The following is a 104,596-nucleotide window of genomic DNA, read 5'->3' as shown; positions in this document are numbered from 1 at the left end:
GAGGTCCCCAGGATCTCCCGGATGGCCTGCGCGTTCTCCGGCGAAAGCGCCTTGGTCCGCGTCTCTTCCGTTTCCTTGGGTAAACGGGCTTCCAGCTCGCCCAACAGCTCCAGACAGCGCTTGACGTCCTGCACCGTGGCGGCATTGATCTTTTCCGGGTCGGACAGCGCCATGCCCACCTTGTTGCGCACGGCTTCACGCAGCGCGGCCACGGCGTCCGCCTGGGTGGCGATCTGGGGCCGCACGTCGGGTTCCGTGTACGCAGGCAGCTTACCAGCCGCCGCAAGCTCCGCCTGCTTCAGCGCCAGGGATTCCAGGCTGGCCACGGCAAAGGCTACCTGCGAGGCTTCCTTGCCGTCCTCCGCTTCCAGCAGGCGTTGCAGGATGGCCTTGCGACCCATGATGGTGTTGAAGCGTATCTCGCTTTCCACCTGCGCCAGTTCTTCCCGGCGCTCCCGCCAGCGATACTTGTCCGCCCAGCGTTTCAGCGTGGACGTGGCCACGCCCGTCACTTCGGCGACACGCTCAAACGACATCCGGTCCAGGCAATACAGCTCCTGCGCCTGCCAGACGGTGCCCGGCTCATGCTCCCAGCCCATGCCACTCTCCGAATTCCCGTTCCAGTATGGCAATTTTCTTGTTCACGCCGCGCAATTCCTGCACACGTTCATTCAATTTGATGGCCAGACGCACCACATATTCGGAATCGAGGTCCGCCGCGTCCGCTGTCAGCGGCAGCACGTCCCGGATGGCGTCGCGGGTATTCGAGACCTCCGCTTCAATGCTCCGGCGTCGAATGCGCAGTTCTTCCCTCTGGCCGATCTCATCCTGTCTGCTCATGCCCTGTTCCTTGTTTCAATGATAGTGGATAGATGCTCGACCGCCCGCGTATTGTTCACCACCAGGGTTTGCAGGGTGTCGTTCATCCGCTCGTAATTTTTTACCAGCGTGACGTTCTTCCGGTAAAATTCCGCCGTTTCTTCGTGCTTGGCGCTCATCTCCCGCAGGATGGCCTCGTGCTTTTCGCTTATGGTCTGCAAGGCTTCCTGCGTATCCTGCCGGTAAGCGGCAAGCACGCGCTCGATGCGCCTGCCGTGCCGGTAATCCAAGATGAAAACCAGGGCCACGGCCAGCGCGGGGATGGAGGCCAGCAAGATCAGGATGCCGGGCACGCCCAGCGCGAACAGCGATTCTATAAGGGGCAAAGCCGCGCTCACGGCGGCGGACACATCATTCATGGTTCCCCCGTGCCTGCTCACAGCGCAGGGCCGCGTTCAGGCCGTCTATGTAGGCCCGGATCCTGTCGTCCCTGTCCAGCAGGCGGGCCAGGTTGGCCGGGCTGTCCAGCGGCTCCGTGGCGTCCAGTCCCGGCAGGACCGGTACCGATGGCGCCGGGCAGTCAGGCAAGTTGAGAATGAGCGGCGCGGCCTGTTTCTGGCCACAGCCGCAACTACAAAGGACGATTGAGACGCAGAACAGCACGACGGCGCGTTGCATCGTCCACCACCTTTTCTTCAGCGCTCCGGACGTGGGGCTTTGCCTGCCGCACGATGGCCTCACGTTCCGCCAGGTCAAGCGCGGCTTTCGCCTCCCGCGCAAGGCACAGCCGGGCGTTTTCCGCCTGGGCTTCCGCGTCCTGCCGGTACGTTTCCGCAGCCGTTTGCCAATGGTCCCGTTCGGCGGCTGTGGCCGCATGATGCAGCCGTTCCGTATCCAGCGCGCCCTTGGTAAGCAACAGCGCGTAGGAAACAGCCACCAGCGCGCACACGGTCCCTATGCCGATCAGCCGGAGCATCATAACAGCGCCTCATCTTCCACACCCGGCCCCCAGCCCGCCTTGATATAGGCGTATTGTCGTTCCTTCAGGATCAACCGGGGATAGTTGCGGTTTTCCCGGAAGGCTGCCTTGCCGCGCCCGGCGTTGACGTTTTCCACAGCGCCGAACCAGCGCCGGTCATCCACGCCCAGGGCGCGGGCTTTTTTGCGGTCGCGGTTCACCCAGCCCAGCCCGCCGTTATACGCGGAAAGCGTAAAGGCCATGCGTTCAAAGTCGGAATGCCCGGCCACACGCTCCCACAGCCACTTGTCATAGGTACACAGCGCCAGCAGGCTCCAGCCGGGATTGAACGGTTCCGGCTTTCCCGTTTCCGGGGCCACGGAAGGCAGCCAGCGGGCCGTGGTGGGCATGAATTGTGCCAGGCCCCGCGCTCCAACCTGGGAAACGGTGTCGTTGCGCCACCAGCTTTCCGTATGGATCTGTGCCGCCAAAACGGCCACCGGCGCGTCCATCCCCCAGGTGGCATGGGCCGCCCGGACAAGCGTTGCCCGGTACTGCTGCGCCGCGCGGGGGATCGTCACGTCGGCGGCGTGGGCCAGGTTGGCAACCAGCAAAAGCGCCAGCAGCAACCCCGCGCCCCAAAGAAAGGCCGTTCCCATAATCTCCAGCGCGGAGAGAGCTATTTCTGCCAGCCGCCAAGCGCATTTTTTGATCCGGCCATCCATGCTACAGCCCCAGCGCCACGGCCACGACAAAGGCCGCGATAATGACGGCGCGACGCAGCAATGCCGCGCAGAACGGACGAAAATAGCCGATGGCAATGGGAAAGTCCGGCTTGCCGTCTTCGCCCGTAGCGTCGGGCTCCTTCCGCCAGTCCTTGTCCAGATAGGAGGACGGCAGCGCATACGGAAAGGCCAGAAAGTCAAAGATCATGCCCACGATGGCCGCCACAACCACCAGCGCCAGCTTGTAGGCCACCACCGGCCCCTGGACGGGAGAAACAAGCAGAAGGCCAGCCAGCAGCACAAGGCCGCACAGCGTGAACAGAGCCAGAAGATAACGGGGATTACAGAGAAGTTTTTTCATGGAACGTGCTCCTTTCCGTGTTCGTTGCAAGGCTCCCCGCCGGAAGGGATCCGGCGGGGAAGGGAGGAAACAGACCGGACGTGAAAACGGCCCGTCATAGCAATCATGCCATGACGGGCCGTCGTATGCCTGGAAAGGAGGCGCGCTATGCGAACCTTTTTTATTCGTCAAAATTGCCGCGAAGCTCCTTCACTTCCTTGGAGCGGACACGGACAGGGCTTTCCTTGAGCCGGATCAGCTTGCCCTCGGCAATGTAGTTGTAGATGGTGCGTTCCGAGACATTCAGGCAGTACGCGGCCTGTCGGACGTTCAATATATCGTGCTTGTTGACCATTTCCTGCGGCGTCAGGGTATAGGGCTGTTCGGCGGGCACGCGGGGGTAACGGATGGGCAGCGGGAGGGGGAAGCCCGCCGGGCGTTTCAGCGTGCAGTGGTCCGCGCAGCCGATGCAGCAAAACACGTCGTCCCGCACGAACCAGAACGGTTTGCGGGCATTGCCGCGCAAGACATGCGGGCAGCCGAGCTTTTCGTACACGCTGCGGTCGGGCTCCGCGTCGTAGGGGCGCCAGCCTTCCTTGGTCAGCGTCACAATCTCCTGTATTCGTGCTTTCGACATGCTCATCCCCCTTGAAACAACCTGAAAAACAGCTCCTCGCTTTCTCGTTCCGTCTGTTCCCGGCAGGAAAGGCACTCCCTGCGGTCAAGACGGCGGCAGTGGGAACAGCGTATTTCCTGCAACGCCTTGCCCACCACATCCGGCGTCACTTTCTGCGCACGGGGGCTTTCCCCGGCCTCGGAAAGCGCCGCCTGGATCTTCGCCGCCTGCTCGTTCCATTTTCCCGGATACCGCCCGGAAAGCACCAGGTACACCGTGGCCCGCTTGATCTCAGGGTGCGCCCGGCAAAAGGCGTACACGCTCCGATACCGGGCCAGCACCGCGTCTTTCAGTTCACTGGCCGTCATGGCTCAGCCGTCTGCGCTCGAACGCCTTTTCCCGGCGCTGCAAATCGGACAGCAGCCGGCAGACCTGTTCCCCGTCCTGCATCCAGACGAACAACGGCACGTTGAACTCCCGCTTGCAGCGCGTGTCCAGGCTGCTCATGGAATAGCCCAGCTTGCGCCAGATGGACAGGATCTGCCGCTTTTCGGCGGCATAGGGCATGGAATCCGTGATCTCTATCCAGTCCGGGCGGCTGTGCGGCGTCACCCGGCTGTTGCGGCTTTTGGCGGGTGCGGTATAGGCCACGCCGTACTTTTCGGCAAAGAGCTGCGCCAGCCGGGAAAGCTGGTGGATGTTCATGTCCTTGCGGCTCTCCACCCCGAACTCACCACGCAGCAAGGCCCGGAAGGCTTCCTCATCCATCTGCGGAAGCTGCTTGCGGGCGATCTCGATCTTTCGGTATAATCCCAGGCGCATCTTTTGCTTATCCACGGCGACGCTCCTTGTGTACGATGATGTTTTCCACCGGGACGAACACGCGCTGTCCTTCCAACGAGACGCTGACCATCCAGCGGCCCGCATAGTCCAGGATCGGTTCCGTGTTCGTCCACGTCCCTTCAAAAAAGCCGTCAGCGCGCCGCACGGACACGCGGGACCCGCAGGGAATGTCGGGGGCCGGATCAGGATCGTTCAAGCTGCCCAGGGCAATATCCGCCACTATCCCGGCCAAAACGTCACGGGTCACAAAGCGCATCTCGCCGTTGTCCAGGTCCAGCCAGCGCCGGGCCACCCGCACGCGGTAAAGGCCCCCCGGACCGCCGTACTGCTCCGCCGGGGAAAGCTCCATTTTGGCCCGATGTTCCCCGTGGCGCACGCTCACGGACGCACAGAATTGCCGCTTGTCCAGTCGCATGGCCTCACCTCATCACGGCATGTTTCACGCGGTCCGCCACCTCGGCACGTTTCGCGTTGTTGAAGCGGTCCACGGTGCCCACCAGGTAGCCGGTTATCCGCCGGATGCGTTCGAATTTCACGCCTTCGCCGATGAAGATTTTTCCGTCCCGCTCCGTATGCGGAAGTTTGGGCATTACCTCTGTCATTACGCTATCTCTTGGCTGCTCATCAGGCCGGAACCGCCACGTTCCGGCGACGGCCCATGTGGGGCCGTTTCGCTTGAGGTTATTCTTCATCCGGGGCCGTATCGTTGTCGCCCCGCAGCCATGCCAAAACATCCACAATCCCCTGTTCATAGCTCATGCCGGGATAGTGGGTGCTTTCGTCAATGCCTTCCACAGCCCAATTTTCCACGCGGGCAATCTCAGTTTCAGTTCTTACAACTTGCATGGACACATCTCCTTTTGGTGTATTCAGAACAACGAAAGTTGCTCGATTTTTAACCCCTTTTTTGTGTCAGTTTTGACACACACCGCCTTGATCCTCTTCGGTTCGGGCGGCGTTTCCGGCCCGGCAAAATGGCCGCGCAGCCACGTTTCCGCCTGATCTTTGTCCCAGGGCCGAATGCTCCCGCCCCAAACCAGGCTCCGGCGCGTTTCCCAGGCGCCGCGCACTTCCAGGGCAAGGTGGTTGCCCCACAGGACCACGCCGTCCAAGTTGAAGAACATCAAATTCAAAGCCGTCATGCGCGCGCAGTTCAGGTCTATGTCCTGGCCCACGAAAACGGCCCGGCAATTCTGCTCGAACGTCTGTTCCTTGGCCGCCGCGATCAGGCAGGCCCCGGCCCCGCAGGCCGGATCCAGCACCTTGAAGCGGCCTGTTTCCGGCGGCGCGGTGTGCGTGATGCTGGCCATCAGCCGCGCCACGGCGGAGGGCGTGAAATACTGGCCCGTATAGTGGTTCGCCGCGTATTCCTCATACAGCGGCCCCAGGACTTCCTCATTGGTCGCCCGCATGTACTCCAGCAGGCAGGCCGTGGCGGTGGCAAAATGATCCGCTTCCCGCTGGCCCCTGGGAGCCGTGTTGCGGTAGCCGCCCATGATCTCCAGGTACGGCGGGTCGTCACGCTGGAAGGCGTGGAACATCAGCCCCACCCAATCCTCAAAAACGCGATGACTGCGGTATCCCATGCCGATCACGGCCTCCAATTCCTTGCGCACCGGGTTCAATCCCGGATTGCCTCGCTGATAGTGTTTCTTGCTCATGGCTGCTCGTCAGGCCCTGCGCACCACCGCCGGGCGACCGCGCCGCCCTTGGAAGTGGGCGGGCGGTTTCGCTTTTATGGCTTCATGGCCTCTTTCAAATCGTTGCAGGCGGTGAACACCAGCTTTCTCCCGGCGGGGATCTCCATGATCTCGCCGTTTCGCGGATTACGGACCTTGCGGGCCGCCACCGCCTTGCTCTTGAACTTGCCCAGCCGGGGCAGCGAAATTTCTCCGCCGCCCAAAAGCTCCGCTGCGGTCACATCGACCAGGGCGTCCAGCACGGCTTCCACCATGACGGCGGTCACGTTCCTTTGGGGATCCATCGTGCGCACGGTCTGTGTCACGGCCTTGATAAGTTCCTGCTTTGTCATACTTCCTCCTGTGGTTACGGAATGTTCCGGTACACGATCTTCCGGCTGTATCCGGCCTTGATGAGCAACACCCGCGCCATGTCCCGGATGCAGCGGCTGGTCTGCTCCCGCTGGTCCTGACGGGCCGCCGCCCATTCCTTGTTGAGCACCAGGTCCGGCATACATTCCGGCCTGTAGTACGGCTTGATCATCACCAGTCGGGCATACTTTTCCGCCAGGCGCTCCAGCTCGCTTTTCTTGAACAGGTCCCGGCCCATAACAGCCTCCTAGACGGTTTCAGGCACCTTTTCTTTGTTGATCTCGATAAAGAACGTGTCCGACTGCTGCCGTTTCAGCCCCACCAGCTCCAGCCGTTCGTCCGGCCAGCCCAGCGCGGCTTCCTTGTTGATCTCCTCCTTAAGGCGGATACCGTCCGCAAGGTGGTACTGGTGCATACGCTCCAGCGTCATTTCCGCCGTCACGCCCCGCACCTGGACGATCTTCGTGCTGGCCCGGAAGCCGATCACCCCGAAGCCCAGGTCAAGGCTCTTGCTCTTGGGGAACAACGCCTGCCGGTTGAGCTTGCCGTACACCGTCACCGCGTCCGACAGTTCCTTGCGCCGCGCCTGCAACGGCCCGGCAAGCTGGCTGGCCTTGGCCTTCGCCCCGTCCACGCTCTCCCGCATCTCGTTCTCGATGGCGGAAAGCTTCCGATCAATAGACGCCATTTCCGCCAGCGCCCCCTCGCATTGCGCCAGGTCAAGCACCATGTACGGGTCTGGCTTGATGCGCGCCATTACATCACCTCCCGGATAGCCCTCGCCGGGAACTCTCCCGATACCTTGATGCCCCGTGCAACCAGCCGCAGATTCATGGCGGGCACGGCGATTTCCGCTTCTTCCGTGGTCCAGTCCACACTCACCACATGCAGGTTGTTTTCCAGCGCCTCCGCCTGTTCAGCGGCGGCCCTCAGATTGTCGCAGCAGCCGCGCACCAGGGCGACCTGTTCCTCATCCTTTGCGTTTCCCTGTACTGTTCCAAGAACGGCCAGAATGGACAAAAGGTTTTCTTTCAGCATGGATCATTCCTCCGTTTCTTCATTCTCGTTTTTCGTGCGGTTCGTATCGAACCGTGCCAACAGTACCTTGCAGGCCTCCGTGATGCCCTGCGCCGTCCGTTTCGCGTAAGGATCCGCGCAGAGCAGGAGCCGCGCGATGGTGGCCGCCGCCGCGCGTTCCTTTTGGAAAGGGTCTGTTTCCTTGTACGGGGGATAAGGCGTCTCTGGGGTCATGTCCGCCTTGCTCGTCCCACGATAAGTGACCGCATTTTTCCCATTGCGGCCAATGCGCTGGATGTATCCCTGTTCTTCGAGCCAGGCCGCGTAACGCAGCACCCGCGTGTAATCCACCCGCACCATGAGAGCGCATTCCTTGAGGCACCAGCCCGGCTTGGCCTTGCGGACAAAGCGCCAGATAGCTGGCAGGCTGCGGTTTTCGCGGGGACGGTATCCGAAGTTGTAGGTGTAGACTCCGGGGCGGACTTTGACGACCTCGCCCATGCGGGCCATATCGTTGATGCGGTTACGGAGACGGGCCTTGTCTCCCTCTTCCGTAAGGCCGAAGGCTTCAAACAGCATGGCGTGACTGATCTCTTCCCCACCCTTTCCAAAATTCCGCAGCGCGTACCGGATGCTCTCGTTAGTCAGCTCCTTCATGGCACCTCCTACTTGCGCCGCCAGGATCGCGCGGAAATAACGGTGTCCAGCATCGGCCCGTCCACCGTGAAGTTTTCCGCCGCCTTCGCCGCCTTTTCGAGTAGAAGCATCATGTTGCGCACCAGTCTGAAGTCGCCTTCCGCCCGTTCCGCTATGCGTCCACACAGTTCCGGCGGTATGTCCAGTGCCGCCGCCTTCATGGCGTACATGGCCACTTCCGCAGCGCTGATAGGCCCGAACTCCACTTCATGGGCTACACGGCTCCATACACGGCGGCGTTCGGACAAAAGCCCGAAAATACCTTCCTCGCCTATCAGGATGATGGGCGCGCCCGTCATCTCCAGAATGTCACGCAAGTCTTCAATGCGCCCGATGGCCAGCCGGTCGGCTTCGTCCACGAAAATGGGCTTACGGTCGCGCTCCAGAAGTTCCACGATTGCCTGCTTGCAGCGGTCCGCGCTCATGCGGGGCAAATCTCCGTTCTTGCCGCGCACTTCAAAAAGCACGCGCTGGAGGAACGCCGCCTGTGTCCAGCCTTCCCAGACCCGGACGTATGCGCCCCCGCGCTGGTAATGGTACTGGTCAGCCGCCACGCTCTTGCCGCGCCCGGCTTGTCCGTGGGCAAGGATGAATCCGCTGGTTCCCCGGCCCGCGTCCACCACGGCATCCACCGCCGTGTTGAACCGCGCCGTCGCGTCTGTGGGAATGATCACGTCTCGCATATAGCCTCCCTATGCCGTTGCGATATTGCTTTGTCTGTGCAGCAGCTCCAGCTTGCCGTCATAGAGCGGCTTGAAATTGCGCTGGAATTGCGGGGTGTTCTCGAAATATTCCATGAACGCCGCGTCTTCCGGAACCAGTTCCGCGCCCCGCTCGTGAAGGGCCGTGAACAGGTAGTCGTACCTGGCCGGTTCGTCCGGGAACCGCTTGAAAATGGAAGGTTCGTAGGTAGGAGCGTCCAGTTCCGCGCGGGCCTGAGCACCGGCGGCCTTGGCGGCTTCGATGGCAGCCTTCTCCGTGGCGGAAAGCGCCGGAGACTTTCTGATGGGTTCGGTGGCGGGGATGGCCTTATGGAAGCTTGTGATCTGCCGCTGCCGGGCTTCCGGGAGAATGACCGTTTCCGTCATCTGCCGTATTCCGGCCTTGGCCGCGCATTCCTGTCGCTTCTTGAGTTCCAGGGCGTCCGAAAGGTCTTGCTGCTGTTCCGCCGTTCCCAAAGCGCGGGCGGCGGGATGGATACCGGCGGCAATCCCGTAATGGTAACGGTCGCGGGCTTCACAAAGTCTGTGGCCTTCCAGATCGTACACAAGCACCGTGTACGGCGAGAGCTGCCAGTCATAGCGAACCAGTACCGGATGACGGCGGTTGAACAGGGCTTCATGCCAGAACAGGCGGCCGTCCAGCCGTATGCCGTCCTTACTGATGGTGCGGACTTCCTTTTGCAGCATCAGCAGCGTGAGGCGCTCCATGTCCACGCCCGGCCCCCGACCTTCCTCGAACACCTCTCCGGGCGTCCTGCCGCGTAAATGGGTGGTGGCCTGCGGGCGGGAAGCGTACAGTTCAAACCAGTACGCCAGCCACTCATACGTTTCTTCCAGCGTGAGCGGGCGGCGGCCCAGCTTTTCATGCAGGCGGCGGTGCAGCTTTTCATTCCGGTGCAGCCGCGCGGGCTTGTGGGCTATGTCCCATCCCGTATAGGACGGCGTAAGCTCTTCCAGCTCGTGCATGGTTCCGAAGAACCGTTCCACGGGCTTGCTCTGGCCGTGGTAGGGCCAGGCATGGATGACTTCGCAGCCAAGGTCACGGTACAGGCCGAGGAATCCGGCCTGCTCAAAGTCCTTGCAGCCGTCGAAAAACCGCGCCCTGAACGCCTTGCCGTTGTCAAGGTAAACAACGCGGGGAAATTTCCCCAGACGGATGCAGGCCCGGCGGAACGCGCTGGAAATACAGGCCACATTTTCCGTCGCCATCACTTCCCAGCCCAGCGGGTAACGGCTTCCGCCGTCGAAAAACAGGAGCAGCGTCATGCGCTTAGGCTTGCCCGTATCCGGGTCTGTCGTCTCAAAGTTGAGTGTATGGCCGTCAGCGATCACCACGTCGCCCACGCCTACCAGCGACCAGTCTCGAAGAATGGATATGGCGCATCGATCGTTCCACGCCTTTTCCCCGTTGCGCCACAACGTCCAGTCGCTGAAACACGTCTTGGAGTAGTTGGCTATCCAGCGCCGGATGGTATCGTCCGAGGGAACGGCCAGATTTTCCGCCTTGCACCGTTCTTGTATGATGCGGGCGCAGGTGCTGATTTGACGGTCTCCGTCCAGTATTTGTCCCAGGATGATGGTCTGGTGCCGTTCCGTGAGCATACTCTTGCCCCGATGGGCAAGGCCGCGCTTGTCGGCCAGAGCCAGGACGCCGCCGGATTCTTTCTGTTCCAGCTTCCAGCGTTCCAGGCTTTTCCAGCTTACGCGCGGGCCGAGTTCCGCAAGGAGTTTGCCCCATGCACCGCCCTGATAGGCAAGAATGAAGGCTTGCTTCTGTCTGATGGTGCTGCCGTGCTTTGCCTGCCAGTCCAGATAAAGCCCCAGAAGATCGGCCTTTGCCAACGCCTTGTAACGGCGCTTGTCGTCAAAGATGGCCTGTCGGGCCGTAGGAAAAGTAAGCTGTGATGCGGTAACGGCGGGAAGGGCTGCACTGTTGGCGGCCTCTTCCTCTATCGCCCGGCGTTCCTCCGCCGTCCGAATGGCCTGCTGTGTCGCTTCCGGCATGGAGGAAACAAGCCACTCCTTCCCGCCGCCGCGTCCCTTGCGCGGGCGGAATTGCCAACCGCCAGACTTGGCCTGAGCATCTACCCCTTGTCGAGTAAGTCCCAATAAGGGGGCGAGAGCTTGAGATGTATATGCCTCCTTGAGTGCCATTGCCTTTTTCCTTCGCGTCGCCTTATGCGGCCTTGTCGCGCGTCTTGCGCGGGTCAAATAAACATTCTTCCGGCACACCTTCCCGGCGCAGGGCCTCCAATACTCGCGGACTATGCCGCTTACCCAACACTGTGGCGGAGACTGCTTCTGCGGTGACGCCGATACGCCTTCCCAGTTCCGCCATACTTAGACCGCGTGCATCCAGAATCGCCCGGATTACATAGCGAACTTCATAGCGCTGGCGTCCGCATTCTTCGCGGGTCATAAGTCTTCCTCCAGCTTGCGCTTGCGTTGACGCGCCGCCTTCATCTCCAGAACCGCAGCTCCATAGTCTCGGAGCTTCCTGTCTTCTTCCGTCATCAAATCCAGTCCCAACGCACGCGCCGCAACGCGGAATGGTTCCACGTTGCCGGTGGCTCGACAGAAGGCCAGCAAGGCCAAGATGGATGGAGGGTGCGACGTGTCGGAGGGAGCCAGCCATTTGTCCAGTGTGGCTTTACTGATGGACAGGGTATTGCCGCCCGTCAGCTTGATTCCCGCCCGCTGTGCTATTTCATTCAGGCGATCGGCAAGCATCTTACGTCCTTCGCCTTCCGGCGCTCCGGCGGCATCACGCATGGCGGTCTTGATGGCCGCCATTACGCCGGAAAGCCGGACTACGTCGTCAAGTAAGGATAGCTGCTTCATGGCCTGCTCCTGTCCAAACGCCGCTCGTGCCTGGACGTTGATTTAATGGGACGGGCCGGATAAAGTCGGTTTGCTTACTGTTGAAACTTCAACCGTCCGCAAGTTCTTTTTAGTACGCAAAAGAGGACTAGTCAACAAGGAAAACCTCATTTATTTACTTGCAGGTTCATTTCTTTTGCTATTTTTGTAACTATGCGGTATAATTAACAAATCTAGCAATGATGATTTGCAGGTTTGTTTGCAGGTTTGAGCAAATGGAACATGCAAGTACGCAAGCCGCATTAGACTATATGAAAAAGCTAGCAGGGGTATCCTACGACTTTGAACTTGCTGAAAAGTTGGGCTACTCCAAGCAGGCTCTATCGTCTGTAAAAAAAAGACAAAGAATTCCAGTGAAATGGTTTGCAAAAGCTTCCATTTTATTCCGTGTGCCAATAGAAGAGCTTCAAGCTGCAGGACAATTAGCTAAAACCTCAAATGCGTACCAAGAAAGACCGGATACGGTACTTCTTTCAGAGCAAAAAAGAGAGCAGGATCTCTTGAGCAATGAGCGGCGCTTATTCGAAGAGGAAAAACGCCGTTTTTGGGAAGAGCGCAAAGAGTTATTGGCCGAGAATCGCCAGCTTCATCGAGAAAAAGAAGAGCTTTTACGAGAAAACGGAGAACTTAAAGCAATGGTCGCTAGACTGGAGGAGCGTAAAAATCGACTCTCTGTCTCTCCAGATCAGCCTGCGCAAAATAGCAGCGTGGCATAGCCAGAAGAAACAACAAAACAGCCCTGCTTTTGTGTCAAAAACGACACATGGCAGGGCTGTTTTGTTCTCATTTGTCGTGCGAAAGCGCCTGTGAAATGGACTTCTGTTCTCAAGTCTTTTTTCGCGGCCTTTTTTTGACGCTGGACCACCATAAGCCCGCGCCTGGCCTACATATAGCCGACATATAGCCGACTGGATGACGCCATACAGTCATTCTCATTTACCCTGCCCCCCTATAGTCCATCTGCCTTGCGGATGGACTTTTTTGTTTTGCAGCGGCCCGGGTCGCTCAGGGACGATCACAAAGCACCGGGATGGGGACAGGCCAGGCAGTGACAGGCTGCAGCCGTTACGACGGGCAGCAATAAGACAACCCCTGCCCTAAACGAAAAACACCCGCCGGAGCGGGTGTTTTTTCCGTCTGCAAGTCACAGGGGCGACTGTTGGGGAAGCTGCGATAGAGATGCCGGTATGGCGGACGCCGCTCCCCTCCGGTCAGCCTGTTGAGCAGGCCGCCTCAATCGGAAGAGGGGATGCGCCGGACAAGGACCTGGATCCAGCGTTCCCGCAGCTCCGCCGCACGGTCGTCCTCCCCTGTCCGCATATCCAGGCAGGAAAGCTCCGGCAGCGCATCCAGCAGGGCCCGGACACCGGCCTCGTCCATATCCGTGAAGCAACGACCGTCCGGGCTGTGGCGCTGCCCCTGACCGTACTTGAAATTGAAGAACATCACGCCGCCGGGACGCAGGGCACGCTGCAAACGCCGCAAGGCATCGGGCAGATCCGCCGGGGCCACATGCAGCAGGCTGGCACAGGCCCAGATACCGTCGAAACGCTCCTGCCATGCCACGTCTTCGAAGCAGAGCACGGGCACCTCCTGCCCCAGCAGGAGCGCTGCCTGCCGGGCCATCTGCGGCGAAGCATCGAAGGCCTCCACCCGGAAGCCCGCCTGCCGGAAAGCCAGCGCGTCCCGCCCCGAGCCGCAACCGGCATCAAGGATGAGCCCGCCGGGGCGCACATGCGGCAGAAAACGGGCATACAGGGGCCGCAGGTCCATATCATGGGATGCCGCAGCGTAGCTGGCCGCGCGCTGGTCATAGAATGCCGTATCCGGTGCCACAGTTTTCCTCCCTTTGTCTCATCGTAGCGGGATGCACTGGTCATCGGCCGGACGGGGCCGCTCCCTCCCGGAACAGGGACGGAGCCTGTCCTTCCCGCTGTCTTGCCGCGGGAAGTCCCGGAGGCTGGTCGCTGCCCGCACGGCCATATCACAGGCCTTCTTTTCAACGCCCCTGCCCGGCCTCCGAAACAAAAAAGGGGGACCGAAGTCCCCCTTTGTGAGCGTCATGACGGACAGCGGAACTAGTCCTTCTTGTCCTTCTTCAGCCAGGTCATCATGCCGCGCAGTTCCTTGCCCACCTGCTCCAGCTGGTGGTTGGCTTCGTTGCGGCGGGTGGCCATGAACATGGGATAGTTGGCGCGGGCTTCGAGGATGAAGTCACGGGCGAACTTGCCGCTCTGGATGTCCTTCAGCACGGCCTTCATTTCCTTCTTCACGGCGTCGGTGATCAGGCGGGGGCCGGTCACATAGTCGCCGTATTCAGCCGTGTTGCTGATGGAGTAACGCATGCGGGACAGGCCGCCTTCGTACATCAGGTCAACGATCAGCTTCATTTCGTGCATGCACTCGAAGTAAGCCATTTCGGGCTGGTAACCGGCTTCCACCAGGGTTTCGAAACCGGCCTTGATGAGGGCGGAGATACCGCCGCACAGCACGGCCTGTTCGCCGAAGAGGTCGGTTTCGGTCTCTTCACGGAAGCTGGTCTCGATAACGCCGGAGCGGGTGCCGCCGATGCCCTTGGCGTAGGCCAGGGCCACCTTCAGGGCTTCACCGGTGGCGTCCTGCTGGATGCCCACCAGGCAGGGCACGCCGCCGCCTTCGGTGAAGGTACGGCGCACCAGATGGCCGGGACCCTTGGGGGCGATCAGGAACACGTCCACGTCCTTGGGAGGCACGATCTGGTTGAAGTGGATGTTGAAGCCGTGGGCGAACAGCAGAGCCTTGCCGGGAGTCAGGTTGGGCTTGATGTCCTTTTCGTACACGGCGGCCTGCACTTCGTCAGGCAGCAGGATCATGATCAGGTCGCCCTGAGCGGCAGCTTCGGCAGCGGACACGGGGGTAAAGCCGTGCTGCTTGGCCAGCTCGTAGTTGGCGCCGCCGGGGCGCTGGCCCACGACGACCTTCACGCCGGAGTCGCGCAGGTTCTGGGCATGGGCATGGCCCTGGCTGCCGTAACCGATGATGGCCACAGTCTTGTTTTTCAAGACGGAAAGATCGGCATCCTGATCATAGTAAACTTTCATGGCTCTTGTCCTTTTCAATGGAAAAATACTCGGTATTCCCGAGGGGGAAACTTCTATTTGGGATGCCGTGGCGCAAATGTCAAGCGTCACGGCATCCCTCAGGCAAATTTGCCGTCATCTTCCGGTGGGGGACCGTCCGCGATCCCGCCGCCGGGGATGCTATTCACACTTTTTGGAGCGGCGCATGGCCACGGAACCGGTGCGGGCCACTTCCTTGATGCCGAAGCGGTGCAGCAGGCTCAGGATGGCGTCCAGCTTGTCGTGGTCGCCGGTGGCCTCGATGGTCATCTCGCTGGAGCTGACGTCCACCACCTTGCAGCGGAAGATCTCCACGGTACGCAGGATCTCGCTGCGGGCGGGGCCTTCGGCCTGCACCTTGACGAACATCATCTCGCGCTCGATGGCGGGCATGTCGGCAAAATCCGTCACCTTGATGACGGTCACGATCTTGTGGAGCTGTTTCATGATCTGCTCCAGGATCTGGCTGTCACCGTAGGTGGTGATGGTCATGTGCGAAACGCCCTCTTCCAGGGTAGGCGCCACATTGAGCGAATCGATATTGAAGCCGCGGCCGCTGAACAGGCCGGCCACGCGGCTGAGCACACCGGGCTCGTTCTCCACCAGCACGGAAAGAACATGTCTTTGCATGGCGTCCCTCCTCTACACCAAGAGCATCTCATCCAGGGCGGCCCCGGCGGGCACCATGGGATAGACGTTTTCCTCGCGCTCAACCATGACGTCGATGAAGGCCGGGTTGGGCGAGGTCAGGGCCTTGCGCAGCACGTCTTCCAGCTCTTCGGGCTTGCTGATGCGGTAGCCTTCGGCGCCGTAGGCCTCAGCCAGCTTCACGAAGTCGGGCTGGGCCTCCATATTGGTATGGCTGTAGTTGCGATTGTAGAAGAGTTCCTGCCACTGGCGGACCATGCCCAGATGACCGTTGTTGAGGATGACCACCTTGACCGGGATCTTGTTCTGCACCACGGTGGCCAGTTCCTGGATGTTCATCTGGATGGAGCCGTCACCGGCCACGTTGATGACCAGCTTGTCCGGGAAGGCGAACTGCGCGCCGATGGCCGCGGGGAAGCCGTAGCCCATGGTGCCCAGACCACCGCTGGTCAGCAGGGTGCGCGGTTTGGTGAAGGTATAGAACTGCGCGGCCCACATCTGGTTCTGCCCCACCTCGGTGGCGATGATGGCATCGCCCTTGGTGATGGAGTACATGGTCTCGATGACCTGCTGCGGCTTGATGTGGCCGTTCTTGTTGTAGGCCAGCGGATGGTTGGCCTTCCATTCATGCACGGTCTGCAGCCAGTCGGCATGCATGCCCGACCAGTCGGTATCGGCCATCTTGGCGCGGCAGATCTCCAGGATGCCTTCCAGGGCCTGGCGGCAGTCGCCCACCACGGGCACGTCCACTTCCACGTTCTTGCGGATGGAGGTGGGGTCGATATCGATATGCACGATGCGCGCATGGGAGGCGAAGTCCTGCAGACGGCCGGTCACACGGTCGTCGAAGCGCGCGCCCACACAGACCAGCAGGTCCGCATGGTTGATGCTCATGTTGGCAGCGTAGGTACCATGCATGCCCACCATGCCCAGCCACAGGTCGCCGTTGGCGGGGAAGGCGCCCAGGCCCATGAGCGTGGTGGCCACGGGGATGTTCAGTTCGTGGGCCAGCTCGCAAAGGACTTCCGAAGCATTGGCCATGATGACGCCGCCGCCCGCCAGGATGATGGGCTTGCGGGCCTTGGCCAGCTCTTCGGCCGTACGGCGCAGCTGGTTCAGGTTGGGCTTGTAGGTGGGATTGTAACTGCGCATGAAGATATCTTCAGGCCAGACGAATTCCGTACGGGCCTGCATGATATCCTTGGGCAGGTCCACGAGGACAGGCCCGGGGCGACCGGAGCGCGCAAGATAGAAGGCCTGGCGGATGGTCTTGGCCAGGTTGCGCACGTCCTTCACCAGAAAATTGTGTTTGGTACAGGGACGGGTGATGCCCACGATATCGACTTCCTGGAAGGCGTCGTTACCGATGAGCTGCGTGGGGACCTGTCCCGTGAAGACGACCAGCGGAATGGAATCACAGTAGGCTGTGGCTATGCCCGTAACGGTATTGGTGGCGCCGGGTCCGGAAGTGACCAGACAGCACCCAACCTTGCCGGAGGCACGGGCATAGCCATCAGCCGCGTGCACAGCCCCTTGTTCATGCCGCACCAGAACATGCTTCAGTTCCGGATGCCGCGGCAACTCGTCATAAATATCAATCACAGCACCGCCCGGATAACCGAACAGTACATCAACACCTTCTTTTTTAAGGGATTCAAGGAGAATCTGCGCACCTGTGAGTTCCATAGGGTCAACTCCTGCGCCAGCAGTTATGCTCCGGCGCGATGGCTATCCAAGAGCTCCATGAGCTTGGTTTTGCCTTCAAGTTTTTGTTTCTTAAGCTGCTTCAGGGTCTGTTCCTCGGTGGGGGTACGGAAAGACTTGGCTTCCAGCTTTTCTACCTGCTTGCTGTAAATGACGTGGTCTTCCCATAGGGATTTCAGCTCCGGATCAGTGGGCAGTAGCTGTTCGATGAGTTCAATTTCATGCTGATCCATAAGAAATCTCCAGCGTTAGATGTTCGGCGCCCGGCATGGCGCCCGTTACGACAAACCGCTGCTACACCAGAGTAGCGGCAAACTGGGCCAGTGATGCGATGACGATGCGGTTGATGAGCTGGATGACCAGCAGCACCACCACAGGCGAGAAATCGATGCCGTTGGTATAGGTGAAGGGCAACCATTTCCGCACCCGGTAGAACACGGGTTCCGTCAGGGTGCGCAACGCGCGCACCACAGGGTTGTAGGGATCGGGACGCACCCACGAAAGCACGGCCGCCACGATGACAACCCAGAAATACAGATTGAGGACTATGGCCAGCAAATCGACCACGGCCAGGATGACATTCTGTACAAAAAACATGCCTACTCCCATTCATTTTGCAGCAGCCCGGCCAGTTCGTCATAACCGGCTGCCGCGAGCGGGCCTTGCAATTCCCCGCCGAAGGCCGCGAACACGACGCCTGCGGCGGTGGCGGCTTTCTGGTCGTTGGGACTGTCGCCCACAAAAAGCACCTGCTCAGGATCGGCCCCCCACTGTTCAAGGATCAGCCGCACACCATCGGGGGCGGGCTTGGGGGCTGCTTCCGTCGCCGTGACTACAGGATTAAAATAGGAGGGCAACGCCAAAAAGTCCAGAACCCTTTGCATCCCTTCCGCAGTTCTGTTGGTATGCACGGCCAGACGCATGCCGTGACTGTGCGCGAGCTCAAGGAATTCCCGGTAACCGGGATAGATCTGCAGCAGGGGAACGATGTCGCGCGAATAGATGACCTCCGTCCGCACCACTTCATACATGCGCTGATGCATCTCGGGAGGCACGATGTATTCCAGCGCCTGCCGAGCCGTGGCCATGAACGTATAGGCATCCTGCTCCGGGGTCAGGGGCGGCAGTCCCAGGGCCGCCAGCACCTTGTTGTAAAAGATGGCGTTGGCGGCGCGGGAATCGATCATGACCCCGTCACAGTCGAAGATGATGCCGGTAAGGCCGTGCGGGAAAAGTTTGCCCATCAGTCGTCCCCGCGCAGCACTACAGTGCGTTCTTCCTGCCAGCCGGGGCAGCAGCGGGGCGCACGCGGACGCCCGAGGATGCGCCACAGGGGGGCACGCGCCTGCAACAGGGATACGGCGTTGCCTTCCGCATCGCACAGGCGCAGGGGGCTGTCGTCGGGCAGGGGCCGGAACTCCAGCTCGCCCTGACCGTCCAGCAGGTCGCGACGCATGCGGCCCTCGGCCAGCAGCAGGCAGTCCGCCGGGGCAAAGCGCACCACGGCGTCCAGCAGACGGGGCCAGGCGGGCAGCAGGGAATCGTCCACATGCACGGGGCTGTTGAGGGTGGCCAGCGTGGCCAGGGCGGCCTCCGTGTCGCGGGCATCGCCCGCCAGCAGGGCCGTCTCGTCAAGATCGGCGGGATCCATGTCCAGTGCGGCCTGCAGACGGGCATTGCTGCTGCTCAGGCTGGAGCTCAGGGCCTGGAGTTCGGCCAGGCGCTCTTCCTGCAGCCAGCTCCAGAGCAGCATGCGCTGGGCCGCACAGGCCTTTTCCCGCTCTTCGCGGGCGGCTTCCAGGGCCTGGGCCGTCTCCAGGGTGCCGTCGGCCATCAGGCCGGCACGCAGGGCGCTTTCCGCGCTGTTGCGGCGGGCACGGCCCACGTCGGCGCCCAAAGTCCCCACCGGCTGGCCGGAAAGGGCGGCATCCCCCATGCGCTGGAGGTCGTCCAGACAGGCCGCGGCTTCACGCGGCGAAAAAGGCAGATCCTCCGGCATATGCCACGGCCCCTCGGGAGCCGGGGCCGCGACGGTCACGGCACGACGGCCGGACGCCGTCAGCCCTCCGGCGGCAGGACGGGAAAATTCTTCCGGCAGACCGGGCCACAGACGCAAGACAGGACAGGACCCTTCCGCGGGCAAAAGCAGTGCTTCTCCGGGCAGGGGACCACGCAGGGCGGGGACACGGATACAGAGTGCAGACATGTATCATCCTTGGTTAAGCTGGAGTTTTTAGCATACGCCACAGGGGGACACGATTGCAAGGCCAAAGCCGTCATACCCTGACATCTCCGGCGCTCCCCTGCCCCGCCATGATTTATGGAAAAGCTTTTCCTCAGGGAGGCCCCGATCTTTTCCGGTGCCTGCCGTTACCCCGACCTGCCGCAACGGCGATGCAGACCGCAGACTGTGCGTGCGGACATGGAAAACCGCCGTCCATCCTGTCAGAACAGGCTCCGGGCCTTCCCCCGGACGGGCACGGCCTGTCTGCCGTAAGGCGCAGGACGGGCCCGGATTATTGTCACTGACGACGATATGGCATATAACGCGCTTCTGGCCGTTAAACGGCCCCACGCAACTTAGCGCACCGCACGGCGGTGCCGAAGGAGTAGAAGATATGGAACAGGGCACCATTCGCCTGAAGACCGGTCTTGCAGAAATGCTCAAGGGTGGCGTCATCATGGACGTGACCACCCCCGAACAGGCGAAGATCGCCGAAGAAGCCGGCGCCTGCGCCGTCATGGCTCTTGAACGCGTCCCGGCCGACATCCGCGCCGCCGGCGGCATCGCCCGCATGGCTGATCCCACCATCGTCAAGCGCATCATGGAAGTGGTGAGCATCCCCGTCATGGCCAAGGCCCGCATCGGCCATTTCGTGGAAGCCCGCATCCTTGAGGCCCTGGGCGTGGACTACATCGACGAGAGCGAAGTGCTGACCCCCGCCGATGACCGTTATCATATCGACAAGCGCGACTTCACCGTGCCCTTCGTCTGCGGCTGCCGCAACCTGGGCGAAGCCCTGCGCCGCATCGCCGAAGGCGCGGCCATGATCCGCACCAAGGGCGAACCCGGCACCGGCAACGTGGTGGAAGCCGTGCGCCATTGCCGCCAGGTCATGGACGAGATCCGTGTGCTCTGCTCCCTGCCCGAAGCTGAAGTGGCCAACTTTGCCAAGGAAAACGGCGCTCCCCTGGAAGTCTGCATGGCCGTGCGCAAGGAAGGCCGCCTGCCTGTGGTGAACTTTGCCGCCGGCGGCATCGCCACCCCAGCTGACGCCGCCATGATGATGCACCTGGGCTGCGACGGCGTGTTCGTGGGCTCCGGCATCTTCAAGTCCGGCGACCCGGCCAAGCGTGCCCGCGCCATCGTGCAGGCCGTGACCAACTACAAGGACTACGCCCTGCTGGCCGAGATCTCCCGCGACCTGGGCGAACCCATGGTGGGCATCGACATCTCCACCATCCCGCCGGCCGAACGCATGCAGGAGCGGGGCTGGTAGCATGGCCCGCATCGGAGTCCTGGCCCTGCAGGGGGCCTTCCGCGAACATGCCGCAGCGCTGCGCCGTCTGGGCGCCGATGTCTGCGAAGTGCGCCAGCTCAAGGACATGGAAGGCCTTGAGGGCATGGTCATCCCCGGCGGCGAAAGCACCACCATCGGCAAGCTGCTGGTGGAATGGGACATGCTGGAGCCGCTGCGCCGGCGCATCCTGGACGGCATGCCCGTCTACGGCAGCTGCGCGGGCCTGATCCTGCTCTGCAAGGAGATCGAAGGCTCTGACCAGCCGCGTCTGGGCGTGCTGGACGCCACCGTGCGCCGTAATGCCTTCGGCCGTCAGGTGGACAGCTTCGAGACCGACCTGCACATCGACGGCCTGGCCGGTGAGCCCCTGCGGGCCGTGTTCATCCGCGCGCCGCTCATCAGCCGCGTGGGCGAAGGCGTGCGGGTGCTGGCCCGTCTGGATGCCGACCGCGGCGAGCGCATCGTGGCCGTGCGTCAGGGCAATGTGCTGGCTACGTCCTTCCACCCCGAACTGACCCCGGACCTGCGCCTGCACCAGTATTTCCTGGACATGCTGGCCTGATCCGCGGCATCTGCCGAAAAACAAGGAGCCCCGCGCCGAACGTTGCGTTCGCGCGGGGCTCTGTCGTTCTCTGGCACCGGGATGCGCCCAGGAGGATCTTTGGCTTCTTCTGTCAAATGTCCGCCCCTTCCTCCGAAAATGTCTCCACTCCTGACCGGTACCTGGCGACCGGCCCGCACAAGGCCTGTCGTCCTCCCCTTCCCGGTACGGCCCGGACTGCGGACCGCATCCCCCACAAGGGAGGCTTTCCTTTTCCGCGTGAACATGAAAGATTTGTCCCATGCGCCCTTTCCCGGCAGCAGCCGTATGGTTGCACGGGCGCAGCTGCCAACCTCCGCCACAGGAGTTCCCATGAGCAATACCACCCTGACCGCCATCGACGGCCTGCTGGCAGGCCACGCCACGGACGACCGGAACCATACCGGCTGCACCGCCATCCTTTGCCCGCAGGGCTTCACGCCGGGCATCGCCGTGCCCGGATTCGCCCCGGGCTGCCGCGAGACCGAACTCATGCGGCCCGAATCACAGGTGGATACAGTGCACGGCCTGCTGCTGGCCGGAGGCAGCGCCTTCGGACTGGCCGCTGCTGACGGCGTCATGCGCTTTTTACGCGAACAGGGACACGGATTCGCCATGCCGCACGGTGTCATCCCCATCGTCCCGGGGGCCGTCATCTACGATCTGGACATGAATGCCCGGCCCGGCGTGCTGCCCGATGCGGACATGGGCTATGCCGCGGCCCGGGCGGCCTCGGCGGCACCGCTGGCCGAAGGCGCTGTGGGGGCAGCCTGCGGGGCCCGCTGCGGCCGCCTGTTCTGCCTTTGCCAGGATGCAGCGGGCAAACCGCTGGATCTTTCGGACAAGAGCGGTCTGGGCAGCCTGTGCCTGGAACGGGAGGGCATACGGGTGGCGGCCCTGGTGGTCCTCAATGCGCTGGGCAATGTCTACGATGCCCGGGGGAACTTTCTGGCCGGCGGGCGCTTCCCTGACGGCACGCCTGTGCCCCATGCGCAGGCTTTGGACGCTCTGGCCGGACAGGTCCCTGCCGGCAATACCGTGCTCACCGTAGTGGCGACCAACGTCCCCCTGGACAAGACCCAGTGCAGCCGTCTGGCCCGCATGGCCGCCACCGGTCTGGCCCGGCATATCATCCCCGCGCACATGCTCTTCGACGGGGATATCGTGTTCACGCTGGCCAGCAAGCAGCCCCTGCCCGAAGGGCACGGCCCCTGGAATGAGCTCCTGCTGGGGGCCCTGGCCGCTGACGCCGTGGCCGGGGCCGTCTGCCGTGCCGCCCGGCCGGGGATGTTCGCGTGATGCCGCATCACAGGGGGAGCCCTGCCGGACAAAGAGCCCCCCTTCCCTGCTCTCCGCTTTTTTCCGGCATGCGCCTCTGAAAAACTGCGGCGGGAGAAGCAGAGGCCCCCGCAGCGGGGCATATCGCCCTGCCGTGTCCGTGCCATCTCCAACAGCTGAGAACACTCCGGCCATCGTCTCAAAACCACCTGCCATGCGGGTGGTTTTTCATTTCACGTCGTGCCGCCCGACAAGCTAAAGCCCAAAACGCAAAAAGGCCCCCGGTTTCCCGGGGGCCTCCATTATGCAGCTATGCAGCGAGGACTACAGGGCGGCCTTGTAGATGGCGGCCACAGCGGCGTCGCTCATCATGCGCGGGTTGGTCAGACCGCAGGCGTCCTTCTGGGCGTTGGCGGTCATGGTGGGGATGTCCTCTTCCTTCACTTCCTTGCCGTACTTCTTGCCCAGGGCGATCAGGCCTTCCGGGATACCCACGTCCTTGGACAGGATGCGGATGGCCTTGATGGCAGCCTGCGAAGCGTCGGTCGGGCTCAGGCCGTCCACGCGTTCGCCCAGCAGTTTGGCGATGCGGCCAAAGCGACGGCGGCTGGAGATCAGGTTGTACTCGCACACATGGGGCAGCAGGATGGCGTTGCATTCGCCGTGCGGCAGGTCATAGAAGCCGCCCAGCTGGTGAGCCATGGCGTGCACGTGACCCAGGCTGGCGTTGTTGAACGCCATACCGGCCAGGTACTGGGCGTAGCACATGCCTTCGCGGGCTTCCATATCCTTGCCGTTGGCAACGGCGCGGCGCAGGTAGCGGTTGATGTATTCCATGGCCTTTTCGGCACAGGCGTCGGTCATGGGAGTGGCAGCGGTGGAAACATAGGCTTCCACGGCGTGGGTCAGGGCGTCCATACCGGTAGCGGCGGTCAGGGACGGAGGCATGCCCATCATCAGGACCGGGTCGTCGATGGCGACGCTGGGGGTGCAGCGCCAGTCGACGATGGCCATCTTCACCTTGCGGGAGGTGTCGGTGATGATGCAGAAACGGGTCATTTCAGAGGCGGTACCAGCGGTGGTGTTCACGGCCACATAGGGCGGGAAGGGCTTGCTGGATTTGTCCACGCCTTCGTAGTCGTGGATCGTGCCGCCGTTGCCGACCACGAAGCCGACGCCCTTGCCGCAGTCATGCGAAGAACCGCCGCCCAGGGTGATCAGGCTGTCGCAACCGTTGCTCTTGTAAGCTTCGGTGGCTTCCGCAACGTTTTTATCCGTGGGGTTGGGCACGGTCTTGTCGTACACGGCATACTGCATGCCGGCGGCGTCAAGGATATCGGTGATCTGCTTCAGGATGCCCACGGCCACGATGCCCTGGTCGGTGACGATCAGCGGCTTCTTGCCGCCGAGGCTCTTCAGGCGATCGGGAATCTGGGTGGAGCAGTTCTGGCCGACCAGAGTCACGGTGGGGATGAAGAAGGACGTGATTTGGCCCATATGCATGCTCTTGACATCCGTGCTCATTGTGCAACTCCTTGGTTTGGGCATCTGAACGGTCTGGATCCCCGTCCGAGCCCGGTTTGGAAACGTTTATGGATGTACTGGAATCAACATACGCGACCAGCCCCGCCATGGCAATAAGATTTTATAAAATAGATTCAACTTTTTTTGTCCTCCCCGAAAAGAACCGGGCAGGCCGGGGCTTCGCGGGGTTTTGAAAGGATGCATATGCGCGCCATGAGGCGCAGGTATTCCTTGCGCCTGTCAAGGAAGAAGGCCAGGGGTTTCGAGAAGTTGCGCCCAAGCAGGCCGTCCACCAGGAACTGGCTCACCTCCCGTTCGCGCATCAGCACCAGCTGGGCGCTGAGCAGCACGGCCCTGTCGGCCTCGGCCATGGAGCGCACCTTGTGCCGGAAAGCCTCCTGGGCGCGCGGCTGATAGAACCAGAAATACATCAGGTCCAGAGCGCAGATGATGAGGATGCGCTCCAGGCGCTGGGCCTCCTCACCGCCACGTCCGCGCAGGCCACCGGGACGGGCCAGGCAGATCAGGGCGTCCTCGCGGGGGAAGAGCAGCTCCAGCTGGGTGTAGCAGTCGAAGATGCGCTTGATGGTGCTCTCGTAGTCCCAGCGACGCATGCGCAGGTTCACCTGGCTGTCGGCGTAGCCCTCGATGATGGCTGCCACGGTGTCCGAGGCCATCTTGGAGATGACGGCCGCGCTGGGCACCAGATACAGATGGGGATCGGCGATGCCCCAGAGCAGCAGCAGGTGGAAAAGGATGAAGTCATACAGGGACGAGACCGGGATGGCCAGGGCACTGCGGAACAGGTTGCCGATGGCCGCCTCGCGGGGGAAGCCCCTGTAGACGTTGTGCGCGAAGATATAGAAACCATTGACGATGTTCAGCACGGTGAAGACCACCACGGGCTGTTCCGCCACTGTCACGCCGAAGCAGTCCTCCAGGAGCCAGACGCGGATCATCACCTCCAGCAGCAGCACCGAGATGCCCGTGTACATGAGCGAATCGCAGATGCGTTTGACGCTGACGTGCTCCTTCCAGTGGGTCAGGGTGCTGCGCTTGGCACCGCGGGCCGCCATGACCATCTGGACCACGTTGCGCACACCGGTGATGCCGAACCAGATGAAGGTGCCGAACCAGGCCAGGAACCACCAGTCCTGCGTATAGATGAAGGAGACGAAGGCCGGGATGAAGCCCAGCAGCACCTTGAGCCAGTTGCTCAGGCTGCTGTTGAGGTACTGGCCGTCGGGCCGGGCCTCCTCCCCCTGCGGCGCATCGGTCAGACCGTTACCGCGGAAGGGGCTCAGGCCGCCGAGGTTGACCATGTTGCCGCGGTTGCTGACGCGGCAATCCTCACTGGCCGCCCGCCACACGCGGCGGCGTTCCATGCCCAGATGGTCGCAGCCCGGCAAAAAGCGGAAATGGGCCAGCAGACGCTGCCCGGGCGAGGGGGTCTCCGGCTCGTTGTAGCGGATCTGCTCTTCCACCGGTGAATAGATGGGGATGGCAGACTGCTGGCTGCCCGACTTTTTCATGGCCAGCAGGGCCCGGCGCGGCAGCGTCTCCCGGATGGCCAGGCCCATGCCGTACGAGCGCGAACGGCTGGCCGAATTGCTGCCCAGGCGCGACTTGAGAGGCTCGTGGCGGTATGCGGCCCAGAGCTTGGGGATGTCGCGCAGGATGGCATGGAACTTTTCCAGGCGTTCGTCGTCGCCCGTCATCTCCATCTGCCGGATCATCTGGCGCACCATCTGCTTCATGCGCGGGGCAAGGCCCTGGTTGAGCACGCGCTGCAATTCGTTGATGGCCGCGATATTGTTGAGGTGCCCTTCCACCCAGCTCTTCATGTTGAAGAGCTCCAGATGGGTGATGCGCCCCTCGCAGTCCCAGAGCAGCTCCACCACGTCCTCCACGCTCAGGCCCTCGGTGCCCAGGATCAGACGGTTGCCCGTGGCAAGCCCGTTGAGATAGGCGGAAAGCTTCTGGGCGCTCATGCACATCAGTTCCGGCAGGTTGTCGCAGGCGCCCGGCTGCTCCGTATTGGGGATGCGCGGGTTGTGGCCGGGGTTCAGCCACAGGGCCTGCACATCGTCGGGGCCCAGATTGTCCAGACGCTGCAACTCTTCCATGGCCTCGGGATCGTCATGCCGGGCGCGCAGGATCTCGGCCCGGGCCCGCAGGCTGGGCTGGATGTGCTTGTGCAGGTATTCGGCCAGACGCAGCAGGGAGGCATGGCCACGCCCCACGAAGTCGAGGAACTCCTCCAGGCCCATGGGCGCCACGGATACTCCCCAGAGCTGCTCCAGACGGGGACGCTCGTCCTCGTTCCAGACTTCCAGGGTGTGCAGGGCCACTTCGCGCCGCCAGTGCAGCACTTCGCGCCCCTTTTCCAGCATCTCCCGCATCTGCGGGCTGCGCAAAAAGTCCAGGAAGCCCTTGCCGGAGCTGAAGCCGCGCGGCATCCAGACCAGATTCACGAAACGGTCATAGAAGGGCACGCTGAACTCCAGGCCGATACGCACGGAGATGCCCACGATGCCCGAAGCGTGGATGACCTCCGTGGCGGCCTCCAGATCCACACTGTTGTCGTAGACAACCGTGATGGAACGCAGGCCTTTGATCCAAGCGTCCATGATGAGGTGGGTGGGCGTTTTGCGGCCCTTGGTGTTCACGTCATAGACATGGTCGTCGAAGGCGAGCTGGTTCCAGGCTTCGGGCATCTCGGGCAGATGGTAGCGCGCCAGCATGCGGCGCACCACGCGCGGCGTGCCCAGGGCGGTGCTGCGGAAGTCATGGGCCAGCATGAGCTGACGGGTCTCGTCGCCGTGGGCGCGTACCATGTCCTTCATGATCTGCATGAGCGCACGGGCGGTATTGCGGCGCAGGGCCGAATGGGCGCTGGTCAGCACCTCGTCATACAGGGTCTGCAGGGCCAGCAGGCGGTCACGCGAGCCGCCGACCTCCAGATTGCGCAGCAGGTTGATGACGGCATAGGCCATGCGGGAGGCCGGAGAGGTGACCAGCTCCTTGATGCCGTGGGGATGCAGCTCGGGATTGAAAAGATTGTCCCGCGAGGGCACGTTGGGCGCTTCAAGGATACGATTGACCAGGACGAGGATGTCCCTGTCCTGCTTGTCAAAAAAGATACGGTCAGTGAGTTTTGCCACGGCGTCTCCCTTTTTTTCCTGTCTGTGGCCCGGGTTGGGCAAAACAGGATAACGGACTATGCCAACAAAAATAAAAAACCGCCACCGTCTGCCTTCTGGCAGTCGGTGGCGGCGGTTTCGCTGAAGAACGGCCCTGGCCGCTGCCTGTTAGATGAATTCGTCCATGCGGCCCGACTTGACCTTCTGCAACAGGCGTTCTGCCGCGCCGCGCTCCACATCGCTCATCTGCGGGAGCTTGCGGGCGATCAGGCGTTCACCCGCTTCGCGGGTAAAGGGCGTCGCGTAGTTGAGCAGGAACTCTTCAAAAGAGGCGATGGAGTTGGGGCTGCACTGGCTGCGCATGCCGCACTCGCGCACCATGCTCATGAAGTCCGCACCGCTGCGGCCCAAACGGGGACAGGCGGTACAGAACGAGGGCAGGTGCTCGGCCTCTTCCATAAGGAAGCGCACCACTTCGTCCAGATGGGTGTCTTCGCCCAGCGGGAAGGGGATGCCGTCGGGACCGGGCTTTTCGCTCCAGGTCTCGTAAGCGCTGCCCACGCTGCCCGTGAACACCTGGGAGACACCGCTGCTACAGGCGTCACGCCACAGGCCGGAAGGCTCACGCGTGGTGACGACGACGCCCGCATGGGGCACGGCCAGACGCATGATGGCCACGCAGCGCAGGAATTCGTCATCCGAAAGCGGATGCGGGGGCACGAACAGGCTGTCCGGCGCAGGACGCAGACGGAACATGCTGATGGTGTGGCCGCCGGCACCGAACAGGCGGTTGAGATGGGCCACATGCAGCATGGTGGCCAGCACATCGAACTGCCAGGGCGCAAGGCCCAGCAGCAGGCCAAGACCCACATCGCGCACACCGGCGCCCAGGGCCACTTCAGGCGCGTTGAGGCGCTTTTCGTAATGGCTCTTGGGCCCGGCCACATGGGCGGCCTTGTAGTAATCGGGATGGTAGGTATCCTGATAGATCAGGACGTTGCCCACGTCAGCATCCAGCAGCACGCTGTACTGGTCGGCATTCAGCGGCCCCACGTTGACGTTGACGCGGCGGACTTCGCCGTGACCGTCGAACACGGTGTACATGATGCTGATGGCTTCGGCCAGGTATTCCACATCGGCATTGGGCAGCTGGCCGGAGACCAGCACGATGCGCTTGTGGCCCTGACGGATCAGCTTGCCGGCGGCCTCGCGCATCTCGGGCGAGGTCATGTACTTGCGCTGGATGAGCGTATTGCTCTTGCGATTGGCGCAATAAAGGCATTCACTGCCGCAATGGTTCGAGATGTGCAGCGGAGCGGTCAGCACGATACGGTCACCATAGACCTTCTGCTTGACCGCATCCGCCGTTTTCATCATCAGGGCAACGTCTTCGGGATCCGTCACCCGCATGAGAGCCGTCGCTTCCTGAATGGTCAGTGACTTCAGAGCCAGAGATTTGTCCAGAATATCCCGAAGCTCCGCCTTGTCCGGTGCAGCCGTACGACTGAGCGCGTTTTCGATGAACCGGGTGTCAAGCCATGCAGGCAGCTCGTATGCAGACATAACGTATCCTTCCAAGCAATGTCCCAAGGAGTTGCATCCCGCCCCTGCGCAACCCATACGCAGGGACGAAACACGAGTACACGTTTCCTGAGCAGGAGACTTAGCACAAGTTTCACAGCTTGCCTAGTGCTTTTTTTCACAGAAAAATGCCCAACGACAGGAAAAAAGCCTCAAAAATAGCAGAAAATCTTTCATATTATTATTTTTATCATTTAAAAACAGCATGTTGTAAAATACAATCTTTTTACTATGCAAATTGTTCGATTACTCAATTTTTCTCCAAGCGGCTCCCCGGGCGCTTGTGGCCTCTCCGGCCCCCTGCTAGTATGCCGCCGGGAGCCTGACATGAAAAAATGCTTTGATATCACCCGGCTGCTGTGCCTGTCCGTCCTGTTGTCCGTTTTTTGTTTCTCCTCCGTCCTGGCGGCTCCGGCCGGCGAGGCCCCGGCCCTGCGCGTAGCTCTGCTGCTGGAAGATGCGGCCCCCGACCGGGGCTGGAACGATCTGCTGCGCCAGGGGCTGGAGCAGGCCCGGAAGGAGCTGGGCGTCCGCACGGCCGTCGTGGTGGCCCCGCCCCAGGGCAGCAACGGCCTGACGCAGGAGGGCATCTTCCGGGCCGCCGCCCGGCAGGCCGACCTCGTCCTGCTCTCCGGGGCCCGCTTGCACGAGATCTTGCGCAACAATGCCGCCAACTTCCGGCAGACGAAGTTCGGCTGTATCGATACGGGCATCCGCGCCGCCAACATCATGTGCGTGACCTTTGCCGACGAGCAGGCCGCCTTCCTGGCCGGTGCCCTGCTCTCCCAGCTGCACCGGCACGGCCTGCTGCCCGCTCCCCGGACACGCGCCGCCGGCGATGAACTGACCCTGGGCTGGCTGGCCGGGGAAGACGACCCGCAGCTGAAATCCATGCTCAACGGCTTTGTGGAAGGTGTCCGGCTGGAAAGCCCGGGCGCGCGCGTCATCAACGGCGTGGCAGGCAGCTACAGCTCTCCTGAAAAAGGCCGCGCCAAGGCCGAAGAACTGCTGGGGCTGGACATCAATGCCCTGGCCGTGCTGGCCGGGCGTGCGGGACTGGGCGCCGTGGAAGCGGCCATCGCCCAGGGGCGTCCCCTGGTGGGCGTGGACAAGGACCAGCAATTCCTGGCGCCCAAGCTCATGCTGACCAGCATCGTCAAGCGGGCCGACCGCGCCGTGTTCGAGATCGTCAAAGCCACCGCCCGGGGGGCCTTTGCCGGTAACGAGATCATCACCTATGACCTGGCCAACGGCGGCGTGGACATCGTCTCGCCCCAGGTCTGGGCACGCCATGCCGGTGTGCGCCTGCCCGCCGCCATCGAACGCCGCCTTGCCGAACTGCGCCTGGAGCTGACGCGCGGCGGCATCCGCCTGCCCTCCCTGCGCGACAGGACGCTCTGCAACTGCCGCTAGCGGAAAAGATCATCCGTCAAAAAAAGGCAGCCCTCCGGTCACCGGAAAGGCTGCCTTTTTTGCGGCACGCTCATGGCCGTGCTGCCCTGTCCGCCACAACGGCGGCCCGGATCAGAAGCGCAGCGTGAAACGGGGATCGTCCCCCCGCACCTCCACCTTGATGAAATCCGCCTGCTGGCCACGCGCCGGGCGGGCATCCCCCTCCAGCTCGAAGACATCACGCACCACCCAGAAGCGGTGCTTTTCGCCCGGCAGCTCCACGGACGCACCGCCGCCTACTTCCACATGCAGGTAGAACACGGGCTTCCAGGTCTCCAGGGTCACGGTCTGCTTGCTGTGCGGACCGAAGTTCACCCAGCCTTTCGTGACCCACACGCCGTCCGTGCGCAGATAGCGCAGGGCCAGGCTCCCGCCCAGGGCCTGGCTGTTGTCGATATGGATCTCCAGAGCTGCGGCCGGGAAGACAGAGCCCAGCAGCAGGGCCAGGGCAAACAGGCAGGAAACGATCTTTTTTGTCATGACGACCTCCGTATGCCGTTCCCCATACGCAAGCCCGGCGCAGGATGCAACGTCCGCGCCGCAGGAAAGCCGGGATATGCCGGGCTCCCGCTCTGAATCCCCAGGAGAGCGGACGGCCGGATCCGAGCAGGAGCAGCAGGCATGCCCGCCGGAGCTCCCCGCAAAAAAAACACTTTTCAAGGCGAGGCAATGCGCATAGATGTTGCCTGTGCGCTCAAACAGTCCTGTTGGAGAGCGCCAGTGCTTTCATCGAGGATACGTCATGGAACTGACCATCTCCACTCCCCGCCTGGCCGCGGCCCGCATCCTGCCGCGTACGCCCCGGGCCTTCTATCGTACCGCCATCAATGCCTTTTTCTTCGTCATGGGCATGGTCTTCGCCTCCTGGGCCGTCCGCATCCCGGACATCAAGGCCGCCCTGCAGATGAGCGACGCGGCCCTGGGCAGCGTCCTGCTGGCCGCCCCTCTGGGCGAGATGCTCTCCATCGCGCCCACGGCCTGGCTCATCGGCCGCTTCCGCAGCCGCCGCGTCATCATGCTGGGGCTCATGCTCATGCCCTGCGCCCTGCTCTCCCTGGCCCTGGCCGGCAGCCCGCACTGGCTGGCCGCGGCCCTGCTGGGCTTCGGCTTTGCCAACAACATGCTCAACATCTCCCTCAATGCCCAGGCCGTGGGTGTGGAGACCCTTTACGGCCGCAGCATCATGGCCACCTTCCACGGCATGTGGAGCCTGGGCGGGGTGGCCGGCTGCATCATCGGCTCCATCGTGGCGCCGCTGGGCGTGGCTCCCCTGCCCCACTTTGCCGCCATCCTCGTCATCACGCTGGCGACGCTGTGCTGCCTGCGCACCTGGACCATGCCCCGGGAAGTGCGCATCGGCGCCGCAGCGCCCGAAAGCGGGAAGCGCTCCTTCCGCCCCGACCTCTATCTGACCCTGCTCGGTTGCATCGCCCTGGGCAGCATGGCCACGGAAGGCGCCATGTATGACTGGAGCTCCGTCTATTTCGCCCAGGTGGTCCAGCCGGGCGAGAGCCTCATCCGCGCCGGCTACCTGGCCTGCATGTGTGCCATGGTCACGGGCCGCCTGCTGGCCGACGGTCTGGTGAACCGCTTCGGGGTCACGCCCGTGCTCCAGCTGAGCGGCCTCTGCATCGCCGCCGGTCTGAGCCTGGCCCTGCTCTGGCCCGACCTGCTGCCCGCCACGGCGGGGCTGGCCCTGGTGGGCTTCGGCATGGCCTCCGTGGTGCCGCTCTGCTACAGCCTGGCGGGCAAGTCCACGCGCGTGCCGCCCAGCGTGGCCATCTCGCTGGTCTCGTCCCTCAGTTTCCTGGGCTTTTTGGGCTGCCCGCCCATGGTGGGCTTCCTTTCCCATCAGTTCGATCTGCGCTGGGCCCTGTCGCCCATCGTGGTGGTGGGTGTGGCCATCTTCTGCCTGGCGCCGCTGGTCCGGCGCATCAAGGCCTAGAAAGGGGCCTTGTCCGGCGGGAGGATCTCCGTTGTCTGGCGAAAAAGGAGCCCCTTCCTCCGCACAGCATCAGGCACAAAAAACGGCAGCCCTTCAAGGGAGATGGCGCAAACCCAATTCCGCCTTCCCTGAAAACAAAAAACACGAAAAGGCAGGCACACCATCGCGGCGTGCCTGCCTTTTGTTTTTATGGGGATGCGGCCAGTTCCCTAGCGCGGGCTGCCGTCAGCACGGCGCTCGAAGCGGGGCACGGCCAGATGGCAGCCGCCCCGGCCCGTGCGGCGGGCAAAATCCTGATGGTAGGCCTCGGCCTCGTAGAAGGCCCCGGCCTTTTCCAGACGGGTCACCACGTCATAGCCCAGACCGCGCAGCTCATCCATGAGCTTCTGGGCCGTCCGCTTCTGGGACTCGTCCAGCCAGAAGATGGCGGAGCGGTACTGGCTGCCGACGTCCGGGCCCTGCCTGTCCAGCTGGGTGGGATCGTGGACCTCGAAAAAGCGGCGTACGATGGCCTCATAGCTGATCTTTTTGGGATCGAAGCGCACCAGCACGGCTTCGGCATGGCCGGTATCGCCCCGGCAGACATCCTCATAGGAAGGCCGGTCGGTATGGCCGCCCGTGTAGCCGGAACGCACGTCCACCACACCGGGGAGCTTGCTCAGGGCATCTTCCACGCCCCAGAAGCACCCGCCCGCCAGCACGGCCACCTGGGTGTTGCGCACCTGCTCGTACAGGGCCAGGCCCAGCTTTTCCTTTTCGCTGCCCGCAGGGGCGAAGCGCATGGACAGGGAGTTGACGCAATGGCGGGTGTTCTTGGCCGTCAGGCCTTCGCCCTCAAAAACATGCCCCAAGTGGGCGCCGCAGTGCTCGCAAACGATCTCCACCCGGTGGCCGTCGGCATCGGGCTGGCGGCGCACCATGCCCGGCAGGGCATCGTCGAAGGCGGGCCAGCCGCACCCGGAATCGAACTTGTCCGAAGAACGGTACAGGGCCACGCCGCACTGGCGGCACAGGTAGGTCCCGGCGGCCGTGTTTTTTTCGTACTCACCGGACCACGGGGCTTCCGTGGCCTTGCGGAGGATGATGTCCGCTTCGCGGGGCGTCAGGGGCGGCACCGCGGCATCACCGCGGGCAATGATCCGGAATCCGTCATTATTCATGGGGGCTTTCTCCCGTAAGGGGTCAAAGGTGGGGCGGGAAAGTTCCGCAGCCGCGGCACCGGTCCCGGAAAGGACCAGGGCCAGCATCAGGATGAAAAAGGAAAAGGCGCGTCGCGCGCAGGGATAGCCGTACATGGCACCTCATATCAGTACAAGTTATCAATATTAAGATAGCGGCGCCTCAAAAGAAAAGCAAGCCCGCACAAGGCCATAAAAAAAGGGAGGCTCATGCCTCCCCGGATAAAACATTGTCTTTTCTGGCAGGCCAGCCTGCCACTACCGTCCTTTGCACGGCTCCTCCGCCACAGGAACGGCGCATGGCGGACGCCCCGCCAGGATGCCGTCTTACTGCCGTTCGCCGTAACCGTGCGGATGTTCCCGGTGCCAGCGCCAGGCCGATTCGATGATGGCCTCCACACCCAGCTGCGGCTGCCAGCCCAGCACCTGCTGCGCCTTGCGGGCGGAAGCCACCAGACGGGCCGGATCGCCCGCGCGCCGCTGCCCCATGACCACGGGGATCTCGTGACCGGTCACCTTGCGGGCGCAGTCCACGATCTCGCGCACGGAAAAGCCCTGCCCGTTGCCCAGGTTGCAGATGAGGTCATCACCGCCGCGCTGCAGATGATCCAGGGCCCTCATATGGGCGTCCACCAGGTCGGTGACGGCGATGTAGTCGCGGATGCAGGTCCCGTCGGGCGTAGCGTAATCATCACCGAAGATGGTGATATGCGGCCGCCGGCCCAGCGGCACTTGCAGGACCAGGGGGATGAGATGGCTCTCGGGGCTGTGGTCCTCGCCGATGCTGCCGTCGGCCAGGGCCCCGGCCACATTGAAATAACGCAGGGAGACATAGCGGATGCCATGGGCCACCGAGACCCAGCGCATCATGGCCTCCATCATCAGTTTGCTGTGCCCGTAAGGATTGGTGGGCCGGGTGGGGGCATCCTCGCTGATGGGCACGCTGTCGGGCTCGCCGTAGACCGCCGCCGAGGACGAGAACACGATGCGGCCCACGCCATGACGGACCATGGCTTCCAGCAGGCTCTGCATGCCGCCCACATTATTGTTGAAGTACTTGAGGGGATCGACCATGCTCTCGCCCACCTGCGAATCGGCGGCGAAGTGCATGACGCCGTCGATGCGGAAACGGCGGAAGATGCCGTCCAGACAGGCGGCATCGCGGATGTCGCCCTGCACGAAGGCAGCCTTGCCCGCCACGGCGGCGGCATGGCCCGTCTGGAGATTGTCCACCACCACGACTTCCTGCCCGGCCGCTGCCAGGGCATGGACCGCGTGGGAACCGATATAGCCCGCACCGCCGCAAACAAGAATCGCCATACAGACCTCCACAACAAAGATGATGGCGGCACGCTACGATGTTTGCCTGCGGCTGGCAAGGCCCGGGATGCCCAAGGCCTCTTGAAGGCGGGACAGGACATAAAAGAAGCGCGGAGTCCATGGCCAGACTCCGCGCAAGGCACAGGACGCGCCCCGGCGAAGGCCGGGGTCCCTTTGCGGCTACAATGCTGCCAGAACAGCAGCCGCAAATTCCTGCACGGCATCAGGGGCATCGCTGACGGTACCGTCCACTTTCAGCCCCTCAGCCACGATCTGCGCACCCAGGTCCTTGCCCTTGGCCTCGATGGCGTCCACCGCACCGCAAAAATGCGTGTAGGAACTGTCGCCGGAGGCAAACGCCGACAGTTTGACGCCCGAAAGGCCCATGGCTTCCATGTTCTCATAAAGAGGGATGAAATCGTCCTGCAGCTCCAGCTCGTCGTCACCCCAGGCGGAGCAGCCCAGCAGCACGGCATCATAGCCTTCGGCCAGACCGTCGGCATCCACGTCGGCGGCGTTTTTCAGCGTGACGTCATGGCCTGCGGCGGCGATGATCTCTTCCAGTTTCTGGGCGATGCCCTCGGTATTGCCGGTGCTGGAACCAAAAACGATCAGGACTTTGCTCATGACAACTCCCTGGCGGCATGGCCGCCGTTGGATGTTTAGAAAAAGAAATTCAATTTCAAAAAGAAGCTATAGAAGAACAGGACGTGCGTCAAGCAAAAGACCGTCTCCCGACGAAAAATATTTATCTCCGACTAAAAACATCCTTTTTCCCATCAAAAACATCCCGCCCGGGAAACAGGCTGGAATATCCGCCCGTTATCCGTACCTGCCCTGAGCCTGTCCGTTCACCCGGGATCCACGCCTCCGTCGCCTCACGGATGAGCCTCCCGTCCGCGTGCTGCACCGTCCGCCCCTGCGCCGTTCCTGACGATGCCATGCTCCGGAAGCCGTCTTGCCGTTACTCCGGGCAGCGTCCTCTCTTTTAGGCACGGGAGACGCTCGCGCTCTCCCCTTCCCCGATGACGAAACGAAATCGCTCCCCGCAAGCCGAAGACGGGGACCTGCCACCCGCACCGGAGCAAAAGTTTTACGGGGAGAGGGGGCCCGGGGGAGGGGGACGCTTTTTCAAAAGCGCCCTCCTCCCCCGGGAAACAGCAAACCTCCCTCCGCCCAAAAACTATGCTCCAGCTTCCGCGTCCGCCTCCCCGGCGGCATCTTCCGAAGCGGGCCCGGCAAGGGGCGCGTCGGCCACGGAAAGATCAGGCATCTGCCACTGCCCGGGCAGGGGGGCCGTAAGCTCGGCCTTCTCGCCCACATAGGGGTTGAAGTAGCCGAAGCGCAGCCAGGGGCAAAGTTTTTTCAGACGCTTCATGAACAGGCTGAGGCCCATGATGGGGCCGTGGTCGATGCCGCGCATGAGGCCCAGATACCATTCGGGGTCGATGTTGAGGTTACGCCACTGGATCATGCTCACGCCGTTCTCGCCCACCAGACGGGCCAGGGCTTCCAGCTCGCCTTCGCTGTCGGTGACACCGGGGAAGAAGAGCAGGTTCAGCGAGACCCAGAGACCGTTCTTCCGGGCCACGGCGATGGAGCGGCGCACGTCGTCGAAGCTGTAGCCGTGGGGGCGGTAGTAGCGCTCGTAGACTTCGGGCCGGGCGCTGTTGAGGCTGACGCGGATGCTGGAGAGGCCCGCCTGGGCCAGACGCTCCACGGCCTCGGTGCGGGAGGCGTTGGTATTGCAGTTGACCGTGCCCACGCCGCCCCGGCTGCGGAACAGGCGCACGCTTTCCACCAGCAGGTCGGGATTCATGAGGGGATCGCCCTCACAGCCCTGCCCGAAGGAATAGATGGGCGTCTTCGTCTCGCGACCGGCATGGAAGCTCATGACTTCCACCAGTTCCTCGGGGGTGGGGGTGAAGGTCAGGCGGCACTGGGGCGTCACGTTGATGGGCGAATCCTTGTCCTGCTCGGAGATACAGCCCACACAGCGGGCATTGCAGGTGCGCGAGCTGGGCAGGGGCGCCTCGAAGCGGCCCAGGGCAAAGTTGCGGGCCGCCGGGCAGTCGTACTTCATGACGCAGTCTTCGAGGATGTGGCCCACCAGACGGTTCTTGGGGAACTGGCGCAGCAGGGCCCGCACGTTCTTTTCGATGCGGGAACGCGGGATGTGGCGGAACTCCTGACGCTGGTCGGCATCCACCTTACGGGCACAGATGTAGAAGCGCCCCTTGGCGAAGCCCACGGCGCCATAGGCGAACAGGGGCAGCAGGGGGGCGTCGGCATCGCTGGTGTAGGCCGGATGGGCGGAGAGCGTATGGGCCGGTGCGGCAAAGGCGGCCACGGCCAGATCCTCGGTGCACTCTATCTCGCCGGTCTCGGGGTTCAGGCCCACGGCCCGGCGTCCGGGCAGGAGGAAGAGCTCGCTCTCCTCGGGCAGGGGCATGAGTTCGTCAGGACGGGGCGTGCCCCATTCCTCGCCGCGGCGGCAGACCATGAGCAGGTCGGGATCATCATAGATGTTGCCCTGGGCATCGGCCATGACCATATGCGGTTCGATCTTTGCTGTTGCCATTTTCCTTCCTTGCGGCATCTTGCCCTGCCGCGTCCGAATGTATATAAGCGGAGCTGCGGCCAGCCCCGGAAACATGGGCACGACGGCCGCCAGAATATCCGCGAGGCCGCCCCATGTTTTCCCTGATGCTCTTTATTTTTCTTTGTTTTCTCGGCATGCTTGCCGTACAATTCTACATGCTGCGCAGCCAGGAACGCCTGAACCGCGCCCTGCGTGACGAACACGCCCAGATGCGCGTGCTGCTGCGCGCCATGGAAGCCCGCCTGGATGCCCTGGGCTGCCCTGCCCCCAAACTGGCCGAAACAGCCGTGCAGGCCACGCCTGCCGCACAGGATCCCCTGCTGCATCTGAGCTTTGATGCGCCTGCGGCCAAGAAGGCCGCGCCCCGCACGCCGGTGGTGGACCCGGGTCTGGACCTGCACATGGACAGCAGCCGCTAGGGCTGTTCCGTTTTTTGCCCGGAAGCGGGCTTTTCCCTCCGGCGGGGCTTTTGTCGTGCCTTCCGCGCACGCCGCGACAGCGCTTCGTCAACCTAGCCTTGCCCCTTTTCATCGTCAAGCAGCCTTCCTGCCATGCCCGAACCATCCCGCCGCCTGCGTCTTTTCCTCCGCTGTCTGGCAGCCCTGCTGCTGGGCATCCTGTTGCTGGCCGGCGCGGCCATGGTCTATGTGCAGCACAATTCCGTCGCCATCACCCATGCCCTGCTGGAAGACTTTACCCAGCGTACGGGCCTCCACCTGCATGTCAGGTCCATCGGCCTTTCCTGGCTGCCTCCGGCCATCCAGGCCGATGACGTGCGCATCCGCATCAAGGAGCTGGACATCTCCGTCCGCACGGCCCGCCTGCGCCCCCGCCTGACCGCCCTGCTGCAGGGACGGCTGGAACTGGAATACGTGGCCCTGCAGAATCCCGTGCTCTCCGGCAGCCTCCCGCTGCCCACGCTGGACCTGCGCAAGCTGGGCTCCGCCGCCGGGGGCGGCAGCGGCGATACGGGAGGGCTGGCCCGGCTGGACGGCCTGCTGCCCGGTACCCTCCAGATAGAGATAGACCAGGGCAATTTCTCCTTCCAGGCCCAGGACGCTTCTTCCCTGCGCGCGGGCAACCTTTCCTGCGTGCTGCATCTGCGCGGTCTTCAGGACGTGCGCGGCAAGCTGCAGGCAGGTCTGATCCGCAACCTGGCCGCCGGGGAAGAGATCCCCGTGCTCGACCTGGAAAACCTGCTCGTGGAAGGCCGCAGCCGTCCGCTTCGTTTTTTGAGCGATACGCCCCGCCTGCGCCTGCGTACCCTGCTGCATCTGCCGCCCCACCTGCCCCGCGTACGCATGAACCTCGATTTCACGGCCACGGCCGCGGGCTGGCAGCTGGATCATGACATCCAGGGCGACCTGATGCAGGACGACGAGCCCATCCCCTTTGCCGTGGCCGGCCGCCTGCTGCAGGACAGGAACGCGCCGCAGGCCTCGGTACGGCGCATGCTGCGCGAGGTCTTCCTGCCCGATCCGCAGGAGTTGGCCGCAGCCGGAAAGGAAGGTCCCGCAACGGCTCCTGCCCCGTCCGCCCCCCGTTCACCGGCCGCTGATGCCGCCGCTGCAAAGACAGTTCCCGCACCCCAGGTGGCCCCCCAGCCCGATCTGCCCGCTGCGGGAGGGACGCGCCCGCCCGTGCGCCTGGAACGCATCCGGCTGGAACTGGGCGAAGACAGCGCCACCCTCGACGGCAACCTGATCCTCGACAAACAGCGGGGCCCCGTCCTCAACGGCAGCCTGCAGGCCCACCGCCTGAGCCTGACACGCTGGCTGGGCTTTGCCCGTGATCTGGCCCCGGGCCTTCAGATGGCCCTGGACAACATCACGGACAGTCTTCTGGAATTCGAACTGGATGCTGAAGGCCTGCGCGTGCCCTATATCGTGGCCCATGCCTCGGGCTCGCGCTTTACCGGTTCCGGCGGCGTGGCCCGCTGGGCCGAGCCGGTGGTGGCCCTTGACCTGACCGCCCCGGAAGTAACGCTGGGCCGGGCCATCCCGGAAGCCGTGGGCACCCTGCCCCTGCAGGTCTATTTCCCGCACGGGCCCCTGACCAGCCTGCGGGCCTCGCGCTCCACGCCGCTGCCGCCGCCCGATCCCGCCACGGACCTGGATATCGGTTATGACATCCGCCTCAATGCCCGCACCGTGCATTACGGCCCTGTGACCATCACCGGCGCGGCCGTGGTCATCGAACCCGGCACCCCCGACAAGGCAGGCAACGGCACGGCCGTGATCCGGGCCACGGGCGACTTTTACGAAGGCCGCCTCAAGGGCCGCTGCGCCATCGGCGGGCCTTCGGACATGCCCACCTTCGACATCGACCTGCGCCTGGACAAGGTCCACGGCAGCAAGCTGGTCAGGGATTTCGACCTCATCCCCGTACGGCGCGGCATGCTGTCCGCCCAGACGGCCATCACCAGCCGGGGCAGCGACCTGGACGTGTTCCTGAAGAGCATGCGCGGCACGGTCACGGCCGACGGCAGCAAGGGCCTGCTGCCCGCCGGAGGCAAAAAGAGCCTGCCCTTCGAAAAACTCTCGCTGCGCCTCGACCTGCAAAGCGCCCGCCGCGACCTGCGTCCCACTCCGGCCCGGGCCGGTTTCGAAGGCCGCTGGACGGCCTCGCTGGAGGGTGAGGATCTTTCCCTGACCCAGAAGCTGGACGGCCTCGTCTGGTTCGGCGGCAAGGAGTTCGTGGCCTGGCAGGATCTGCCCGGTTCCCTGCGCCTGCACCTGCCGTCCCTTGAAAAGGATCTGCTGCCCCAGGGCATGGATCTGGATGCCGACGGCGTGTTCAGCTGTGCGGGCCCTGCCGGGCTGAAGCTGAAAAAGGCCACGCTCTCGGCGCTGGGCCTGCAGCTCAAGGGCGATCTGGACGTCAGCAACGGCCGCAGCGGCCTGACCTGGGGCGGGAACGTGGACCTTGCCGCCCGCGACCTGAAGCACAGCCTCCGGCAGATCCGGGGCAGTGCGCCCGCCTCCCTGCCCGCCTCCCTCAACAGCCTGCGCCTCAAGGGCACGGCCTCCGGTACCCCGGACAGCCTGCGCCTCAAGGACCTGCGCTGCAGCCTGGGCTGGCAGCAGGTGGACGGCGAAGCTGCCGTGAACTGGAGCGGCACCCCGCAACTGGACCTGCGCCTGCATGCCGCGGACTTCGATCTGGACCGCCTGCTGGCGGAGATGTTCCCCGACCAGGCCCGCAGCAAGGGACGGAGCAAGGCCCCGGGCGCTCCCTGGGACCTGCGCTTCATGAAGGCCTTCGATGCCCAGGGGAGCCTGAGCGTGGACAGGGTGCGCTTCATGCGCCTGCGCATGCAGCAGATGGCCACCCGCTTCAGCCTCAAGGACGGCCACCTTTCCGTGCCTGCGCTGGAAGGCAACTTTTACAATTCGCGCCTGCGTGCCTCGGGCGACTTCCGCTTCGACCGGGGCCTGAGCTACACCACCAAGGTCAGGGCCCTGAACATCAACCTCGACGCCGCCAGCAACGACCGCAACGACAAGCGCGCCGTGCGGGGGCTGGCCTCGGTGGAATCGGAGATGAGCGCCCACCTGACCGGCAGCGGCCAGATGCCCGCGGCCCTTTCCGGCACCTGGGGCGTGGCCATCATCAACGGCAGCTACCAGAACCGCGACAAGGCCGGGCGGCCCGGCGGCAAGCCCACCCGCTTCCAGCGCCTCAGCGCCTCGGGCAACATGCAGGGCGGTGTGGCCCGCAGCAGCAACATCTTTTATCAGGATGCCGAGATGCGCGTGCGCGGCGGCGGCCGCATCGACTTCAACAACGAAGACCTGGACTGCAACCTTTTCGTCAAGACCGACCGCATGCAGGAATTCCCCGTGCGCGTGACCGGCAAGCTCCATGATCCCAAGACCTCGGTCAGCGCAGGGACGGCCATCCTCTACGCCGTCACCAGCCTGACCCACGGCATCTTCGAGCTGCTGGGCGGGGTCATGGAAGGCACCTGGAACCTGTTCCGCTGATCCCGCGTCCCGGCCTTTTTCGTTCCGGTCCCACCGGCCTTCCCCTGCCGGAAAAGGCCTTGCACTTTCCCCGCCCCCGTTGACAGAACCGCCTGCAAAGGGTAGACAGGCTCTATCTGTTCTTTTTTGCACAAACCCAACAACGGTCCGTCTCAATAAGGAGAAGCGCCATGAATATCCTCATCTTTGGTCCCAACGGCAGCGGCAAGGGCACCCAGGGCAACCTGGTCAAGGCTAAGTACAATCTTGCTCACATCGAATCCGGCGCCATCTTCCGTGAGCACATCGGCGGCGGCACCGAGCTGGGCAAGAAGGCCAAGGAATACATCGATCGCGGCGACCTGGTGCCCGACGACATCACCATCCCCATGGTGCTGGAGACCCTGAAGACCAAGGGCAAGGACGGCTGGCTGCTGGACGGCTTCCCCCGCAACATGGTGCAGGCCCAGAAACTGTGGGAAGCCCTGCAGGCCGAAGGTCTGAAACTGGACTACGTCATCGAGATCCTGCTGCCCCGCGAGATCGCCAAGAACCGCATCATGGGCCGTCGCCTGTGCAAGGAAAACAACAACCATCCCAACAACATCTTCATCGACGCCATCAAGCCCAACGGTGACAAGTGCCGCGTCTGTGGCGGTGAGCTCTCCACCCGTTCCGACGACCAGGACGAAGCCGCCATCAACAAGCGTCACGACATCTACTACAACACCGAGAACGGCACCCTGGCCGCGGCCTACTTCTTCAAGAACCTGGCCGCCGAAGGCAAGACCAAGTACATCGAACTGAACGGCGAAGGCACCATCGACTCCATCAAGGAGACCCTGATCTCCCAGCTGAGCTAGCCTGAGCACGCCTTTCCAGGCCGGGGCCCTGCCCCGGCCTTTTTTTTGCCCGAAAATCCCGGAGCCCGGCCGGAAGCGGCCTTGCCTTTTGCCGCCGCGACCCCATCTTTATAGCGGGGGAAAGGTCCGCCGGCCCGCAGCGAGCACGCGTTCCGAAACAGGGGCCCTACTGGACATGCCTGTCCAAGTTTGCCACTATGCCCCCAACTTCACAGCGAGGTATCAATATCATGCAAGTCTGCATCGCGATCATGCACGGCAATCCCGTCATGCTGGAACTGCGGGAAGGCGTCCCCTACATCAATGACGAACCCCAGCCCATCAAGCACCTGACCGAAGATGACCTCGTGGCCTTCCACGAAGCCGTGAGCGCCATCCCCGACGACGGCGATCCCGGCAATGTCGCCCTTGTCAACGCCAAGCGCGCCGCGTTCATCGTGGACCTGCTGGGCCATGCCGTGGGCGACGAATGCGTCTCCTACCTGACGCATGTGCTGGACCACGTGCACTACGACGTCATGGAATATCTGGGTGAAACCGACCCCCAGGACTAGAAAGCCTGCCGGGCTCCCGCAAGGGGGAGGACTTCCGGCATAATTGAGGGAAACAATGCTTGAGATCCAAGACCTGCACGTTTCCGTCCACGGCACGCCGGTGCTCAAGGGCATCGACCTGAAGGTGGAAGCGGGCGAAACCTTTATCCTGTTCGGCCCCAACGGCTCCGGCAAGACCACCCTGCTCATGACGCTGATGGGCTTTTCCGGCTACGAGGTGACCCGGGGCAAGATCATCTTCAAGGGCCACGACATCACCTACGCCCCCATGTACGAGCGTGCCCGTCTGGGCATCGGCATGTCCTTCCAGCGCCCGCCCACCATCCACGGCCTGCCCACGGGCAAGATGGTGGAACTGTGCGGCCGCGGCCGCAAGATGGACATCCCCGCCATGGCCAAGCGCGTGCATTTCGATACCTTCCTGGACCGCGACGTCAACGCCGGTTTCTCCGGCGGCGAGATCAAGCGCTCCGAGCTGCTGCAGCTCATGGCCCAGCAGCCCAACCTGCTGCTTTTCGACGAGCCGGAATCCGGCGTGGACCTGGAAAACATGGCCCTGGTGGGCAAGACCGTGCGCAAGCTGCTGGACGGCGTGCCCGACTGCTGTAGCGCCACCCTGCGCGAGCAGGGTCGCCAGCGTTCCACCAGCGGGCTCATCATCACCCACACCGGCCACATCCTTGAATACGTCAACGCCGACCGCGGACAGGTCATGTATCACGGCAAGCTCTGCTGTGAAGCGCGCCCGCGCGTCATCCTCGACCATATCGCCCAGCACGGCTACCAGGAATGCCTGCGCTGCCTGGCCGGCGACATGTTCGGCAAAATCGCGGAGGCTCCCCTGGTATGAGCAGCATCGACCTTTCCCGTTTCAACTTCAGCGGCGGTGAGAACTCCGCCCCCATCGAAGATCTGACCCGTCTGCCCCAGGAAGACCAGCAGCGCCTGGTCCTGGCCGGCATCGACGTGCACGACACCAAGGTCAGCGGTGCCTTCATGCAGCTCAACCATGCCGACGTGCACTGCACCACCCGGCAGGAAGGCCTGGACCTCATGGACATCCGCGCGGCCCTCAAAAAGTTCGACGGCCTGCCGCAGTACTACTGGAAGCTGCTCGATCCCAACAAGGACGAGATCACCCGCATGGCCTACGAGCACCTCAACGGCGGTTACTTCGTGCGTGCCCGCAAGGGCGTGAAGATCAGCCAGCCCGTGCAGTCCTGCATGTTCATCAAGGGCAATGCCGCCGGACAGGCCGTGCACAACATCGTGGTGGTGGAAGAAGGCGCCGAGCTCAACATCCTGGGCGGCTGCGCCACCTCCCAGCACAGCAATGATGCCGCGCATCTGGGCATCACCGAATACTATGTGGAAAAGGGCGGCAAGCTGACCTTCACCATGATCCACAACTGGGGCGACTCCACCACCGTGCGGCCGCGCTCGGCGGGCGTGGTGGAAGCCGGGGGCGTGTTCCAGAACAATTACATCCTGCTCAAGAGCGTGGGCAGCCTGCAATCCTATCCCCGCATCGACCTCAACGGCGAGGGCGCCGTGGCCACCTTCAACTCGGTCATCGTGACGCCCACGGGCTCCTACGTGGACAGCGGCAGCGCCATCCACCTCAACGCGCCCCACACCCGCGGCGAGATCATCTCCCGCACCCTGACCACCGGCGGCACCATCATCAACCGCGGTTTCATCGGCGCTTCGGCCACCCCGGTCAAGGGCCATCTGGAGTGCAAGGGCCTCATCGTGGGCGGCGGCCGCGTGCATGCCATCCCCGAACTGGACAGCTGCCGCGACGGCGTGGAACTCTCCCACGAAGCCGCCGTGGGCAAGATCGCCCAGGAAGAGATCGAATACCTCATGGCCCGCGGCCTGGACGAGGACGAAGCCACCTCCACCATCGTGCGCGGCTTCCTCAACGTGGACATCATGGGCCTGCCCGCGCCCCTGAAGAAGGCCATGGACGAACAGATCAGCAAGCTCAACGCCGGCGGCGCCATGTAGCGCCCCCGCTGCGATACCTGCCTGTTGCGGGGCTGTCCGTACATGCGGGCAGCCCCGTTCGTTTTTGCGGAACCGCACAGGCCCGCCCGGCTGTCCCCGCCGGAGCCCGGCCCTCAAGCCCTGCCGGAAGGGCTTGACCGCCAAGCGTCCTTCCGGCTATAGTTCGCTTCCTTCGTGGGCCTATAGCTCAGTTGGTAGAGCCTCCGGCTCATAACCGGCAGGTCCCAGGTTCGAGTCCTGGTGGGCCCACCAATATTTGAAAGGCAGGTTCCCTTCGCGGAAACCTGCCTTTTCATTTTTCATAGATATCCCGGTGTCCTGCCGGGCCTCCCCGTCTTCCCTATCCCAATGCCCGCGTCTCCGCGAACGGCAGATAGCCGGGCGGCACGTCGTCCTTGAGATCCACACCGGACAGGCGCCGGACAAGGGCATTCTCCACCAGATAGCAGAGTTTGCGCACGGCCTCCTCCACGGGCAGGCCCGCGGCGCGCACGTTGGAGATGCAGTTGCGGGCCTCGTCGGTCAGGCCGGGCGTGGGCGCGTGGGTCATGTAGACGCCCAGCGAATCGGGCGAGCTGAGGCCGGGGCGTTCGCCCACCAGCACGACCACCAGCCGCGCATTGAGCAGGGCCGCCACATCGTCGCCCACAGCCACGCGGCCGAACTTCACCAGAGCCACCGGCGCGGCACTGAGCCCGGCAGCGGCCGCTTCTTCCAGAAAACGGGACGCGAAGGGCACGGCGTTCTCGTGCACGGCCCGTGCGGACAGGCCGTCACAGATGACCACGCTCACGTCCGGCGCACTGCCGGGATGCGCGTCCATCCAAGCATCCAGCAGCTGCCGCGAAGCCACGGAAAGACGACGCCCCTTGTCCGGCCGGGTTAGATATTCGTTCCTGTCCGCCACCGCGCTGCTCAGGGAGAGGCATTCCAGACCGTGGGCGGCCAGACCGGCGCGCACCTGTTCTTCATCCAGCGGCGTCATGACGGCATCCCGGGCGCGGGCATGGGCCAGACGGAATTCCAGCCAGCGCTTCACGGGCAGGCTCACCCCGCAATGGCCCAGACCGATGCGCGCATCGGTGAAGCGGCGCAATTCTTCCCAGGGGTCCGGCGTCACGATGGCGGGCGCGGCGCCCGCGAGCTCATCCTGCCTAGTTGCCATGGCCGCCCTCCTCCAGTTCCCGGCCCAGAGCGGCCATGCCCCGGCGCTCACCGGGCGGCAGTAGCTCGCCCGCGGCGGACAGGATGCCCATGCGCTCCAGCCAGGCTTCGAATTCCGGTGCGGGCCGCTTGCCCAGCACCCGCCGCAGCCAGGCCACATCGTGGAAAGACGTGGACTGGTAGCCCAGCATGATGTCGTCGGCACCGGGGATGCCCATGACGAAATTGCAGCCCGCCACGCCCAGCAGGGTCAGGAGCATGTCCATGTCGTCCTGGTCGGCCTCGGCGTGGTTGGTGTAGCAGACGTCCTCGCCCATGGGCAGGCCCAGCAGCTTGCCGCAGCAATGGTCCTCCAGACCGGCACGGATGATCTGCTTGCCGTTGAACAGATATTCCGGCCCGATGAAGCCCACCACCGTATTGACCAGCAGGGGCCGGTAGCGCCGGGCCACGGCATAGGCACGGCATTCCAGGGTCTGCTGGTCCACGCCGAAGTGGGCCCCGGCGGAAAGCGCGCTGCCCTGCCCGGTCTCGAAATACATGACGTTGTCCCCCACCGTGCCGCGCTTCAGGGAGAGGGTGGCGTCCCAGGCCTCGTCCAGCAGGGACAGGGAGATGCCGAAACTGGCATTGGCCTTTTCCGTACCGGCGATGGACTGGAAGCAGAGGTCCACGGGCACGCCGCGCCGGATCATCTCCAGGGTGTTGGTGACGTGGGTCAGCACGCAGCTTTGGGTGGGGATGTCGTAACGGGCGATGACATCGTCCAGCAGGCGGAGCAGGCGCCCGATGGCGGGCAGGCTGTCCGAAGCCGGGTTGATGCCGATGACCGCGTCCCCGGAGCCGTATTGCAGGCCGTCGATGACGGAGGCCAGCACGCCGCGCGCGTCATCGGTGGGATGGTTGGGCTGCAGGCGCGAGGAAAAACGCCCCGGCAGGCCGATGGTATCGCGAAAGCGCGTCACCACGCTGCACTTGGAGGCCACCAGCACCAGATCCTGGATACGCATGAGCTTGCTGGCCGCGGCCACCATCTCCGGGGTCAGGCCCGGCGCCAGGGCCGTCAGGGTCGCCGTGTCCGCGGCAGGGGTCAGCAGCCAGTCGCGCAGCTGGCCCACCGTGAAGGAGCTGACCGGCGCAAAGGCCTGCGCATCGTGGCTGTCCATGATGAGCCGGGTGACCTCGTCCGTCTCGTACGGCACCACGCACTCCGACAGGAAACGCTTCAGGGGCACATCGGCCAGGGCCATCTGGGCCCGGATGCGCTCCTCCTCATTCTCGGCCGCGATGCCGGCCAGCACGTCCCCCGAACGCAAGGGAGAGGCTTTGGCCAGCAGTTCGCGCAAGGAACATTTTTCCACAGGATTTTCCAGAAGTTGAAGATTGCCCAACGTCACCGCCGCCTGCCGTGCCCGTACCGGGGCCCTGCGGCGGCACCTCAGCCTGATACCCCCTCTGTATAGCCGCAGCCGACGGTCCCGACAAGGCGGATAGGGCCGGAACGCAAAAGCGGAAGAACTGCCCGGAAAGAAGCGCGACCGGCACCGGCCCACCCAAACGCAGGCACATGGCAAGGCACGGCCCCGCTCCTTCCCGGGATGGACGCGATGCCCGTATACCGCCTTGCCTGCCGTAACTGTGTATCAAACTGTACACTCCGGGCCCGGGGCATTGCCTTGCCCGGCCAAAGGGCTATACTTCTTCCATGTTTTTATGACCGGCAGCATGCTGCCGGGTTTCCTTTCTGCCCCCGCGAGGGCGGGACTGCTCCCCCGCATCCCGTCCCATCAAGGACCGCCCTTTTCCGACGGTCCTTTTTTCATCCCTTATGGACACGAAAAGGGCGCTGCATGTGCAGCGCCCTTTTTTCCTCAAACAGCACCTCTGGGAAGGCACAGACTGTCCCGGCTACTTTTCCTGCTCGGCCTCCCCGATCCAGGTCTGCAGGGCGTCCACGATCTTGCGGGCCTGATCGGCGCTGGAAATGGTGAACTTGCTCTGCTGCCGGTATTCGCCGCCCATCTTCTTGTAGCGGCGGATCACATACTTGTCGGGGCCGTAGGACGAGGTCTGCGGCTTCCACTCCTGATAGCGGAAGAGGATAGTGGTCCAGGCGCCCTTGCTCAGGACGATCTTGTCCAGTTCCTTGAGGATGATCTGTCCGTTCTCCTCATATTCCACTGTGAGATCATCGATGGATTCGCTCAAAACTGCCTTCCTTGCGAACGCGCACCCGGGACGTGCACGGTTGAAGTAAAGAGTCTGCACGGGCCGCCAGGGCCGTGCCATCCCTCTCATGGCGCACAATCTACGCATTTCGGGGCCAAACGGCAAGCCTGCCCCCCTTGGGCGGGCATGGCTGCGGCCCGCACAGGCGCATGCGGCTTTCCCGGCTCCGCGCAGTATGGGACCCTGCCCCCTGCCGTTTCCCCCCAAACGGATGGCCGTGCCGCCCTCTCGCCGCAGAAAGTGACGAAGGGCACGACCTGCCGCAACGGGCCTGACCACATCAAGGAAATCACAGAAGAAGGACGAGCTCTCCGGCTCAGGGACGCCGCAGCAGCGACAGGGCGAAACGTTCCACCGGGGCGAAGTCGTCACGCAGGGGCTCCGTAACCGGCAGGGAAGGACGATAACGGCAGGCCAGCATGGCCGCCATCTCCGGCGAATGCCCCGGGCCGTCACGCAGGGCCGCGGCCGTGGCGGCGTCGCTGAACGCCAGCACCATCAGGTTCTGCAACTGGCCGGGATGCCCGGGGTCGGTGACGCAAAAGACCTCCACCCGGGCGAAATGCCGTTGCAGCCCGGCATGGATGGCCCGCAGCAGGCGGCCGTCCTCGCCTTCCACAGCAGCGATGACGTTCATGGCCAGCACGCCGCCGGGGCGCAGGGCACGGCGCATGGCGGCAAAGGCCTCCTGCGTGCCCAGATGGAAGGGGATGGAATAGCAGGAGTTGAACACGTCCACCAGCAGGATGTCATACTGTTCCCGCTGCCGGTTGAGGAAGGTCCGGGCATCGGCATGGATCAGGCGCAGACGCGGGTCGTCCCCGGGCAGGAAGAACCAGCGCCGGGCCACGGCGCTCATGCCGGGATCCAGCTCCACCACGGTCAGGCGCAGGTCTGCGGCGTCCAGCCCGCTCTTGCCGGACAGCAGCCACTTGGGCACGGAGCCGCCGCCCCCGCCCAGCATGAGGATGTCCCGGGCCTGCGGACGGGCCAGCACGGCCAGGGCATAAAAGCGGGTGTAGTCGAAATAGAGCTCGTCAGGATCGTCCAGATACATGCCCGACTGGCTGTAGTCGGGATCCGTGGAGAGGATGCGCACCGGCCTGCCCCTGTCGCGGCTCTCGTGGATCAGCATGCAGTTGTAGGGGCTCTCCACCATCAGGGGGCCTTCCGTCCGGCGGAACTGCCGGTCCCAGACGGCCAGCAGGAGCAGCAACAGCACAAGGCCCAGCCGCCCCCAGGAGCGGGAGGGCTCGGCCGGCAGCGAGAGCAGCAGCAGGCCCAGGGCCACGCCCCAGAGGATGGTGCCGCTGGCAAAGAAGGAGATGAGGACGAAGCCCCCCAGGAAGGTGCCCACGATGCTGCCCGCCGTGGACAGGGCGTACAGCCGCCCCACCGTGGCGCCGGACGTGGCCACGTCCCGGATGCGCAGCCGGATGATGTAGGGGCTGATCATGCCGCAGCACAGGGCGGGCAGGGCCAGGATGCCCAGGGCACAGGCCACGGCGGCCAGATGGATGTCCGTGATGGCGACGCTCAGCGCCTCCCCCACCAGACGGTGCGTCCCGGCGGCCAGGGCGCTGCCCAGGGAAGCTCCCGTCAGGATGAAGGCCAGCCCCCGCCGGGAAAGGTGCCTGTCGGCCAGGCGGCCTCCCAGCCAGGCCCCCACGGCAAGACAGGCCAGCACCACGCCGATGAGGCTGGTCCAGACCACGGCCGAGGTGCCCACATGCGGGGCCAGCACGCGCGCGCCCACCATCTCCAGCACCATGACCAGGGCGCCGCAACAAAAAGCGATGATCTCCAGCATCGTCGTCCCGTACGCGGGCGTACCCGCAAAAAAAGCGGGGTCAGTCCCGCCGTCCGGCAAAGAAGTCCTGCAACAGGTCCACGCTTTCCCGGGCCAGCACGCCGCCCATATGCCAGACCCGGTGATTGAAGAAAGGCTGGTCCAGCGTCTCGGTGCAGGAAGTCACGGCACCGGCCAGCCTGTCGGCCGCCCCGTAGACCACCCCGGCGAGCCGGGCATGGACCAGGGCCGCGGCGCACATGGCGCAGGGTTCCAGGGTCACCACCAGCACCCCGCCGCCCAGACGGTAATTGCCGCTGGCGGCCCCGGCGGCCCGCAGGGCCAGGATCTCGGCATGGGCCGTGGGATCGTGCAGGGCCACGGGCCGGTTGTGGGCGCGGGCCAGCAGACGGCCATCCGCCGCCACCAGCACCGCGCCCACAGGCACTTCGTCCTCGCGGGCGGCCTGCCGCGCCTCGTCCAGGGCCAGACGCATGAGGGACTCCCAGCTCCAGCCCGGCGGCGCGGAAGGCACGGGCCCGCCGCAGGGGCGTATCAGCGCCCCGTTGCTTACAAGATCACGATCTTGCACAGATGCTCCACCACCTGCTCGGGCGTGTCGCACACCGTGACGAGCTTGTCGATCTCTTCCCGGTTGATGAAACCGCCGTTGGCCATGCTCGTGCGCAGCCACTCCAGCAGGCCCGCCCAGTAGGAGGAATTATAAAGGATGATGGGGAAGGGCCGGATGCGTCCGGTCTGGGCCAGCACGAAGGCCTCGGACAGTTCGTCGATGGTCCCCATGCCGCCGGGCATGACCACATAGGCCATGGCGTACTTCACGAACATGAACTTGCGGGTAAAGAAGTAGCGGAAATTGCAGCGCGTCTTCACATACTGGTTGCAGCCCTGTTCGTGGGGCAGCTCGATGTGCAGGCCCACGGAAACGCCGCCCGCCTCGGCAGCGCCCTTGTTGGCCGCTTCCATGACGCCGGGGCCGCCGCCGGTGATGACGCCGAAGCCCTTTTCCACCAGCATCCGGGCCAGACGCTCGGCATCCCGGTATTCGGGCATGTCTGAGGTGGAGCGGGCCGAGCCGAAGATGGACACGCAGTTGGTGCCCAGCTTGTTCAGGGTATCCAGGGCCTGGACCATTTCGGCCATGATGCGGATGGTGCGCCAGGACTCCGTGGTCATGGCATTGAGATCGTCGATGACGTTCTGCCGGATCTCCATGAAAGCCTCCTTGTTGCGAGGATCGCAGAAATGTTTCAATCCACAGTCGCCCCATCCGCCGACTGGCTCCGCGACCGACGGATAGGGGTCGTGCGGATCAGCCCTTCCTGAAGGGGGAGGTCTCAAACCAAAAAAGAATTTTTGATGAACATCCATCTTAAACCGCCCGGAACAGCCCGTCAAAGGTTTATGGGGCCTTGCGCTTCCGGGGCAGGAAGCGCATAGTGAAGAATCCCCCGCTTGCATCCGGCAAGCAGAACATCACCCCGGAGCATCCCATGAAAGTCCAGTTTCTCGGCGCTGCCCAGACCGTTACCGGCTCCTGTTATATGATAGAGGCCTGCGGCAAGCGTTTCTGTATCGACTGCGGCATGCACCAGGGCAACAAGGCCATCGAGGAGCGCAACCGCAATCCCCGTCCCTACGCCCCTGGCAATATCGACTTCATCCTCGTGACCCACGCGCATATCGACCATTCCGGTCTGCTGCCCCTCATGGTGCGCGAAGGTTTCAGCAAGCCCATCTACTGTACCAAGGCCACCAGCGAACTGCTGGACATCATGCTGCAGGACAGCGCCCACATCCAGGAGATGGAAGCCCAGTGGGAAGCCAAAAAGTACAGCCGCCGCGGCCTCAAGAACCCGCCCGCAGCCCTGTACACCACCGAGGACGCCCTCAAGACCGCCGAGCTCCTGCACCCCGTGGCCTACCATGAGGACTTCGAGCCCGCCCCGGGCATCAAGGTCACCTACTATGATGCGGGCCACATCCTCGGCTCCGGCTCCCTGCGCCTGGAAGTGACCGAGGACGACAAGACCACCAGCATCATCTTCTCGGGCGACATCGGCCGTCCCCAGGCCCTCATCGTGCGCGACCCCGAAAGCCCGCCCAAGGCCGATTACATCTTCATGGAGTCCACCTACGGCGACCGCAACCACAAGGACGAGGACATCAGCGACCAGGAACTGGCCGACGCCATCGCCTACAGCTACAGCAAGGGCGAAAAGGTCATCATCCCCGCCTTTGCCGTGGAGCGCACGCAGGAGATCCTCTACTGTCTGCACATCCTCCAGAGCAAGGGCAAACTGCCCGCGGACATGCCCGTCTTCGTGGACAGCCCCCTGGCCATCCGCGCCACCGAGGTCTTCCGCCGCAACCGCGAGCTCTTCGACGAGGACGCCCAGAAGATGCTGCACCAGGGCGACGACCCCTTCGAGCTGCCCAACCTGCGCTACACCCTGTCTGCCGCGGAATCCCAGAGCATCAACGACTACAAGGGACCGGCCATCATCATCTCGGCCAGCGGCATGTGCAACGCGGGCCGTGTGCGCCATCACCTCAAGCACAACATCTGGAAGCCCGGGGCCAGCATCGTCTTCGTGGGCTATCAGGCCGTGGGCACCCCCGGCCGCAAGATCGTGGAAAAAGCCAGCAAGATCACCCTGTTCGGTGAAGATATGGACATCGCCGCCCGCATCTACACCATCAACGGCTTCTCCGCCCACGCCGGGCAGGACCAGCTGCTCTCCTGGCTGGAGCCCCTGGTCCACGACAAGGCCAACGTGGTCCTGGTCCACGGTGAAGAAAAGGCCCAGACCACCCTTTCCGGCCTGATCAAGGAAAAGTTCGGTGTGACCCCGCTGGTGCCCGGCTATATGGAAGAGATGATCCTCGAAGGCCATCAGGTGGCCCAGACCGTCCAGCACGAGGCCCTGGCCCATCCCCGCATCAACTGGGACTTCCTCACCGGCGAAGTGGAACGCAAGTGGGGCATGTTCAAGGGCAAGCTGGCCGACGTGGAGCAGAGCCCCTGGGTCCAGCAGACCGAACTGCAGGACGCCCTGGCCAAGATGGATTACGCCCTGACCCGTCTCCTTTCCCGCATGTGACCGTCTTACGGGGCGCGGCCTTGGGGCCGCGCCCTTCCGCGCTTTACGGGATGCCCCGGCCGCCCATTGACGGAAGGGCCGCCCCGCAGGTACAAGTCTTTTCCCTGCCCTGAGGGCACCCTTTGTACAGCCAACCGCCGTTCATCCACGGCACAGAAAATACAGGAAAAACCATGCGCATCATCTCCGGCAGACTGGGCGGCAGACGCATCAAGACCGTGGAGGGCGAAGGCTACCGCCCGGCCATGGGCAAAACGCGCGAATCCCTGTTCTCCATGCTCACCTCGCGGGGCGTGGTCTGGGAAGGGGCGCGCGTGCTCGACCTTTTCGCCGGCAGCGGCAGCCTGGCCTTCGAAGCCGTGAGCCGCGGCGCCGAGCTGGCCGTGCTGGTGGAGAATTCCGCCGTGGCCGCCCGCTGCCTGGCCGACAACATCCGCCAGCTGGGCGTGGAGGACTGCGTGCGCCTGATCCGCGACGACGTGCGCAAGACCCTGAACAATACGCCCATGGGCTGTTTCGACCTGGTCTTCCTGGACCCGCCCTACCGCAAGAACCTGCTCAACGCCACCCTGCAGGGCCTGCTCAAACGTAACTGGCTGGCGCCCGGCGCCCTCATCTGCGCCGAGATCGAAAAAGACGCCGTCGTGGCCGCTCCCGACAGTCTGGAACTGCTGGTGGAACGCCATTTTGGTCAAACCCGCATACTGATATGGACACTCGCATGAAACTGGCACTCTATCCCGGCACTTTCGACCCCCTGACCAACGGGCATCTGGCCCTCATCCGCCGCGGCCTGGCCGTCTTCGACCAGATCGTGGTGGCCGTGGCCGACAATACGCCCAAGTTCCCCCTCTTCTCCCAGGAAGAGCGCGTGGCCATGGCCCGCGAGGCCGTGGGCGACGACGACCGCATCCTGGTGGAACCCTTCACCGGCCTGACCGTGGAGTATGCGGCCAAGCGCGGGGCCTGTGCCATCCTGCGCGGTCTGCGCGCCGTCTCGGACTTCGAATACGAATTCCAGCTGGCCCTCATGAACCGCCGCCTGCAGCGCGACATCCAGACCGTGTTCCTGATGACCGACTACCAGTGGCTGTTCATCAGCTCCACCATCGTCAAGGCCGCGGCCAGCCACGGCGCCGACATCGTGGGCCTGGTGCCCGAGAACGTGCGCCTGCGCCTGATGGAAAAGTACCAGCGCGGCGAAGTGCGTCAGGCCACCCCCTGCCTCTCCGCCCCCTACGGCGGCTTCCGCGTCAACAAATAAGATGGCCGCGCCCCTGCCCGTCATCTGTCTGGCCGGCCCCACGGGCTGCGGCAAGACCGCCGCGGCCCTGGCCCTGGCCGAAGCCCTGGGCGGCGAGGTCATCAACGCAGACTCCCGCCAGGTCTACAGCGATTTTCCGCTCATCACGGCCCAGCCCTCGCCCGAGGAACAGGCCTGCTGTCCGCATCACCTGTACGGCTTTCTGCCCACGGAACAGAAGATCAGCGCCGGCCGCTGGGCCGACCAGGCCGTGGCCGAGGCAAAGGCCGTGCTGGCCCGGGGCCATGTGCCCCTGCTGGTGGGCGGTACCGGCCTGTACTTCCAGGGCCTGCTGCACGGCATCGCCGAGATACCGGCCATCGATCCGGCCATCACCGCCGCCCTCACGGCCCGGCTGGCCGAGGAGGGCCCGGCGGCCCTCCATGCCGAACTGGCCGCCAAAGATCCCGCCTACGCGGCCCGCATCCATCCCAATGACCGCCAGCGCATCGTGCGTGCCCTGGAAGTGCTGGCCGGCACCGGCCATACCTTCAGCTGGTGGCACGAGCACGGCATGCCCGAACCGCCCTGCGCCGGGCCCTTGCTGGTGCTGGACATGGAGCTGGATGCCCTGACGCCCCGCCTGGCCCGCCGCATCGACCTGATGCTGGAACAGGGGGCCCTGGACGAGGCCCGCGCCGCCCGGCGGCGCTGTGACGATGCCGCGGCCCCCGGCTGGTCCGGCATCGGCTGCGCCGAAGTGCTGGCCCATCTGCGCGGCGAGCTTTCCCTGGAGGAATGCCGCCGCCTCTGGCTGCACAACACCCGCGCCTATGCCAAGCGCCAGCGCACCTGGTTCCGGGCCCGCAGCGAGGCCCGCTTCTTCGCCCCGCAGGATCTGGACGGCCTGCTGGCGGCCGCCCGGCAGGCCTGCTGAACCGGGGCGGGCGGACGCCCGCTCTCCCCTCCCCAGCCGGCAGATAGATCACGGCACCATGCCCGGCACGGCCGCGGTATGGTGCTTTTTTCATGCCCGTACGGAGGTCCTTCCCCGCAGAGAGCAGGGCCCGGCCTCTGGAGCCCCCTTTTTGACGCGTGTCACAAGAGATTTCTCAAAATATTTCTTGACATCCCGCCCGTTCTCCCCTCCCGCCCACTCCCGCCTTCTTTGCCTGATCCGTTCCCGAAACAGGGCCAGCCGCAAGGATTTTTCCCGCCGCGGTCCCCTTTTTCTCCAGCCCGGATGCCCCAATACCAGCGTACAAGTAAGCTTTTCTGCTCGCGACCTCCCCTTGACGTGGCCTTGTGCCTGCGATAACTTGCCACACATTATTGGTGTGTTTGGCTCATGAGAGCCGGAGGACGCCCGCGGCTCCACGCTGCGGGAGAATGGGGAAAAGTCTGTTTCAAAAGGACGAGCACATGAGGAACGGTAAAGCACTGCTTTTGGCGGCGGTGATTGCCTTGGCCGGCGTGGCCTGTCTGATGCTTCCCGAAGCCAACCGCGCTGTGGCGGTGGGTCTGGAAGAATCCGACGCGGAAATGCCTAATGCCACGGTTCTCTTTCCGGTCAGCGAAAAGCCCAATCCCAAGGGCGCCAGCATGACGCCGGTGACATTCAACCATCAGGCTCACGTCGACAAGATCGACGATTGCACGGCCTGTCATCACACGGGCGACATGGTGGCCTGTAGCACCTGTCATACCGTGGAAGGCAAAGCCGAGGGCAACTTCATCAACCTTGAGCGCGCCATGCACGCCACCAAGATTGCCCCGCGCAAGGATGGCGTCACGCCCAAGAGCTGTGTGAGCTGCCACGAAGAGCAGTACAAGGAACGCCGCGAATGCGCCGGCTGCCACGAGATCGTCACTCCCAAGCGTGACGACCAGTGGTGCGGCGTCTGCCACGTGGTCACCTCCAAGATGACCCCCGAACAGTATCAGCTGGGCGTGGCCGGCAAGCTGTCCGCCGAGGACCGCGTCGCCCTGGCCGAAGCCACCATCGCTGAACGCAAGCCCGTGGACTACCTGGCCCCCGAAGCCTGCCCCTACAAGGTGGAGATCGGCAGCCTGTCCGACAAGTTCGAGCCCAACCTCTTCAACCATCGTCGTCACGTCTCTTCGCTCATGAAGCGCATTGAAGGCGACAATCTGGCCAAGGCGTTCCACAGCGAACCCGAGATCCTGTGCGCCACCTGCCACCATCGCAGCCCCCTGTCGGCCACTCCGCCCAAGTGCGGCAGCTGCCACTCCGCCAAGATCGATCCCCGCGTGCCCGAGCGTCCCACGCTGAAGGCCGCGTATCATCTGCAGTGCATGGGTTGCCATGACGGCATGGACGTTGCCCGTCCCCTCGATACGTCCTGCGCGTCCTGCCACAAGCCGCGTGCGACCGAGAACGCCAACTAGCTGGAGAGTACGATTATGGATCGTAGAAAATTTCTGACCATCCTGGGCAGCGCTGGCGTCGCTTCCGCATTGGGCACGGCACAAGTGGCCAAGGCCGGCGGCACCCATATGTTCCCTTACTATGAAGACAGCTACGGCGTCCTGCACGATACCACCCGCTGCATCGGCTGCCGCAGCTGCGAAGAGGCTTGCAACAAGGTCAACAACCTGCCCAAGCCCGAAAAGCCCTTCACCGACCTTTCCGTCTGTGACAAGCATCGTCGTACCTCCGCCGATGCCTGGACGGTGATCAACAAGTACGAAGTGGGCGGTAAGCCCGTGTTCCGCAAGCTGCAGTGCTTCCACTGCAACGACCCGGCCTGTGCCTCCGCCTGTTTCGCCAAATGCTTCCAGAAGCAGCCTGACGGCAGCGTGACCTACGACGGTTCCCAGTGCGTGGGCTGCCGTTACTGCATGATCGCCTGCCCCTTCTATGTGCCCGGCTTCGAATACGACGAGGCCTGGGACCCGTTGGTCCAGAAGTGCACCTTCTGCGAACCCCGCCTGAAGGAAGGCAAGCTGCCCGGCTGTGTGGAAGCCTGCCCCATGGACGCCCTGACCTTCGGCCGCCGTTCCGACCTCATCAAGATCGCCCGCAAGCGTATCGCCGAGAACCCCGGCAAATACGTGGACTACATCTATGGCGAATGGGACGCCGGCGGTACCGCCTGGATGGTCCTGGCTCCCAAGCCGACCCCGTCGGCCGTCAAGGCCGCCGGTACGGCCGATGCCGGCCATACCTTCAAGGAACTGGGTCTGGACACCCACCTGGGCAACCGTCCCATGGGTGAACTGACCTACGGCGCCCTGGGTGCCGTGCCCATGATCATCGCCTTCTGGCCCATCCTCTTCGGTGGCGCCTACGGCATGACCAAGCGTCGTGAGGCCATGAGCAAGGCCGCCCAGGAAAAGACCGTCCAGACCGCCAAGGAAGATGTGACGGCCGCCATGGACGCCGCTGTGCGCAGCATCGAGCAGAATCAGGGTCCCGTGGCCGCCGATGAGGCCCGCAAGGCCATGATCCAGGCCCTCAAGGCCCGTGAAGCTCAAAACGGCTGCGACGGCTGCTGCGGCTGCAAGCACGGGGAGGATAAGTAAATGTCCCAGCACCAAATCGTGATCCCCACCAAGGACAAACTGTTCAACCTTGGTGAGTTTTCCCTGCGTCGCCCCGGCAACATGATCACCGCGGTCATCCTGGTCGTGGGCTTCGTACTGACCTTCATCCGCTTCACCCAGGGTATCGGCTCCATCACCAACCTGTCCGATACCATGCCCTGGGGCATGTGGATCGGCTTCGACCTGCTCTGCGGCGTGTGTCTGGCCGCCGGTGGTTACTTCACCACCGTGGCCTGCTACGTCATGGGCATGAAGCACTTCCATTCGGCCGTGCGCCCCGCTGTGACCACCGCCTTCCTGGGCTACGCCTTCGTGGTGTTCGCCCTGCTGTATGACCTTGGTCACCCGCTGCGTCTGCCCTACATGTTCTTCTTCCCCGGCACCACCTCCGTTCTGTTCGAAGTGGGTCTGTGCGTGGCTACCTACCTGACCGTGCTGTTCATCGAATTCTCGGTGGCTCCCATGGAATGGCTGTCCTGCAAGTTCCCCTTCCTCAAGAAGTGGCGCAAGGTCGTGGTGCGCTGCACCATCATCCTGACCATCTTCGGCGTGTGCCTGTCCACCCTGCACCAGTCCTCGCTGGGCGCCCTCTACCTGATCGCCCCCGGCAAGCTGCATCCGCTGTGGTACTCCCCCTTCATGCCCATGTTCTTCTTCGTCAGCTCCATGGCTGCCGGTTGCTCCATGGTTATCTTTGAAGGCATGTGGGCCCACAAGGGCGTGCACCACTACATGGACGAGACCCACCTGCGCGAAGCTGACGAAGTGGTCTTCAGCTTCTCCAAGGCCGGTGCCTTCATCCTCTTCGGCTACTTCATGCTGAAGCTCATCGACATGCTGGTCCAGGCCAACCTGCCTTACCTCTGCACCGGTTACGGTCTGTGGTGGCTGGTGGAAATGCTGTTCTTCGTGCTGACGCCCGCTCTGCTGTATGCCAAGGGCTCTCGCGACCGCAACATCAAGCTCTGCCGCTTCGCTTCCGCCAACGCCGTGCTGGGTATCGTCCTGAACCGTTTCAACGTGTCCATGATCGCCTTCAACTATGCCCTGCCCGCTGACGAGCGCTACTTCCCCAGCATCTGGGAAGTGTGCATCTCCATCTTCGTGGTGACCCTGATCGTGACCGTGTACCGCTTCATCGTCTATCACATGCCGGTGCTGTACGAACACCCCGACTTCAAGGACGCCCACTAGGACAGGAGGAAAATCATGGAATTCCATACCTTTTACGACTACTTCCTCTACACCAAGAACTGGGCCTACGTCATGATGTTCGTGACCCTGCCCGTCTACGTCCTCTACTGGAACACCATGCTGTTCCCCAAGAAGGGCCCCTGGCTCTTTGGTGACGACGACGAGCATTAGGCCGTACGCAAACCACACAAACCGAAAGGGCGGGGGTGACCCCGCCCTTTTTCGTATCTGCGCTCCGGCGCTCGCCCGGGGAGCATTGCTCGCCCGGGAGGATGTTCCATCCGCCGGGCATCCCTCCCTTCCCCGCCATCCCCTTGCGGCTGCCCCGCCGGGCTGCTATGCTGTCGCCTGTCCGTGATCCGTCCCTGCCGGGGCATCCGCGCCTGCACGGCCGGCGCCCATGCGGCACCGGGCACGGCGGACACCACATCCCGCCCCCAGCGGGCGCAACTCCTGTACCGAGGATAGTATGGACAAAGTGCTTGTCATGGGTATCGGCAACCTGCTCCTCACCGACGACGGTGTCGGCGTCCACGCCGCCCAGACCCTGGCCGGGGAATCCTGGCCCGAAAACGTCACCATCATGGAAGCGGGTACCTTCACCCAGGATGTCTTCTATCTGTTCAAGGGCTTTGCCCATGTGCTCATCCTGGACATCGTCCATGGCCATGCCGGCCCCGGCACGGTCTATCATCTGACCGAGAACCAGCTGGTGGACAACGAGAAGCAGCGCCTCTCCATCCACGACATCGACCTGCTGGATTCCCTGCGCATGGCCGAGATGCTCCACGGCTCCCGCCCCAACCTCACCGTCATGGGCATGGAGCCCGCGGACTACACCTCCTGGAGCATGGAGCTTTCCCCCGTCGTGCAGGAACGCTTCCCCGCCTATCTGGACGAGGTCCGCAAGGAGATCCTGCGCCTGTCCCGCCAATACGCCGGGAACGATCCCGACAGTACCTGTTAACCATCGAGGAAGAGTCATGTGTCTTGCCATTCCGGCCCAGGTGGTCGAACTCCAGGAACAGGGCATGGCCCGCGTGCGTGTGGGCGAAAGCCAGACCTACCTTACCGCTTCCATGCTCCTGCTGCCCGAGCCGCCCAAGGTCGGTGATTACGTCATCGTCCACGCGGGCTTCGCCCTGCACAGCCTCACCCCTGAGCAGGCCCAGGAGAGCCTGGCGGCCCTGCGCGAGGTGGCCGAGGCCATCGAAGGGCAGAAACCCCTGTTCTGATCCGCAGCGACAGCAAAGGGCTTTCCCGTGGGAAAGCCCTTTTCATCATCCGGCAGCGGGGTCCGGCCGTTCACCAGCACGTGCCCGCCCCCCTGTCCCCTCTCTCGCCGTCCGCGGCTATTTACGCCAGCTTTCCCTGTCTCCGGCGGGGCCTTTGGCCCACCCGGAAAAGCCCGCATCCGCATGTGCCGGGCAGCGGCCGTGTCCCCGGCTGCGTTTTCCGGCGGAAAAGCGCGTCAGGGCGGCCTTTCCTGCTGCCCTTTCCTTGACTTTACAAACGTATTTGCCGAAACTTAGGCGCTTTTTACATTGCCTGAGGAGCCAGCATGAGCGACTATAAAAAAACCCTGAATTTGCCCAAGACCGCCTTCCCCATGAAGGCCAATCTTGCCCAGCGCGAGCCCCAGCAGCTCAAGCAGTGGGAAGAAACCAAAGCCTGTGAAGCCATGATCGAGAACTGCACCGACAAGGGTGCGTTCGTCCTGCATGACGGCCCGCCGTATGCCAACGGTCATATCCACATGGGCACGGCCCTGAACAAGATCCTGAAGGATATCGTGGTCAAGTCGCGCAACATGCAGGGCTATCGCGCCCACTATGTGCCCGGCTGGGACTGCCACGGCCTGCCCATCGAGCACAAGGTGGAACAGGAACTGAAGGAAAAGAAAAAGACCCTGCCCGCCCACGTGGTGCGCAAGATGTGCCGCGACTACGCCGGCAAGTGGATCGACATCCAGCGCAAGGAGTTCAAGCGCCTGGGCGTGCTGGGCAACTGGGACGATCCCTACAAAAGCATGAACCCCGCCTATGAGGCCGCCACGGCCCACGAACTGGCCAAGTTCGTGGACAAGGGCGGTGTGGTGCGCGCTAAGAAGCCCATCTACTGGTGCTGCTCCTGCCATACGGCCCTGGCCGAAGCCGAAGTGGAATACGGCGACCATACCTCGCCCTCCATCTTCGTGCGCTTCGCCCTCAACGACGCCGCCCTGGCCCAGCGCATCCCCGGCGCCGATCCGTCCCGCGCCTATGTGGTCATCTGGACCACCACGCCCTGGACCCTGCCGGACAACATGGCCGTCTGCCTGCATCCCGAGTTCACCTACGTGCTGGTGGAGACCGGCGGCTGCCAGTACCTGCTGGCCGAAGAGCTGCTGGAAGGCTGCGCCAAGTCCTTCGGCTGGGAAGACGTGACCGTGGTGGGCCGCGCCACCGGTCAGGAGCTGGAAGGCCTCATCGCCCGTCATCCCTTCTATGACCGCCAGTCCCCCCTGATCCTGGGCCGCCACGTGACCCTGGATGCCGGTACCGGCTGCGTCCACACCGCTCCCGGCCACGGCCGCGAGGACTACGAAGTGGGCCTGGCCTACAAGCTGGACGTCTACTCGCCCCTGGACGATGCGGGCCGCTTCCTGCCGTCCGTGGAATTTTTCGCCGGTCTCAACGTCTTTGAAGCCAACCCCAAGGTCATCGAAAAGCTGACCGAAGTGGGCGCCCTGCTCAAGACCGCCAAGATCAGCCACTCCTACCCGCACTGCTGGCGCTGCAAGCAGCCGGTCATCTTCCGTGCCACCACCCAGTGGTTCATCAGCATGGAAAAGAACGACCTGCGCAAGAAGGCCCTCAACGCCATCGACACCAAGGTGCAGTGGATCCCCGCCTGGGGCCGCGACCGCATCTACAACATGATCGAGTCCCGTCCCGACTGGTGCATCTCGCGCCAGCGTCAGTGGGGCGTGCCCATCATGGCCCTGCTCTGCAAGGACTGCGGCGAAGCCTGGAACGACGCCAAGTGGATGCACGAGATGGCCGACCGCTTCGCCAAGCACCCCACGGGCTGCGACTACTGGTATGAAGCGCCCCTGGAAGAGATCGTGCCCGAAGGCCTCAAGTGCCCCCACTGCGGCGGCCAGCACTGGGAAAAGGAAGACGACATCCTCGACGTGTGGTTCGACTCCGGTACCAGCTTCGCCGCCGTGCTGGAGAGCCGCCCCGAGCTCTCCGCGCCTGCCGACCTGTATCTGGAAGGCTCGGACCAGCACCGCGGCTGGTTCCACAGTTCCCTGCTGGTGGCCGAAGGCACCCGTAACGATCCGCCCTACAAGGCCGTGCTGACCCACGGCTATGTGGTGGACGGCGACGGCCGCAAGATGTCCAAGTCCATCGGCAACGTCATCGCCCCGCAGGAACTCATCGACAAGTACGGCGCCGAGATCGTGCGCCTGTGGGTCTCCTCGGTGGAATACCGCGAAGACATCCGCATCTCGGAACAGATCCTGGGCCGACTGGTGGATGCCTACCGCCGTATCCGCAACACCTGCCGCTTCATCCTGGGCACCATCAACGACCTGACCCGCGCCGACCTGCTGCCCCTGGACCAGCTGCTGCCTCTGGACCGCTACGCGCTCCATGCCGCCGCCCAGGTGCATGACCGCGTGCAGGATGCCTACATGACCTACGACTTCCACAAGGTCTACCACACCCTGCACAACTATTGCGTGACCGACCTCTCGGCCGTGTATCTGGACATCCTCAAGGACCGTCTGTATTCCTCCGCTCCCGCCAGCAAGGAACGCCGCTCGGCCCAGACCGCCCTGTACCACCTGCTCTGCATGCTGGTGCGCGACATGGCCCCGGTGCTGTCCTTCACCGCCGAAGAGATCTTCCACCACCTGCCCAACGACCTGCGCGACGACCTGCCTACCGTCTTTGCCCTGCCGCCCGTGGACAGCAAGCCCTATCTGCTGGAAGACGGCGTGCGCGACGACTGGAACGTGCTGCTGGCCGTGCGCGGCGCCGTGACCCGCGCCATCGAGCCCCTGCGTCGCGACAGCGTGGTGGGCCATTCGCTGGATACCAGCGTGACCCTTTATGTGGCCGACGAACTGCGTGAACGCCTGGAAGGCCTGCACACCGACCTGCGCGCCTTCTTCATCGTCTCGCAGCTGCATCTGGCGCCCCTGGCCGAAGCTCCGGCCGACGCCGTGCAGGACGCCGAAGTGGCCGGTCTGGCCGTGGGCGTGGCCAAGGCCGCCGGTGAAAAGTGCGAACGCTGCTGGATCTACAGCACCGAACTGGGCAGCGATCCCGCGCACCCCACCCTCTGCCCCCGCTGTGCCAGGGTCATGGCGGAACTGCCTGAGGCGTAATGCGCAAATATACGATCCTGGGCGGCTACGGCCTGCTGGCGCTGGTCCTTGACCAGCTGACCAAGTGGTGGGCCGTGGCCGCCATCGATCCCCTGCAGCCCGTGACGGTCATCCCCGGCCTGCTGGATCTGGTGCTGGTCCACAACCGGGGCGCTGCCTTCGGCTTTTTGAACCGTTCCGACATCCAGTGGCAGTTCTGGCTGTTCCTGGGCGCGACCGTGGTGGCCGCCGTGGCCATCGTGGCCCTGCTGCGCAGCTCCCGCTTCAATGCCTGGCTCAGTGCCGGGCTGGGGCTGGTGCTGGGGGGCGCACTGGGCAATCTGGTGGACCGCATCCGCTTCCGGGCGGTCATCGACTTTGTGGATGTCTATGTGGGGCAGTGGCACTGGCCCGCCTTCAACGTGGCGGACATGGCCATCTGCGTCGGCGCCTTCCTGGCCTGCATCGTCATCTGGCGCACCCCGGAAGCCCCGGAAAAGAGCAAGGAGAAAAAATCATGACCTTTGCCTGGTGGCACGTCCTGGTGGCCCTGATCCCCATCCTGCCCAACCTCTGGAGCATCTGGCATATCTGGAACCACCGCTTCTCATCCTTCCAGCAAAAGGCCATCTGGCTGGTCATCGCTGTTTTCCTGCCTGTGCTGGGGGGCCTGATCTATATTTTCGCCGGTCGCAAGCACGCCGGTGAAAAACTTTAAAACGGGAGACCAAGACTCTATGAACAGCAAACGTCTTCTTCCTCTGTGTGGCCTGATCTGCGCCACCGCCATGCTGGGCGCTTGCGTGGGTCAGGGCAGCAGCAACGCTGCCAACGAAAGCATGTATCTTGAGCAGCGCGTGCAGGAACACGATACCCTGCTGCGCCAGATGCAGCCTGCCCAGGCCGAAGTCTGGAACCAGGTGCAGGCCATGCGCCAGGAACTGAACACCCTCAAGGGCCTGGTGGACGACCTGAAGAACGTGGGCGGTGCCGCTGCCCTGGCTGAACGCGTGCGTGCCCATGATGCCGCCCTGCGCCAGGTGGAGACCAGCATGGCCCTCAACCTCAACCTGGGCGAGCCCATGGCCGCCGGTGGCGCCGCTCCGGCCCATGCCGCCGCGCCCCAGGCCAATGCGCCCCTGTTCCAGCCCCAGCAGAACCCCTATGCCGCGCCCGCCGCTGGTGCCGCTGCCGGTGCAGCAGCCGGTGCCGCCGCCGGTCTGGCTACCGGCCCTTACGGTGATGCCGCCGCTGCTCCTGCCGCCGCTCCGGCCGCTGCGGGCAGCACCTGGGGCCAGCCCACGCCCCAGCCCGAAGCCAAGCCCGCTGCGAAGAAGGACATCTCGCTGGCCCTGTATGACGCCGGCCTCAATGCCTTCCAGGCCCGCAAGTACGATGAGGCCCAGCGTTCTTTCGCCGACTTCATGAAGAACTATCCCACGCACAGCATGGCTCCCGACGCGCAGTACTATCTGGCCGAGTGCTACTTCCAGCGCAACCAGTTCCCTGACGCCGCCCTGGCCTACGACACGGTCATCACCAAGTTCTCCAAGAGCAACCGTACTCCGGGCGCTTATCTGAAGCAGGGCATCTGCTTCAGCAAGATGAACCAGAAGGCCGCCGCCAAGGCCCGCATGAACGAGCTCATCAAGAAGTACCCCAACTCGCCCGAAGCGGCCCGTGCCAAGAACTTCCTCAAGACCAACAAGTAAGGCACGCGCCTGACAGATATGAAAAAGCCGGTGGCCAAAGCCACCGGCTTTTTTATGTCCGCCGTCCGGGGAAGCTTGCGAACGGTCGACCGCTCCGCTGCGGCTCTTCCGTCCGGGCAGGGATGCGGACAGGCCATCGTGCCCCGCCGCCCCTCTCGAAGAGCCCGCGGGCAACTGCCCTGGCCGGGATGGCATGGCAGTATCCCGGGCCCCCAAAAGACGAAGGGCCCCGTTGCCGGGGCCCTGTCTGGTGCGTTTGGTGTGGAGGTTTATGGGTTTGAGGAGGGAATGAAGAAGAAAGGTTCGTTATGACGTCAAAGCTGTCTACTGGCCCAGTTCGTGGCGCAGCCAGCTCTTGATGGCGGGGGTGGGTTCGCTGATGCCGCGCCACTTGCCGTGCACGGATTCGTATTCGGACAGCAGGTGGTGGGGAAGCGGCATGGTGAACAGGTCTTCAGCGTTTTCGGAGTTGCGGCGCACCAGGCGGATGACGGGTTCCTTGCCCCAGCTGTCCACCACAAAGTAGTGGGACACATCTTCCTTGGAGCGCACGGGCGGATATTCGGAGTGCCAGTCGTTGTTGCCCCATTCGAGGTACATGGTCACGGCGTGTTCAGGGCTCAGGTTCCAGGAAATATCATAAAGAGCATAATCTTGCAGGCGGTTCATATACTCCTCCATGTGCTTTTTTAAATAGTAATTATTCTTAATTAAAAAATCAATACCTAGCGCAAAAATAAGTAATATTTTTTATTCTCAAATCATTCCAGCGTATTATAAGATGAAGATTGGCACAAAAAGCTGTTTTTCCGCGCCGTCCGCCCTTTATCCACGGGCTTGGGCCGTGTATGCTTGCTCCTGCGCCGGACCGATCCGGCACCGCAGACAAAGGAGTCAGTATGGACGTCAACAAGGTTTTGCAGGAACTCAAGGCCCGCCCCGGCTTCACCGACCAAGTGGGCATGATGCTGGTACACAATGGCGTTGTCCGCGGCTGGTCGCGCAAGGATCATGCGCCGGTCAGCTCCATCACCGTCAGCCATGACCAGGCCAAGATGGACGCCATTTGTCATGAGATGGAGCAGCGCCCCGGCATCTTCGCCATCGTGGCCCAGGCCAATGGAGGGGAATTGCAGCCCGGTGACGACCTGCTCCTGCTGGTGGTGGCCGGTGACATCCGCGAGAACGTCAAAGCCACCTTTGCCGAGCTGCTGGACCGCATCAAGTCCGAAGCCGTCATCAAACAGGAACACGGCCCGGAAGCCTAGACCGGTGCCGTTCAGGGAGGAGCCCTCTGCCCTGCTGCCGCATCCGCACGGAACCGCGGCCGCCCTTGCCCGCAAGGACGATGGTGACAGCGGCAGAAGCTTCGGATGCCCGTGGCTGCCCGTATCGCCCGCAGTTTCCTGCCTCAACAGGCAGGGCCTGCGGGCAAGCTTCTTTAAAGAAGAGGCCCCTGTTTTAACGGGGAAGCCCCTCCCTCCTGCTCTTCCCTTCCCCTTGGCCTTCCCCTTGATCTTCCCCGGCCCGGCTCTTCCCGCAGGCAGGCAAGTCCGGCCCTGCCCAATGAAGATCCCGCTCCCGCTGGGCAGCCTGCTGCAGCTTTTCCCCACAGCCCTCCCCCGCCCCAGCTGGTCGCCAGACGCGCTTTCTCCCGTCCGTGAGGGCATTTTTCCCCCTCGGTGCATTGCCAAAGCCGTGTTTTGACCTTACTTCTACGGCATGCGCGACCGTTCGTGACGCCCGGCCCCCGGTGCCGGGCCCTTTCACGCACGGCCCGTCCGTTTTTTTCAGGATGCACACGGTCGCGCGCCTGCCCCGGGGCAGGCCATCCCGCCAAACGAGGAGAACGCATGTTCGGTTTCATTTTCAAAAAGATTTTCGGCAGCAAGAACGACCGCTACCTGCGCCGCCTGCGCCCCATCGTGGCGCGCATCAACGCGCTCGAATCCCAGATGCAGGAACTGGCCGACGAGGACTTCGCCCAGCGCATGGCGGAATACCGCCAGCAGGTGCAGGCCGGTGAACGCACCCTGGACGATCTTCTGCCCGAAGTCTTCGCCCTGGTCCGCGAAGCCTCCCGCCGTGTCATGGGCATGCGCCACTATGACGTGCAGCTGGTGGGCGGCATCGTGCTGCACCGCGGCAAGATCGCCGAAATGAAGACCGGTGAAGGCAAGACCCTGGTGGCCACCCTGCCCGTGGCCCTCAATGCCCTTTCCGGCAAGGGCGTGCATGTGGTGACCGTCAACGACTACCTGGCCACCCGCGACGCCCAGTGGATGGGCAAGCTCTACAACTTCCTGGGCCTTTCCGTGGGCGTCATCGTCAACGGACTTGACGACCAGGCCCGCAAGGAAGCCTACGGCGCCGACATCACCTACGGTACCAACAACGAGTTCGGCTTCGACTACCTGCGCGACAACATGAAGTTCTACGCCACGCAGCTGGTGCAGCGCGGCCACAACTTCGCCATCGTGGACGAAGTGGACTCCATCCTCATCGACGAGGCCCGTACCCCGCTCATCATCTCCGGCGCTTCCGACGAAAGCGTGGGCATGTACCGCGCCATGGACCAGATCGTGCGCCAGCTGGGCCCCGAAGACTACACCGTGGACGAGAAGGCCCGCACCGCCATGCTCTCCGAGGAAGGCGTGGCCCACTGCGAAGCCCTGCTGCATGTGGACAACCTCTTCGACCCGGCCAACATCACCCAGCAGCACTGCATCCTGCAGGCCCTGAAGGCCCATCACGTCTTCAAGCGCGACGTGGACTACATCGTGCAGAACGACAAGGTGGTCATCGTGGACGAGTTCACGGGCCGCCTCATGGACGGCCGCCGCTATTCCGACGGTCTGCACCAGGCCCTGGAAGCCAAGGAAAACGTCACCATCGCCGCCGAGAACCAGACCCTGGCCTCCATCACCTTCCAGAACTATTTCCGCATGTATGACAAGCTGGCGGGCATGACCGGTACGGCCGATACCGAAGCCGTGGAATTCCACCAGATCTACAATCTGGAAGTGGTCTCCATCCCGCCCAACAAGCCCATGCAGCGCAAGGACTACCCCGACCTCATCTACCGTACCCGCAAGGAAAAGTACGATGCCATCATCGAGGCCATCCGCGAGCTGTACGAAAAGGGCCAGCCCGTGCTGGTGGGCACCATCTCCATCGAGACCTCGGAAATGCTCTCCCAGCGCCTGAAAAAGCTCAACATCCCGCACAGCGTGCTCAACGCCAAGCAGCACGCCCGTGAAGCCGAGATCGTGGCCCAGGCCGGCCAGAAGGGCCATGTGACCATCGCCACCAACATGGCCGGCCGCGGTACGGACATCGTGCTGGGCGAAGGCGTGCTGGAACTGGGCGGCCTGCACATCCTGGGCACCGAACGCCACGAGAGCCGCCGTATCGACAACCAGCTGCGCGGCCGTTCCGGCCGTCAGGGCGACCCCGGTTCCTCCCGCTTCTACCTCTCGCTGGAAGACGACCTCATGCGCCTGTTCGGCTCCGACCGCATCAGCGGCCTCATGGAGAAGCTGGGCCTCAAGGATGGTGAAGCCATCGAGAACACCATGGTCACCCGCGCCGTGGAAAGCGCCCAGAAGCGCGTAGAAGCCCACCACTTCGAGATCCGCAAGACCCTGCTGGATTACGACAACGTCATGAACCAGCAGCGCGAGGTCATCTACACCCTGCGCCGCGACATGATGGTGGAAGAAGATCTGGAACCCGTGCTGAGCGAGTTCCGCAACGATATCCTGGACGATGCCTACACGCCGCTGGAGCAGGCCGATACCGATACGGCCATCGAGCTGCGCAAGGCCCTGCAGGCCCGTCTGGCCGACGTCTTCAACCTGGGCCGCGTGCTGGCGGCCGATGCTCCCGTGCCCGACCGTGCCGGCTGTGAGGAATGCATCCACCAGATCTTCCAGCAGCTGCGCGAAGAAGCCGGTCCCCTGTACCAGGACATCCTGCGCTACTTCCTGCTGGAAGAACTGGACCGCACCTGGAAGGAACATCTGCGCAACATGGACGCCCTGCGTGACGGTATCGGCCTGCGCGGTTACGGCCAGAAGGACCCCAAGCTGGAATACAAGCGTGAAGGCTTCGAGATGTTCCAGTCCATGCTCTTCCAGATCCGCGAAGGCGTGTTCCGCGCCCTGACCCGCGTGCATGTGCAGCCCGCCGAACCCGCCCCTGCCGAGGACGCCGTGGAAGGGGGCAATGCCCCGGCCGAAGCTCCGCAGCAGGAAGCCCCCAAGGCCAAGCCCACCCTGAGCCTGCGCCACAAGGAGAACGACGACCTGGCCTACTCCGGCAGCCAGACCACGGATGCCGGCAACCAGCCCGCCAAGGCCAAGCCCCGCGTGGGCCGCAACGATCCCTGCCCCTGCGGCAGCGGCAAGAAGTACAAGAAGTGCTGCGGCATGGGCAAAGTCTAGCCGCTCCTGACCATCACTGACGAAAAAAGCGGGACCCTCTCAAGAGGGCCCCGCTTTTTTGCATCCGCCGACAGTGGAAGATCTGCGGCAGACAGATACGGCCAGAATAACCAGAGGCACGGGAACGGGAAGGGCACAGCATGCCCGCGCAGGACGCTCCCGCCATGAAGACGCTACCCACCGGCCCCGTTGCACATACGGGCCGCATGAGGCTCACGGAAAGAGGGGTGAGCCTCCTCAAGCCCCCCTTTTCCCCGGGCCTTTCAACGCAACTCTCCGTTGTATTCCAATGAAATAAAGGATACCAGCACACATCCCCAAAGAAGGATGCCCGCCGCATGAGCCAGCGCCCACCTGAAAAAGCGCGCTGGGGAAAGGATGGGGCTTGGGGAAAGGGAAAAAACTCGCGCGAGCAGCGACCGAAGGCGGCCGCAGGCCGTGCCCGTTAACGACGAAGGAGCGTTACGGGCATCGACAGCGGAGATGAGAGGTTTCCCTTCCCCCACAAGCAAACTGCGGACAGGTCGCCACGCCCTAGCAGGGCAGGCCGCGCCGGGCGCGCATCTCGCGCAGCTCTTCCAGCACGCTGTAGGGCACGCGCAGGGAGCCGTAGCCCTTGCCCAGACGGATACGGGGCTTGTTGGTACCGTGATAGTCCGAGCCGCCGCTGACGCCCAGGCCGTAATGGCGGGCCAGCTCCAGGCAGCGCCGGGAAGCGGCCTCGGAATGTTCGCTGTGATAGGCCTCGATGGCCGTGAGCCCGCAGGGCAGGAGGCGTTCGATGAAGGCTTCCAGCCAGCCCTCGGGCAGCTTTTGCAGCATAGGGTGGGCCAGGCAGACCGTGGCCCCCAGAGAAGAGAGGACTTCCACGGCCTCTTCGGGCTGCAGGACCTCCTTGGGCAGATAGGCGCGGCCGTAATAGCCCAGATATTCCTTGAAGGCCTCGCTGACGTCCTTCACATAGCCCTTGCGGACCAGCACGGCAGCGATGTGCGGGCGCCCCACGCTCTCACCGCGGGCCTCGTGCAGCACTTCGTCGAGCTCGATCTCCACGCCCAGGCCCTGGAGCTTTTCCACGATGCGGACGTTGCGCTCGCTGCGTTTGCGGCGCAGATACTGGAGCCTGTCCTGCAGGGGAGCCAGATCCCGGGGCAGCCACAGGCCGAGCATATGCATCTCGCCCAGCTCCGTACTGGTCGACAGTTCGCATCCACGCACGAATTCCAGCCCCAGGTCACGGGCTGCCGCCTCGGCTTCGTCCAGGCCGGAGACCGTATCGTGATCGGTCACCGCCACCGCCGCCAGCCCCTGGATCTGGGCATTACGCACGAGCTGCCCGGGGCTGTCCGTTCCGTCAGAGGCCTGTGAATGCGTATGTAAATCAATGAATTGCATGCTTTCATCCCTGACAGTTATCTTTTTCTTTTCAAGTAAACTACGACTTTATGAAAAAAAAGCAAGCTGCGCACTCCCGTGGCAAGGTCCGCAGGGCCCGTCAGGTCACGCTTTCCCGCAGGTCGTCCCGGCAGCTTTGTCTTGAAGAACGGACGGCAAAAAGCTATGCTTTTGCCCTCGCAAAACAGGGGGCCGCTGTCCCCAAAGACAAGGAAACATCATGATGAACACACAGGAACTGCTGCAGATTCTGGCCTGCCCCCGCTGCATGGGCTCTCTGGAGCCCCTGCCCTCTGCCGAGCATCCCGAAGGCCTGGCCTGCCCGGCCTGCAACGTGGTCTATCCCGTGCGTGACGATATCCCCATCATGCTGGTGGACGCCGCTGTGGAGCGCGCCCGCTGGGATGAGAAACACAAAGGCTAGGGCCGTCCATGCGTCTGCTCATCGCTTCCGACCTGCACGGCTCGCTGGACAGCCTGCGCTTCCTCTGTGATACGGCCCAACGCCTGTCGCCCGACATGCTGGTGCTGCTGGGCGACCTGGTCTACCACGGTCCGCGCAACCCCCTGCCCGGCGGCTATGACACCCGCTCCGTGCTGGAAGAACTGGACCGCCTGAACCATCTGCCCTGCCCGGTCACGGCCGTACGCGGCAACTGCGACGCCGAAGTGGACATCATGCTCACGCCCTTCGCCGTTTCGGAGAATGCCTGGATAGAGGCCGACGCCCTGCGCATCTTCGCCAGCCACGGCCACCGTCTGCCGGAGAACCCGCCTCTGCCGGGTTTTGCCCCGGGCACGGTCATCCTGCGCGGCCATACCCACATCCCGCGCGGCGAGAGCCTGGACGGCCTGCACTTCTGGAACCCCGGCTCCCTCAGCCTGCCCAAGGGCGGATTCCCCCGCAGCTACGGCCTGTATGAGGACGGCTGCTTCCACGTCTACGACATGGAAGGCAAGGAACTGCTGCGCCACTGGCCCCGCCAGAACTGGCCCCATCAGGCGGGCCGATGAACACGGCCCCGCTCCAGCCCCTTTTCCTCCTGCGGCCCGGCATCCGGCTGGTGCTGGCTTCGGCCTCGCCGCGACGCCGCCAGTTCATGGATGAATGGGGCCTGCCCTATACCATCGTCCGTCCCACCGGGGTGGAACCGCGCCCCGAACACGGGGAAACGCCCGCCGCCTACGCCCTGCGTGCCGCTACGGCCAAAGCGCGGGCCGTGGCCGCCTCGGCGGATGCCGGGGCCGACGACCTGATCCTGGCCGCCGACACCGTGGTGGCCCTGGGCCACGACATCCTGGGCAAGCCCGCTGACGATGCGGACGCCCTGGACATGCTGCGGCGCCTTTCCGGCCGCGAGCATGAGGTCATCTCCGGCGTCTGCTGCCTTTTCCCCGACGGGAGCAGCGCGGGCTTTGCCGATACCAGCGCCGTCCGCTTCCATGCCTGGCCTGAAGACGTTCTCCGCGCCTATGTGCGCAGCGGCGAACCGGCCGACAAGGCCGGGGCCTACGCCATCCAGGGCCAGGGGGCCTTTCTGGTGGAAAGCGTGCACGGTTCCTGGTCCACGGTGGTGGGCCTGCCGGTGAGCCGTCTTGCCGCCCTCCTGCTGGAGGGAGGCTGGATGCGTCCCGTGGACTGATCCTTGCGCCATCTCCATCCTGCTTTTCAGGGCGGTCTCGTCATGAGGCCGCCCTTTTCATTTTCCGGCCGTGCTGCCGGTCATTTTCTCTGCCGCCATGCATTTTTTGCACAAAAAGCAGGCTCTCGTTCCGAATATGGAAAAAATTTTAAAAAAAATTTCATAAAAAATCGTTCCAGATTGGGATTTTTTTCACTATTCAGCATTCCCATGCATACCGGTGCCTGCTGCCGTTTTGTTGCACTCTGTTTCAGCTCCTTGTCCCTTTTTTCTCCACGATGACTGGTAGCACAAACAGTTTTCCGGCCCTTAACGCCCGTAAGAAATCACTTTACGCCGGTAGCATGGATGATTTTCCACTGTTGTTTGCAGTCTTAAGCTTATGGAGTTGCCATCATGTCCCAGGAACGGATTACCACTCTCTTAACCGAGAAGCGTAGCTACCTCCCCCCCGAGCACGGCAAGTCGTCCGCGTGGATCTGCGGTCAGGACGAAGCCGACGCCATCTGCCGGCGAGCTCTGGAAGACCCCAATGACTTCTGGGGGGCACGCGCATCGCAGCTGATCCACTGGTTCAAGCGCTGGGACAAGGTACTGGAGGCCGACGAAGCGCGGCACAAGTACAGATGGTTCACCGGCGCCAAGCTCAATGCCGCCTTCAACTGCATCGACCGCACCTCATCTCCGGCCGCCGCAACAAGGCCGCCCTCATCTGGCAGGGCGAAAAGGAAATGGACGTGCGCTGCTTCACCTACCAGATGCTCTATACCGAGGTCTGCCGTGTGGCCCACGCCCTGAGCTCCCTGCACATCAACAAGGGAGACCGTGTGGCCCTGTACATGCCCATGATCCCCGAGCTGGTCATCGCCATGCTGGCCTGTGCCCGCATCGGCGCCATCCATACGGCCATCTTCTCCGGCTATGCCGAAGGCGGCGTGCGCAGCCGTATCCAGGGCTCCAAGGCCAAGGTCGTCATCACCGCCGATGCCGCCATCCGCGCCGGCAAGATCAAGCCCCTCAAGGCCAACCTGGACCCCATCCTGGAAAAGTGCCCCTCCGTGGCCCACGTGGTGGTGAACCACGCCGACCTCTACGACGTGAAAATGACCCCCAACCGCGACATCTGGTGGCATGACCTCATCGAGGACTTCACCCTGGACGTGGACTTCCCCTGCGAGCCCATGGACGCCAACGACACGCTCTTCCTGCTGCATACCAGCGGCAGCACCGGCAAGCCTACGGGCATCATGCACTCCACGCGCGGCTACCTGACCTATGCGGCGCATACCACGCAATGGGTCTTCGACATGCGCGACGACGACGTCTACTGGTGCACGGCCGACATGGGCTGGATCACCGGCCATACCTACGGCGTGTACGGGCCGCTGGCCCTGGGCGCCACCGTGGTGATGTTCGAAGGCGTGCCCACATGGCCAAAGCCGGACCGCTACTGGCGCATCGTGGAAAAATTCCGCGTCAACATCCTCTACACGGCCCCCACGGTCATCCGTTCCCTCATGCGTCTGGGCGAAGCCTGGGCCGAACGCTATGACCTGCGCACCCTGCGCATCCTGGGCTCCGTGGGCGAACCCATCAACCCCGAAGCCTGGCACTGGTACCACAAGAACATCGGCGGCAGCGAGCTGCCCATCGTGGATACCTGGTGGCAGACCGAGACCGGCGGCGCCATGATCAGCCCCCTGCCCTACGCCACCAAGCTCAAGCCCGGCTCGGCCTCGCGGCCCCTGCCCGGCATCGACGCGGCCGTCATGGGCGGCAGCGCCACCCGTGACGAGGAAGACGGCGACGGCTCCACCCGCAGCGGCCATCTGGTCATCCGCAAGCCCTGGCCCGGCATGATGCAGGGCGTGTACAACGACGAAGAAAAGTACCAGTCCTACTTCTCGCGCTTCGGCTGCTACGAGTCCGGCGACGGCGCCGAAGTGGACGAGGACGGCTACTTCTGGATCCTGGGCCGCGTGGATGATTCCATCAACGTTTCCGGCCACCGTCTCTCCACCGCCGAGATCGAGGCCGTGCTGGCCTCCTGCCCCGAAGTGGCGGAGGCCGCCGTGGTGCCCATGCCCCATGCCCTCAAGGGCGAAGGCATCTACGCCTATGTCGTCACCCGTGACGAAGTGCCCTGGAGCGACGACGTGCGCAAAAAGCTGCGCGACACCGTGCGCCGCGACATCGGCGCCCTGGCCTCCCCCGAATACATCCAGTTCGTGGAAGCCATGCCCAAGACCTGCTCCGGCAAGGTCATCCGCCGCATGCTGCGCAAGATCGCGGGCAACGTCTATGACGACCTGGGCGATACCACGGCCCTGGCCAAGCCCGAAGTGCTCGACCACATCATCGTCGGTCACCGCAACCTGCTGCAGGGCCAGCACGAGACGGCCAACCTGCCCGACGAGGACCAGCCCAAGGAATAGGCTCTCCCCCGCTCCCTGATACGAAAAAAGACCACCCGCCGACGGGTGGTCTTTTTTTGTCCGCAGCCTCCTGCGGGCTCCTTTCCCTTGCGGAGCGGCCGGCCCCCCAGGCCGCAACGGCCGCCCCCAAGGTTCAGGAATCGTTGCCGCGTCCCTCCGCGCGCGTCTCCCGCAGCATGCGCCAGAACTGGCGGCATTCCTCGGGATAGGAAGCCATCAGGAAACACAGGGCCAGGACCACCAGAGCCAGCAGACACAGGACCAGGCAGACGATCTGGGCCAGGGCCAGCAGGGCGACCAGGGCCGCCAGCAGGCCCGTTCCCCAGACCGCCAGCCGCCGGATACCCGTGGCCAGCAGGGCTTTCCACCGGGGGACGGCCGCCCCCGAAGCAGCGGGCAAAGCCGCATTCCCGTCGGAAGGACGCTCCATGTGACGATCCTTACAGGGCCTTGCGGCGCTTCCAGACGTGGTCGGCCAGCAGGGCGCTGAACACGGCGCCGGTCAGCACATGGGCCGTTTTGTTGCCGGCAAAGCCCAGCACCACCGATGCCCCCAGCGCACCGAGCATGATGCGCATGGCCAGTTTGCGCCCGCTGAGCTTTTTGGTCGCGGGCCGTGCGGGGACAGCGAGGTCCCCTGTAGCGAGACAGGCTTCTTCCATAAGAGCACTCCTGGGGTAAGAGGTTAAAATGAAAAGATAAAAAATTTTACATACAGGTCAAAAGAAAAATGAAAGTGATTTTCTTTTTTCTTGACACTCATCCTAGTTTACGCCATGCTTCTTTGCAAGCCCGGAGTAGCGGTTCGACATGCCGGATCAGCCGCCCCCCAAGCCCGGTCGGGATCGTCCCGGCCGGATCGCACTGCGCAGGTATGCCGGTCCCTGCTCCGGGCCCGTACCAGCAAAGGAGAAGATCATGAGCGACATCATCAGCCTTCGTCAGATGCAGATCGGCCAGAGCGGCAGGATCGCCACGGTGGAAGCCCTTGGAGAAATGGGCCGCCGCATCCGGGACATGGGCCTGATCCCCGGGACCACCGTTTCCGTCGTGGGCCGCGCGCCCCTCAAAGACCCCGTTGCGCTGCGCCTTTCCGGCGTGACCGTCACCCTGCGCAACAGCGAAGCCGACCACATCACCGTCGACGTCTCCAACTAGCCCCTCTCTTCTCCCAATCGTGCGTCTTTTGCTGTCCGGGCCGTGCCAGAACATGGCCCGGATGGCCCTCTGTATCCTTTTACCTGTGCAAACGGAGGCACAAGCATGAACAACGGTCTGAAATACGGTCTCTTTTTCCTGGGTGGTCTGGCGCTGGGCGTCGTGGGCACCGTTGCCGTCACCCGCGGCAAGCTCGATCTCAAACCCCTGGCCACCGACCTGGTGAGCCGCGGCATGGACATGAAAGACGCCATCATGAGCAAGGTGGAAGCCGTCAAGGAAGATATGGAAGATCTGGCCGCCGAAGCCCGTCAGGCCGCTGACAAGCGCAAGGCCGAAGCTGCCGATCCTCAGGCCTGATGAGGGCACGCGCATGCGCTTTTTTCTGGTTCATGAACTGAGCTGCTCCAACGGGGCCGGACGGCTGCGTGCGCGTGCCTGCCGCCCCATGACACAGGTGCAGACCGAGATCCTGGCCGATACTCTGGATGCCATCGACGGCGTGGAAGGCGTGCGGGTCAATCCGCGCGTGCCCAGCGTCCTCGTGCTCTACCGGCATGCGCAGGCCCGGCAGGACGTGCTCCGCTCCCTGGCTGCCCAGGACGCCGGTGCCCTCAATGACGGCAGCGTCCTGGCCACCCTGACCCAGGAGCTGGAAAGCAGCCTCGAACGGCACGCTTCCGGCAGCCGCCTGCCGGCCCATGATGAGGACGAGATGGGGGCCCACGGTTTCGGCCCCCTGATGCGCTTCCTCTTCGTCCGTCCTTTCCTGCCGTTCAAGCTGCGTGTGGCCAGCAGTGTCATGGGAGCCCTTCCCTTTTTGCGAAAGGGCCTCGCCTCGCTCCTCCAGGGCAAGCTCAATGTCGACGTACTGGATGCCGCGGCCATCGGTGTTTCCCTGCTGCGGCGCGACTTCCGTACCGTCACCGTGCTGACCCTGCTGCTGGGACTGGGCGAGGCCCTGGAATACTGGACGCGCCGCCGCTCCATGGACAGCCTGACCGAGAGCCTGGCGCTCAACGTGGATACCGTCTGGGTACTGGCCGATGGTGTGGAGACCAGCGTCCCGCTCTCCGATGTGCGTGAAGGCGATCTGGTCGTGGTCCGCGACGGCGGCTCCATCCCTGTGGACGGTATCGTCGAGGACGGCGAGGCCGTGGTCAACCAGGCCAGCATGACCGGCGAGCCCCTGGGCGTGGCCCGCAGCAAGGGCGCTGCCGTCTACTCGGGCACGGTGGTGGAGCAGGGACATCTCGTCATCCGCGCCACCCATGTGGGCGACGGCACCCGCCTCAAGCAGGTGGTGCGCTTCATCGAAGAATCCGAGGCCCTCAAGGCAGGCATCCAGGGCAAATTCGAACGCATGGCCGACATGGCCGTGCCCTTCACCTTCGCCCTGGCGGGCCTTGTGTGGCTCATCACCCGCAACCCCATGCAGGCGGCTTCCGTGCTGCTGGTGGACTACTCCTGCGCCCTGCGTCTTGCCACCCCGCTGGCCGTGCTGGCCGCCATGCGCGAAGGCGCGCGTCACGGCGTGGTCATCAAGGGCGGCCGTTTCCTGGAGGCCCTTTCCGAAGCCGATACCGTGGTCTTCGACAAAACGGGCACCCTCACCAACGCCAGCCCCCATGTGGTGGAGGTCATCCCCGCCGCCGGTCATGACCGGGACGAGGTCCTGCGCCTTGCGGCCTGCCTTGAGGAACACTTCCCCCATCCTGTGGCCCGCGCCGTTGTCCGCTGCGCGCAGGAAGAAGGCCTGCAGCATGAGGAAGAGCACGCCCAGGTGGAATATGTGGTGGCCCACGGCATCGCCTCCACCCTGTACGGCAAGGCCGTGCGTGTGGGCAGCCGCCACTACATCGAATGCGACGAAGGCATCGACCTTTCGCCCCTGGAGGCGGAGATCGACGCCCAGGCCCGGATGGGACGCTCGCTGCTCTATCTGGCCATCGACGGCAAGCTGGCCGGGTTCCTGGCCATCGAGGACCCCCTGCGCCCCGAATGCCCGCAGGTCCTCAAGCAGCTCGAAGAGCTGGGCTTCCGCCGCATCCTCATGCTCACCGGCGACGACGAGCGTACCGCCCGTGCCGTGGCCGGCAAGCTGGGGCTCAAGGAATACCGTTCGCAGGTCCTGCCCGCCGACAAGGCAGACGTCATCGCCGACCTCACCGCCCAAGGCTGCAAGGTCCTCATGGTGGGCGACGGCATCAACGACGCGCCTGCCCTGTCCGCCTCCCATGTGGGCGTGGCCATGTGCGACGGTGCCGACCTGGCCCGCGAAGTGGCCAATGTGCTGCTCACCCGGCCGGACCTCAGCGGGCTCATCACGGCCCGGCTGCTGGGCAGGGCCACCCTGCGGCGCATCCACATCAACTTTGCGGCCACCATGCTGCTCAACAGCATGTTCCTGGCCGGGGGCCTGTTCATGATCCTGACGCCCGGCGTCTCGGCTCTGTTGCATAACCTGACGACCCTGGGCGTGACCCTCAATGCCATGCGGCCGCATCTGCCCGGTCGCCACGCCCGTCAGCTGGAGGCCGCCTGATGCTCGACAGCCTGCGCTTCGTGAAATATGTCCGCAGCTTCATGGACGGACGCGTGCGCGTCCGGCACCCTGCCCTGCGTGACGCCGCCATCGCCGGCAAGGCCCGCTCCGCCCTCCTGCGTGTGGACGGTGTGCGGGACATAGAGCTCAACCCCCTGAGCGGTTCGGCCCTCATCCTGTATGACAGCGCCCGGCTGTCGCAGGACAGGCTCATCGAGACCGGCTGCCGCTGGGCCGACTGGCTGGACAAAGCCGCACGCGGCCAGGCAGGCGAGATGCCGCCCTTGTAAGAATGACAGACACTCCGGGGGAGAGACTCTTTGCAAACAAAAGCTCTCTCCCCCGGGCCCCTCTCCCCAAAAACTTTCAGGTACGGGCACAGGTCCCCGTCGCTGCCTCGTAGTTAGGGACATCCCGGCCTGACGGGGGCCCCATCCAGATCGCTTCCTCCCTTGGAGCCCCCGTAAAAAAAGGACGCCGCCATGGCGTCCTTTTTTCATAATGCGCGGTGGGGAAGCGATCCCCTTACGGTGCGGGAAAGAGACTTCCCTCCCGGAAACTCCCTCCCTGAGCTTAACCGTTTTGCTGCAGCCAGCCGTCCAGCACGGCCAGGTTCTCGGCAAAGTTGGCGCGGCCGTAGCCCATGCGCACATAGGGCGCGTCCATGTCATAGACATTGCCGGGCAGGAGCAGCACACCGGCCGACTGGGCCAGGTGTTCGCAAAAAGCCAGTGCGGAACCGAAGCGGGCCACGAAGTCCGGCCGCAGGCCATGGAAAGCGATGGGACCGGCCTGGGGCGGATTGTGGAGGAACACGTGGTCGTAACGGGCAAAGAAGTCGGCGGCGATCCGGCGATTACGGGCGATGATCTCCCGGTTGCGGGCCAGGACGGCCGGGCCGTGCTTCAGCGCGATGCGGGCCAGGGCTTCGGAAGGCGTGGGGCAGCAGATGCTGAGATAATTCTTGTAGCGGCTCAGGGCGCCGATGGCGTCCCGTTCCTGCGAGGCGATCCAGCCCACGCGCAGGCCGGGCAGGCCGTAGGCCTTGGAGAGCACGCCCACGGAAAAGGCCCGTTCGTAGATGTCGCAAAAGGCCGGGGGCACGGCATCCGGCGCTTCCAGGCCCCGGTAGACCTCATCGGCCAGGATACGCAGGCCGTGGCGGCGGGCCAGCTCGCAGATGCGCTGCCGCTCGTCGGCGGACAGGGCGTAGCCGGTGGGATTGTTGGGCGTGTTCAGCACCAGCAGGTGCGTCCTGGGCGTAATGAGCCGCTCCAGCTCGTCAAGGTCGCAATACCAGCCGTCCTCGCCCTGATGCAGGGGCCAGAGGGAGAGCTCGCAGCCCGCGGCCCGCGCCACCTCGTACAGGGACTGGTAGGTGGGGAACTGGCAGATCACATGCTCGCCCGGCTCCACCAGCACGTTGAGCGCCCCGAAGATAGCCTCCTGCGCGCCCACATGCAGCCGCACGTTTTCCGGACCGCACTGCGTGTACAGGCCGGAGACCGCCTCCCGCAGGGCCGGAGCACCGTCATTCTCGCTGTAGCCCAGCCAGGTATCCAGAAAGTCTTCCTGCGCGCCCGGCTCCAGAGCCAGCAACTCGCGGATGCTCAGGGACTCGCAGTCCGACTGCGCCAGCAGATACGGCGCGCTGAATTCATACCGTCCAAAAAAGATCTCCAGTCCGAAGTCCCTGATTTTCATGTTCCCTCCACAGGCTGTCTCTTTGGCGACACTGTCGCCGTCCCAGCATAGGAGGCCCCATGCGGGCCGTCAATCTGCGGAGTGGAAATAAAGGACTTGCGGAGGCAGAAACAGGACGCAGAAAAAGCTCCTGTCCGAATCAGGAGGACAGGAGCCGTCCGGACAGGGAATCATCAAGGGAGGTGGGGCCTTCCACAGCGCCGCCCTTTCCGTACAAAACACGCCGGCAGGAAGGCCGCAAGGATGACGGCCGCAAGGGCCATGCCCCCGGAAGGCCGCGACATGGCCCGGCCCCCCCTCCTGCTGAAAGACAGTCCCTAGCCCTGACGGCAAAGCGCCGTCAGCAGGGCCGCCTTGCGTTCGCCGTAGCGCAGCCGCCACCAGCGCCGGCGCCAGCGCAAACGGGCCCGGTCGAGGCACAGGTAGACCACGGGCGTAGTGTACAGGGTGAGCAGCTGGCTCACCAGCAGGCCGCCCACGATGGTGATGCCCAGGGGCTGGCGGATCTCGGCGCCGTCGCCCTGCCCCAGGGCCAGCGGTACGGCCCCCAGGATGGCGGCGGCCGTGGTCATCATGATGGGACGGAAGCGCAGGCGGCAGGCCTCGTGGATGGCCTCGCGCGGGGGCAGGTTGCGGGTGCGCGCGGCCTCGATGGCAAAGTCGATCATCATGATGGCGTTCTTTTTGACGATGCCGCAAAGCAGCAGTACGCCGATGAGGGCGATGACGCTGAACTCCATGCCGCAGGCCCGCAGGGCCAGCAGGGCCCCGATGCCCGCCGACGGCAGGGTGGAGAGGATGGTCAGCGGATGGATGAGGCTCTCGTAAAGCACGCCCAGCACGATATAGAGCGCGGCCAGGGCCGCCAGGATGAGCAGCACCTGCTCCCTGACCGTATCGCTGTACATCTTGGCCGTGCCCTGGAAGCTGCCCACGATGGTGGACGGCATGCCGATGCGCACGCGCGCCTCGTCGATGGCCGCCTGCGCCTGTGAAAGGGACGCGCCCTCCGCCAGGTTGAAGGACAGGGTCACGGCCGCGAACTGGCCCTGATGGGCCACGGAAAGGGGCGCGAAGGCCGGTGAGACCTCGGCCACGCCCAGCAGGGGCACGGCCCCGTCCTTGCCCGGCAGCCAGACCTTGCCCAGCGAATCCTCGCCTTCCAGCCAGGGCAGGGCATATTCCAGCACTACGCGGTACTGGTTCTTTTCCTCATAGATGGTGCTGACCTGACGCTGGCCGAAGGCATTGTTCAGAGCCGCGTCCATGTCCTTCATGGTCAGGCCCAGCCGGGCCAGAGCGTCACGGTTGATGGTCAGCAGGGTCTGCAGGCCCCGTTCCTCGATGTCGCTGTCCACGTCCTTGAGGATGCGGATGCCCGCGAACTCCTGCTGCAAACGCCGTCCCCAGCGGCGCAGACTGTCCAGATCGTCGGCCTGCAAGGTGTACTGGTACTGGGAACGGGAGCTGCGCCCGCCCATCATGATGTCCTGCGCGGCCTGCAAAAAGATCTGGAGCCCCGGTTCCGAGGACATCTTGCCGCGCAGACGGCCGATGACCTGCTGGGCGCTGATGCCGCGTTCCTCCAGCGGCTTGAGGGAGATGAACACGCCCCCGCCGCCGCGGCCGCCCGAGATGTGGGCCGAGACCTGGTCCACGGCCGGATCGGCGCTGAGGATGCGCACCAGCCGGGCCAGCTTGACTTCCATGTCCTGAAACGAGGCGCTCTGGTCAGCGCGGATGCCGCCCATGATGACGCCCGTATCCTGCTGGGGAAAGAAACCCTTGGGCACTACGACGTACATCCAGACATTGGCCGCCACCACCAGCAGGAGCACGGTCAGGGTCAGCTTCCAGTGATCCAGCACCACATAGAGGCTGCGGGAATAGCCCTCCTGCATGGCGGACAGGAAGCGGCCCCACAACCGCCCCACATGGGTGAATATCCCCTGCTGTCCGCCCTCTTCCGCCCGCAGGCGGGCACTGCGGCGGGCGAGCTCTTCATCGAAAGGCCGCAGCAACGTGGCGCACATCATGGGCGTGGTGGTCAGGGAGACCACCATGGAGACCAGCACGGCCGTGGCCAGCACCACGGAGAACTCGCGGAACAGGCGTCCCACCACGCCGCCCATGAACAGGATGGGGATGAAGACCGCCACCAGCGACAGGGAAATGGAGATGACCGTAAAGCCCACCTCGCGCGCACCGCGCAGGGCGGCCCGCAGGGGCTTTTCGCCCATCTCCAGACGGCGCACGATGTTCTCCAGCACCACGATGGCGTCGTCCACCACAAAGCCCGTGGCCACGGTCAGGGCCATGAGCGAAAGGTTGTCCAGGGTGTAGCCGCACAGATACATGACCCCGAAGGTGCCGATGAGCGATACCGGCGCGGCCACGGTAGGGATGCTGGTGGCGCGGCCGTTGCGCAAAAAGAGGAAGACCACCAGCACCACCAGGGCCATGGACAGTAACAGGCTCTTCTCCACCTCGTGCAGCGAGGCCCGGATGGTCTGGGAGCGGTCCATGCGCACGGAAAGATCCGCGCTTTCGGGCAGCCAGGAGCGCAGTTGCGGGATCATGGCCTTCACCCTGTCCACGGTCTCGATGATGTTGGCCCCGGGCGAACGGAATACGATGAGCAGGATGGAGGGCTTGCCGTTGGAAAGGGCCATCTGGCGGATGTCCTGGCTGGAATCCGTCACCGTGGCCACGTCGCCCAGACGGATGACGACACCGCCGCGCTCGGCCACGATGACCTTGCGGTACTGGGCTGCGGTGCGCAGCTGGTCGCTGGCCACCACGGTCCAGGAGGTGCTTTCGTTCTCCAGATGCCCCTTGGGCAAAAAGGCATTGGCCCCGGCCAGGGCCGCACGCACGTCTTCCATGCTCAGGCCCGTGCGGTGCAGGGCATCGGGCGAGATGTCCACGCGCACGGCAGGCAGGGCGCCGCCGCCCACGGTCACTTCGCCCACCCCGGCGATCTGGCTGATCTTCTGGGCCAGCACCGTGGACGCGGCATCGTAGAGCTGGGTGCGGCTCAGGACGTCCGAGGTGACGGACAGGATGAGGATGGGCGCGCCCGACGGGTTCACCTTGCGGTAGGTGGGGTTGGACGGCATGGTGGGCAGGGTGGAACGGGCGGCGTTGATGGCCGCCTGCACGTCACGGGCCGCGCCGTTGATGTCCCTGTCCAGGTCGAACTGGAGGATGACGCGCGTGGAGCCCAGGCTGCTGCTGGAGGTCATCTCGGTCACCCCGGCGATGCGGCCCAGGGCCCGTTCCAGCGGCGTGGCCACAGTGGAGGCCATGGTCTCGGGGCTGGCCCCGGGCATATTGGCCTGCACCCTGACCACGGGGAAGTCCACTTCGGGCAGGGGCGCCACGGGCAGCAGAAAAAAAGCCACCATGCCCGCCAGGGTCACGGCGATGGTCAGCAGCGTGGTGGCCACGGGCCGACGGATGAAGGGCGCGGAAAGGTTCAGGGGGATGAATTCCGGCCCGAAGCGCTTGCGCCGTTCCCCGGCCAGAGCCAGATCCTGCCCTTCATGGGCGTGGCCGCTCTCCCGGCCGGATGCGGCGGCCCGGGGCGTCTCCTCAGGCCTGCTCATGACCGGCCTCCCCGCCACGGCGGCCCAGCTTCTCGGCCAGACGCGCGAACCAGATATAGATGACAGGCGTGGTGAACAGGGTCAGCACCTGGCTGACGATGAGGCCGCCCACCATGGTCACGCCCAGCGGACGGCGCAGTTCCGCGCCCATGCCCCAGCCGATCATCAGCGGCAGGGCCCCCAGCAGGGCCGCCATGGTGGTCATGAGGATGGGCCGCAGACGCAGCAGACAGGCTTGCCGGATGGCGGCCTGCGGATCCTTGCCTTCCTGCCGCTCGGCCTCCAGGGCAAAGTCGATCATCATGATGGCGTTCTTTTTGACGATGCCGATGAGCAGGATGATGCCGATGATGCCCACCACGCCCAGTTCCATGCCGCAGAGCATGAGGGCCAGCGTGGCACCGATGCCCGCCGACGGCAGGGTGGACAGGATGCTCACGGGATGGATGTAGCTTTCGTAGAGCACGCCCAGCACGATGTACATGGTGACCACGGCGGCCAGCAGCAGCCAGACCTGATTGTCCGTGGACGAGGCAAAGGCATGGGCCGCGCCCTGGAACTGGCAGCGCAGGGACGAAGGCAGCTCCAGGGAAGCAAGGGTCTCCTCCACCGCACTCACGGCCGCCCCCAGGGAGGAGCCTTCGGCCACGTTGAAGGAGATGGTGGCCACCGGGAACTGGCCCTGCCGCATGGTGGCAGGGCGCGCGGAGCGTTCTTCCATGCGCACCAGGGCCGAGAGCGGGATGGGCTTGCCCTCGCTGCCCTTGACGTAGATCTTTTCGATGTCGTCCGGGCCGCGCCGGAATTGCGGGGCGCTTTCCAGCACCACCTTGTATTGGTTGGTCTGGGTGAAGATGGTGGAGATCAGGCGCTGCCCCAGCGCGTCATAAAGGGCATTGTCGATGACGTCCATGCTCACGCCCAGACGGCTGGCCGCATCGCGGTCGATGTCCAGCCAGAGCATGCGGCCCCGGCCCAGCAGGTCGCTGGTCACATGGCTCAGCTCCGGCCGCGCCCGCAAGGCCGCCAGGATGTCCGGGATGCGCCCTTCCAGCTGGGCGTCGCTGAGGGCCTCCACCGAAAGCTGGTACTGGGTGCGCGAGACGCGGTCCTCCACGGTCAGGTCCTGCACGGGCTGCAGGAACAGATCCATGCCCGGCAGGCTGTCCGCCCGCTCCATGAGACGCCGGGCGATGACCGGGGCGCGGTGGTCGCGCTCTTCCAGCGGCTTGAGGTCGATGGTCAGGCGCGAGGTGGCCAGGCTGGGGTTGATGCCGTCCACGCCCACGAAGAACGCCACCCGGGCCACGGCCGGATCAGCCAGCAGCACGTCGGAAAGTTCTTTCTGGCGCCGGGCCATGGCCGCAAACGAGGTATCCTGCGGGAATTCCGCGATGCCCTGGATGACGCCCGTGTCCTGCGTGGGGAAAAAGCCCTTGGGCACCAGCGCGTACATGGCCACGCTCAGCAGCAGGGTACCCACGGCCACGGCCAGGGTCAGGCGCTGGTGGGCCAGCACCCAGTCCAGCTTGCCTTCATACCAGCGCAGCAGGGCCGGGAAGAAATTGCCCTCCCCTTCCTTGTGCCGCTCCGGCCGCAGCATGACCGCGCAGAGCATGGGCGTCAGGGACAGGGAGATGACGGCCGAGATGAGGATGGTCACGGCCAGCGTGACCGCGAACTCGCGGAACAGGCGCCCGGCCACGTCGCCCATGAACAGCAGGGGGATGAGCACGGCCACCAGCGACAGGGTCAGGGAGATGATGGTGAAACCGATCTGCCCGGCCCCCACGAGGGCGGCCTGGAGGGGCTTGTAGCCGTTCTCCAGATAGCGGCTGATGTTCTCGATGACCACGATGGCGTCGTCCACCACGAAACCGGAGGCGATGACCAGGGCCATGAGGGTCAGGTTGTTGAGCGAGAAACCCGCCAGGTACATGACGCCCAGCGAGCCCACCAGCGACAGGGGCACGGCCAGGGCCGGGATGATGGTGGCCTGCACGTTGCGCAGGAAGATCCAGATGACGGCGATGACCAGGACCACGGCCAGCACCAGTTCCAGCTGCACGTCGTGCACCGTGGCCCGGATGGTGGTGGTGCGGTCCGTCACCACCTGCACCCGCACATGCCCGGGCAGGGCCTGCTGCAGCTGCGGCAGCAAACGGGTGATGCTGTCGGCCACGGTGATGACGTTGGCGCCGGGCTGGCGCTGGATGGAGAGGACGATGGCCGGGCGGAAGCCCTGCTCCCCGTCGGCCACATAGGCGGCCAGACGGGCGTTCTCCGCGCCCTCCTCCACGGTGGCCACATCTTCCAGACGCAGGGGCGCGCCGTTGCTGTAGCCGATGATGGTCCGCGCGTATTCCTCGGCCGAGGCCAGCTGGTCGTTGGCGTCGATGGTGCTGGTGCGCTGGGGCCCGTCAAAGCTGCCCTTGGCGTCGTTGACGTTGGCCGAAGCGATGGCCGAGCGCACGTCGGCCATGGTCAGCCCGGCCGAGGCCAGGGCCGAGGGATTGACCTGCACCCGCACCGCGGGCCGCTGCCCGCCCGACAGGGTCACCAGGCCCACGCCGGTGATCTGCGAAATCTTCTGCGCCAGCCGGGTGTCCACCAGGTCTTCCAGCCGGGTCAGAGGCATGGCGTCACTGTAGACCGCCAGCGTCATGATGGCCGGGTCCGCCGGGTTGACCTTGTTGTAGACCGGCGGGTTGGGCAGGTCGGATGGCAACAGGTTGTCCGCCGCGTTGATGGCGGCCTGCACCTCCTGCTCGGCTACGTCCAGCGGCACGGAAAGGTCGAACTGCAAGGTGATGACCGAAGCCCCGGCCGAAGACAGGGAGGTCATCTGCACAAGGCCCGACATGGTGCCCAGTTGCCGTTCCAGCGGCGAGGTGACCACCGCGGCCATGACCTCGGAGGACGCGCCGGGGTACAGGGTCTGCACCTGGATGGTGGGGTAGTCGATCTGCGGCAGGGCCGCCATGGGCAGATAATGATAGGCCAGCAGCCCGGAAAGGAGCAGGGCCACCATCAGCAGCGAGGTGGCGATGGGCCGGAGGATATAGATGCGGGAAATGTTCATGGAGCTGCTCGTCTGTCTTCTGGAAACGGCGACGGGACCGCCAGCGGGAAACGGCGGTCCCCTGCCCTGCGAAAGGACGGGAGGCCGGGAAAGGAAGGGGGAAAGGGCCTGCCGCTGCCCCAGAGGGCAGGAGCACGGCGGCGCCAACACCGCCCCCCGGCAGGAGCGCTGCAAGGGAAGGGATGCCCGGCGGCCCCTGCACCGCGCTTTCACCACATGACCTTTTTGCCAAGGGGCGGGCGGCCGGAAAAGGGATCGAACCGGAGGGAAGGAACCATGCCGCACGCCCGCATCACCGGATGACGGCTGCAAGGCGCAGCGTCACGGCATCGGCAGCCGTGTCGGGATCCCTCTTCCCTCCCTGAAGCTACTCCCCGCTCCCGGTGGCAGGCACGGTCACGCGCGGGGTCTCCATGCTGGCCGTCACGCGCACGCGCAGGCCGTCACGCAGGCGGTCCACACCGTCCACCACCACGACCTCGCCCGCGGCAAGGCCCTTGTCGATGACGGTCAGGCTGTCGGTACGCACGCCGGGCGTCACTTCGCGCAGGCGGACGGTATCCTTGTCCACCACATAGACGTAGGAGCCGCGGCTGCCCAGCTGCACGGCGGCGGTGGGCACCGTGACGGCCCGGGGCAGGACCGTGACCAGCAAACGGGCATTGACGAACTGGTTGGGGAAAAGGGTGTGGTCCTCGTTGGCGAATTTCGCCTTGAGCTTCACCGTACCCGTGGCGGTATCGATCTGGTTGTCCATGCTCAGCAGAAAGCCCTGGGCCAGCAGGGCCTGCTGCTCGCGGTCCCAGGCCTGGACCAGCAGACGACCACCGCTCTTGCGGGCCTCGCGCCAGTGCTGCGCCACCAGGGGCACCCGGCTTTCCGGCAGGGTGAAGAGCACATAGGAAGGCGTCAGCAGGGTGATGCGCACCAGACCTTCGGTATCGGAGGCATGCACCATGTTGCCCTCGTCCACTTTTCGCAGGCCCAGCACGCCGTCGGCCGGAGCGGTGATGCGGCTGTACTGCAGTTGCAGGGCCGCCGAATCCACGGCAGCCTTGTCGGACTGTACCGTGCCTTCATACTGGCGCACCAGGGCGCGCTGGTTGTCGTACTGTTGCCGGGCGATATGGCCGCCGCTCACCAGCTTTTCATACCGGCTCAGGTCGCGGCGGGCGTTCTCCAGCTGGGCCGTATCGCGGGCCAGGGCGCCGCGGGCCTCGCCCAAAGCGGCCTCGAACGGCCGGGGGTCGATCTCGGCCAGCAGGTCGCCCTTATGGACGAACTGACCTTCCGTAAAATGCAGGCGCTGCAGATGCCCGTCCACCCGGCTGGTCACCAGCACGTCACTGGACGGCTCCACCGTGCCCAGACCGTTGAGGAAATGGGGCATATCCTGCGCCAGGGCCGTGGCCACACGCACCGGCGGCGTATCCTGCGGCATGCCGCGCTGCCTGTCGGGCTCGAAAAAGCCCCGCCAGAGCAGCGCACAGCCCAGCAGCAGGGCCAGTACGGCCAGCAGGCGGCCCTTGCTCATGCTGATCTTCACACACGTTCTCCATCACTGTCCGGAGCAAAGCACACTTCGAACAGTGTCTCATTTTCTCCGCTGTGCCGGTAACTCACCGACCAGCCCAGCTGCTCGCAGGCGCGGCGCACCAGCGAGAGCCCCAGACCGCTGCCGCCCGGCGTGGCATCGCCCCGGGCACGGGCACGCACCCCGCGGGCAAAGATGTCCAGATCCTCAGGGATGCGTCCCGCGTTGCGCACCTGGAGCACATGCTCGTCCAGGCGCACGGCAACACGGCCATTTTCCGAGTAAAGCCGGGCATTGTCCAGCAGATTCTTGACGACGATCCCCGCCAGGGCAGGCTGCGCCTGCACTTCCCGGCTCGCGGGGAGCTCCAGCGAAAAGCAGTCCTGCCCCTGGGCCGTGTCCCGCACCAGCAGGGCCAGATCCACGGGTTCGAGTTCGATATTTTCGGGACGGCGGGCCAGCAGCAAAAGGATGCCCACCGTGGCGGACATGTCGCGCACCGTGCGCTGCAGGCGCTCCACCGTGGGCGCACAGCGCTCGGAACCGGGCAGGCGCTCCAGCTGCAGCTCCAGCACTTCCAGCCCGCCCTGCATGACGGTCAGGGGCGTGCGCAGCTCGTGGCTCACATCGCCGGTGAAGAAGCTCTCGCGCTGCACGAAACGGCGCAGGGCCTCCTCGCGGCTGGCGATGGCCCGGGCCAGCACGCCCACCTCGTCATCAAGGGCCACCTGCGGCAAGGGCGGCAGGCCGGGATAATCCCCTCCGGCACGGGGCACGGGGCAGCGGGACACGGTACGGGTCAGATCGGTCAGTTGGCCCGTGAGCCGCCGGCTGAGCAGCACGGCCAGCAGGGCCGCCACGCCCAGGCCCAGGCCCGCGCACAGGCCCAGGACCCGGGTCAGCTGGGCCTTGATGGTCACCAGCAGGCCCGTGTGCCCGCTCAGGGCGTAACGCACGCCCTTGTGCTCCTCGAGGAAGACGAAATTCTCCATGCGGTCGAAAAAGTGCAGGCCGGGCTCCAGGGAATGCCATTCGCGGGGGATCTGTTTGCCCACCCGGAATTGCAGATCCATAAGGTTCGCCAGGTCGGCCCCATAGACCAGGTTGTTGTGCCGTCCCCGGTCCTCGGCACGGCGCGAGCGTTCCTCGGCCTCGATGAGGGCATTCATGACCGGACGTGCGTACCAGTCCACCAGATGGGCGCCCAGCCTGTCATAGGAGAGCAGGCCCACCATGCCCATGGTCAGGCCGAGACCGGCGGCCAGCAGCATGAACGAGACCAGCAGACGCCGCCGGATGGGGGAACCGCCGCTCACGCCCCGGGCTCCTCTTCACGGCCGAGACGGTAGCCCACATGGGAGATGGTGTGCAGCACGGGGCTGCCGAAAGGCTTGTCCAGATGCTGGCGCAGTTCGTGGATATGCGTCCGCAGGGCGCTGCCGCCGGGCAGATCGTCGCCCCAGAGGCGGCGCTCCAGTTCCTCGCGGCGGACCAGGGCGGGGGCCCGGCGCGCCAGCTCGCACAGGATGCGGAAGCCCGTGGGGCTCACCTTGACCTCGCGGCCCTGCCGCGTGACCCGGTGCCCGGCCACGTCGATACAGACATCGTCCACACGCAGCTCGCCGCCCTGGGCGCTCTCCTGCGTCCGGCCCCGACGCAGCAGGGCCCGGATGCGGGCCTCCAGCTCGCGCAGGGCAAAGGGTTTGACCAGGTAGTCGTCGGCCCCGGCGTCCAGGCCCAGCACACGGTCGGCCACGGTATCACGGGCCGTCAGCATGATGACCGGCACCTGCACGCCGTGTTCCTCGCGCAGGGCACGGCACAGGCTGATGCCGTCCAGCCCGGGGAGCATGATGTCCAGCACCACCAGATCGAACTGGCCGGACGCGGCCATCTCGAGGCCCGTACGGCCGTTGCGGGCGCAATCCAGTTCATAGCCCAAAGGCTCGAGATAGGCGTACAGGTTGGCGAGGATGTCCTCGTTATCTTCCACCAGCAGGACAGAGACAGGCACCATGCGCACCTCCGCAAAAAAGGACGGGGCGCCGTGCGCCCCCTGAAGAATGGAAAACCCGGCGGATGCCCCGCCGTCCGAAAGGCCCCGCAGGGCCCGAACATCACTGGATGATGGCCAGAGCGTCCACCTCCACCTCATTGGGGTGCTTGGAGCTCCAGTCCACATGCCCCACCAGGCGCACTTTGTCCTGCGGAGTGACCGTCAGGTGCCCGAAGGTCTCGTGCTCTATCTCCACCACCACGCGGCCGCTCTCGTCCTCAAAAAGGTAACGGTCCTTGCGGGGGATCTTTTCCAGGATATGGCCTTCCAGAACACAGGGGGCATCATCCCAGGCATTGAGCACGTCGGCCGCACGGGTCAGCGTCGGCGAGACACCGGGGCCCACGAAACCCGCCGCACCGGTACCCGGCGGGAGCAGAAACAGGCCGGCGGCCAGCAGAAGCAGCACAGAAAAAATTCGCATCACGACTCCGCTGGCGGGCCGCCTGCCGGTAGCGCACGGCCCGCCTGTCAGACTACTTGAGGATTTCCAGGATCTTCACGTCGACCTTGGTGGGATCCATCATCTCCTTGTCCAGCTTGCCGGAAAGGCGCACCCGGTCGGCGGGCGTCACCGTACGGCCGGCGAACACTTCATGGTCGATCTCTACCACGATGGTGCCCGTGGCGTCACGGAAATTGTACTTGTCATCGCTGCCGGCCACACGCTCCACGATATGGCCCGTCAGCATCACCGGCGCGTCGTCCCAGGCTTTGAGGGCCTTGGCCACGGTATCGGCCTGGACGCCGGACGTGGGCCCCTGGAAACCGCCGGGAGCCTGTCCCGGGCCCTGAAAGCCGCCCTGGGCAGCCATGGCGGGGAAAGCAAGAGCCAGAACCATCACACAAGAAAGCAGCAGACGCATGGGATATCTCCTTCTGGCGGCATGACCGCCATCCGTAACAGTTGCGGGTGGGGGCACGGCTACGTCCCGGCCCCTGCGGACTGGGCCCTGTCCGCATCTCCACACTGCGCCTGCGGCTGTCAGCAAAGTGTCAGCGCAGGCCAAGAAAACGCCTGCGCCATGCATATTTTTTGTTATTATATTGATTTTAAAGGATAATAAAATAAATTCTTTTACTATGTTTAACAAATCGAACAAGGTACGCGGGACGTGCCGTCAATCAAGCTCACGCCCCACCCAGACCGCCCGCCCCACGATGCGCACCAAGTCGGCCAGCTGGTCGGTGGTGCAGGCCTCGATGGGCGGATAGGCAGGATTGTAGCTGCTGAGGATCAGGCGCCCCGGCATGGCGTTGACCACCTTGAGGTAGACCAGATCCTCCACGCTCACGGCATAGATGCGGCCGGGCACCGGGTCTTTCTGGCTCTGGTCCACAAGGACCACGTCATTGTGGCAGATGCGGGGCTCCATGCTGTCGCCGGAGACCCGCAGCAAAGCCATGTGCGACGGGCTGCCCTTGCGCCGCAAAAAATTCTCGCGGAAGGCATAGTGCCGCACCACATCGCCGCTGGTCTCGAAGCTCCCCGTACCGGCGGAAAGACGCGCCTCCACCATGGGCACCATGACCAGCCCGGCCCACTGGTCCTGCAGGGCCCCTTCCACATTCCCCTGCCCGGCCAGCAGCCAGTCCAGCGAACAGCGCAGGGCCGCCCCCAGCCGGACGGCAAACTCCCCCTTGGGCAACTGGCCGTTCTCGTACTGTTGGATAGTGGTCAGGCTGACCCCCACCTGTGCGGCAAGATCCTGCTTGCGCAGGCCAAGGCCAAGGCGACGGCGGCGCAGGCGCTCGGCAAAGCCCTGTGTAGAGATAAAGGAAAACCTATTTTTATCTTCCATGCGCGCTCCAAATTTTTTTATTCATTAAAAACAGGCTATTAAATCTTTTTAAAAGAAAAGTTAAAAATTTTTCCTTTGATTGAAAAAAGAAAACATGTAAAAAGTACGGCTATGACTGCTGTCAAACATAGAACAACCTGTAGCTAATGGCAATGGATACAGCAGCCCGGGCCCGCTTTTGCGGGCAAAAGAAAACTTTTTCCGCAACATAACTTTTCCGCAGAGATCCGCTGCGGGACACCGTGCCATTATCAGAAAGGGAGTAGCCGACATGAACACACGATCCCTGGAACAGTTCCAGCGTCTCCTGACGCAGTCCGCCGACAGTGAAGAGGAACCCGCCGAGGGTTCCCTGCTCTGGGCGGCAGCGCAATTGCGCCGCATCGCCCGCATGCTGGAAGACATGCAGGCCGCTCCCCGCCAGTCCGGCGATGCCATGCCGCCTGCCCCGGAAGCCATCCCTGCTGCCGGGACCTTCATGGCCGGGCAAGGGGCGGACGACACGGAACAACCGTTGGAGGCACATCTCCAGCGCCCTCGCAGTCCCCTGGCCCCGGAGGCCCGCCATGTGGTCCAGTAGCGGAAGTCCTGCCACGCTTCCCCGGCACACGGCCGGATCCGCCGACCCCGTGGACTGGGACAGCCTGCTGCCCCTTTTGCCCGAAAGCGTACGCCTGCTGCGCCAGGTTCTGGAAGATGATGCCGCCCTGCACAGGCTTCTGGAACACTGCGGCGGCCTGACCCTGCGCATCCCCCGCCGCTTCCCGGCGGAAGGGCATCTGCTGCGCGCCCTGCTGCCCGAGCCCGTCTTGCGCCGCCTGCTGGGGGCTTACGGCGGCACCTGTCTGTATATCCCCCGCTGCGCCCGTCTCGCCCGTCAGGTGCGCCAGCGGGAGCTGCTCGGCGCCTTCAGCCGCCATACCGCCGCCGGTACCTCCAGCAATGCCGAGGTGCGCTTTCTGGCCCGCCGGTACGGCATCACGGACCGGCGCGTCTGGCAGCTGCTCAAGCAGGAGGCCGAACTGCCGGACAAGGCCCTTCAGGCCCCCGGCGACGCCCTTCAGGGCTGATCCCCGCACCTCCCTTTCCCGTTTTTTTTGTCCGCAGGCTGCTCCTTGCCGGGGCATGTCCGGCAGGGACGGATGAGCCCGCAGGCCTGTACACGGGCTCTCCTCTCCGGGGTGCCTGTCTGGCTTCTTCCCTCTCCGGCCCCGCACCATCTCCTTCCCCCCTGTCCCTCCACGACGCTTCCCCTACTGAAATCCTTCAAACTTACGCCAGCGCCCTTTTCCGGCATGGTGGCCTCACGGGTGCGACACCGCCCCGCCATCATTCCACCGCCATGCAGGAGGGCATATGCGCGACAATTTCACTCTGGCCCATACGTTCACGGCCCGCTGGGAAGGCGGCCTTTCCGACCACGAAGCCGATCCCGGCGGCATCACCAATCACGGCATCTCCCTGCGCTGGGTCACGGATCTGGCACGGCAGGCCAAAGAACGCTGTCTGCGCGATGCCCGGCAGTGCGATACCTGCCCCCGGCGTACGGGCCCGGACTGCGACTACTTCAGCCTTGATCTGGACAATGACGGCGACATCGACGCCGACGACATCCGCGCCTGTACCAAAGAACAGGCGGCCCGTCTGTTCCGCAGGCATTTCTGGGAGGCACTGGGCTGCGACCGCCTGCCCCTGCCGCTGGCCGTCACGCTCTATGACGGCGCGATCAACATGGGCGCCAGCCGGGCCGTGAAGCAGTTGCAGGAAGCCATGAACGCCACGGGCGAGACCCAGCTCGACCACTACTCCCCCATCGCCGAGGACGGCATCATGGGCCCGGACACCCGCGAGCTGGCCAACGCGCTGGCCGACGTGCATCTGGACTGGTACGCGGCCCGGAGCAGCCTGCGCCTGCGGGACGCCTTCTATCGCCGTCTGGCCGCGTCCCGCCCGTCCATGAAGGTCTTCCTGACGGGCTGGCGCAACAGGGTGAAGGCCCTGCACCAGCATCTGGCCGATCTGGAACGGGAGGCGCAGTGATGTGGAACCTGCTGCGCGATCTGGGCACCCGGCTGTTGCGCGACCTGACGGGCAGCAGCCGGGAACGGCAGGAACTGCTGGCCGCCCAGATCCGCCTTAACGAACGGGAAACGGAAAATGCCCCTTCCAGTGTGCTGCGTCTGTGGCGTTCCTTCCTGGGCTGGGTGCTGGCCCTGCTCTTTTGCTGGGAAGTGCCCGTGCGCCTGCTGCTCCTGCCCCTGCTGGCGCCCGACCTGCTGGACGACCTGCCGCCCCCGGCCCTGGACCAGATCCTGGGCCTGCTGGCCGGCATGCTGGGCCTGCCCTTCTGAACCACGGAGATGCCCATGACCACCCATCTGCCTGCCGCGCTCCTGCCCCTGCTGCTGGCCCTGGTACAGGGGCTGCTGCTCTGGGCCCTGTGGAGCCTGCGCCGCAGCTTCGTCCCGCAGGCCGAACATCTGCGCTGCCGCCGGGACGAACAGCGACGGGAAGCCCTGTGGCTGCGCCGCCTCGATCTGCTGGAACAGGCTCTGGCGCAGGAACGGGAACTCCTGACGCCGCTGGCGGACGAGGTACGCTCCCTGCGGGAGGACGCAGGCCGCCTGCGCAGCCAGTTGCAGGCCCAGGAAGCGCGCTTCTACGGCCTGGAACGCCTGCTGCAACGTCTGGAACGGCATCTTGAGCGGCAGGAGGACCGCTGGCAGCAGCTCCCCGGCGCCGCCTTGCCCGCCCTGCTGCACTGCCGCCCTCCCCGGGAGGTGCAGTGATGCCGGTACGCCGCCGGAAAAAAGCCCTGGAAAAAGCCCTGCACGAGCGCCTGCAACGCCTGACCGAACATCTCGACACTGCCGAGGTCTCGGAAAAAAGCATCGACATCGTCAAAGAGATCAAGGAACGGCACGCCCTTGCCCGCACGCTGGAGCAGGAGGGCACGTCACAGGACGGCGACCGGAAGCCCCCCGCCCCCCTGCGCGTCATCTGGGCCGGACAGGAGCCGGAAGATGGCCCTCCGTAACCTTTAAACCCCGTCGAGACCGACATGGAAACGCCCTGCATCATCCCCTATGCGCCGCGCCCGCTGCAATGGCGCTTCCATCAGCAGCGCACCCGATTTTGCGTGCTGCTCTGCCACCGCCGTTTCGGCAAGACCGTGGCCGCCGTCAACGACCTGCTGCGGGCGGCCCTGCGTACTTCCCGCACGGACTGGCGCGCCGCCTACGCCGCCCCCTATCTGGGGCAGGCCAAGGCCGTGGCCTGGGATTATCTGCGGCATTTCGCGGGCGTGATCCCCGGTACCCGTTTCCATGAAGGCGAACTGCGCTGTGACCTGCCCAACGGCGCGCGCATCCGCCTGTACGGCACGGACAACGCCCAGGCCCTGCGCGGCCTGTATCTGGACGATCTGGTGCTGGACGAGCCCGCCGACATCCCCCGCGAGGTCTGGAGCCAGATCCTGCTCCCCGCTCTGGCCGACCGGCAGGGACGGGTCCTGTTCTGCGGCACGCCCAAGGGCTGTGACAATTTGCTGCACGATGTCTGGCAGCTGGCGGGCAGTCTGGGGGCGGCGGAGGGCTGGTCACGCTTTCGCTTCCCGGCCTCGCAGACAGGCTACCTGCCGCAGACCGAGCTGGACGCCGCCCGCCGCGGCATGAGCGAGGCCGAGTTCCAGCAGGAATTCGAGTGTTCCTTCGCCGCCGCCGTGCGCGGGGCCTACTATGCCGCCCAGCTGGATGCCGCCGATCTGGCGGGACGTATCTGCCCCCCTGCCGGTAAGCCCCGACCTGCCCGTGCATACGGCCTGGGACCTGGGCATGGATGATGCCACGGCCATCTGGTTCTTCCAGGTGGAGCCTTCCGGCAACTGGCGCATGCTGGACTATTACGAAGTCAGCGGCGAGGGGCTGGCCCATTACGCGGCCGTGCTGGCGGCCAAGGCCCGGCCGGAAGGAACGGCCACCGCCGACGGCATTGCGGGACGCGGATTCTGCTACGGTCGCCACCTGGCCCCGCATGACATCCGGGTGCGGGAACTGGGCACGGGCCAGAGCCGTCTGGAAAGCGCCGCCCGTCTGGGCATCCGCTTCGACATCGCACCGTCCCTGCCGCTGGCCGACGGTATCGATGCCGTGCGTCGCGCCCTGCCCCGCCTCTGGTTCGACAGCCGTCACTGCGCCGCCGGACTGGCGGCCCTGCGCTCCTACCGGCGGCAATGGCGGCCCCGGCAGGAACAGTTCTCCTCCGGCCCGCTGCATGACGGCTCCAGCCACGCCGCCGATGCCCTGCGCTACGCGGTCACGGGCTTTCGCCCGCCGGAGCGCCCCCTGCCTCCGGCCCGGGCCCGCATCAGCTATGACGTGCTGGGACTGGGGCGATGAAAGGAAGGCTTCCACGTCCCCGTGCCATCGACAGGCCCGAAAAGATCCATCGCCGGGATCGCCCGTGACAGGGCCGTGCCGGGAGACCTGCCAAGCAGGGGAAAGCCGGTCGAGATTGGCTTTCCTCCCCCGTCCCGGGCAGCGTCATGACTGCGACGACATCCCGCACGCCCCTATCCCGCAAATCCCCCAACAACAGGAGCCCGCATGGAAAACACACGACCGCAGCCCTGCGGCCAGGCCGACGTGCAGGACGCATTCCATCTGGAAGCCGTCCGGGACGACGCGGGCCGCAAAGCCCTCTTCGCCCGCATGTGCCGGGAAGGGCTCACAGGCTGCGCCATGTACGCCTGGCCCCATCCCCGGGAAGACGACTGGCTGCATCTGGTCAGCGCCCCCGGCCGCCTGCTCCTGCAGGCCACGGCCCCTGACGGCACGGCGCTGGCCTGCGGATTGTTCAGCCCCTGGCGCGGGCGGATCCGGGAATTCGATTTCACGGTCTTCCGCCCGGCATTCCCGCTGGCCGTGCCGCTGGCCCGTGCCGCTTTCCGCTGGGTCTTCCGCCATACGGAGACCAGCGCGCTTTGGGGCCTGTGCCCGGTCAGCAACCGCCATGCCTGGCGTCTGGCCACGGCCTGCGGTTTCGTCATCACGGGCGCCTGCCCGCCGCCTGCTGGCTGGCCCGGCGCGGCGTCCACATGGACGGCATCCAGCTGCTCTGCACGCCGGAGACGCTGGCGCGCGCCATAAAGATGTCTCCATCCGGCCACAGGGCCCATCCGTAAACAACCTTCATCCCCAAGGAGGACATATGGGATTCGGAGGCTCCTCCAGCCCCAGCGTACCGGAAGTCCAGCCCGCCCCCAAGGCGGCCACTCCCAAACCCGTCACCGAAGCGGCCACGGCCGCCCGCCAGAACCAGAAGGACAAGGCCAGCAAGGCCGCGGGCATCCGGGCATCCATCCACACCACGCCGCTGGCCTCGCAGGAGAACCGCGGCAAGACCCTGCTGGGGCAATAGGATGCGCCCCGCTTTGCGCGCCCTGCTCGGGACAGCGCATCAGGGGTCCCCGCTGCCTGCAGGAGACCGGCCGGAAGCCGAAGAGCGTCTTGCCCTGCGCGTCCCGGCCCTGGCCCGGCGTTACCGGGCCCTGCTGGAACGGCGCTCGCCCTGGGACACGGCCTGGGAGAGCCTGGCCGAGCACTTTCTGCCCACCCGTTTCCGCACCGACGACAGTCCGGACGACCGCCCCCTGCTCAACCGCTCCTTGGTGGACGCCACGGGCATCCTGGCCATGCGGACCCTGGCCGCCGGCCTGCAGGGCGGCATGACCAGCCCCGCCCGGCCCTGGTTCCGGCTGGCCCTGGACGATCCCGAACTGTCGCGCAGCCACGCGGGCCAGCGTTATCTGGATGAAGTGGAGGCCCGCATGCGCGTGGTGCTGCAGCGCTGCAACTTCTACAACGCCATGCACACCATCTATGCGGAACTGGGGACCTTCGGCACGGCCTTCGTCTTCGAACTGGCCGACCTGCGCCACGGCTTCCGCTTCGTGCCGCTCTGCGCCGGACAGTATGTGCTGGATACGGACGCGGCCCGGCGGGTGGACACGGTTTTCCACCGCATGCACATGAGCCTGCGCCAGATGGTGCAAAGCTTCGGTCCGGAGGCCCTGCCGGAAAACCTGCGTCTGGCGGCCCGGCGCACGCCGGACCAGCGACATGCGGTCATCCATGCCGTGCTGCCCCGCACGGAACGTCGGCCCCGGCTGGCAGGGCAATGCCACATGCCCTGGGCCTCGGTCTACTGGCTGGAAGGACGGGAAGGGCAGGTCGTGCCCCTGAAGGAATCCGGCTTCCTGGGCTTTCCCGGTTTCGGCCCGCGCTGGGACGTGGCGGCCAACGATGTCTATGGCCGCTCGCCCGCCATGGATGCCCTGCCCGACTGCCGCATGCTGCAACAAATGGGCATCACCACGCTCAAGGCCATCCACAAAGCCGTGGACCCGCCCATGAGCGTCCATGCGGGCCTGCGCTCCGTGGGGCTCGACCTGACGCCCGGCGGCATCAACTTCGTGGACAGCCTGCCCGGACAGAACCAGCCCGTGGCCACGCCCCTTTTGCAGGTCAAGCCCGATCTGGCCCAGGCGCGCTCCGCCATGGAAGCCGTGCAGCAGCAGATACGGGCCGGGCTCTACAACGACCTGTTCCGCCTGATCCTGGAAGGGCGCAGCAAGGTCACGGCCAGCGAGATAGCCGCCCGCGAGGAAGAGAAGCTGCTGCTCATCGGTCCCGTGCTGGAACGCCTGCATGACGAGCTGCTGATCCCGCTCATCGACCGTACCTTCCGCCTCATGCTGGCCCTGGACATGTTGCCCCCCTGCCCGCCGGAACTGAGCGGACGCCACCTCAAGGTGGAATTCGTCTCCCTGCTGGCACAGGCCCAGAAACTGGTGGGCATCAGCGCCACGGACCAGTATCTGGCCCTGACCCTCAAGGCCGCCTCGGCCTGGCCCGAAGCCCTGGACAGCGTGGATGTGGACAATCTGCTGGACAATTATGCCCAAAGCCTCGGCCTGCCCGCGAACCTAACACGTCCCCGTGAGGAACGGGCCCGGCTGCGGGCCGGACGCGAGGAAGCGCGGCAGACGGAACAGCAGCTGGAGCTGCTGCAGAAGGCCGCCGACCTGGGACACACCCTGGCCGACAGCGACCTGACCGTGGAAGGGGAAAAAAGCTCCGTCCTGCAGGTACTGGCCAACCTGGCCGCCGGGGCCGCCCCTGCCCTGCGGCCGTAGCAGACGAGCGGCACGACGCCGCCCCCGGAAGGAGGACACGATGCACGATGACCGGCTTTTCCCCGCCGGGGCTCCTGCCCCCGCTTCCCCGGCACAGCAGCGCTGGCGGGCCGGACTGTGCCGGGCCGTGGATGGTCTCATGACCTCGGCGGAAGGGCGCGACCTGCTGCGCTGGCTGTTGCAGGCCGGGCTCTGCTTCACCGCCGCCTGTCCGGGACCGGGGCCCCCGGCCGGACAGATCTACTGGGAGGAGGGCCGCCGCCATGTGGGCGTGGCCGTGCTCCGCCTTTTGCAGGAGGCCGATCCCTCCCACCTGCCCCGACTTTTTTTGACACAGGAGGAAGACGATGCCCGAAACTGAAGCGATCTTTGACGAGGGCGGCATGGCCCCCCGGCCGGAAAGCGGCCTGTACGGCCTGCCTGCCGACGAGGGGAGGACGCCCCCCGCTACGCCCCTGCTGGGCAGCGGCCCGGAAGAAGGCCGGCCCACCGCCCCCGGCCAGTCCTCTGCCGAGGGGCAGGAAAAACAGCCCGCAGCCGATGACGCCGCCCGGCTGGAGGCCCATCTGCGCCAGACCGATGCCCTGCGCCGTGCCCGCTGGCAGCAGCAGGTGGAACAGTGGCGGCAGGAAGTGGCCGACGATCCGCAGCTGGGCGGCGAGCATCTGGCCGCCACCGTGGCCCGGGCCCAGCTGGCCCTGGACCGCTTCGACACGGACAAGAGCATCGGTCGCCTGCTGGAAGAAAGCGGCTACGGCAACCACCCGGCCGTGCTGCGCTTCTTCAGCCGCCTGGCCGACAGCCTGCTGGAAGACAGCCTGCCCGGCAGCGAAGGCGGCGGCAGCCTGCCGCCCCTGGAAGAACGCATGTACGCGGGCTGGAGCTCGCAGCGATCCTGACCATGCAGGTCGCCAACCGGCACACGGCATTTTCCCCTTTCCATCGTTTCGTACCGGGCCGCTGACGGCCCCTTCCCGACCACCTTTGCCAAGGAGACTTCATGTCCGCCACTCTGGGTTTTGTGGCCACGCTGGCCGAAATGGAACAGTTCTATCGCGGCGACAAGGCCGGCCAGATCATCGAGCTGATGAACAAGACCAACGACATCATGGATGACGTGCCCTGGATGGAAGCCAACCAGTCCGACGGCCACCTGACGCGCATCCGCACCGGCCTGCCCGCCGTATACTGGCGCCGCCTCTATCAGGGCACGCCGCCCGCCAAGTCCCAGTGGAGCCAGGTCAAGGAAGGTTGCGGCATCCTTGAGGCCATCATGGAACTGGATGTGGAAGAGATCCGCCTGTACGGCGACCGTGACCGCTCCTTCCGCATGAGCGAGGGCATCGCCTTTGCCGAGGCCATGCGCCAGAAGGTGGCCCGCACCCTGTTCTACGGCGACAGCAACCGCAACCCCGACGAATTCAACGGCCTGGCCATGCGTTACCCGGCCAGCGATGCCGAAAACGTGCTGGACGCCGGTGGCCGCGACGGCGGCTGCACCTCGCTCTGGCTGGTCTCCTGGGGGCCGCAGTCCGTGCACGGCATCTATCCCAAGGGCAGCCGCGGCGGCCTTTCCCACGAAGATCTCAAGACCTACATGGCGCAGGACGAGAACGGCCGCAAATATCAGGTCACGGGCGACAAATACAACTGGCGCTGCGGTCTGGCCGTACGCGACTGGCGCGGGGTGGTGCGCATCGCCAACGTGCCCGTGGCCGCACTGGGCAAGCGCAAGGGCGAGGAAGGTTTCGTGGATCTGCAGAAGCTGACCATCGAAGCCAAGAACCGCATGCCCCAGCATCTGCGCCAGAAAGCCGTCTGGTATGCCAACGCCGATGTGCTCACCGCGCTGGAACTCCAGAACTCCGACGCCGGGCAGGTGCAGCTGCACTACGGCGAATTCTTCGACGCCAAGGCCGTTCCCGTGCTGCACGGCCGCCCCGTGCGTCAGTGCGACGCCATCGCCTCGGACGAGGCTTCCATCTAGAGCCGCGCCCTTCCAAGGGGGGACCGCCCTGAGCTGCCGCTGCTGCCAGGATGCCGGGACCTTACGGCACGATCCCCGGGCGGATGCGCTGTCCGTGCAGCGGCGCTGCCCTTCCTCCGCCTCCACCGTGTCCCGGCGGCCTCCCGGTTGCCCTCCCCTCTGACTGCACGACCTGCGGCCGTCATACGTCCGCTTCCCATGCATTTTTTCAGGAAACAAGGAGTCCTCATGGCCATCATCGACAGCCATTGCATCCTTTTCGAAGGTCCCCTGAGTGCCGAAAGCACCGGCAAGGCCGTACCCCTCACGGCCCTGCGCCTGCCCGGCCGCATGGAGCCCATGCCGCTGCGCATCTCCGTGACCAGGGCTTTCGCCAAAGAACAGACCACCTCGCTGGCCCTGACCCTGCAGGAAGCCGACAGCGCCGAAGGCGAATGGCAGGACGTGCCCGGCGCTGCCATCACCGTCCAGGGGGCGGAACTGGGCGAGGGCGCCCGCCTGGGCTGGCGCTTCGTGCCCCAGGCCGTGTGCAAGAGCTGGCTGCGCCTCAAGCTGTCTCCGGCCGGGAGCGGCAGCCATGATGGGCACATCTTCGCGGCCCTGCTGCGCGAGGAAGACTTCCCCTACGAAAAGGAACTGCGCGTGCGCTAGTCCTTTTCCTGCACCGGGAGCGGCCGGGCCATCTCACAGCCCGGTCGCCGCACCGGAGACAGGATCATGCCCGCGACCGGCGGGCGACAGACCCCTCATTCATGGGGCGGGGCGGACGCTTGCCCCGCCCCCCTGCCCAACGTGGGGGAGCCCCCTCTGTTCCCTTTTCCCTGATGCCATCACAAGGAAGACATATGGAGCCCCTGACCCAGATCGCCATCTGGAACCGGGCCCTGGGCTTTTTGGGCGCCCGCAGCATCGCCGCCGAGGACGAGAACACGCCCGAGGCCCTGCAATGCCGCCTGTACTGGGACAGTGCCCGGCGGCAGGCCCTGCGCGACTACCCCTGGGCCTTTGCCCAGCGCCGGGCCTGGCTGGCCCGGGTGGCCCTGCCCTCGGGCTTCGAGCAGGAATACCGCTTTGCCTACGCCCTGCCCGAGGCCTGCCTCAAAGCGCATGAGGTCCGGCACGAAGGCCTGCTGCCGCTCCCCTTCTGTCTGGCCCGGGATCCCGCCGGGGATGCCACCATCCTGCTCACCAGCGCCAGCCGGGCCTTGCTGCTCTATACGGAAGACGTGCGCCACTGCCACCAGTTCGACGACCTTTTCGCCCACATGCTGGCCCGGAAGCTGGCCTGCCTGCTGGCGGCACCGCTGCTCAAGAGCAACAGCCAGAAGATCGCGGAGCTGGAACAGCTCTACAGCGCCAGCCTTCCCCAGGCCCGGCAGTCCGATGCCAGTGAGCGCCGCCCCCTGCCCCTGCCCGACAGCTGGTTGCAGGCCCGCTGACGGCCCGATACCCGCTCTTCACTGTATGGCGGCCTTCCCTGTCCGCCCCTTTTCCGGGAGTTCGCATGACCATGCCTTACAGTCCCGGCCGTGCCCTGTTCGAAGGCAACGGTACGGCCACGGATTTTCCTTTTTCCTTCAAAGTCTGGGGGACTGAACAACTGACCGTCACCCTGACCGGCCCCGACGGCAACAGCCGCCCGGCCAGCGGCTGGACCGCCCGCCTGAACGACGACGGCGGCAGCGTGACCTACCTCCACGAAGGCGCTCCCCTGCCCGCGGGCTGGAAGCTGGCCATCACCCGCAACATGCCTTTTGAACAGCAGATCGACCTGGTGTCCGGGACCCGCTTCGATGCCGAAGTCATCGAGACAGGCCTCGACCGGGCCACGGCCGAACGCCAGCAGCTGCTGGAACAGCTCCAGCGGGCGGTCATCCTGCCCTCCACCAGCGACGAGACGCCCATCAAGATGGCCGAACAGCTCCTGCAGGCGGGAAAGGCCGCCCAGGCCAGCGCCGCAGCTGCCCAGGCCAGCGAATCCGCAGCAGCGTCCAGCGCTTCGCAGTCCGCAGCCAGCGCACAGGCCGCAGCTGCCTCGGCAGAAGCCGCCGACCAAAACCGGGCAGCGGCAGCCGCCAGTGCCGCCGACGCCTCCCAAAGCGCCACGGCAGCCCGCCAGAGCGCGGAGGCCGCGGCAGGGAGCGAGGACAGGGCCGCCCAGAGCGCCGCGTCCATCCTGGGATTGCAGGTGGAGGTGTCCACGCTCGATCCCGGACTGCCCGCCGGCGGCGACTACGACCCGGAGACCGGCATCCTGCATCTCGGCATCCCCAAGGGCGATTCCGGGGCGTCGGCCATCGCCACCCCTACCAGCCTGGGCAGCGTCATGCCCCAGACCGGCCACGAGGACGGCCTTGAACTCGAAACAGATGGGAAACTGCGCGTCCGCAAGGCCAGTGCTTCCCAGCGTGGCGGCGTGCTGGCCAGCACCACGGCGGCGGCCAACACCGTACCCCAGGCCGGGGAAGACGGCACGCTGGACGCAAGCTGGGTGCCCAGACCTGACTGTTGGGACATGTTCCCGCCCTTCGTGCCCGTCCCCATCTGGGGCGCGACGCCGGGCGGCAGTGACGGACGCCGGGCCATCATGCCCGGAGAAGAGCAGGCCCGCGAAGAATGGTTCCTTTGCGATGGCGGCAGCGACGGCAAGGACGGCACCGTGCCTGACCTGCGGGGCCGCTATGTCCGCGGTGCCAGCGAAGCCGAGCCCGAAGGCACGGAAGGCGGCAGCGAAGATGTCGCTGTGGATCTTTCCGGCAGTACCGGGGCCACGACGCTGAGTACAACGCAGATGCCCAGCCACACGCACCCGTTCTCTGCCGTCATATCGACTAAAGGACGGTATATGGAGAGCGGGAACCTATACGACAGCGGCAGTTCCAGTACTTCCGCAACGGGCGGCAACGGCTCCCACACGCATCCCCTGTCCGGCTCGGTATCCGGCACCCACACCGACCCGCATCTCGCCATGCACTTCTTCATCAAGGTGGT

At 64.5% G+C, this 104,596-nt stretch carries 110 protein-coding genes, 1 tRNA gene, 2 other RNA genes and 1 pseudogene; 54 read left to right on the top strand and 60 right to left on the bottom strand.

Features of this window, described 5'->3' with window-relative positions; translation table 11 throughout:
- The 25 genes from ACQRCJ_RS01720 to ACQRCJ_RS01600 form a co-directional block, all read right to left on the bottom strand.
- Positions 1-599, bottom strand: a 599-nt coding sequence (locus ACQRCJ_RS01720; RefSeq protein WP_419008627.1) for a hypothetical protein, incomplete at its 3' end; no start/stop codon positions are given.
- Positions 583-840: a hypothetical protein gene (locus tag ACQRCJ_RS01715; protein ID WP_308599163.1), complete on the bottom strand. Its 258-nt coding sequence runs from the start codon at positions 838-840 to the stop codon at positions 583-585. The genes ACQRCJ_RS01715 and ACQRCJ_RS01720, both read right to left, overlap by 17 nt.
- Positions 837-1,238, bottom strand: coding sequence for a transcriptional regulator (locus ACQRCJ_RS01710; protein ID WP_427799215.1), 402 nt, complete (start codon positions 1,236-1,238; stop codon positions 837-839). Before ACQRCJ_RS01710 ends, ACQRCJ_RS01715 begins: the two co-directional genes overlap by 4 nt.
- Complete coding sequence (locus tag ACQRCJ_RS01705; protein ID WP_308599161.1) at positions 1,231-1,497, bottom strand: hypothetical protein; 267 nt, start codon at positions 1,495-1,497, stop codon at positions 1,231-1,233. The genes ACQRCJ_RS01710 and ACQRCJ_RS01705 overlap by 8 nt, the downstream gene beginning before the upstream one ends.
- Positions 1,451-1,798 carry a hypothetical protein gene (locus ACQRCJ_RS01700; protein ID WP_308599160.1) on the bottom strand — a complete coding sequence of 116 codons (348 nt, stop codon included), beginning with the start codon at positions 1,796-1,798 and terminating at the stop codon, positions 1,451-1,453. Before ACQRCJ_RS01700 ends, ACQRCJ_RS01705 begins: the two co-directional genes overlap by 47 nt.
- Positions 1,795-2,436: a transglycosylase SLT domain-containing protein gene (locus ACQRCJ_RS01695; RefSeq protein WP_427799214.1), complete on the bottom strand. Its 642-nt coding sequence runs from the start codon at positions 2,434-2,436 to the stop codon at positions 1,795-1,797. Before ACQRCJ_RS01695 ends, ACQRCJ_RS01700 begins: the two co-directional genes overlap by 4 nt.
- A gap of 67 nt (positions 2,437-2,503) precedes the next feature.
- Positions 2,504-2,863 carry a putative holin gene (locus tag ACQRCJ_RS01690; RefSeq protein WP_419008624.1) on the bottom strand — a complete coding sequence of 120 codons (360 nt, stop codon included), beginning with the start codon at positions 2,861-2,863 and terminating at the stop codon, positions 2,504-2,506.
- A gap of 160 nt (positions 2,864-3,023) precedes the next feature.
- Positions 3,024-3,479, bottom strand: a complete 456-nt coding sequence (locus ACQRCJ_RS01685; RefSeq protein WP_427799213.1) for a helix-turn-helix domain-containing protein — start codon at positions 3,477-3,479, stop codon at positions 3,024-3,026.
- A gap of 2 nt (positions 3,480-3,481) precedes the next feature.
- The gene (locus ACQRCJ_RS01680; RefSeq protein ID WP_427799212.1) at positions 3,482-3,826 is read right to left on the bottom strand and encodes a hypothetical protein; all 345 of its coding nucleotides are present in this window, start codon (positions 3,824-3,826) and stop codon (positions 3,482-3,484) included.
- Positions 3,813-4,295 (bottom strand): phage protein GemA/Gp16 family protein, encoded by a 483-nt coding sequence (locus ACQRCJ_RS01675; RefSeq protein WP_419008622.1) that lies wholly within the window; start codon positions 4,293-4,295, stop codon positions 3,813-3,815. The genes ACQRCJ_RS01680 and ACQRCJ_RS01675 overlap by 14 nt, the downstream gene beginning before the upstream one ends.
- Entirely contained in the window at positions 4,288-4,716 is a 429-nt protein-coding gene (locus tag ACQRCJ_RS01670) for a hypothetical protein (protein ID WP_419008621.1), read from the bottom strand. The genes ACQRCJ_RS01675 and ACQRCJ_RS01670 overlap by 8 nt, the downstream gene beginning before the upstream one ends.
- A 4-nt stretch (positions 4,717-4,720) precedes the next feature.
- On the bottom strand, positions 4,721-4,891 hold the full coding sequence (gene nrdD, locus ACQRCJ_RS01665) for an anaerobic ribonucleoside-triphosphate reductase (RefSeq protein ID WP_419008620.1): 171 nt from the start codon (positions 4,889-4,891) through the stop codon (positions 4,721-4,723).
- 21 nt (positions 4,892-4,912) lie between these two features.
- An RNA gene (locus ACQRCJ_RS01660) (hammerhead ribozyme type II) lies at positions 4,913-4,978 on the bottom strand.
- Between the two features lie 4 nt (positions 4,979-4,982).
- Positions 4,983-5,147: a hypothetical protein gene (locus ACQRCJ_RS01655; RefSeq protein ID WP_204625944.1), complete on the bottom strand. Its 165-nt coding sequence runs from the start codon at positions 5,145-5,147 to the stop codon at positions 4,983-4,985.
- A 23-nt stretch (positions 5,148-5,170) separates the two neighbouring features.
- Positions 5,171-5,962 carry an N-6 DNA methylase gene (locus ACQRCJ_RS01650; RefSeq protein ID WP_419008619.1) on the bottom strand — a complete coding sequence of 264 codons (792 nt, stop codon included), beginning with the start codon at positions 5,960-5,962 and terminating at the stop codon, positions 5,171-5,173.
- Positions 5,959-6,036, bottom strand: an RNA gene (locus ACQRCJ_RS01645) — hammerhead ribozyme type II. Before ACQRCJ_RS01645 ends, ACQRCJ_RS01650 begins: the two co-directional genes overlap by 4 nt.
- A complete protein-coding gene (locus ACQRCJ_RS01640) occupies positions 6,037-6,333 on the bottom strand; it encodes an HU family DNA-binding protein (protein WP_419008618.1) in 297 nt (98 codons plus the stop codon). It lies immediately after the preceding RNA gene.
- Positions 6,334-6,347: 14 nt separating this feature from the next.
- Entirely contained in the window at positions 6,348-6,590 is a 243-nt protein-coding gene (locus tag ACQRCJ_RS01635) for a hypothetical protein (protein ID WP_419008617.1), read from the bottom strand.
- A 9-nt stretch (positions 6,591-6,599) separates the two neighbouring features.
- Positions 6,600-7,109, bottom strand: coding sequence for a host-nuclease inhibitor Gam family protein (locus ACQRCJ_RS01630; protein ID WP_419008616.1), 510 nt, complete (start codon positions 7,107-7,109; stop codon positions 6,600-6,602).
- The gene (locus ACQRCJ_RS01625) at positions 7,109-7,390 is read right to left on the bottom strand and encodes a hypothetical protein (protein ID WP_278337451.1); all 282 of its coding nucleotides are present in this window, start codon (positions 7,388-7,390) and stop codon (positions 7,109-7,111) included. Before ACQRCJ_RS01625 ends, ACQRCJ_RS01630 begins: the two co-directional genes overlap by 1 nt.
- Positions 7,391-7,393: 3 nt before the next feature.
- Positions 7,394-8,026: a hypothetical protein gene (locus tag ACQRCJ_RS01620; RefSeq protein WP_427799211.1), complete on the bottom strand. Its 633-nt coding sequence runs from the start codon at positions 8,024-8,026 to the stop codon at positions 7,394-7,396.
- Positions 8,027-8,034: 8 nt separating this feature from the next.
- On the bottom strand, positions 8,035-8,748 hold the full coding sequence (locus tag ACQRCJ_RS01615; protein WP_204625938.1) for an AAA family ATPase: 714 nt from the start codon (positions 8,746-8,748) through the stop codon (positions 8,035-8,037).
- Between the two features lie 9 nt (positions 8,749-8,757).
- A complete protein-coding gene (locus ACQRCJ_RS01610) occupies positions 8,758-10,941 on the bottom strand; it encodes a Mu transposase C-terminal domain-containing protein (RefSeq protein ID WP_427799210.1) in 2,184 nt (727 codons plus the stop codon).
- A gap of 22 nt (positions 10,942-10,963) precedes the next feature.
- Positions 10,964-11,206, bottom strand: a complete 243-nt coding sequence (locus ACQRCJ_RS01605) for a helix-turn-helix domain-containing protein (protein WP_072331489.1) — start codon at positions 11,204-11,206, stop codon at positions 10,964-10,966.
- Positions 11,203-11,628, bottom strand: a complete 426-nt coding sequence (locus ACQRCJ_RS01600; protein WP_204625936.1) for a hypothetical protein — start codon at positions 11,626-11,628, stop codon at positions 11,203-11,205. Before ACQRCJ_RS01600 ends, ACQRCJ_RS01605 begins: the two co-directional genes overlap by 4 nt.
- A 254-nt stretch (positions 11,629-11,882) precedes the next feature.
- On the opposite strand from ACQRCJ_RS01600, the gene ACQRCJ_RS01595 reads away from it, so the two are divergent.
- Entirely contained in the window at positions 11,883-12,383 is a 501-nt protein-coding gene (locus tag ACQRCJ_RS01595; protein WP_418237254.1) for a helix-turn-helix domain-containing protein, read from the top strand.
- 517 nt (positions 12,384-12,900) lie between these two features.
- Here the strand turns inward: ACQRCJ_RS01595 and ACQRCJ_RS01590 are convergent.
- The 8 genes from ACQRCJ_RS01590 to ACQRCJ_RS01555 all read right to left on the bottom strand — a co-directional run bounded on the left by ACQRCJ_RS01590 (position 12,901) and on the right by ACQRCJ_RS01555 (position 19,323).
- Positions 12,901-13,503, bottom strand: coding sequence for a class I SAM-dependent methyltransferase (locus ACQRCJ_RS01590; protein WP_303933545.1), 603 nt, complete (start codon positions 13,501-13,503; stop codon positions 12,901-12,903).
- A gap of 242 nt (positions 13,504-13,745) precedes the next feature.
- The gene (gene ilvC / locus ACQRCJ_RS01585) at positions 13,746-14,747 is read right to left on the bottom strand and encodes a ketol-acid reductoisomerase (RefSeq protein ID WP_006006284.1); all 1,002 of its coding nucleotides are present in this window, start codon (positions 14,745-14,747) and stop codon (positions 13,746-13,748) included.
- 159 nt (positions 14,748-14,906) lie between these two features.
- The gene (ilvN, locus tag ACQRCJ_RS01580; protein WP_168934478.1) at positions 14,907-15,395 is read right to left on the bottom strand and encodes an acetolactate synthase small subunit; all 489 of its coding nucleotides are present in this window, start codon (positions 15,393-15,395) and stop codon (positions 14,907-14,909) included.
- 12 nt (positions 15,396-15,407) lie between these two features.
- On the bottom strand, positions 15,408-17,099 hold the full coding sequence (ilvB, locus tag ACQRCJ_RS01575) for a biosynthetic-type acetolactate synthase large subunit (protein WP_168934479.1): 1,692 nt from the start codon (positions 17,097-17,099) through the stop codon (positions 15,408-15,410).
- A gap of 23 nt (positions 17,100-17,122) precedes the next feature.
- A complete protein-coding gene (locus ACQRCJ_RS01570; RefSeq protein ID WP_168934480.1) occupies positions 17,123-17,350 on the bottom strand; it encodes a DUF465 domain-containing protein in 228 nt (75 codons plus the stop codon).
- Positions 17,351-17,411: 61 nt separating this feature from the next.
- Positions 17,412-17,714 (bottom strand): YggT family protein, encoded by a 303-nt coding sequence (locus ACQRCJ_RS01565; RefSeq protein WP_040369507.1) that lies wholly within the window; start codon positions 17,712-17,714, stop codon positions 17,412-17,414.
- A gap of 2 nt (positions 17,715-17,716) precedes the next feature.
- A complete protein-coding gene (locus ACQRCJ_RS01560) occupies positions 17,717-18,361 on the bottom strand; it encodes an HAD family hydrolase (RefSeq protein WP_168934481.1) in 645 nt (214 codons plus the stop codon).
- Positions 18,361-19,323 carry a hypothetical protein gene (locus ACQRCJ_RS01555; RefSeq protein WP_168934482.1) on the bottom strand — a complete coding sequence of 321 codons (963 nt, stop codon included), beginning with the start codon at positions 19,321-19,323 and terminating at the stop codon, positions 18,361-18,363. The genes ACQRCJ_RS01560 and ACQRCJ_RS01555 overlap by 1 nt, the downstream gene beginning before the upstream one ends.
- A gap of 412 nt (positions 19,324-19,735) precedes the next feature.
- Between ACQRCJ_RS01555 and pdxS the strand changes: the two genes are divergently transcribed.
- From pdxS to ACQRCJ_RS01540, 3 genes are all read left to right on the top strand, one after another.
- On the top strand, positions 19,736-20,617 hold the full coding sequence (pdxS, locus tag ACQRCJ_RS01550; RefSeq protein WP_006009534.1) for a pyridoxal 5'-phosphate synthase lyase subunit PdxS: 882 nt from the start codon (positions 19,736-19,738) through the stop codon (positions 20,615-20,617).
- A 1-nt stretch (position 20,618) separates the two neighbouring features.
- Positions 20,619-21,200, top strand: a complete 582-nt coding sequence (gene pdxT / locus ACQRCJ_RS01545; RefSeq protein ID WP_204625162.1) for a pyridoxal 5'-phosphate synthase glutaminase subunit PdxT — start codon at positions 20,619-20,621, stop codon at positions 21,198-21,200.
- A 351-nt stretch (positions 21,201-21,551) separates the two neighbouring features.
- Positions 21,552-22,517, top strand: coding sequence for a P1 family peptidase (locus ACQRCJ_RS01540; RefSeq protein WP_168934484.1), 966 nt, complete (start codon positions 21,552-21,554; stop codon positions 22,515-22,517).
- Between the two features lie 303 nt (positions 22,518-22,820).
- Here the strand turns inward: ACQRCJ_RS01540 and ACQRCJ_RS01535 are convergent, their stop codons facing one another.
- The 3 genes from ACQRCJ_RS01535 to hydG form a co-directional block, all read right to left on the bottom strand.
- Positions 22,821-24,020 carry an iron-containing alcohol dehydrogenase gene (locus tag ACQRCJ_RS01535; protein ID WP_168934485.1) on the bottom strand — a complete coding sequence of 400 codons (1,200 nt, stop codon included), beginning with the start codon at positions 24,018-24,020 and terminating at the stop codon, positions 22,821-22,823.
- A 134-nt stretch (positions 24,021-24,154) separates the two neighbouring features.
- Positions 24,155-27,184: a hypothetical protein gene (locus tag ACQRCJ_RS01530; RefSeq protein WP_297138851.1), complete on the bottom strand. Its 3,030-nt coding sequence runs from the start codon at positions 27,182-27,184 to the stop codon at positions 24,155-24,157.
- Between the two features lie 147 nt (positions 27,185-27,331).
- Positions 27,332-28,726, bottom strand: coding sequence for a [FeFe] hydrogenase H-cluster radical SAM maturase HydG (gene hydG, locus ACQRCJ_RS01525; RefSeq protein WP_427799209.1), 1,395 nt, complete (start codon positions 28,724-28,726; stop codon positions 27,332-27,334).
- Between the two features lie 345 nt (positions 28,727-29,071).
- Between hydG and ACQRCJ_RS01520 the strand changes: the two genes are divergently transcribed.
- Complete coding sequence (locus ACQRCJ_RS01520; RefSeq protein WP_297159446.1) at positions 29,072-30,157, top strand: BMP family lipoprotein; 1,086 nt, start codon at positions 29,072-29,074, stop codon at positions 30,155-30,157.
- Between the two features lie 111 nt (positions 30,158-30,268).
- Here the strand turns inward: ACQRCJ_RS01520 and ACQRCJ_RS01515 are convergent, their stop codons facing one another.
- Positions 30,269-30,676 (bottom strand): hypothetical protein, encoded by a 408-nt coding sequence (locus tag ACQRCJ_RS01515; protein WP_168934489.1) that lies wholly within the window; start codon positions 30,674-30,676, stop codon positions 30,269-30,271.
- 262 nt (positions 30,677-30,938) lie between these two features.
- On the opposite strand from ACQRCJ_RS01515, the gene ACQRCJ_RS01510 reads away from it, so the two are divergent.
- Entirely contained in the window at positions 30,939-32,141 is a 1,203-nt protein-coding gene (locus ACQRCJ_RS01510; RefSeq protein WP_204673862.1) for an MFS transporter, read from the top strand.
- A 209-nt stretch (positions 32,142-32,350) separates the two neighbouring features.
- On the opposite strand, the gene ACQRCJ_RS01505 is transcribed toward ACQRCJ_RS01510, so the two are convergent.
- The 4 genes from ACQRCJ_RS01505 to ACQRCJ_RS01490 all read right to left on the bottom strand — a co-directional run bounded on the left by ACQRCJ_RS01505 (position 32,351) and on the right by ACQRCJ_RS01490 (position 37,220).
- The gene (locus tag ACQRCJ_RS01505) at positions 32,351-33,436 is read right to left on the bottom strand and encodes a bifunctional methionine sulfoxide reductase B/A protein (protein WP_300646201.1); all 1,086 of its coding nucleotides are present in this window, start codon (positions 33,434-33,436) and stop codon (positions 32,351-32,353) included.
- Between the two features lie 210 nt (positions 33,437-33,646).
- Entirely contained in the window at positions 33,647-34,639 is a 993-nt protein-coding gene (galE, locus tag ACQRCJ_RS01500) for a UDP-glucose 4-epimerase GalE (RefSeq protein WP_168934491.1), read from the bottom strand.
- A 180-nt stretch (positions 34,640-34,819) separates the two neighbouring features.
- A complete protein-coding gene (locus tag ACQRCJ_RS01495) occupies positions 34,820-35,266 on the bottom strand; it encodes a flavodoxin (RefSeq protein WP_168934492.1) in 447 nt (148 codons plus the stop codon).
- Positions 35,267-35,822: 556 nt separating this feature from the next.
- Positions 35,823-37,220, bottom strand: coding sequence for a radical SAM protein (locus ACQRCJ_RS01490; protein ID WP_297159798.1), 1,398 nt, complete (start codon positions 37,218-37,220; stop codon positions 35,823-35,825).
- 155 nt (positions 37,221-37,375) lie between these two features.
- Between ACQRCJ_RS01490 and ACQRCJ_RS01485 the strand changes: the two genes are divergently transcribed.
- The 7 genes from ACQRCJ_RS01485 to ACQRCJ_RS01455 all read left to right on the top strand — a co-directional run bounded on the left by ACQRCJ_RS01485 (position 37,376) and on the right by ACQRCJ_RS01455 (position 44,885).
- A complete protein-coding gene (locus tag ACQRCJ_RS01485; RefSeq protein WP_239463774.1) occupies positions 37,376-37,660 on the top strand; it encodes a hypothetical protein in 285 nt (94 codons plus the stop codon).
- Positions 37,661-37,792: 132 nt separating this feature from the next.
- A complete protein-coding gene (locus ACQRCJ_RS01480) occupies positions 37,793-41,227 on the top strand; it encodes an AsmA-like C-terminal region-containing protein (RefSeq protein ID WP_427799208.1) in 3,435 nt (1,144 codons plus the stop codon).
- Positions 41,228-41,397: 170 nt separating this feature from the next.
- Positions 41,398-42,069, top strand: a complete 672-nt coding sequence (locus tag ACQRCJ_RS01475) for an adenylate kinase (protein WP_006006223.1) — start codon at positions 41,398-41,400, stop codon at positions 42,067-42,069.
- 230 nt (positions 42,070-42,299) lie between these two features.
- On the top strand, positions 42,300-42,623 hold the full coding sequence (locus tag ACQRCJ_RS01470) for a hypothetical protein (RefSeq protein WP_006006222.1): 324 nt from the start codon (positions 42,300-42,302) through the stop codon (positions 42,621-42,623).
- A gap of 55 nt (positions 42,624-42,678) precedes the next feature.
- On the top strand, positions 42,679-43,473 hold the full coding sequence (locus ACQRCJ_RS01465; protein WP_297139998.1) for an ABC transporter ATP-binding protein: 795 nt from the start codon (positions 42,679-42,681) through the stop codon (positions 43,471-43,473).
- The gene (locus ACQRCJ_RS01460) at positions 43,470-44,633 is read left to right on the top strand and encodes a SufB/SufD family protein (RefSeq protein WP_168934497.1); all 1,164 of its coding nucleotides are present in this window, start codon (positions 43,470-43,472) and stop codon (positions 44,631-44,633) included. Before ACQRCJ_RS01465 ends, ACQRCJ_RS01460 begins: the two co-directional genes overlap by 4 nt.
- A gap of 176 nt (positions 44,634-44,809) precedes the next feature.
- Positions 44,810-44,885: transfer RNA gene (locus ACQRCJ_RS01455), tRNA-Ile, on the top strand.
- 88 nt (positions 44,886-44,973) lie between these two features.
- Here ACQRCJ_RS01455 and eutC read toward each other — a convergent pair.
- The 6 genes from eutC to ACQRCJ_RS01425 all read right to left on the bottom strand — a co-directional run bounded on the left by eutC (position 44,974) and on the right by ACQRCJ_RS01425 (position 51,051).
- A complete protein-coding gene (gene eutC / locus ACQRCJ_RS01450) occupies positions 44,974-45,798 on the bottom strand; it encodes an ethanolamine ammonia-lyase subunit EutC (RefSeq protein WP_302261181.1) in 825 nt (274 codons plus the stop codon).
- Positions 45,788-47,158 carry an ethanolamine ammonia-lyase subunit EutB gene (locus ACQRCJ_RS01445; protein ID WP_300706353.1) on the bottom strand — a complete coding sequence of 457 codons (1,371 nt, stop codon included), beginning with the start codon at positions 47,156-47,158 and terminating at the stop codon, positions 45,788-45,790. Before ACQRCJ_RS01445 ends, eutC begins: the two co-directional genes overlap by 11 nt.
- Positions 47,159-47,705: 547 nt before the next feature.
- On the bottom strand, positions 47,706-48,005 hold the full coding sequence (locus ACQRCJ_RS01440; protein ID WP_204625174.1) for a hypothetical protein: 300 nt from the start codon (positions 48,003-48,005) through the stop codon (positions 47,706-47,708).
- 337 nt (positions 48,006-48,342) lie between these two features.
- Positions 48,343-49,836 carry a fused MFS/spermidine synthase gene (locus tag ACQRCJ_RS01435; protein ID WP_289615973.1) on the bottom strand — a complete coding sequence of 498 codons (1,494 nt, stop codon included), beginning with the start codon at positions 49,834-49,836 and terminating at the stop codon, positions 48,343-48,345.
- A gap of 40 nt (positions 49,837-49,876) precedes the next feature.
- Positions 49,877-50,350, bottom strand: a complete 474-nt coding sequence (tadA, locus tag ACQRCJ_RS01430) for a tRNA adenosine(34) deaminase TadA (RefSeq protein WP_370684896.1) — start codon at positions 50,348-50,350, stop codon at positions 49,877-49,879.
- Between the two features lie 35 nt (positions 50,351-50,385).
- On the bottom strand, positions 50,386-51,051 hold the full coding sequence (locus ACQRCJ_RS01425; RefSeq protein ID WP_427799207.1) for a TIGR00730 family Rossman fold protein: 666 nt from the start codon (positions 51,049-51,051) through the stop codon (positions 50,386-50,388).
- A 278-nt stretch (positions 51,052-51,329) separates the two neighbouring features.
- On the opposite strand from ACQRCJ_RS01425, the gene ACQRCJ_RS01420 reads away from it, so the two are divergent.
- The 14 genes from ACQRCJ_RS01420 to ybgF all read left to right on the top strand — a co-directional run bounded on the left by ACQRCJ_RS01420 (position 51,330) and on the right by ybgF (position 65,016).
- Complete coding sequence (locus ACQRCJ_RS01420; protein WP_204625177.1) at positions 51,330-52,940, top strand: MBL fold metallo-hydrolase RNA specificity domain-containing protein; 1,611 nt, start codon at positions 51,330-51,332, stop codon at positions 52,938-52,940.
- Positions 52,941-53,113: 173 nt separating this feature from the next.
- Positions 53,114-53,665 (top strand): 16S rRNA (guanine(966)-N(2))-methyltransferase RsmD, encoded by a 552-nt coding sequence (rsmD, locus tag ACQRCJ_RS01415; RefSeq protein ID WP_168934504.1) that lies wholly within the window; start codon positions 53,114-53,116, stop codon positions 53,663-53,665.
- Positions 53,650-54,204: a pantetheine-phosphate adenylyltransferase gene (gene coaD / locus ACQRCJ_RS01410; protein ID WP_006006201.1), complete on the top strand. Its 555-nt coding sequence runs from the start codon at positions 53,650-53,652 to the stop codon at positions 54,202-54,204. Before rsmD ends, coaD begins: the two co-directional genes overlap by 16 nt.
- A gap of 1 nt (position 54,205) precedes the next feature.
- A complete protein-coding gene (miaA, locus tag ACQRCJ_RS01405) occupies positions 54,206-55,120 on the top strand; it encodes a tRNA (adenosine(37)-N6)-dimethylallyltransferase MiaA (protein WP_204625179.1) in 915 nt (304 codons plus the stop codon).
- 485 nt (positions 55,121-55,605) lie between these two features.
- Positions 55,606-56,592: a nine-heme cytochrome c gene (locus ACQRCJ_RS01400; RefSeq protein WP_168934506.1), complete on the top strand. Its 987-nt coding sequence runs from the start codon at positions 55,606-55,608 to the stop codon at positions 56,590-56,592.
- Positions 56,593-56,607: 15 nt separating this feature from the next.
- Positions 56,608-57,729, top strand: coding sequence for a sulfate respiration complex iron-sulfur protein HmcB (hmcB, locus tag ACQRCJ_RS01395; protein ID WP_427799206.1), 1,122 nt, complete (start codon positions 56,608-56,610; stop codon positions 57,727-57,729).
- Positions 57,730-58,944 carry a sulfate respiration complex protein HmcC gene (hmcC, locus tag ACQRCJ_RS01390; RefSeq protein ID WP_006006190.1) on the top strand — a complete coding sequence of 405 codons (1,215 nt, stop codon included), beginning with the start codon at positions 57,730-57,732 and terminating at the stop codon, positions 58,942-58,944.
- Positions 58,945-58,959: 15 nt separating this feature from the next.
- On the top strand, positions 58,960-59,115 hold the full coding sequence (locus tag ACQRCJ_RS01385) for a hypothetical protein (RefSeq protein WP_168934509.1): 156 nt from the start codon (positions 58,960-58,962) through the stop codon (positions 59,113-59,115).
- A 298-nt stretch (positions 59,116-59,413) separates the two neighbouring features.
- Positions 59,414-59,911 carry a NiFeSe hydrogenase maturation protease gene (gene hysD / locus ACQRCJ_RS01380; RefSeq protein ID WP_006006186.1) on the top strand — a complete coding sequence of 166 codons (498 nt, stop codon included), beginning with the start codon at positions 59,414-59,416 and terminating at the stop codon, positions 59,909-59,911.
- A 16-nt stretch (positions 59,912-59,927) separates the two neighbouring features.
- Positions 59,928-60,179, top strand: coding sequence for a HypC/HybG/HupF family hydrogenase formation chaperone (locus tag ACQRCJ_RS01375; RefSeq protein ID WP_006006184.1), 252 nt, complete (start codon positions 59,928-59,930; stop codon positions 60,177-60,179).
- 326 nt (positions 60,180-60,505) lie between these two features.
- Positions 60,506-63,325 (top strand): isoleucine--tRNA ligase, encoded by a 2,820-nt coding sequence (gene ileS, locus ACQRCJ_RS01370; RefSeq protein ID WP_427799205.1) that lies wholly within the window; start codon positions 60,506-60,508, stop codon positions 63,323-63,325.
- Positions 63,325-63,825 (top strand): signal peptidase II, encoded by a 501-nt coding sequence (gene lspA / locus ACQRCJ_RS01365; RefSeq protein ID WP_168934511.1) that lies wholly within the window; start codon positions 63,325-63,327, stop codon positions 63,823-63,825. Before ileS ends, lspA begins: the two co-directional genes overlap by 1 nt.
- On the top strand, positions 63,822-64,022 hold the full coding sequence (locus ACQRCJ_RS01360; protein ID WP_006006176.1) for a PLDc N-terminal domain-containing protein: 201 nt from the start codon (positions 63,822-63,824) through the stop codon (positions 64,020-64,022). The genes lspA and ACQRCJ_RS01360 overlap by 4 nt, the downstream gene beginning before the upstream one ends.
- A 19-nt stretch (positions 64,023-64,041) precedes the next feature.
- On the top strand, positions 64,042-65,016 hold the full coding sequence (ybgF, locus tag ACQRCJ_RS01355) for a tol-pal system protein YbgF (RefSeq protein ID WP_168934512.1): 975 nt from the start codon (positions 64,042-64,044) through the stop codon (positions 65,014-65,016).
- A gap of 324 nt (positions 65,017-65,340) precedes the next feature.
- Here ybgF and ACQRCJ_RS01350 read toward each other — a convergent pair whose 3' ends face one another.
- The gene (locus ACQRCJ_RS01350) at positions 65,341-65,685 is read right to left on the bottom strand and encodes a DVU0772 family protein (protein WP_168934513.1); all 345 of its coding nucleotides are present in this window, start codon (positions 65,683-65,685) and stop codon (positions 65,341-65,343) included.
- 230 nt (positions 65,686-65,915) lie between these two features.
- Between ACQRCJ_RS01350 and ACQRCJ_RS01345 the strand changes: the two genes are divergently transcribed.
- Both ACQRCJ_RS01345 and secA read left to right on the top strand, forming a co-directional pair.
- The gene (locus ACQRCJ_RS01345) at positions 65,916-66,284 is read left to right on the top strand and encodes a molybdenum cofactor biosynthesis protein MoaE (protein WP_427799204.1); all 369 of its coding nucleotides are present in this window, start codon (positions 65,916-65,918) and stop codon (positions 66,282-66,284) included.
- A 585-nt stretch (positions 66,285-66,869) separates the two neighbouring features.
- Positions 66,870-69,461: a preprotein translocase subunit SecA gene (gene secA / locus ACQRCJ_RS01340; RefSeq protein WP_427799203.1), complete on the top strand. Its 2,592-nt coding sequence runs from the start codon at positions 66,870-66,872 to the stop codon at positions 69,459-69,461.
- 534 nt (positions 69,462-69,995) lie between these two features.
- Here secA and ACQRCJ_RS01335 read toward each other — a convergent pair.
- The gene (locus ACQRCJ_RS01335; protein WP_168934516.1) at positions 69,996-70,856 is read right to left on the bottom strand and encodes a PHP domain-containing protein; all 861 of its coding nucleotides are present in this window, start codon (positions 70,854-70,856) and stop codon (positions 69,996-69,998) included.
- A 220-nt stretch (positions 70,857-71,076) separates the two neighbouring features.
- Between ACQRCJ_RS01335 and ACQRCJ_RS01330 the strand changes: the two genes are divergently transcribed.
- The 4 genes and pseudogenes from ACQRCJ_RS01330 (at position 71,077) to acs (ending at position 74,934) form a co-directional block, all read left to right on the top strand.
- Entirely contained in the window at positions 71,077-71,280 is a 204-nt protein-coding gene (locus ACQRCJ_RS01330) for a Trm112 family protein (protein WP_303931243.1), read from the top strand.
- 8 nt (positions 71,281-71,288) lie between these two features.
- Positions 71,289-71,870 carry a phosphodiesterase gene (gene yfcE, locus ACQRCJ_RS01325; protein ID WP_168934518.1) on the top strand — a complete coding sequence of 194 codons (582 nt, stop codon included), beginning with the start codon at positions 71,289-71,291 and terminating at the stop codon, positions 71,868-71,870.
- Positions 71,867-72,499: a Maf family nucleotide pyrophosphatase gene (locus ACQRCJ_RS01320; RefSeq protein ID WP_204673874.1), complete on the top strand. Its 633-nt coding sequence runs from the start codon at positions 71,867-71,869 to the stop codon at positions 72,497-72,499. The genes yfcE and ACQRCJ_RS01320 overlap by 4 nt, the downstream gene beginning before the upstream one ends.
- A gap of 396 nt (positions 72,500-72,895) precedes the next feature.
- A pseudogene (gene acs, locus ACQRCJ_RS01315) lies at positions 72,896-74,934 on the top strand (acetate--CoA ligase).
- A 133-nt stretch (positions 74,935-75,067) separates the two neighbouring features.
- On the opposite strand, the gene ACQRCJ_RS01310 reads toward acs, so the two are convergent.
- Positions 75,068-75,364 (bottom strand): hypothetical protein, encoded by a 297-nt coding sequence (locus ACQRCJ_RS01310; RefSeq protein ID WP_204673875.1) that lies wholly within the window; start codon positions 75,362-75,364, stop codon positions 75,068-75,070.
- A gap of 10 nt (positions 75,365-75,374) precedes the next feature.
- Positions 75,375-75,596, bottom strand: coding sequence for a hypothetical protein (locus ACQRCJ_RS01305; RefSeq protein ID WP_168934521.1), 222 nt, complete (start codon positions 75,594-75,596; stop codon positions 75,375-75,377).
- A gap of 256 nt (positions 75,597-75,852) precedes the next feature.
- Here ACQRCJ_RS01305 and ACQRCJ_RS01300 point away from each other — a divergent pair, with 256 nt between their 5' ends.
- The 4 genes from ACQRCJ_RS01300 (at position 75,853) to ACQRCJ_RS01285 (ending at position 78,927) form a co-directional block, all read left to right on the top strand.
- On the top strand, positions 75,853-76,092 hold the full coding sequence (locus ACQRCJ_RS01300) for a FeoA family protein (RefSeq protein ID WP_168934522.1): 240 nt from the start codon (positions 75,853-75,855) through the stop codon (positions 76,090-76,092).
- Between the two features lie 105 nt (positions 76,093-76,197).
- Positions 76,198-76,452, top strand: coding sequence for a DUF6110 family protein (locus ACQRCJ_RS01295; protein ID WP_168934523.1), 255 nt, complete (start codon positions 76,198-76,200; stop codon positions 76,450-76,452).
- 13 nt (positions 76,453-76,465) lie between these two features.
- Complete coding sequence (locus tag ACQRCJ_RS01290; RefSeq protein WP_427799202.1) at positions 76,466-78,637, top strand: heavy metal translocating P-type ATPase; 2,172 nt, start codon at positions 76,466-76,468, stop codon at positions 78,635-78,637.
- On the top strand, positions 78,637-78,927 hold the full coding sequence (locus tag ACQRCJ_RS01285) for an HMA2 domain-containing protein (protein WP_303931249.1): 291 nt from the start codon (positions 78,637-78,639) through the stop codon (positions 78,925-78,927). The genes ACQRCJ_RS01290 and ACQRCJ_RS01285 overlap by 1 nt, the downstream gene beginning before the upstream one ends.
- Before the next feature lie 283 nt (positions 78,928-79,210).
- Here the strand turns inward: ACQRCJ_RS01285 and ACQRCJ_RS01280 are convergent, their stop codons facing one another.
- From ACQRCJ_RS01280 to ACQRCJ_RS01240, 9 genes are all read right to left on the bottom strand, one after another.
- Positions 79,211-80,341 (bottom strand): aminotransferase class I/II-fold pyridoxal phosphate-dependent enzyme, encoded by a 1,131-nt coding sequence (locus tag ACQRCJ_RS01280; RefSeq protein WP_427799201.1) that lies wholly within the window; start codon positions 80,339-80,341, stop codon positions 79,211-79,213.
- A 317-nt stretch (positions 80,342-80,658) separates the two neighbouring features.
- The gene (locus tag ACQRCJ_RS01275; protein ID WP_427799200.1) at positions 80,659-83,949 is read right to left on the bottom strand and encodes an efflux RND transporter permease subunit; all 3,291 of its coding nucleotides are present in this window, start codon (positions 83,947-83,949) and stop codon (positions 80,659-80,661) included.
- The gene (locus ACQRCJ_RS01270; protein ID WP_427799199.1) at positions 83,936-87,031 is read right to left on the bottom strand and encodes a multidrug efflux RND transporter permease subunit; all 3,096 of its coding nucleotides are present in this window, start codon (positions 87,029-87,031) and stop codon (positions 83,936-83,938) included. The genes ACQRCJ_RS01275 and ACQRCJ_RS01270 overlap by 14 nt, the downstream gene beginning before the upstream one ends.
- A 367-nt stretch (positions 87,032-87,398) precedes the next feature.
- On the bottom strand, positions 87,399-88,577 hold the full coding sequence (locus ACQRCJ_RS01265; RefSeq protein ID WP_427799198.1) for an MdtA/MuxA family multidrug efflux RND transporter periplasmic adaptor subunit: 1,179 nt from the start codon (positions 88,575-88,577) through the stop codon (positions 87,399-87,401).
- Complete coding sequence (locus ACQRCJ_RS01260; RefSeq protein ID WP_427799197.1) at positions 88,574-89,881, bottom strand: sensor histidine kinase; 1,308 nt, start codon at positions 89,879-89,881, stop codon at positions 88,574-88,576. Before ACQRCJ_RS01260 ends, ACQRCJ_RS01265 begins: the two co-directional genes overlap by 4 nt.
- A complete protein-coding gene (locus ACQRCJ_RS01255) occupies positions 89,878-90,582 on the bottom strand; it encodes a response regulator transcription factor (RefSeq protein WP_168934528.1) in 705 nt (234 codons plus the stop codon). The genes ACQRCJ_RS01260 and ACQRCJ_RS01255 overlap by 4 nt, the downstream gene beginning before the upstream one ends.
- A gap of 100 nt (positions 90,583-90,682) precedes the next feature.
- Positions 90,683-91,045, bottom strand: coding sequence for a NirD/YgiW/YdeI family stress tolerance protein (locus ACQRCJ_RS01250; RefSeq protein ID WP_168934529.1), 363 nt, complete (start codon positions 91,043-91,045; stop codon positions 90,683-90,685).
- A 52-nt stretch (positions 91,046-91,097) separates the two neighbouring features.
- Positions 91,098-91,487, bottom strand: coding sequence for a YgiW/YdeI family stress tolerance OB fold protein (locus tag ACQRCJ_RS01245; protein WP_168934530.1), 390 nt, complete (start codon positions 91,485-91,487; stop codon positions 91,098-91,100).
- A 255-nt stretch (positions 91,488-91,742) separates the two neighbouring features.
- The gene (locus ACQRCJ_RS01240; RefSeq protein WP_168934531.1) at positions 91,743-92,423 is read right to left on the bottom strand and encodes an XRE family transcriptional regulator; all 681 of its coding nucleotides are present in this window, start codon (positions 92,421-92,423) and stop codon (positions 91,743-91,745) included.
- A 271-nt stretch (positions 92,424-92,694) separates the two neighbouring features.
- Between ACQRCJ_RS01240 and ACQRCJ_RS01235 the strand changes: the two genes are divergently transcribed.
- From ACQRCJ_RS01235 to ACQRCJ_RS01155, 17 genes are all read left to right on the top strand, one after another.
- Entirely contained in the window at positions 92,695-93,003 is a 309-nt protein-coding gene (locus ACQRCJ_RS01235; protein WP_204625193.1) for a hypothetical protein, read from the top strand.
- The gene (locus ACQRCJ_RS01230; protein WP_168934533.1) at positions 92,990-93,493 is read left to right on the top strand and encodes a Mor transcription activator family protein; all 504 of its coding nucleotides are present in this window, start codon (positions 92,990-92,992) and stop codon (positions 93,491-93,493) included. The genes ACQRCJ_RS01235 and ACQRCJ_RS01230 overlap by 14 nt, the downstream gene beginning before the upstream one ends.
- Before the next feature lie 286 nt (positions 93,494-93,779).
- Positions 93,780-94,463: a glycoside hydrolase family 108 protein gene (locus ACQRCJ_RS01225; protein WP_427799196.1), complete on the top strand. Its 684-nt coding sequence runs from the start codon at positions 93,780-93,782 to the stop codon at positions 94,461-94,463.
- Positions 94,460-94,774 carry a hypothetical protein gene (locus ACQRCJ_RS01220; protein ID WP_303995615.1) on the top strand — a complete coding sequence of 105 codons (315 nt, stop codon included), beginning with the start codon at positions 94,460-94,462 and terminating at the stop codon, positions 94,772-94,774. The genes ACQRCJ_RS01225 and ACQRCJ_RS01220 overlap by 4 nt, the downstream gene beginning before the upstream one ends.
- A gap of 15 nt (positions 94,775-94,789) precedes the next feature.
- Positions 94,790-95,212: a hypothetical protein gene (locus ACQRCJ_RS01215; RefSeq protein ID WP_168934536.1), complete on the top strand. Its 423-nt coding sequence runs from the start codon at positions 94,790-94,792 to the stop codon at positions 95,210-95,212.
- Positions 95,209-95,460 (top strand): hypothetical protein, encoded by a 252-nt coding sequence (locus ACQRCJ_RS01210; RefSeq protein ID WP_427799195.1) that lies wholly within the window; start codon positions 95,209-95,211, stop codon positions 95,458-95,460. Before ACQRCJ_RS01215 ends, ACQRCJ_RS01210 begins: the two co-directional genes overlap by 4 nt.
- A 24-nt stretch (positions 95,461-95,484) precedes the next feature.
- Positions 95,485-96,264 carry a terminase large subunit domain-containing protein gene (locus ACQRCJ_RS01205; protein WP_427799194.1) on the top strand — a complete coding sequence of 260 codons (780 nt, stop codon included), beginning with the start codon at positions 95,485-95,487 and terminating at the stop codon, positions 96,262-96,264.
- Positions 96,257-96,820 carry a hypothetical protein gene (locus tag ACQRCJ_RS01200; RefSeq protein ID WP_427799193.1) on the top strand — a complete coding sequence of 188 codons (564 nt, stop codon included), beginning with the start codon at positions 96,257-96,259 and terminating at the stop codon, positions 96,818-96,820. The genes ACQRCJ_RS01205 and ACQRCJ_RS01200 overlap by 8 nt, the downstream gene beginning before the upstream one ends.
- Positions 96,821-97,027: 207 nt before the next feature.
- The gene (locus ACQRCJ_RS01195) at positions 97,028-97,570 is read left to right on the top strand and encodes a hypothetical protein (RefSeq protein WP_427799192.1); all 543 of its coding nucleotides are present in this window, start codon (positions 97,028-97,030) and stop codon (positions 97,568-97,570) included.
- Between the two features lie 61 nt (positions 97,571-97,631).
- A complete protein-coding gene (locus ACQRCJ_RS01190; protein ID WP_168934540.1) occupies positions 97,632-97,841 on the top strand; it encodes a hypothetical protein in 210 nt (69 codons plus the stop codon).
- A 1-nt stretch (position 97,842) separates the two neighbouring features.
- On the top strand, positions 97,843-99,618 hold the full coding sequence (locus ACQRCJ_RS01185; RefSeq protein ID WP_427799191.1) for a portal protein: 1,776 nt from the start codon (positions 97,843-97,845) through the stop codon (positions 99,616-99,618).
- A gap of 40 nt (positions 99,619-99,658) precedes the next feature.
- The gene (locus tag ACQRCJ_RS01180) at positions 99,659-99,979 is read left to right on the top strand and encodes a hypothetical protein (RefSeq protein WP_427799190.1); all 321 of its coding nucleotides are present in this window, start codon (positions 99,659-99,661) and stop codon (positions 99,977-99,979) included.
- Positions 99,966-100,517, top strand: a complete 552-nt coding sequence (locus ACQRCJ_RS01175) for a hypothetical protein (RefSeq protein ID WP_427799189.1) — start codon at positions 99,966-99,968, stop codon at positions 100,515-100,517. Before ACQRCJ_RS01180 ends, ACQRCJ_RS01175 begins: the two co-directional genes overlap by 14 nt.
- Before the next feature lie 101 nt (positions 100,518-100,618).
- Positions 100,619-101,605 (top strand): major capsid protein, encoded by a 987-nt coding sequence (locus ACQRCJ_RS01170; protein ID WP_204673892.1) that lies wholly within the window; start codon positions 100,619-100,621, stop codon positions 101,603-101,605.
- A gap of 228 nt (positions 101,606-101,833) precedes the next feature.
- The gene (locus ACQRCJ_RS01165; RefSeq protein ID WP_427799188.1) at positions 101,834-102,256 is read left to right on the top strand and encodes a Bbp16 family capsid cement protein; all 423 of its coding nucleotides are present in this window, start codon (positions 101,834-101,836) and stop codon (positions 102,254-102,256) included.
- A gap of 194 nt (positions 102,257-102,450) precedes the next feature.
- Positions 102,451-103,044 carry a hypothetical protein gene (locus tag ACQRCJ_RS01160; RefSeq protein ID WP_427799187.1) on the top strand — a complete coding sequence of 198 codons (594 nt, stop codon included), beginning with the start codon at positions 102,451-102,453 and terminating at the stop codon, positions 103,042-103,044.
- A 65-nt stretch (positions 103,045-103,109) separates the two neighbouring features.
- On the top strand, positions 103,110-104,596 hold a 1,487-nt coding region (locus ACQRCJ_RS01155), incomplete at its 3' end, for a hypothetical protein (protein WP_427799186.1).

This window comes from Desulfovibrio sp. SGI.102 (assembly GCF_050314315.1).
Lineage (GTDB): Bacteria > Desulfobacterota > Desulfovibrionia > Desulfovibrionales > Desulfovibrionaceae > Desulfovibrio.
Note: the sequence above shows the minus strand (reverse complement) of the source record. Positions and strands in the feature narration are given on the sequence as shown.

Bases quoted from the DNA above. Each gene is read 5' to 3' on its own strand.
- ACQRCJ_RS01715 (WP_308599163.1), bottom strand. From the start codon at position 840: ATGAGCAGACAGGATGAGATCGGCCAGAGGGAAGAACTGCGCATTCGA.
- ACQRCJ_RS01710 (WP_427799215.1), bottom strand. From the start codon at position 1,238: ATGAATGATGTGTCCGCCGCCGTGAGCGCGGCTTTGCCCCTTATAGAA.
- ACQRCJ_RS01705 (WP_308599161.1), bottom strand. From the start codon at position 1,497: ATGCAACGCGCCGTCGTGCTGTTCTGCGTCTCAATCGTCCTTTGTAGT.
- ACQRCJ_RS01700 (WP_308599160.1), bottom strand. From the start codon at position 1,798: ATGATGCTCCGGCTGATCGGCATAGGGACCGTGTGCGCGCTGGTGGCT.
- ACQRCJ_RS01695 (WP_427799214.1), bottom strand. From the start codon at position 2,436: ATGGGAACGGCCTTTCTTTGGGGCGCGGGGTTGCTGCTGGCGCTTTTG.
- ACQRCJ_RS01690 (WP_419008624.1), bottom strand. From the start codon at position 2,863: ATGAAAAAACTTCTCTGTAATCCCCGTTATCTTCTGGCTCTGTTCACG.
- ACQRCJ_RS01685 (WP_427799213.1), bottom strand. From the start codon at position 3,479: ATGTCGAAAGCACGAATACAGGAGATTGTGACGCTGACCAAGGAAGGC.
- ACQRCJ_RS01680 (WP_427799212.1), bottom strand. From the start codon at position 3,826: ATGACGGCCAGTGAACTGAAAGACGCGGTGCTGGCCCGGTATCGGAGC.
- ACQRCJ_RS01670 (WP_419008621.1), bottom strand. From the start codon at position 4,716: ATGCGACTGGACAAGCGGCAATTCTGTGCGTCCGTGAGCGTGCGCCAC.
- nrdD (WP_419008620.1), bottom strand. From the start codon at position 4,891: ATGCCCAAACTTCCGCATACGGAGCGGGACGGAAAAATCTTCATCGGC.
- ACQRCJ_RS01655 (WP_204625944.1), bottom strand. From the start codon at position 5,147: ATGCAAGTTGTAAGAACTGAAACTGAGATTGCCCGCGTGGAAAATTGG.
- ACQRCJ_RS01650 (WP_419008619.1), bottom strand. From the start codon at position 5,962: ATGAGCAAGAAACACTATCAGCGAGGCAATCCGGGATTGAACCCGGTG.
- ACQRCJ_RS01640 (WP_419008618.1), bottom strand. From the start codon at position 6,333: ATGACAAAGCAGGAACTTATCAAGGCCGTGACACAGACCGTGCGCACG.
- ACQRCJ_RS01635 (WP_419008617.1), bottom strand. From the start codon at position 6,590: ATGGGCCGGGACCTGTTCAAGAAAAGCGAGCTGGAGCGCCTGGCGGAA.
- ACQRCJ_RS01630 (WP_419008616.1), bottom strand. From the start codon at position 7,109: ATGGCGCGCATCAAGCCAGACCCGTACATGGTGCTTGACCTGGCGCAA.
- ACQRCJ_RS01625 (WP_278337451.1), bottom strand. From the start codon at position 7,390: ATGCTGAAAGAAAACCTTTTGTCCATTCTGGCCGTTCTTGGAACAGTA.
- ACQRCJ_RS01620 (WP_427799211.1), bottom strand. From the start codon at position 8,026: ATGAAGGAGCTGACTAACGAGAGCATCCGGTACGCGCTGCGGAATTTT.
- ACQRCJ_RS01615 (WP_204625938.1), bottom strand. From the start codon at position 8,748: ATGCGAGACGTGATCATTCCCACAGACGCGACGGCGCGGTTCAACACG.
- ACQRCJ_RS01610 (WP_427799210.1), bottom strand. From the start codon at position 10,941: ATGGCACTCAAGGAGGCATATACATCTCAAGCTCTCGCCCCCTTATTG.
- ACQRCJ_RS01605 (WP_072331489.1), bottom strand. From the start codon at position 11,206: ATGACCCGCGAAGAATGCGGACGCCAGCGCTATGAAGTTCGCTATGTA.
- ACQRCJ_RS01600 (WP_204625936.1), bottom strand. From the start codon at position 11,628: ATGAAGCAGCTATCCTTACTTGACGACGTAGTCCGGCTTTCCGGCGTA.
- ACQRCJ_RS01595 (WP_418237254.1), top strand. From the start codon at position 11,883: ATGGAACATGCAAGTACGCAAGCCGCATTAGACTATATGAAAAAGCTA.
- ilvC (WP_006006284.1), bottom strand. From the start codon at position 14,747: ATGAAAGTTTACTATGATCAGGATGCCGATCTTTCCGTCTTGAAAAAC.
- ilvN (WP_168934478.1), bottom strand. From the start codon at position 15,395: ATGCAAAGACATGTTCTTTCCGTGCTGGTGGAGAACGAGCCCGGTGTG.
- ilvB (WP_168934479.1), bottom strand. From the start codon at position 17,099: ATGGAACTCACAGGTGCGCAGATTCTCCTTGAATCCCTTAAAAAAGAA.
- ACQRCJ_RS01570 (WP_168934480.1), bottom strand. From the start codon at position 17,350: ATGGATCAGCATGAAATTGAACTCATCGAACAGCTACTGCCCACTGAT.
- ACQRCJ_RS01565 (WP_040369507.1), bottom strand. From the start codon at position 17,714: ATGTTTTTTGTACAGAATGTCATCCTGGCCGTGGTCGATTTGCTGGCC.
- ACQRCJ_RS01560 (WP_168934481.1), bottom strand. From the start codon at position 18,361: ATGGGCAAACTTTTCCCGCACGGCCTTACCGGCATCATCTTCGACTGT.
- ACQRCJ_RS01555 (WP_168934482.1), bottom strand. From the start codon at position 19,323: ATGTCTGCACTCTGTATCCGTGTCCCCGCCCTGCGTGGTCCCCTGCCC.
- pdxS (WP_006009534.1), top strand. From the start codon at position 19,736: ATGGAACAGGGCACCATTCGCCTGAAGACCGGTCTTGCAGAAATGCTC.
- pdxT (WP_204625162.1), top strand. From the start codon at position 20,619: ATGGCCCGCATCGGAGTCCTGGCCCTGCAGGGGGCCTTCCGCGAACAT.
- ACQRCJ_RS01540 (WP_168934484.1), top strand. From the start codon at position 21,552: ATGAGCAATACCACCCTGACCGCCATCGACGGCCTGCTGGCAGGCCAC.
- ACQRCJ_RS01535 (WP_168934485.1), bottom strand. From the start codon at position 24,020: ATGAGCACGGATGTCAAGAGCATGCATATGGGCCAAATCACGTCCTTC.
- hydG (WP_427799209.1), bottom strand. From the start codon at position 28,726: ATGTCTGCATACGAGCTGCCTGCATGGCTTGACACCCGGTTCATCGAA.
- ACQRCJ_RS01520 (WP_297159446.1), top strand. From the start codon at position 29,072: ATGAAAAAATGCTTTGATATCACCCGGCTGCTGTGCCTGTCCGTCCTG.
- ACQRCJ_RS01515 (WP_168934489.1), bottom strand. From the start codon at position 30,676: ATGACAAAAAAGATCGTTTCCTGCCTGTTTGCCCTGGCCCTGCTGCTG.
- ACQRCJ_RS01510 (WP_204673862.1), top strand. From the start codon at position 30,939: ATGGAACTGACCATCTCCACTCCCCGCCTGGCCGCGGCCCGCATCCTG.
- ACQRCJ_RS01505 (WP_300646201.1), bottom strand. From the start codon at position 33,436: ATGTACGGCTATCCCTGCGCGCGACGCGCCTTTTCCTTTTTCATCCTG.
- galE (WP_168934491.1), bottom strand. From the start codon at position 34,639: ATGGCGATTCTTGTTTGCGGCGGTGCGGGCTATATCGGTTCCCACGCG.
- ACQRCJ_RS01495 (WP_168934492.1), bottom strand. From the start codon at position 35,266: ATGAGCAAAGTCCTGATCGTTTTTGGTTCCAGCACCGGCAATACCGAG.
- ACQRCJ_RS01490 (WP_297159798.1), bottom strand. From the start codon at position 37,220: ATGGCAACAGCAAAGATCGAACCGCATATGGTCATGGCCGATGCCCAG.
- ACQRCJ_RS01485 (WP_239463774.1), top strand. From the start codon at position 37,376: ATGCTTGCCGTACAATTCTACATGCTGCGCAGCCAGGAACGCCTGAAC.
- ACQRCJ_RS01480 (WP_427799208.1), top strand. From the start codon at position 37,793: ATGCCCGAACCATCCCGCCGCCTGCGTCTTTTCCTCCGCTGTCTGGCA.
- ACQRCJ_RS01475 (WP_006006223.1), top strand. From the start codon at position 41,398: ATGAATATCCTCATCTTTGGTCCCAACGGCAGCGGCAAGGGCACCCAG.
- ACQRCJ_RS01470 (WP_006006222.1), top strand. From the start codon at position 42,300: ATGCAAGTCTGCATCGCGATCATGCACGGCAATCCCGTCATGCTGGAA.
- ACQRCJ_RS01465 (WP_297139998.1), top strand. From the start codon at position 42,679: ATGCTTGAGATCCAAGACCTGCACGTTTCCGTCCACGGCACGCCGGTG.
- ACQRCJ_RS01460 (WP_168934497.1), top strand. From the start codon at position 43,470: ATGAGCAGCATCGACCTTTCCCGTTTCAACTTCAGCGGCGGTGAGAAC.
- eutC (WP_302261181.1), bottom strand. From the start codon at position 45,798: ATGGCAACTAGGCAGGATGAGCTCGCGGGCGCCGCGCCCGCCATCGTG.
- ACQRCJ_RS01435 (WP_289615973.1), bottom strand. From the start codon at position 49,836: ATGCTGGAGATCATCGCTTTTTGTTGCGGCGCCCTGGTCATGGTGCTG.
- ACQRCJ_RS01425 (WP_427799207.1), bottom strand. From the start codon at position 51,051: ATGGAGATCCGGCAGAACGTCATCGACGATCTCAATGCCATGACCACG.
- ACQRCJ_RS01420 (WP_204625177.1), top strand. From the start codon at position 51,330: ATGAAAGTCCAGTTTCTCGGCGCTGCCCAGACCGTTACCGGCTCCTGT.
- rsmD (WP_168934504.1), top strand. From the start codon at position 53,114: ATGCGCATCATCTCCGGCAGACTGGGCGGCAGACGCATCAAGACCGTG.
- coaD (WP_006006201.1), top strand. From the start codon at position 53,650: ATGGACACTCGCATGAAACTGGCACTCTATCCCGGCACTTTCGACCCC.
- miaA (WP_204625179.1), top strand. From the start codon at position 54,206: ATGGCCGCGCCCCTGCCCGTCATCTGTCTGGCCGGCCCCACGGGCTGC.
- ACQRCJ_RS01400 (WP_168934506.1), top strand. From the start codon at position 55,606: ATGAGGAACGGTAAAGCACTGCTTTTGGCGGCGGTGATTGCCTTGGCC.
- hmcB (WP_427799206.1), top strand. From the start codon at position 56,608: ATGGATCGTAGAAAATTTCTGACCATCCTGGGCAGCGCTGGCGTCGCT.
- hmcC (WP_006006190.1), top strand. From the start codon at position 57,730: ATGTCCCAGCACCAAATCGTGATCCCCACCAAGGACAAACTGTTCAAC.
- ACQRCJ_RS01385 (WP_168934509.1), top strand. From the start codon at position 58,960: ATGGAATTCCATACCTTTTACGACTACTTCCTCTACACCAAGAACTGG.
- hysD (WP_006006186.1), top strand. From the start codon at position 59,414: ATGGACAAAGTGCTTGTCATGGGTATCGGCAACCTGCTCCTCACCGAC.
- ACQRCJ_RS01375 (WP_006006184.1), top strand. From the start codon at position 59,928: ATGTGTCTTGCCATTCCGGCCCAGGTGGTCGAACTCCAGGAACAGGGC.
- ileS (WP_427799205.1), top strand. From the start codon at position 60,506: ATGAGCGACTATAAAAAAACCCTGAATTTGCCCAAGACCGCCTTCCCC.
- lspA (WP_168934511.1), top strand. From the start codon at position 63,325: ATGCGCAAATATACGATCCTGGGCGGCTACGGCCTGCTGGCGCTGGTC.
- ACQRCJ_RS01360 (WP_006006176.1), top strand. From the start codon at position 63,822: ATGACCTTTGCCTGGTGGCACGTCCTGGTGGCCCTGATCCCCATCCTG.
- ybgF (WP_168934512.1), top strand. From the start codon at position 64,042: ATGAACAGCAAACGTCTTCTTCCTCTGTGTGGCCTGATCTGCGCCACC.
- ACQRCJ_RS01350 (WP_168934513.1), bottom strand. From the start codon at position 65,685: ATGAACCGCCTGCAAGATTATGCTCTTTATGATATTTCCTGGAACCTG.
- ACQRCJ_RS01345 (WP_427799204.1), top strand. From the start codon at position 65,916: ATGGACGTCAACAAGGTTTTGCAGGAACTCAAGGCCCGCCCCGGCTTC.
- secA (WP_427799203.1), top strand. From the start codon at position 66,870: ATGTTCGGTTTCATTTTCAAAAAGATTTTCGGCAGCAAGAACGACCGC.
- ACQRCJ_RS01335 (WP_168934516.1), bottom strand. From the start codon at position 70,856: ATGCAATTCATTGATTTACATACGCATTCACAGGCCTCTGACGGAACG.
- ACQRCJ_RS01330 (WP_303931243.1), top strand. From the start codon at position 71,077: ATGATGAACACACAGGAACTGCTGCAGATTCTGGCCTGCCCCCGCTGC.
- yfcE (WP_168934518.1), top strand. From the start codon at position 71,289: ATGCGTCTGCTCATCGCTTCCGACCTGCACGGCTCGCTGGACAGCCTG.
- ACQRCJ_RS01320 (WP_204673874.1), top strand. From the start codon at position 71,867: ATGAACACGGCCCCGCTCCAGCCCCTTTTCCTCCTGCGGCCCGGCATC.
- ACQRCJ_RS01310 (WP_204673875.1), bottom strand. From the start codon at position 75,364: ATGGAGCGTCCTTCCGACGGGAATGCGGCTTTGCCCGCTGCTTCGGGG.
- ACQRCJ_RS01305 (WP_168934521.1), bottom strand. From the start codon at position 75,596: ATGGAAGAAGCCTGTCTCGCTACAGGGGACCTCGCTGTCCCCGCACGG.
- ACQRCJ_RS01300 (WP_168934522.1), top strand. From the start codon at position 75,853: ATGAGCGACATCATCAGCCTTCGTCAGATGCAGATCGGCCAGAGCGGC.
- ACQRCJ_RS01295 (WP_168934523.1), top strand. From the start codon at position 76,198: ATGAACAACGGTCTGAAATACGGTCTCTTTTTCCTGGGTGGTCTGGCG.
- ACQRCJ_RS01290 (WP_427799202.1), top strand. From the start codon at position 76,466: ATGCGCTTTTTTCTGGTTCATGAACTGAGCTGCTCCAACGGGGCCGGA.
- ACQRCJ_RS01285 (WP_303931249.1), top strand. From the start codon at position 78,637: ATGCTCGACAGCCTGCGCTTCGTGAAATATGTCCGCAGCTTCATGGAC.
- ACQRCJ_RS01280 (WP_427799201.1), bottom strand. From the start codon at position 80,341: ATGAAAATCAGGGACTTCGGACTGGAGATCTTTTTTGGACGGTATGAA.
- ACQRCJ_RS01275 (WP_427799200.1), bottom strand. From the start codon at position 83,949: ATGAGCAGGCCTGAGGAGACGCCCCGGGCCGCCGCATCCGGCCGGGAG.
- ACQRCJ_RS01270 (WP_427799199.1), bottom strand. From the start codon at position 87,031: ATGAACATTTCCCGCATCTATATCCTCCGGCCCATCGCCACCTCGCTG.
- ACQRCJ_RS01255 (WP_168934528.1), bottom strand. From the start codon at position 90,582: ATGGTGCCTGTCTCTGTCCTGCTGGTGGAAGATAACGAGGACATCCTC.
- ACQRCJ_RS01250 (WP_168934529.1), bottom strand. From the start codon at position 91,045: ATGCGAATTTTTTCTGTGCTGCTTCTGCTGGCCGCCGGCCTGTTTCTG.
- ACQRCJ_RS01245 (WP_168934530.1), bottom strand. From the start codon at position 91,487: ATGCGTCTGCTGCTTTCTTGTGTGATGGTTCTGGCTCTTGCTTTCCCC.
- ACQRCJ_RS01240 (WP_168934531.1), bottom strand. From the start codon at position 92,423: ATGGAAGATAAAAATAGGTTTTCCTTTATCTCTACACAGGGCTTTGCC.
- ACQRCJ_RS01235 (WP_204625193.1), top strand. From the start codon at position 92,695: ATGAACACACGATCCCTGGAACAGTTCCAGCGTCTCCTGACGCAGTCC.
- ACQRCJ_RS01230 (WP_168934533.1), top strand. From the start codon at position 92,990: ATGTGGTCCAGTAGCGGAAGTCCTGCCACGCTTCCCCGGCACACGGCC.
- ACQRCJ_RS01225 (WP_427799196.1), top strand. From the start codon at position 93,780: ATGCGCGACAATTTCACTCTGGCCCATACGTTCACGGCCCGCTGGGAA.
- ACQRCJ_RS01215 (WP_168934536.1), top strand. From the start codon at position 94,790: ATGACCACCCATCTGCCTGCCGCGCTCCTGCCCCTGCTGCTGGCCCTG.
- ACQRCJ_RS01205 (WP_427799194.1), top strand. From the start codon at position 95,485: ATGGAAACGCCCTGCATCATCCCCTATGCGCCGCGCCCGCTGCAATGG.
- ACQRCJ_RS01200 (WP_427799193.1), top strand. From the start codon at position 96,257: ATGGATGATGCCACGGCCATCTGGTTCTTCCAGGTGGAGCCTTCCGGC.
- ACQRCJ_RS01195 (WP_427799192.1), top strand. From the start codon at position 97,028: ATGGAAAACACACGACCGCAGCCCTGCGGCCAGGCCGACGTGCAGGAC.
- ACQRCJ_RS01190 (WP_168934540.1), top strand. From the start codon at position 97,632: ATGGGATTCGGAGGCTCCTCCAGCCCCAGCGTACCGGAAGTCCAGCCC.
- ACQRCJ_RS01185 (WP_427799191.1), top strand. From the start codon at position 97,843: ATGCGCCCCGCTTTGCGCGCCCTGCTCGGGACAGCGCATCAGGGGTCC.
- ACQRCJ_RS01180 (WP_427799190.1), top strand. From the start codon at position 99,659: ATGCACGATGACCGGCTTTTCCCCGCCGGGGCTCCTGCCCCCGCTTCC.
- ACQRCJ_RS01175 (WP_427799189.1), top strand. From the start codon at position 99,966: ATGCCCGAAACTGAAGCGATCTTTGACGAGGGCGGCATGGCCCCCCGG.
- ACQRCJ_RS01170 (WP_204673892.1), top strand. From the start codon at position 100,619: ATGTCCGCCACTCTGGGTTTTGTGGCCACGCTGGCCGAAATGGAACAG.
- ACQRCJ_RS01165 (WP_427799188.1), top strand. From the start codon at position 101,834: ATGGCCATCATCGACAGCCATTGCATCCTTTTCGAAGGTCCCCTGAGT.
- ACQRCJ_RS01160 (WP_427799187.1), top strand. From the start codon at position 102,451: ATGGAGCCCCTGACCCAGATCGCCATCTGGAACCGGGCCCTGGGCTTT.